Here is a 115,018-nt window from a genome sequence, read left to right on the forward strand (position 1 = left end):
TGGTCGAGTGGTCATCTCAGGCCGACGACAGTGGCGTATCGCCAGTGGTCACCGATGTCGATGGCGATGGAAAAGCCGAGGTTTTGTTCGGTACACCCGCTGGCGACAGTCCCTTCGCCAGCTTGAGTTGGCGAATCTACAAGGCGATATCCAGTCCGCAGGAGGGAACGGGCATCGATGGGGCCAATCTCGGGATCACGAGCAGCTTCGTCACTTCCGGTGACTTCAACGGCGACGGCCAATCCGACCTGCTCATCGCGCCGCCCACTCCAAGCACTTCTTATAATCCTCAAAAAACCGATTATGAGAACGCTGCCGCTCTCAATCAGATGTTCGACAACTTTGAGGCCAATAAATACCGCATCCGATACGGGTCTGCGACCGGCGGCATCGCCCACCTCATCAACACGGTAACGACGCCGCAGGGCGGGCAGGTCAAGGCGGCCTATGCGCCGTCGACGGCCTACAAGAACACCTATCTGCCCTATAGCATTGCGACCGTCAGCTCCCTGTCGGTGCTGGACGGCCGGGGCCAGACGGCAACGACGCGCTATGATTACGCCAACGGCAAGTATGATATCGAAAAGCGCCGCTTCCTGGGCTTCGGCAATGTTGCGAAAACCCTGCCGAAGATCACCGGCGAGGCCGATGCGCCGATCGTCAAGACAGCCTATGTCCAGAACATCGCGGCCATCGGCCTGCCATCGACAAAAATATTCCTCGACCCGGACGGCGAGGTCCAGCGGGTGGTTGCGGAAACCTATGAGATCGACGACACGCATATCCCCTATAAGGCTCAAAACACCGTCACGACAACGGAACTGCGGGTTGGCACGGTAGAGCGCTCGACGCGCCAAACCCGGATCTTCGACGATTTCGGCAATATTACCCAGGAAACGGACGAAGGCCGCCGCGACGTGTCCGGCGACGAGACCATTACCAAACGGGCTTTCTACTACAACAAGGGCGCCTATATTGTCTCGCTGCCGGCCTGGCTCAGGCTGTCGGAACCCGGCAGCACCCAGAATCTGAGAGCCCAGAACTTTCTCTACGACGACCAGCAGGGGGAAGTCGCACCCATCAAAGGCGAGTTGACCGGCAGGCGCGATTATACCAGCTCCGGCGTGTATCAGGAATCCACATTCCACTATGACGACTACGGCAACCTGGACTGGTCGTCCAATGGCGTGGGAAACAAGACGTCCTATGTCTATGACGGGACGCAGCGTCTGTTCGTCACGAAAACGACTTTTCCCAATGGACTGGTGGAAACTGGTACCCCGAACGCGGCCTGCAGCGCGCCGGCGACGAAGACGGATGTCAACGGCGTCGTCACCAGCTACAGCTACGATGTCTTCTGCCGGCCGACCGAGGTTTTGAACGGCATATCGGGCGCCTATACGAAAACCGCCTATGAACAGTTCGGCAATCCCGCGTCGCAGTTCATCAAGACCTCGACAAGCCGGCAGAGTTCCACCGCCGATGCCGAGCAGTATCAGTCTTTCGACGGCCTGGGACGGGTCTGGCGCGTTATCGATGCGGCCCAGCCGAATTCGATTGTCGAAACCCGGTACGATCTCCGCGGAAATGTGGAAAAGGTCACCCATCCCTATTTCGCAGGCGAACCGCAATACTGGACGGTGACCAGTTTCGACTGGGCCAACCGTCCGATTGCCATCACCAATCCGGATGGCAGCAGCAAATTCCTGCATTACGGCCTGCAGGATACCCTGTCCATAACCGATAGTGTCCCGTTCCAATATACCCGCGTCGGCGATGAGGAAGGCGGGGCGATCTATACCTATACCTCCGCTGCCGGCGACGTGATCGCCAAGGCGCAGAGAAGCAGGCCCGCCGCAGACGGGAGCACGACCTCCCGCTGGCTCTTTGGCGCGACCTTCGATGGCGCGCACCGCATGCTTGGCGTCAAGGATGCGGCCGGTTCCGTCTGGACCTACACCTATGACTTGATGGGCAACCGCACATCGGCCAAAGATCCCGATCTGGGCCAGTGGTCCTACAGCTACGACAAGGCCAACCGCCTGGTCCGGCAGACGGACGCGCGCGACAAGGTGACGACCATCACCTATGACAGCAACGGCCGGCCCCTGACCACCATGGTCTATAACAGCGTTGCGGATGCCAATGCGAACAGCGGCGGCGGTCTGCTGTCGCAGAATGTCTATGACGAGGACGTCAGCGGCTATTACAACAAGGGTCAGCTGACGAAATCGTCCAATTCCATGCAGAAGCAGGAATTCCGCTACAATGCCGACGGCCTGCAGCAGATGAAGCGGGTGACGATCAACGACAGCGTCCTGGACGCCCCCCTGGTTCACACCGAGACGACCGGTCTCGACAAGGGCGGCCTGCCCCTGTGGAAGGAATACGGGCCGGATCCCTTGGGGCTCGATGTCGGTTCCTCGTCCAGCCGCTGGGCGTACGACCGCAAGAACCAGCTGATCTCGATCCCCGGCTACATCAATTCCGTGACCTACGAGGCCGATGGGCAGACCGCGTCGATCGCCTATAGCAATGGTTTCGAGACGTTCTTCACCTATGATCCGCAGCGCCGCTGGCTGACCAAGATCGCCACGCAGAAGGATCCCGGAAACGGCGATCCGATATCGGTGCTGCTGCGCTCGGCCTATGTCCGCGACCAGACCGGCCGCATCCTGTCGATCAACGGCCTTGGGACGCTGAACGACTGGGTCTATACCTATGACGGCTTCGGCCGGATCGCCGGCGCGGTGAATGCCGGCGATCCCGCCTATTCCGAAACCTTCACCTATGCCGCCAATGACAATCTCCTGTCACGCTCGCGGCTGACGGGGAGTTTCGTCTATCCCGCGGCCAGTGCCGCCCACCCGCATGCGCCCGTCTCGCTCGGCACCACCGCCTTTACCTATGACGACAACGGCAACCTGCTGACTGACGGGACGCGAACCTTCACCTACGATCTCGCCAACCGCGTCGCCTCCGTGGCGGCCGTCGGCAGCAACACGGTGACGCTGCGCTACGGTCCTGATGGTGCAAGGGTCAAGCGGGGATCGGCGGGCGGCAGCACCTATTATATCGACGCCAATGTCGAATATGACGGCACCCGCTTCACGCGCTATCCGCATATGGACATCAAGGTCACCGGCACGTCGCGCACTTTCCTCCACCGCGACCACCTCTCCTCCATCAGCGCCGTCACCAGCATGACCAGCGGCCTCGGCGCCACCGAGACCAACCGCTACGCCACCTTTGGCGAGCCCCACAACAAGGATATGGATACCCAGAAGGGCTATATCGGCGAACGCTACGACGCCGAAACCGGCCTGTCCTATCTCAACGCCCGCTACATGGACCCGAGGTTCGGACGGTTCATCTCGCCGGACACATGGGACCCGACGATGGAGGGTGTCGGCACCAACCGTTATGCCTATGCCGGCAATGATCCGGTGAACAGGAGCGATCCGAATGGGCATGTATCGGGTGCAACCGGACAACCGGAAGCGACAAAAGCCTACGAAAGTCAACAAGCAGCAGACCGGCAAGATCACGAGGCGTCAACTCTAGCCGACAAAATGCAAAGTCTTGGAAATGGAAATGAGGGGGGACTATTTGATGGCGTCGATCCAGAGGTCGAGGCCCTTGCACGTGAAAAACGTAAATTTGCAGTGTCAGGTGTAGCTGTGCCGGATGACACAATTTTCGCATTGATTCCGGGCGGCGCAATTGTTCGAGGATTGTCAGTTGCCAAAGGTGTGATTTCAGGCGGGGTGCCTCGCGCGGTAACGGGAACTGTTTGGGATTCTATCAAGGCAACCCAGTCTCTTATCGAAGGCACGTCGATACCTCGCTCATTTGAGATGGCAACGGGAAAAGGTAGCGTTTGGGTTTCCGGAAACGGAACAAAGCATCTTGGCGAACAGGCAACGTCAATCTTTAACAGGGCCTTGAAAGCACCGGGTGGGAACGCCGCCTCGGCTCGGGAAATTGCTGATATAGGGTCCCAGACACAACTTCGCAGTTTGAATGCCGCTGTGAGTGATGCATTCGCGGCAGGGATCAAGTATGACAGGCTTGTGCGAACTGGGGGTTGGGAATTAAAGTTCGGTGCACCACGTCAGCCAGGGCAACTGCCCGCTCTCTATCACGCTTTGGAGCGTCCATAATTATGTTGAAAATTCTAGAGGTTGCAAATAAGACTTTCGAAACGTCGGTCGAAACGAACGATTACGTTCCATTATCAGTCGTTACTTACAATAGACCTTTAGGAGCAAAATTCTATCGAGCGGGAAACTTCGATACTTCCTTGATTGAGATCGCTGTTGATCCTGAAAGCGGCGCACTGAGAGGGTTTTCTGTTATAAGCTTTAGTGAAAGATTTGAAGGTCAGATGAATGCAGGCCGTGTTGTGCCGGGCATCCCTGTAACTGACTTAAGTAGGTTTTCTCAGAGCGACGTCATTGACGACCTGGCACCATTTTCTCTCGGACTACTGGGGAATACTGCTGTGGTCGCAATGACTGATTTTGAAATCTCTGATACAATCGCGGTATGCGGTGATCTCAAATTCCACCTCAGTATGAACACACTCGCAGGTTTAACAATTGAAAATCTTGGGGAGCGGGACGTTGTTAGAATCTCCGAACATTTGGCTCGTATGAAGCGCTGAAAAAGTGTGGTACTCACTAAACTATTCTTCAGCCAGAAGTCTCGCGCGCGGCGAAGGGGTTTTGGCCGAACGGGGTGCTCGTCACAGAATCCTGGGGTAATCCCCCCGGCCATTAACGGGCTTCAAAAGTAGAATTTTCTCGGGCTTTATGATCGAGGAGGATTCGATGAAGATGAGCAGATTTAGCGAACCACAAATCCTTGCAATCCTTCGCCAGGCAGAAGGCGGTGTTCCGGTGCCCGAGCTTTGCCGGGAACACGGGATGAGCACAGCGTCCTTTTACAAATGGCGATCCAAATACAGCGCCATGGACGCGTCGATGATCAGCCAGATGAAGGCTCTGGAGGATGAGAACCGTCGGCTGAAGAAGATGTATGCCGAGATGAACATGCGTGCGCGAATTGTAGATCTTCAAAATGTAGAGAGTGCGGCGGGATGTTCGACCTTGATGAAGTGATCGGTCAAATAAATTAACCAGCAGCGAAGGGAATCGTGTGAGGAGTGGAGGGCGCATTCCTTTAAGTGCATGGATAAGCCACGGCAGAGTAGACGCTTCGCATCATTCCGCGCGTTTGGTACTACTTCGTTAGTCTAGCGATGCTATAAAAATCGCATTACAGAATGCACTACAGAATGTATGAAGATGTTGCCTAAGTCTCTGATATTTATGAATCAAAATTTTGGTTCGAGACCCCCCAACCGTACCATTTTTCCACAATTAAATCAAAGACTTGAAGATATGATTGCTGTGCTTGGCTGCGCCATGCGGCATAGCGGACGCCAAGACTGGGCCGACGATTCTTCAAACACCTGACCGCGTCGGCGCCCCTCAAGAAATTCTAAGGCATCTTGAAACCTGTCCGTTCTGCTTCGCGACGCATTGACTAGGAATTCCGAGCAGCCCGCGCTGACAGGTTGCAAGACAAAGGCGCTCCAACATCACCGGTCACAAAAAAATACGGTGTTCCGTCGCCACCACTTCGTTCAGGAAATCGTGGACGGTGCGGACGCGCAGGAGGTCGCGAACGCTTTCGTGATAGGTGGTCCAATAGGCGCGGCGGATCGTCGTTGTGGGCAGGATGCGGACGAGTTCCGGATATTGGCCGGCGATATAGTTGTGCAGGATGCCGATGCCGGCGCTGGAGCGCACTGCTTCCGTCTGCCCGGTTGCGCTGGAGATCTCGAAACCGGCGTCCCAGTTGCGCATCACCTCGCCGGTGAAATTGAGCGACGCCGTGAAGATCAGGTCTTCGACATAACCGATGCGCCGGTGCCTCTTCAAATCGTCGATTGTCTCCGGCGTTCCCTGGGCGACGAGATAGGCCTGTGACGCATAAAGCCCCAGCGTATAATCCGTCAGCTTCGATGATACGAGCCGCCCCTGTTCCGGGCGTTCCAGCGTGATGGCAATATCCGCCTCCCGCTGCGAAAGGGAAAAGGAGCGTGGAACCGGCACCAGTTGAATGCGCAGTTCCGGAAACCGCGCCGTTAATTGCCCCAGGCGCGGCGCCAGGAAAGAGACGCCGAAGCCATCGGGTGCGCCGATGCGTACCGTTCCGGCAATGGCCGTATCGACACGACCGACCTGCGCCTGCGCCGCCAGCATTTCGGTTTCCATCCGCTCGGCGGCATGCAGGAAAATCTCGCCCTCGGCGGTCAGGTCGCAGCCATTCGTCCGGCGAACCAGAAGCTGCGTCTTCAGGGACTGCTCCAGCGCCGTCACCCGCCGGCTCAGCGTTGCATGATTGACCCCGAGCCGCTTGGAGGCCGACAGGATCTGGCCGCTGCGAGCGACGGCCAGGAAAACGCGGACATCATCCCAGTTCATTGAATGGCCTCATCGAAAGGGAGTTTTTCCGCGTCACGTCGATCTTCACCTTAATGATACCGTGAGAAGACAATCAGGCGCTCGCCAGAATCGCTGATCCATTCCGAGGTAGAAAGAACGAATCCTTCGGGGTAATCTTCGAGATACGGAAGATGTCCTTCGGCGAGGTGGGGCTGTGCCCATTTCCAGTATTCGAAGCACTCCGATGGCGGAACCCAGACGAGAAACCCACTCGTATTGTATTCCACGAGCTGATGAACGCCTTCGCGGAAGAGTTCTTTCACATCCTCGATCTCGAGCTCACGCACGTGTTTTCCGATCGACTCCGGTCGGCCGTCTGTCATCCTGATTTCGGCGTCTTTCCTTTTCGGGATGAAGTCATAGTACATCATAACCGATACCTCATTTGCTCCGCATCATCACCGGATCGACATCCACCAGCCTGAGCGCCTTGACCATGTCGGCAGCGCCTTCCTTGTATTTCAGGAAATGCGGCGTTTTGAGATGCTCCTCATAGGCTTGCCGGTCGGCATAGACTTCGAGGATGCGGATCTTCTCCGGTCGCTCCCGCTCGGCTACGGCATGCAGCATGAGGACTCCGGGCTCGATCGCGATGGATGCCTCAATCTCCTCCGCCAACAGGATGCGATATTCCGGAAGCCGGATGGCCTCGATCTCCAGCTCCGCAATTCGAATGATCTTTTCACCCTGCATGCCCATGAACTGCTTCTCCCTAACTCATGATGACATCAATTTTCGCACAACGGTTGCTGAATATCGCGCGTTGATTTGTGCATATTGTAGTGCGACACTCCTGCCATAATCAAGAGATCAGGAGGATCACCCATGTACGAGATCGGTCATTTCATCGGTGGCAAGCGCGTTGCCGGCACCAGCGGCCGCACGAGCAATGTTTTCAACCCGGCAACCGGCGAAGTCCAGGCCACCGTGTCGCTTGCCAGCGACGCGGAAATGGATGCAGCGGTCCAGAACGCCAAGGCCGCGCAGCCGAAATGGGCCGCCACCAACCCGCAGCGCCGCGCGCGCGTCTTCATGAAGTTTGTCCAGCTCCTGAACGACAACATGGACGAACTGGCTGAAATGCTGTCGCGCGAGCATGGCAAGACCATCGATGACGCAAAAGGCGATGTTATTCGCGGCCTCGAGGTCTGCGAATTCGTTATCGGCATTCCGCATCTGTCCAAGAGCGAATTCACCGAGGGTGCCGGCCCGAACATCGACATGTATTCGATCCGCCAGGCCGTCGGCATCGGCGCCGGCATCACGCCGTTCAACTTCCCGGCCATGATCCCGATGTGGATGTTCGCGCCGGCGATCGCCTGCGGCAACGCCTTCATCCTGAAGCCTTCCGAGCGGGATCCTTCCGTGCCGATCCGCCTTGCGGAACTGATGATCGAAGCCGGTCTTCCGGCCGGCATCCTCAATGTCGTCAACGGCGACAAGGGCGCGGTCGATGCCATCCTGGCGCATCCCGACATTTCCGCCGTGTCCTTCGTCGGCTCCACGCCGATTGCCCGCTATGTTTATGGGACGGCAGCGATGAACGGCAAACGCGCCCAATGCTTCGGCGGTGCGAAGAATCACATGATCATCATGCCGGATGCGGATCTCGACCAAGCCGCTAACGCGCTAATGGGCGCCGGCTACGGCTCCGCCGGCGAGCGTTGCATGGCGATCTCGGTGGCTGTGCCGGTCGGCAAGGAAACCGCCGATCGCCTGATCGCAAAGCTGACGCCGATGGTCGAAAGCCTGCGCATCGGTCCTTACACCGATGACAAGGCCGACATGGGCCCGGTCGTCACCAAGGAAGCCAAGGAGCGCATTCTCGGCCTGATCAACAAGGGTGTCGAAGACGGCGCCAACCTTGTCGTCGACGGTCGCGATTTCAAGCTGCAGGGCTATGAAAATGGCCATTTCGTCGGCGGCTGCCTGTTCGACAATGTCACGCCGGACATGGATATCTACAAGCAGGAAATCTTCGGACCGGTTCTCTCCGTCGTTCGCGCCAAAACCTATGAGGAAGCGCTCGACCTGCCGATGAAGCATGAATATGGCAATGGCGTCGCGATCTATACCCGCGACGGTGACGCGGCCCGCGACTTCGCCAGCCGCATCAACATCGGCATGGTCGGCGTCAACGTGCCAATCCCGGTGCCGTTGGCTTACCATTCCTTCGGTGGCTGGAAATCCTCGTCCTTCGGTGACCTGAACCAGCACGGCACGGATTCTATCCGCTTCTGGACTCGCACCAAGACAGTCACCAGCCGCTGGCCGTCGGGGATCAAGGACGGTGCCGAATTCGTCATGCCGACCATGAAGTAAAACCTGTAATCGCCAGAAGACACGCTATCGGGCCTCCTCAGGGAGGTCCGATTTTTTTTGCGCCAAGGTAAAAATGGACATCGAAGGCGGTGTAGGCTGAGACCGCTGCCGCGTCAGACTGATGGTCGCTTATCGTGAGAAAACGGATGTCGTGAATGCAGATGCGATTCATGTATTTTGGAATTGTTCCAAACTAACATCCGTCCTATATGAAGGAAGCGATCAATATCCGCTGGCGCAGTTGCCGGATCGGCTGGCGATCATGATATGCCGGTGGGGCTCGACGGTTCTCTGGAACGACGGGCGAAAAAACTGAAGCCTGGAGTAGATGATGCGCCTGACGAAGCAGACAAATTACGCAGTCCGTATGTTGATGTATTGCGCTGCCAATGACGGTCGCCTGAGCCGGATTCCGGAGATTGCCAAAGCTTACGGCGTCTCGGAACTGTTTCTCTTCAAGATTCTACAGCCTCTGAACAAAGCGGGACTGGTCGAGACGGTGCGTGGCCGGAACGGCGGCGTGCGCCTGCCCAAGCCGGCGGCCGATATCAGCCTGTTCGACATCGTCAAGGTAACGGAAGACAGTTTCGCCATGGCGGAATGCTTCGAGGCAGGCGAGATCGATTGCCCGCTGGTCGACAGTTGCGGGCTGAACTCGGCGCTGCGCAAGGCGCTCAACGCCTTTTTCGAGGTGTTGCAGCAATATTCCATCGACGATCTCGTCAAGGCGCGCCCGCAGATCAACTTTCTTCTTGGTTTGGATGAAATCGTGCGGCCGAAGACAGTTGCCGCGTAGGCAGGGGATGGGTCGCGCAGCATCTGTTTACTGAATGATCTGCTCCCGAATGGCTTTCGCCACCATCTGGGTTCTGTTGACGACATCGAGTTTTCTCAGGATAGTCGCCGTGTGCGAATTGACCGTATGCTCCGAAACAGAAACGATGAGCGCAATTTCGCTTGCCGTCTTGCCATGCGAAATCCAGCGCAGAATTTCTGTCTCCCTCGGCGTCAATCCCATGCCTGTTCTGTTCGAAAGAACCAGCCTGTAGAAATAATCGAAAGCGCAGATTGCGTCGTAACAGATTTCGAAATGTGCGTGCCGTTCGATGTCGTCGCCGTCACCCAGGAATATAACCGAATAGCGTGCGCCGTTCAGGCCGCTAACGGGAATGCAGATCATTATCTCGAAGCCCAACTGCTCGATCAGGTTGCGGCCATCGCCCAACTGCGGATCATCGGATGTCCACACGGAAGGGATATTCGACCGGTGCATGCTCTCGAACACATCGCAATCGCCAAACCGGTGACGCTTGTCGTATTCCTCCGCCAGTCCCGACGGCAGATCGTGGAGCATCAACTTGTTCGACAACGTGCACGCTTCGCTTTCATTGCCGAGATTCAGGATCCCGAAATGGTCCAATTCGAAACGCAGGGCGATCATGTGAAATATGCGAAAGAAATCGACCCGATTGAGAGCTTTCTCCAAATCGCTGTGGAAGTGATACCGACGGTGGTTTTTCAGAAGCTTTGCCACGGTGCGGCGCCCCTCCAGTCTCCGCATGTGCGAGTTTAGCGCGCTATTCATCACAAGCAACGGCTATTTCAAATAAAACTGGAATAGATGGGCGTCAGCCAAGGTGTTGCGGCAAAGGAGCGAGATGTTCACCCTCAGGGCGACACGACCGGCAGATTAAAAGCTGGGCAGCCCGTGCTCATGATTGTCGCTGCCGCCGAAGCGTCACGCTTCGCTCTATTCGGGATCCGGACAGCATGTGATCCGGTTTTCTAAAAAAATCGCTGCATAACGCCATGTCATTTTTCAAAGGATAATTTTCCAATTGGACAATTTTCCGGAGATGCTTATTGCAATGGCGAGGCAAATGTCGTTCCATCCGGGCTTGACCGGAGCGGCGGCGTTCTGCGTCAGAAAAATATGAGAACAAGAACAAAACTGGGAAACGAACTCATGAAAAAGCTCTCTACCCTCCTTGCGGCAACCACAATCGCCACGCTGCTGGCCGGTTCCGCTTGGTCCAAGACCCTCGTTTATTGCTCCGAAGCGTCGCCTGAAGGCTTCGATCCGGGTCTATACACCGGCGGCCAGACCTTCGACGCTTCGTCACGCACCGTCTATAACCGTCTGGTTGAGTTCAAGCATGGGTCGACCGAAATCGAACCCGGGCTTGCGGAAAGCTACGATGTAAACGCGGACGGCACGGAATATACCTTCAAGCTGCGTCCCGGCGTCAAGTTCCAGACCACGGACTATTTCACCCCGACCCGTGAACTGAACGCTGACGATGTCATCTTTTCGTTCGAGCGTCAGTACAAGACCGACAATCCGTGGAACAAATATGTTGCCGGCGCTTCCTGGGAATATTTCTCCGGCATGGGCTTTCCGGATCTGATCCAGTCGATCACCAAGGTTGACGATCTCACGGTCAAGTTCAAGCTGAAGCAGGCCGAAGCGCCGTTCCTTGCCAATCTCGGCATGGATTTCGCCTCGATTCTCTCCAAGGAGTATGCTGACAAGCTGGCCGCCGATGGCAAGATGGAGTTGTTGAACCAGCAGCCGCTGGGCACGGGGCCCTACACATTCGTGGCCTACCAGACAGATGCCGCGATCCGCTACAAGGCCAATCCCGATTATTGGGGCGGCGTCCAGAAGATCGATGATCTCGTCTTCGCGATCACCACCGATGCAGCTATCCGGGCGCAAAAGCTGAAGGCAGGCGAATGCCATATCATGCCTTACCCGAACGCAGCCGACGTTGCCGAGTTGAAGAAGGACGAGAACCTGACGGTTCTGGAGCAGGAAGGCCTCAACGTTTCCTATCTCGCCTATAATACGCTCGTCGCACCCTTCGACAAGGCGGAAGTGCGCAAGGCGCTGAATATGGCCGTCAACAAGCAGGCGATCGTGGACGCTGTCTTCCAGGGCGCCGCCACAGTTGCCAAGAACCCGATTCCGCCGACGATGTGGTCCTATAACGATGCCGTTGTCGACGACAAGTTCGATCCGGAAGCAGCAAAGAAGATGCTGGAAGACGCCGGCGTCAAGGATCTCAAGATGAAGATCTGGGCCATGCCGGTGGCACGTCCCTATATGCTGAACGCGCGCCGTGCAGCCGAACTGATGCAGTCTGACCTCGCGGCAATCGGCGTCACCGTCGAAATTGTCTCCTATGAATGGGCCGAGTATCTGAAGCTGTCTTCCGCAAAGGACCGCGATGGTGCGGCCATCCTTGGCTGGACCGGCGACAACGGCGATCCGGACAACTTCCTCGACACGCTGCTTGGTTGCGATGCCGTCGGTGGCAACAATCGCGCTCAGTGGTGCAACAAGGAGTTCGACGACCTGATGACCAAGGCGAAGGCGACCGCCGACGTTGCAGAGCGCACCAAGCTTTATGAAGAAGCGCAGGTGATCTTCAAGAAGGAAGCGCCCTGGAACACGCTGGACCATTCGCTCGTCTTCGTTCCGATGAGCAAGAAAGTCACCGGCTTTGTCATGGATCCGCTCGGTATTCACCGTTTTGACGGCGTCGATATCGCGGAGTAACCTTCCATCATTGATGCCGCTCCGTTACGGCTAAGGTGCCGGCGGTCCGAATTTTTCGGGCCGCCGGTTTTCACAATTGGACTGACCGCCCATGTTGCGCTTCTTTTTCGGACGTCTGGCCGTCCTCATCCCGACCTTTATCGGGGTTTCCATCATTGCTTTCTCATTCATCCGTCTGCTGCCGGGCGATCCGGTTATGCTGATGTCGGGAGAACGGGTTATGTCTCCTGAGCGCCATGCCCTGTTGATGACCGAACTCGGTCTCGACCGGCCGGTCTATGCGCAGTATTTTGATTATCTCGTCAATCTGCTGCAGGGCGATTTTGGTAGCTCGATCGTTACCAAGCGGGCCGTGCTTGACGATTTCCTGCAGTTGTTTCCGGCAACGCTCGAATTGTCCATCTGCGCCATTCTTCTCGCCGTATTTCTCGGCGTTCCTGCCGGCGTTCTCGCAGCGGTCAAGCGCGGAACCTGGCTCGACCAGACACTGATGGGAACCGCGCTGATCGGCTATTCCATGCCGATTTTCTGGTGGGGCCTGCTGCTCGTGATCTTCTTTTCGGGCTATCTCGGCTGGACACCCGTCTCCGGCCGTATCTCGCTGATGTATTTCTTCCCGCAGGTGAGCGGTTTCATGCTGATCGACAGTCTGATTTCAGGGCAGGCGGGCGCCTTCAAGTCCGCCGTCACCTATCTGATCCTGCCGACCATCGTGCTGGCGACGATCCCGCTGGCGGTCATCGCCCGCCAGACCCGGTCTGCCATGCTGGAGGTGTTGGGCGAGGACTATGTTCGCACCGCCCGGTCCAAGGGTCTGTCTCCCTTCCGGGTCATCGGCGTGCATGCCCTGCGCAATGCGCTGATCCCTGTCGTCACCACCATCGGTCTCCAGGTCGGCGTACTCCTGGCAGGCGCGATCCTGACGGAAACCATTTTCTCATGGCCGGGTATCGGCAAGTGGATGGTCGATTCCGTGTTCAAACGCGATTATCAGGTCGTGCAAGGCGGACTGATGCTGATCGCCGCCGTCATCATGATCGTCAATCTCATCGTCGATGTGCTTTACGGGCTCATCAACCCCCGCATCCGGCACTAGGAGGTTCCGATGGCTGCTATCGAAGCCCAAACCACCCCGCCGACCGGACTTTCAGAGTTCTGGTTCTATTTTTCGCGCAACAAGGGCGCTGTCATCGGTCTGGTGATCTTCACGATCATCCTGGTGCTGGCAGTCTTTGCGCCGATCGTCTCGCCGCATAATCCGAGCATACAGTCCCGCGATGGTCTCCTCCTGCCCCCAGGGTGGATGGAGGGCGGCAAGTTCGCCTATTTTTTAGGTACTGACGCTGTCGGGCGCGATATCCTGTCCCGCCTGATTTATGGCGCGCGCTTTTCGCTGTTCATCGGCGTCGTCGTCGTCAGCATCTCGGTCCTGTCCGGTGTCATCATAGGCTTGGTGGCCGGTTATTTCCGCGGCCGCACCGACACCATCATCATGCGTGTCATGGATATCATCCTGGCCTTTCCATCGCTGCTTCTCGCTCTCGTGCTGGTGGCGGTTCTCGGGCCGGGCTTGCTCAATGCGATGATTGCGATTTCGCTCGTCAACCTGCCGCATTTCGTGCGCCTGACCCGCGCTGCGGTCATGACCGAGCGAAGCAAGGATTACGTTATTGCCTCCAGGGTCGCAGGCGCCGGTACCCTGCGCCTGATGTTTCTGACCATTCTGCCCAACTGCCTGGCGCCGCTGATCGTCCAGGCGACGCTAGCCTTCTCGGCCGCAATCCTCGATGCCGCAGCGCTCGGCTTTCTCGGCATGGGCGCCCAGCCGCCGACGCCGGAATGGGGCACGATGCTGGCTGAAGCGCGCGAATTCATCCAGCGCGCCTGGTGGGTCGTGACCTTCCCCGGCCTTGCCATTCTGATCACCGTTCTTGCCATCAACCTGATGGGCGACGGCCTGCGTGACGCGCTCGATCCCAAGCTGAAGAGGTCCTGATGACTTTGATCGAAATGGAGAAGTTTTTGGTCGACGCAGCGCGCAGGTCGATCAAGGCGCTCGACCTATCACTCGGATCGGAAACGCCTCTTAATACCCCGGACGAGGGCCAGTCTGCCCCGTGATCGGACGAGGATCTGCGATGGGTTACGGTTTACCCTTTATCATGGCGTTTGTCTCCGCAGCATCGAAGTCACATCTATATATTCATTCGTGGTAGAAAACTCATGTCACTCTTTGAAATAGAAAATCTCGTTGTCGAATTTCAGACGGCGTCCGGTCCCTTTCGCGCCGTCAATGGCGTCTCGCTAAAGGTGGATGCGGGCGAGGTCTTGGCGATCGTCGGCGAGTCCGGCTCCGGCAAGTCCGTATCCATGCTGGCTGCCATGGGACTTCTGCCCTGGACCGCAAAGGTGACGGCCGACAGGCTGCAGTTCAACGGCATCGACCTGCTTGGCATGTCGTCATCCGACCGTCGCAAGATCGTCGGAAAGGACATTGCGATGATCTTCCAGGAGCCTATAGCCAGCCTCAATCCCTGTTTCACCGTCGGTTTCCAGATCGAAGAGGTGCTGCGCATCCATCTCGGGCTCGACAAGGCAGCGCGGCGGAAACGCGCGATCGAACTTTTTGATCTTGTTGGTATTCCAAACGCTGCCGAACGGCTTGGCCATTTTCCGCACCAGATGTCGGGCGGCCAGTGCCAGCGTGTGATGATCGCGATTGCCCTGTCCTGCAACCCCAAGCTCCTGATTGCCGACGAACCAACCACCGCGCTTGACGTGACGATCCAGAAGCAGATCCTCGATCTCCTGATGCGGCTGCAGGCGGAACAGGGCATGGGCATGATCATCATCACGCATAATATGGGCGTCGTCGCAGAAACGGCCGATCGCGTTATCGTCCAGTACAAAGGCCGCAAGATCGAGGAGGCTGATGTCCTGTCGCTGTTCGAGGCCCCGAAAAGCACCTATACGCGCGCTTTGCTCTCGGCCCTGCCGGACAATGCCACTGGCGACCGGCTTCCGACCATCGCCGAGTTCCTGACCGACGACCAGATTTTTGAAGGAGCAGCGCGATGACCCCTGTTCTCGAAGCCCGCAACCTGACCCGCGATTACCACATTCCGGGAGGCTTGATTAAAAAGGCGAGAACCGTTCACGCCGTCAAGAACGTCAGCTTCTCGGTGGAGCAGGGCAAGACGCTGGCCATCGTCGGCGAAAGCGGCTGCGGAAAATCGACGCTCGCCCGTATCGTCACCATGATCGATCCGGCAACCTCGGGCGACATGTTCATCGACGGTCAAAAGGTCGATATCGCCAAGGAGCGTCTGACGCCGGACATGCGCCGGAAGGTGCAGATCGTGTTCCAGAATCCCTATGGCACGCTCAATCCGCGCAAGAAAATTGGCGAGATCCTGACCGAACCGTTGATCATCAACACGAAGATGAAAGCCGACGAGCGCCGGGAAAAAGCGCTCGCCATGCTGAAGAAGGTTGGCCTTGAGGAGAAGCACTACGGCCGGTATCCCCATATGTTCTCAGGCGGCCAGCGCCAGCGCGTGGCCATTGCCCGCGCCCTCATGCTCAATCCGCGGCTTCTGGTGCTGGACGAGCCGGTATCCGCGCTCGATCTCTCGGTGCAGGCGCAGGTTCTTAATCTGCTCGCCGATCTCCAGGACGAGTTTCAGTTGACCTATGTCTTCATCAGTCATGATCTTTCGGTCGTGCGTTACATCGCCGATGACGTTATGGTGATGTATTACGGCGAGGCGGTGGAATATGGCAGCCGCGAGCGGGTCTTTAGCGATCCCCAGCACAATTATACGCGCACACTTTTTGCAGCGACCCCGCGTGCCGATGTCGACAGCATCAAGGCAAGGCTCGCCAGAAAAAACGCTGCCTGATACAGGCCGGCACTTCCTCGGCTCGGTGGTTTCGCTCGCAGGAAATCTGCGCTAGACACCGTGCCGTCACCTATCACGACGCGGCCTGCCGCAAACCATGAGGATTTCAAAATGGACATCACACGCTTCGAAACTGGCCCGCGCATGAGCCAAGCGACCGTACACAACGGTACGGTCTATCTGGCCGGCCAAGTCGGCAAAGCCGGCGACGATGTGGCGACCCAGACCGGTCAGGCGCTCGCCGAGGTCGATCGTCTTCTGGCTTTGGCAGGTACGGACAAAAGCCGGATCCTTTCGACAACGATCTGGCTTGCCGACATGGTCGACTTCCCGAAGATGAACGCTGTTTGGGACAAATGGGTGCCACAGGGGAACACGCCCGCGCGCGCGACCGGCGAAGCCAAGCTTGCAACACCCGATTATCTCGTGGAAGTTATCGTCGTCGCAGCGCTCTGAGCAGCTGCCTCTTATCTGGCATTTCCTACAAATCATGCCGCCGTCTTCAGGAGACGGCGGTCCGTTTCACATCAGTCGCCTATGCGCGCTGTGCCGGTTTCGCCGTTGTCGCGCACCCATTTGACCTTGGACGGCCCCGTCGCCGTGAGGTCGAAGCACATTTTCGCGCCATCATACCAGGTCTGGAACTGCTGGCAGAGCTTGTCGGATTGGATCCACCAGCGGCCCTTGTCAGCCGGTTTAATGAATTTCCCCAGCCCCAGCGCCTTGCCATTTCCATCGACCTCGCCCGACGACCGATAATTCAGCGGAAACTCGCCTCCCATCGGCGCAGCAAGATAGATGGTTTTCCCAACGATGCGTTCCCGAATATCCGCTTCTTTCAACGGACCGGCGTCGGCAGCCATAGCACCTGTCGAAACTGCGGCCCCCAGGCAAACAAGTAGCAGTGTTTTCATGACGGTCTCCGTGCCCTGTTGTGATGTTATCTATATTTCCGTTGCCGTTTATTCAGCGGCATAAAGGAACAAGTCATGTACTTCCGCGTTCACAGACGATTACTTTCAAATCCTGTAAAAACGAAGGAGCGCACCATGCTGTACTGGTTGCCTAGGGTAAGCCTTTTCCTGCTCGCCATCCTCGCTCTTGGCCTTGGGTTTTTCCCGGCAACATCCGAGGACGTTGCCAACACGCTGATTGTCGTCATTCTGGGTCTCGGTCTGTTTTCGTTGACGTTGCATGTCTTTCCTCCAGAACGGTACTAAGCGTCATAAAGTTTCTTCAAACGAAGGATTTTAGACGCTTCAAAACATGAAGAACCACTCGGCAGACTGTAACCGGCTACTGTTGGCCTGCCCTTTGTGACCAAGGGCTGGCGAAGAATTTAGAAACACGATATCGCCGGTCTTCGGGGACAGTGGAGTGGACAATATGAGTGCTGCCTTGCCGGGACGAGAGCTTTTCAAGCGACAACAACGGCTGCGACAAGCTGAACTTGAAGCAAAAGCAGCGGAGGCGGCAATACCGGAGACGGCACAGAAAACCGGGCTCGACCTCGTCGTTGCATGGAGCGTTGTCGGAACCTTCATAATTTTTGCGGCGACAGTCATCTATATGATGGAGTCGATCTTGATGCCGATCACTCTGGCCATCGTTGTCGGCATGGTCCTGGGCCTTGCTGCCGACCGTCTGGCCGGCTTCGGTGTGCCACCCGTATTGGGCGGACTCCTGCTGGCGTTGATTTTCGTCGTCGGGCTATTTTTCCTGATCAATTTTTTGATTGAACCGCTGACCACCCTTGCCGGGCAAGCTCCAGCCCTGGTTGAAGGTGCCATCGAACGGGTCCTCCCCTATCTCCAAAGGTTCGAATGGGCGCGAACGGCGATTGCGGGTGCCGACGAGAAGGCGATTGCGGACGTGGCCATCCAGAATGCGGGTGCCATGCTCGGTCTTCTCGCGGCAGGGGTCACGCCGGCCTTCGTTCAGTCTCTGATCTTTCTCGCGGCGCTTAGTCTCTTCCTGATCGGACGCTCTCATTTGCGCAAGACCATCATCCTTGCGTTTGCGACACGCGACCGCCGGCTTGCAGCCATCCGGATCATGAATGCCACAGAAAATGCGATCGGTTTCTACTTCTCGACAGCAAGCGTGATTTACGTCGTGCTCGGCGCGATAACCGCAACGATCGCTTTCGCCGGCGGTTTGACCATGGCGCCGCTCTGGGGCGTTTTTGCCTTTGTATCCAGCTTCATTCCTTATCTCGGCGTGACGGCAATGACGCTTGCATTGGCCATTGCAGGCCTGATGACGCACGATAGCGTCCTTTTGGCTCTTGCGCCTGCAATAGGCTTCTTTTTGCTGCATCTGGTCATGGAAAACCTGGTGACGCCGGCCATCCTCGGACGCCGGCTGGAAATCAATCCGTTCCTGATTTTCGTCGCGATCATCTTCTGGACATGGATGTGGGGCGCAGTCGGCGCCATGCTGGCGCTGCCCCTATCCTTGATCGCCATGACCATTTTCAACGAGGTGCGGACTCAACCGGTCGAACGCCAGTTGCCGGGGTGATGTCTGCACCCCCTTGCTCTAAAAACAGTTGTGTGGCCTGCTCAGTTCGAGCGGCCCTTCTCGTCGAAGAATAGCGCCTGGCTGATGAGCGCCTTCACCATGTCCGGATTGAACGGCTTCGTCACCAGAAATGCCGGCTCGGGCTTGGTGCCGGTCAGCAATCGCTCAGGGAAGGCTGTAATGAAGATGACCGGGAGGGTGTTATTGCGAAGGATATCGTTAACGGCGTCGATGCCGGAGCTACCGTCAGCCAGCTGAATATCGGCCAGAATCATTTTTGGCGATGTTTTTTCGAAAAGCGCCATGGCTTCGCTATGCGTACGCGCAATACCGGATACTTTGTGACCGAGGCTCGTCACCATGTCCTCGATATCCATGGCAATCAGCGGTTCGTCCTCGATGATCAGCACTTCGGTCGCCACCTGCCGCGAAATATCATCTGAGGCCTCGCGAAGGAGCGCCACCGCCCTTTCGGCCGGGACATCCAGTATCTCTGCCGCTTCATCCGGTGAAAAACCCTCGACGGACACAAGCAGGAAAGCCTTGCGAGCAGCTGCCGGCAGGTTGGAAAGATTCGCCGAGGCGCGCTGTTCCCAACTGAACGGCGAAGCACTTTCCGGTAAGTTTATGCTTACGGTGTCGAACAGCGAGCAGAACAGTTTGAACAGGTTGACCCTGTCATTCGTGCCTTTTGGAAAAAGTGTGATGTCAGCGATGAGCGCTTCCAGGACTGCCGCCACATAAGCGTCTCCGGATGCCTGCGATCCGGTAACGGCACGTGAGAACCGGCGCAGATACGGAAGATGGGCTGCAATCCGCATGGAAAGTGACATTCGCGACTTCCTTCAGTATGATAGTTTCAGAATTGAACTCGACGCTACTAGCGAGTCTGACAAGGCGTTGGTTTGAACATGTTTTATGGTTTATGGGAAGTTTTGAAGCGGAATGATCTCGCCAGAGTCTGAAAAAATGTCTGCAATTTGGAAAATGACAATGAGTCGGGCGTATCAAATTGGAATACGCAATGCGACAATTCCCGCACAGGGCAGGAGTGCAACTCGGCGATGAGCGATACCCCCAGAGACCGGCGATCTGCCCGGACGGCAGTCGGAACTGAAGGCGGCATGATGGACGCGAATAACCAGATTGCTTTGAAGTTGAGAGCGCTTTACAGGGAGGTTGAGCAAGAGCCTATCCCGGATATATTTCTTGATCTTCTCGCCAAGCTGGACAAAGCCGAACAGAAATTCGACTGAAGCTCACTCACCTGAGAATCCAAAGACGGGAAACAAAAAAACGGGCCGCAGCCCGTTTTTTATTGTCGTATCGGTGGCTTGATCAGCACGCTGCCGTGTAGCGACGACCATACCGGTCGCGGTAGATGCAGCGGCCCGGCTCGTTGGCATTACCGATCAGCGCGCCGGCGACACCACCGACTGCAGCGCCGACTGCAGCGCCACGCACATTGCCTGTTGCCACACCGCCGATAATCGCGCCGGACGCAGCGCCTATGCCGGCGCCTTTTTCAGTCTGCGTGCAAGCTGCAAGCGGAAGAATGAGTGCAGTTACGAGAAGAATCTTTTTCATGGTGGCTTCCTACCTATGGAGCGATGAACATCTGTTTCGACCGGTTAAATACGGCCCATCAGCACGAGAATGAGAAGTATGACGACGACCAAGCCGAGACCGCCTGACGGTCCGTAACCCCAACCACGGCTGTAGCCCCAATTCGGAAGCGCGCCGATCAGCAAAAGAATAAGGACAATCACGAGAATCGTGCCGAGCATGGTATTTCCTCTTTGAGTTCAGGCCTTTCACAGCCACCGGGTTCCGCGATCTAAACGCCGCTCACGAAGTTTTGTTCCAGCGCCTGCTTTGTTTCTGAGGCGATGCCGCGATCCCCAGACGAGCGCGGGGGACATTGGGTTTCGGTGACGGTCGTTCCAGCGTGAAATGTGGAACTTATCTTGCTGTCGCGCGCTTCCCCTGCGGCAGTTATTGCAGGCAGCGCGGACACCCGCGGAACCCGGAGCCCAATGGCGCCAATCCGGCCCGGAAGGAATGGACCGGATTCAATCCAGTTTTAAAGAGTGTCGTCATGAACCGCATTTTCATCGCTTTCAGTGCGCTTGCCGTGCTGTCCTCTACAACCGCATTGGCGCAGGCAACGGGGTCCAAAGCCGACCCGGCAAAGCAGACGACGGATTACCTTTCCGCCGCCTCCGACCAGGTTCTGGTCAGCAGCATTATGGGCAAGACAGTCTATTCCGGAGCCGACGAGGAGGGTGAGGCGATCGGTAACGTCAACGACGTAGTCATCGCCCCAAGCGGCGGCGCCCAGGCTCTGGTCATCGGCGTTGGTGGTTTCCTCGGGATTGGGGAAAAGGACGTGGCGATCAGCTTCGACCGGGTCACGTGGTCGAACCGAGACGGCCAACGCATCATGGTCGTTTCGGCGACGAAGGAGGAATTGCAGGTCGCCCCCGAGTTCGAGCGCATTGCGCCAACGGATGGTGTTGCCGCGGCTGTTCCGGAAAGCGAAAACAAGGGAGTAACTGCGGAGCCGTTATCGTCCGAGAACGAGCAAACGGCCCGACCTTCCGGTGGAACGACGCCTCAGATGACCGACCCGGAAAAGCCCCCCATCGATCCGGGGACAACGGTCTCCAATCCTCCACCGGAGTTCGTACCTGTCGATCCCGCCGCGATCGTGGCGGAAAAAATGATGGGTGTTGAAGTCAAGGTTGCGGATGATACAGATCTCGGAAATATCGGGGACGTCATTCTGGCAAAGGACGGCAAGATTGAGACTTATGTCATCGATGTCGGCGGCTTTCTCGGCATCGGCGAAAAGCCTGTCGCCATGAGCGCCGCAAGCGTTCAGGTATTGGCAGATTCAAACGGCAAGATGGTCATCTACTCGCCGTTCACGCGGGCGCAGCTGGAAAACCAGCCTGCCTACGACGCCGAGCTTTACAAGCAAAATCCTGCTCGTATTACCCTGAGCACGCCGCGCAGTTGATATACGAAAAACGGAGCCTCTTAAGACGGCTCCGTTCTCACACTTCAATTTTCAACGCCGGCTCCCAGTTGTTTTCACGACATTTTCTCGACCGCTTCAAGTTGACTCAAAAGGGCGGCCAAGTGGTCCTGTTCCGCTGAGACGTCCTGAATGGGATAGAGGTCCTGCAAGGTTCTGCCTATATGCAGATTGCCTTCTCTCGCTCGGACTGGCTGTCGCACAGCGGCTGTTGCCGATTTCCAGATGTTTGCGGTCGATACGGTCATTCTGCTGTCTCGCATGTCGATGTCATTGCAGAACGTTGCGTGAGAGCGGAAGGTTCCGTCAAGCTCGGGAACGATCCGTGTCAATTCGAGACATTTCTCTTATGTATAGTTAATGACCGGTTTAAAATCCAAAAGAAGTCTTCTGTTCTGATGGAACGAAAATTATGGCGATAGCGTTTCCTCTTCAGGAAATTAGCCAAGGAGACGTTCGATGCTCTATTACGCTCTCATCTTTCTCGTTGTCGCCATCATCGCAGGCGTGTTGGGGTTTGGCGGTATTGCAGGCGCATCTGCGGGTATTGCGCAGATTCTATTCTTCCTGTTTCTTGCCTTCCTCGTAATCTCGCTGATCGCTGGCCTGATGCGTCGAACTTAAACGCGCTTTATCCTTATGAAGGGGGCGTCGCGGAAGCGGCGCTCTTTTTCGTTTGCGTGTTGCTGACGATTGCCTTGCCCGGGAAAGGCGCCTTGGATATTCATGGCGCCTTGCTTTGCCATAAAACCGGAGTCTCAGCCGCATGAAGTCGCTCGAACTTGTTATCGAAAGGATCATTTTGTCGAGCCGCTGGCTCCTCGTCGTTTTCTATCTGGGCCTGGTTGCGGCGCTCGGCATTTACGCTGTTTCTTTCGCGTACAAATTTCTGAAGGTTGCAGCGCAAGTGTTTGTTTACGACGATGCGCAGATGATCCTTGCCATGCTGGGCCTGATCGATGCGGCGCTGGTCGCCAGCCTCATCGTTATGGTGATGATCTCGGGATATGAGAATTTCGTCAGCCGGTTCGACGAAGCCGACGCGGAAGTTTCGTTTCTCGGAAAGCTCGATTCAGGCAGTCTCAAGATCAAGGTCGCCTCATCCATCGTTGCCATTTCTTCAATTCATCTGCTGCAGATTTTCCTGAACACCCAGCAATATTCCAGCCAACAACTGATGTGGGCGACAATCATGCACATTGCCTTCGTCGTCTCCGCGCTTATGCTGGGCTTTCTCGAGCAGATCATGAACGGGCTGAAGAAGTGAACAGGGGCAGCAAATGAAAACGGACGTCGTTGTACTGGGCGCGGGTATTGTCGGGCTCTCGACTGCCATTCATCTGGCACGGCGTGGCAAATCGGTCGTGCTGCTGGACCGGCGTGGCGTCGGCGAAGAAACCTCGTTTGGCAATGCGGGTCTGATCCAGAGGGAAGGTGTTTTCCCGTATGGTTTCCCGCATGATTTCGGCGCGCTGTTCCGCTATGCCCTGAACAACACGATAGACGCGCATTATCATGTCCGCGCCCTTCCGGGCCTTGTGCCTTTCCTGTTGCGGTACTGGTGGAATTCCGGCTTTACTCAGCATGAGAACATAGCCTCGATGTATGCGCCACTGATCGAGAATTCGATCACCGAGCATGAGGATCTCATCAACGCATCAGGAGCCGGTGATCTCATCCGCAAGGACGGCTGGATGAAGGTCTTCCGCACGGAGGCCGCCCGCGACATCGCTTACAGGGATGCCGAAAAACTGTCTTCCGCCTTTGGTGTCAATCACCAGAAGCTGTCCAGCAGCGACCTGAAGACCGCTGAGCCATCGATCAAGGTTGATCTTGCAGGCGGTCTGCGCTGGACCGATCCCTGGTCGATCCGCGATCCGCACAGTTTGAACAAAGCCTATCTTGCCTATTTTCTCTCGCTGGGTGGCCGCCTTGTGTCAGGGGATGCAGCGACCCTCGAGCATGTTCTGGAAGGCGCCGGGTGGCGCGTCGCAACCCCGGAGGGGCCGCTGGAAGCCAAGGAAGTCGTCGTTGCGCTCGGCCCTTGGGCAGATACCGTCACGCGCAAACTCGGCTATCGGTTCCCGCTCGCCGTCAAACGCGGCTATCACATGCATTATGGTATGCAGGAGGGCGCAACGCTCAACAATTGGGTGCTGGACGCCGAGAAGGGGTATTTTCTGGCCCCCATGCTGCGAGGTGTCCGCCTCACCACCGGGGCCGAGTTCGCCCGCCGCGATGCGCCCAAAACGCCGGTGCAGCTGACGCGTGCCGAACGGGTTGCGCGGGAGTTCTTTCCACTTTCGGAACGGCGCGACGAGGAGCCCTGGATGGGGGCTCGCCCGTGCACGCCGGACATGATGCCGATCATTGGCCGGGCTCCGCGCCATGAGGGCTTGTGGTTTGCCTTTGGTCACGCGCATCACGGCATGACGCTTGGACCGGTTACCGGGCGGGCTCTGGCCGAGGCAATGACGGGCGAAAAAACGATTATCGACATCAAACCCTACAGACCCCATCGCTTCGTTGCCTGATCAAAGGCCGCCGGAAGGGACCGGGGGGGGGCGGCACTGCTCGAAGGCTGGGTACCAACGGGTCATCCGCCAATCAGCGCGAATTGACTCCCGGCTCTTTCACCTGAGACACCAGGGAAAGAGCCCTCCGAGACCCGATCAGTCGTCCCAGTCGCCCGGGATGCCGGTGTCAACGCCCAGAGTCGACAACTGGCTCCGAACTCGAACCACCCCGAGAACCGCCGAGACCAGCCGCTCCACTTTTCGACGATCTTCGGTCGAATCAACCGTACCGGTCAATTCGACGACTCCCCGGCTCGCCTTGATCTCTAGGCCGTTCATATCGATGTTCCGGTCTGAAAGGGTTTCGGCGATTGCCTCTTCCAGCGCGTCGTCATCAACGTCAGCTGAGGGGTCATCGCCCACAAGATCGGGTATATTGCTTGTCTTGATTACCGTATCGTCACTGCGCTGGAAGCCAGGATTGCCGGCTTCATCAAAATTCTCATCAGCCTCGCCATACGCGCCATTGCCGATTTTCGCTTCGGATCCCGGAGTAGCGTCCGCATAAGGCCAGCCGTCATTGATGTCGCGCTCTTCGTAGTCACGATAATCTTCTTCGCGCCGTATGCTGTCGGGGTTTTTTTCGATCATGGCTCAATCCTCACTAGTCCCAATTACCCAAGGAAACGACCAGAGAGGCAATTGGTTCAATAAAAATGCATTCCGGGACGTGTGATAAGCAAACGAAGAACGGCGCCGCAAGCGGCACCGTCCTTCGCTATTTGTATAGTCTTTTCAGTTACGGAGCCGTGCCGGTGGCCGGCGTCTGTGTACCCGTACCCGTTGCCGGGGTCTGCGTATCGGGGGTCGCCGGGGTTGCATTTGGTGTGGTTGTCGTAGGGTCAGGCGTTACAGCCGTGTTTCCAGCTGGGGTATCGGTCGTCTGCTCGGTCGCAGCAGGCGTCGCAGTGTCATCCGTCCCCATTTCCGAGGGCAGCCAGACCAGCAGGGCCAGAACGACGCCAGCCAGCAAAATTATCAAAAGAGGCCATTTCGACCTCGAAGAGCGCGGCGCGATATCGTCCGGTACCCGCTGATTGTTCAGCGGATCAACCGTCGGATTAATCTGCGGGCTTGCCAGTCCGCCCGGAAGCACTCCGGGATTTGCATTGCGGTTGTCGCTGGGATCAAAACGTTGATTCATGGCAGTCGTCCTTTCGAGAAACGGAGCCTGTTCCTGAATACGGTTTAGGCAACTGCCTAACAAACGTCGTTCTGAAGGATAGGTTCCCGCGAAAGGGGGGTGCTTATGCCGAAACAGGCGCCGTACATCGGTACGGCGCCATAAGAGCTTACAGAGGTTCGAAGGTTGCAGCAGGGATTTGAAGCGCTGCTGCGACGCGCTTCAGCCTGCCGGAATCCGTGTCTTCGCCCTTTTCTATTTTCAGGATTTCGACGTCCGTCAGGCCGCAGGTAACTGCGAGATCTTCAAGACTATATCCTGATGCCTCCCGGAAGCGTTTGACAACGTTTCCAGCGTCGAGACGCTGCAGCGGCATGGAGTCGGACGATGGAAGTGGAATGGTCATAAACAACTCCTTCGGTTGTTCGCACCGGCAAGGCGGTCGGCACGTGAAGGTGACTTGCGGTGATATGCATTTCTCGGATGCAACTGGCGCTGCTCGAGTGCGGTGCAATATAAGTCTAAACCGTGGCGATGCAAGCCATTTCAAAACTGCGGGATCTTGTAAGCTCTATGGGAAAAAATTTCTTTTAAAAACAATAGATTAATCAAGTTTCGCGGCAGTGCAAGCGAGGGGGTGGCATCATAAGTTGTTGCGATGCACAAGGCCCTGTTCTATGCTTGCTGGGTAAAAGCGCGTGAGACGTTGTGTTCTCTTGCTTCCGGTCGTCGACCGATCGGGGCGACGTCCTGCAAATTCCGGATACGGTTTGCGGCGGAGTGAAGCGGTCGCCGCAGCGTGCGCGGCAGGCCTTATTTCGAGGACCGGATGTGAAAATTGCGAAAGCCAGCCTTATCACTGCCGGCGACAACGGTGCCTATGCGATCGTGGCGCTTGCCCTGTCGCTGTTCGTCTTTGCCTATTCGGCCCGTTTCGGCCAGGCGTCCATTCTGCTTTACTATGCCCTCTGGCTGCCTCTGCTGCTGGTGGATTACCGCGGCGTCCTGGGCAATCCCGCCCGCTATGCCTGGCTTTTCGCCTTTGCGATTTTCGCCTGTCTGTCTTTTTCCTGGTCGGCCGCGCCCGGGGTGACGGTCAGGGCCGGGCTTCAATATTTTTCGCATGTCGTCTGCGCCGTCATTGCGATGCGGGTCATCGATACGCGCAGCATGACACGGGGATTGATCGCCGGGACCGGGATTGTCCTGGCCTATTCGCTGCTGTTCGGCGTTTACCACCTCGATCCGCTCGATGGCGGCTATAGTTTCGTCGGCGCCTTTGCGTCCAAGAACCAGCTCGGTTTTTATGCCTCGCTCGGCGTCTACTTTGCTTTTGCCTGCGTTTTCCTGTTGCGCGACCGGGGCATCTGGATTTTTCCCACGGCAGCCGTTGGCTTGATGTCGGCCTATTGTCTCTACGCGTCCCAATCGGCGACTTCGGCGCTCACCACGGTTGCGGTCATCGGTATCAGCCTTGGTCTGCATGTCCTTGCTCCTTTGTCACCGCAAACCCGCAAGACGGTGTTCGTGGCGGTCGCGATTGTCGGCGTGGTTGGCGTCGTGGGTGCAATTTACGGGGGCGCCGTCGATAGCGTCCTTGGCATATTCGGTAAGGACTCGACATTGACGGGCCGTACCTACCTCTGGCAGCAGGGCATAGAGGCGGCCGGAGCCACCCCCCTGATCGGCGTTGGCTACCAGGCTTACTGGGTACAGGGTTTTGCCGAGGCCGAACGGCTCTGGGAAGAGTTCTATATCGGTTCGCGCAGCGGCTTCCACTTCCACAATACCTTCATCGAGACGATGGTGGAAACCGGGTTTATCGGCCTGCTGCTGCTGTGTTCGGTTCTGCTGGTCACCGTCATCGGCCATCTCGGCCGGATGCTCTCGCAAAAGGTAGCGACAGAGTCCTCGATACTCTTCGGCGTTGCGATCCTGCTGCTGATGCGTGCCTTCGTGGAGGTCGATACCCTCAATCCCTACCATGTCGGCTCGTTTCTCCTCTATTTTGCGGCGGGGCGACTGACCTTGCCAGCACATCGCGCATCTCAGGCGCAACCCCGCGCCTTCGCGCCGATGCCAGAGGATACGCATCTGCGCAGCGTCGGGCTTTCCAGCCTCTTCGAAAGACCGGCGCGATGAAGACCATCTACGGCATCCAGTATCTAAGGGCCTTCGCCGCGCTGGCCGTGGTGGTGTTTCACGCCGCCGAAAAGACCGGGCATCACTTCGCCATCGGCGCTGCCGGCGTGGATGTCTTCTTTGTCATCAGCGGCTTCATCATGTGGGTCATCAGCGACCGGCGGCCACTGACGCCATTGGCATTTCTCGTCGAGCGTATCCGGCGCATCGGGCCTGTCTACTGGCTTGCGACGCTGGTCATGGTGGCCGGAGGCCTTGCCGGTCTTTTTCCCAATCTGGTGGTAACTGTCCAGCATCTTGCGGCCTCCCTGCTGTTCATCCCGGCTCGCTCGCCCAGCAACGGCGAAATCTGGCCTGTTCTCGTACAGGGCTGGACGCTGAATTTCGAGATTTTCTTCTATCTCGTCTTCGCGCTGTCTCTCACTCTCCCGCGCCGCTTCCGGCTTGCCACGGTCGCCGCCTTCTTCGTCCTTCTGGTGCTCGCCGGGGGACTGTTCGAAACCGGGAATGCGCTTTTCCTGACTTATACCCGTCCCATCATGCTCGAATTCGTCGCCGGCATGCTGATTGGACAGCTCTGGTTGACGGGCAGGGTGCCAGGCCCTCGTACAGGCATGCTGCTGGTCGCCGCCGCTCTTGCCGGATTTGCAGGGCTCGAAATATTCAAGCTTCCCTTCGATGCGTTCAAATGCGGCCCGCTCGCCATCGCTCTGGTTTCGGGAATCCTGGCGCTGGAAGCAGCCGGCAAGGTCGGCCGGTGGCGGCCATTGGCGTTCCTCGGCGACGCATCTTACTCGGTTTACATCTGGCACACCTTTGCCATCTCCGTGCTTGTCAAATTCGGCATGGCGGCCGGAATCGGCTCTGGTATCCTGTTTCCCGCCGCTGTCGTTGCGGGGGTGATTGCCGGCTCGATTGCCTATGTCGGATTGGAGCGGCCGCTGACGCAATTGCTGCGCTCCAACAGGCCGAATACATCGCCCAAAGCCGTTCAGGCAAAAAACGCTTGAACAAGGCAGGCGCATGCGTGCCAAAACCATGCATCCCGTTGATCCAGACCGGATCAGATGATCCAGGTTGGGACAAATTATTCCGCCGTTAACGTCCCCCATCAGTTGTCATGGGTAATGTGGCGTTGCGGTAGTCTCGCATCGCATCACGATGATACCCTTCGATTGCACTGCCAACGCCACGGAAGTCACCGGCAGGTTTGATTGGAGACAGACGATGCGAAAATCCGTTCTCAACGCCCTTGGGCAGCCGCTGTTCTTCAGCGACACATCCACCGCCTTCTTTTCCGCGACCGGTTCCGGCGCGACGCTGAGCGGGACCCAAGGTCACGATTCCATGTGGGGTGACAGCGCTGTCAATGTTACCATGATCGGCGGCGCCGGCGACGACATCTACTACCTCTATTCCGCAATCAACCGTGCGCAGGAAAGTGCCGGCCAGGGCATCGATACGATCAGCACCTGGATGAGCTATACGCTGCCCGCAAATTTCGAAAATCTGACGGTAACCGGCAATCTGCGCTACGCGTTCGGCAATACGGCGGGCAATATCATCAAGGGCGCCTCGGGGAGCCAGACGCTTGACGGTCGTGGCGGAAACGACGTCCTGAGCGGCGGCACGGGCGCGGATACCTTCATCTTCACCAAGGGAAACGGCAGCGACCTGATCACCGATCTCGGCGCCGACGACACGGTGCGGCTGAACGGCTATTCGCTCACCTCCTTTGAGCAACTCCTGGACAATGTAACCCAGGAGGGGGCTAATCTTCGCCTTGATCTGGGCGGCGGCGAGAGCCTGGTCTTTGCTGACGAAGCGCTCGGCGACCTCCATGCCGGGCAGTTCGAGTTGAGCCTCGACCGCTCCATGCTGACGCGCACCTTCAACGACGATTTCAATACGCTTCAGCTGGTCAAAGGAACCTCGGGCGTGTGGGAGGCAAAATACTGGTGGGCGCCGGACAAGGGGGCGACATTGCCGGCAAACGGCGAACTGCAGTGGTATGTCAACCCGCTCCATGCGCCCACCTCAGCCGCGAACCCGTTCTCGGTGGCGGGCGGCGTGCTGACCATCACGGCCAAGGAAACGCCGGCAGCACTCAGCGGCGAGGTGGAAGGCTATGACTATACCTCGGGAATGCTGACCACCCATGCGACCTTCGCGCAGACCTACGGCTATTTCGAGATCCGGGCGGACATGCCGGGCGATCAGGGCGCCTGGCCGGCCTTCTGGTTGCTGCCGGAGGACGGCTCATGGCCGCCGGAGCTCGATGTCGTGGAAATGCGCGGACAGGACCCGAATACCGTGCATGTCACGGTTCATTCCAACGAAACCGGCGAGCAGACATCCGTTCACAGCGCGGTAAGCGTTTCGGGCACCGAAGGTTTTCACACCTACGGCGTTCTCTGGCAGGAAGACGAGATCGTCTGGTACGTCGATGATGTGGCCGTCGCCCGCGCCGATACGCCGTCGGACATGCACGATCCGATGTATATGATCGTCAATCTTGCTGTCGGCGGCTCGGCCGGTGCGCCAGGTGCCGATTTCTCCGACGGGTCGCAGATGAGGATCGACTACATCCGCGCCTATAGTCTGAACGACCTCGCGTGACAGAGGTTGCGTGATCTTTCCGGCGCGCGTTCTTCGAGGCGCGACGGAAAGGACCTATTCCGCAGCCTTCAGAGGCTGTTCGATATAATATTTCTCGTAGCTCTTGCGGTATTTTTCCGCAGCGCCAAAATCGCTGTATTTGCCGAGCTGCCCCATATCCGTCTTGTTGAGCATGACGCCGAGGATCTTCGCGTTGAATTGCGGATCGGATTGCAGCACATCCCGTACGAGACGGGCGGGGGTCTTGCCCCATTCCACGACCATCAGGAAACCATCGGCAAACGGCGAGAACGCCTTCGCGTCGATGACGGGTGCCAGCGGCGCAAGATCGACGATGACATAATCGAAGGCGCTGCGGGCATTGCTGATGAGCGCCTCCATGCCGGGCGAAGCCAGAAGCTCGTTCGTGTGGTAGAGATGGTCCCGCGGCGCGATCGGCAGAATGGCAAGCCGGGTCTGCGGATCCACCCTGATGCCCGCACGCCAATCGCTTTCCCCCAGCACCGCTTCCAGCAGGCCGGTTTTGGGTGGCGGTGAGATCATCCGGCTGATGGCCGGATTTCGAAGGTCGGCGTCGATGAGCAGCGTCTTCTTGCCGGCTGCGGCCAGCAGTCCGGCGAAATTCGCGGCAATGGTCGATTTTCCTTCGCCCGGCAGTGCCGAGACGATGCCGATGACGCGGTTAGGCCTGCCCTGCAACATGACGTCGGCCGCAAGTTTGGCGTTGCGCAACGTCTCGGCAAAGGCAGATCGTGGCGCTTCCACTGCAATGCGCGTCATCCGCGTCAGGGGAATATCTGTGTCTGGCGCGGTTTTTTCCGGACCGTTCTTTGCGTTTTGACGATGCCCCTTGCCCCAGAGCCTCTTCGTCTTTTTGCCGACGAATGGCACATATCCAAGCGACTTATGACCGAGAACGGAGCGGATTTCCTCTTCGAGGCGAAAGAACCGTTCGCGGAACTCCTGAACTGCCGCAATCGCGCTGCCAAGTATCAAGCCGAGAATGATGGAAAGCGCCATCACCATGGTTCTCTTGGGGCTTGAGGGCGAAACCGGAGTGCCGGCTTCCGAGATGACCCGGGCCTTGGCGATCGGGAAAGACCGTTGCTGCGCGGCTTCCTCATAGCGTCCGAGATAGGATTCGTAGAGTGTCTTCAGCGCTGTTGCCTTTTGCTCCAGTTCGCGCAATTCCACCAGCGACCTGTTGTCCTGCGAATTGCTTCCGACCAGTCCCTCGATGCTCTGGCGCAGCGAGGCTTCGCGGGATTTTGCCACCTCCATTTCGTTGCGGTAGCTGGCGGTAATCTGCTGCAGCTCGCGGAAAATCTGGCGGGCGAGGTCGCTCTTTTCATATCTCAGGCTGACGGCCTGCTGGTGATCAGGCCCGAAGTTCTCGGTCACCGCGTATTCGCGCTTGCTGATCGCGAGATAGCGGCTGCGCAGATCCTGGATGACCGTGTTGTCGGTTTCCTTGGAGGAGACCGTCGCATTGTTGACGGCGTTCTCGGCGCCTTGATCAATAATCGACTGATACTGGTTATACCGGGCGGAGGCCGTTGCCGTGTCGGCCTGGGCAACGATCAGCTGCTTGTTGAGGTCCGAAAGTTGCTGCTCTGACATCAGTTCGCCGCCGGTCGACGTGAGGCCGTGCTCGGACCTGAACTTCTCCGCATCGAGCGCGGCGGCCTGCGCGCGCTGGCGGAGATCGGTCAGCCGTTCCTGAAGCCAGACGGATGCACGTTCGGTGGCGTCGAAATTGGCGTTCAACTGGTCGGTGAGGTAGGCGGTCGCATATGCCTTCGTGATGTGTGCGGCGAGCCGCGGATCTGTCGACTTGTAGGAGAGGGCAACCACCGAGCTGCGGCCGACTCGTTCCACCGTGATTGCCTGCTGAATATAGGCTGCGGCTTTTTCCCGCCTGCCGTTGCGCAGAGCTTCCGCGGATATTTCGCGTTCGCTGCCGAACATCCCGGTGACGGATCGGAGCGCGGATTTGACGCCGGACATCAGTGATTGCGGCGGATTGAGAACGGTCTCGTTTTCTCCGAGCTTTTCGGCATCGACGACATGCAGCGCCAGTTCGCCCGATTTCAGGATTTCGACGGCGCTCGATATTTTCGTGTCGGCCTGCTGGGCGCTCTGCGGCGAAGGCACGTCCTCCGCATATTTCGACAACTCGTCATCCAGCAAGATATGGGTCTGCGACGTGTAGAACGGTGTGGCGCTCAGGAGATAGAGACCGCCCAGAAGGAAGAAGAGGATGACGCAGATGGCAACGACCTTCGAGCGCCGCGCCGCGATCGCGGTCAGACGGTTCAAGTCGATGAATTTGTCGGAATCATCGCTCTGAACCGGCGGAACGGCGTTCAACGGGAGGGGTCTGTGATTCATGGGCCGCTGGCTCTCCAGATGCATATTCAGTTTCTCAATCTCCCCCTCAAACATGTCAGGGGTGAGATTCAATGGTGTTGCAAAGCCGACTAGCCTCTGCCCGTGGTCTCCGCCACCGGTTCGCCCGCCGGTCGATTGCGCGACAGCGGCGCCAGAAACCGTTTGAGGCGCACGGCGATCGGCATTCTGAGATGGTATATCGCAGCCGGGTTCTTCATTGCGGTTCTGACGACGCCGGACAGCGAGCGGGCCTTGATATGGTCGACGAGCAGAACGAAGGCCCGCGCGTCTTCCAGGCTGCGCTGCCGGCGTTCCTGGGCCGCTTGCGACGCTGCGTCGAGGCTGTTGTCGCGGACAAATGTCTCATCCGCCGCAAGCATTGCTTCCACATGGTGAAGCTTCAGGACCCGCGATATCGAACCGCTTCGTATATAATAGGTGTAGCCCGCGCTCGGTTCCACCGCACAGATGCCGCCCTTGGCGAGAGCGGAGGCCAGCAGCAGATAATCTTCGCCGATCGGCAGGGTTTCATCGAAACGGAGGCCGTGCTTGGTCAGAAAGCGGCGCTCGAAGACCGGTTTCATGTAGCCGTAGTTATGCTCCGAGCGAAACAGCACGTTCGAATCGATGAAGGCAGGCAGCGTCAGCGTCTTCAGTTGCGCCAGACGGGTTTCGTCAAACATGCGCCGGACTGTGCCCTCAAGCATAACGACATCGATATTGTCGACGACGATCTGGGCATTCGCCTGTTTTGCGCGCGCGATCATCCGCGCGGCACGATCCGGCGCCACCATATCGTCCGAGTCAAGAATAATGATCCAATCGCCCTGTGCCGCTTCCAGCCCCGCATTGCGGGCGCCGCCCGGGCCACGGTTCCTGTCGAGGCGGATAAGCCGGACACGCGGATCGGTATAGGCAGCGACGGCCGCAGCCGTTCCATCGGGAGAGCAATCATCAACGACGATCACTTCGATGTCCACGCCTACTTGCGCCAGCGCGCTGTCGATGGCACGCCCGATCGTGTCCTGCGCCTTGAATGCAGCCAGAATGAAGCTTGCCTGCGGAGCAGCGTTCACCATCACGATCTCGCCTCCGCTGTTCCATATTGCTCGATTTCCCGTACGCCGAGAAGACCGACGAAGACGCCGGCATGCAACGATGCCCGGAGCACGAAGCGATTTCGGCGAACCGGGAACAGACAGAACGCGAGTGCCGCGAGCCCGCAGTAGCCGCTCTTCGCTCCGGCAAGGGTCAACTGGCGCATTTTTCCGGCCGCACCACTGCCGGCGTCAATCAGCCGCCCATGCGTCTGCCCGAAGCGGAATTTCCGCTTCGCAAGCCAGGAAAAGACGGCGCGCTTGGCCGGCACGGGTTCCTGCACCCAGGCTGCCGGTGCATAGGCGATCTCGCCGCCCATCCGGTACATATGGGTGAAGAACTCGGTGTCTTCGCCGCCGCTGCGCCCAAGCTCCAGCTTGAAGCGTCGTCCGGCGAGGCAAGGGGAGGCGAGCCGCAGCAGGACATTGCAAGTGTAGCCGGTGATGATCTGTTCTCCGACGAAGACCGGAAAGGTCGAATGAAAATCGCCGCGCTGCATCCAGTCGGGAGCATCCGGGCCGTAGACGGCCCGAACCGGTCCCAGCACCGCATCGGCGCCGGTCACGTCAGCCGTCTCCATCAGCCGCACCAGCCAGTCGCGGCATGCGATCTCGTCATCATCGATAAAGGCCATAAAATCCCCGGTCGCGGCATCGAGGCAGGCATTGCGGGCAATGGAAATGTTCGAGGCCGGGCAGTGCACATAAACGATCTCGTGGGGTACGAGGCTGCGCACGGCATCCACCCGCGCCGCCGCGCTCGGCGCAACATCATTATCGGCGACGATGATCCTGAGCCGTGCGCCTTCAGGGACGCTCAGATCGCCGAGCGAGCGCAGCGTTTCCGTCAACTCGGTACGCCTGTAGGTGCAAAGCCCGATATCGATGCGAATGGTTTGTCCGCGATTATCCATGGGCCGCCTCATGCGAAACCACGCGGCGCCTGCGGATATCGAGAAGCTCGCGCCAGAAGCCCGCCGACCAGGCGAAATGCATGACCATGGCGGAAACGGCGGCAAGCGGCCCATAGGGGTTGCGTTGGCCGAGCGCCATCCAGGCACCATAACCGAGGCAGGCCAGCGCCCAGAGGCCGAAGGGGATGACGGCCACCCAATTGACGATGGCGAGCAGCGCGCCGATTGCGATGGGCACCACCGCCAGCGGCAGCATCTGCCGGAGGCTGGGCATGGCACGATGCTTGAGGAAATTCTTCGCGCGACCGCGGCCATAGCCGAAATACTGACGGAAAAGCGCTGCGGCACTGCTGCGTGGATAATAGATCATACTGGTCTTGTCGGTCATCCAGATGCGATAACCTGCCTTGCTCAGCCGGTAGTCAAACTCGGCATCCTCATTGTGGCTGAACATCTCGTCATAGCCGCCTACGGCGCGGAATGCGGAAATCCGCATCACGGCGTGATGCCCATGATTTGTCCAATGGCCGACGGCGCCCGTCCGGTGCTTCGAGCCGCCGTTGCCGAGCTTGGAGTTCTGCGCATAGGCGGTTGCCTTCTGGAATGTGCCGAAGCCGACCGTCTGCATCGCCACGACCACGGAATCCGCGCCTGTCGCCAGCGCTTCCTGCATCAGCCGCTGGCAGTAATCGGCCGGGTATTCGCCATGCGCATCGATGCGGATCATGTAATCGTAACCGTCGCCGAGCGTGGCAACCGCCAAATTGATTGCGGCACTCTGGATCTTCTTGGGATTGTGCATGAGCCGAACCTTCGGATTGACGACCGCAATCTGCTGGACGATCTCGCAGGTGCCGTCCGTGCTGCCGCCATCCACCACCACGAGGTCGGCATCGAGATCGCCGATCGCGCCGCCGAGCTTGAGGATCAGCGCTTCGATATGTTTCGCCTCGTTCAGGCAGGGAATGATGATCAGGCTGCGGCCAGAGGTCATGTCACCGGTGCTCATAGCAGTCCACCCTCGTTGCTCTGTGTTTCGTGAATATCGCTGAAGGCGGCGGAGCGATCGCCGCCGGCGCGAAGCGATGCCAGCCGGCTGACCAGTCTTCGGCAATCGGCCTTGTCGAACACCCAGCTGCGGGCACCGACATCTGCCACCTTGCGGAATTCCGCCTCGTATCGCTCCGGCGTCATGGCACCCAGAAGGCCGACCAATGCACCGCTGTCCGCCCGGTCGAGAACGAGCCCGATCGACCGGCTTTCAAGAAACCGAGCGGTTTCGGTACCGCGCATGGCAACCGGCACGGCGCCATGGCGGCAGCCTTCGTAGAGACGGTTCGGCAGGAGCCAGCTGGAATTCAAGCCTTCCTCGAAGAAGTCGATGGCCCATGAAAACTGGACTTCGTCATAGATGCGGCCGAGATCCTCGGGATTTCTGTACGCTCCTTGAAAGCTTAGATAGGGCTCGCTTTCGACAAAATCGTTGAAATCCTCGAACTCCGAATAGGCCGGCCGGCCGCGCAGGACGATTTCGAATCGCCCGTCCATCGCGCGTGAAAACGCGGCGAGAAGCTGCAGCGATTTGCGGCAGCGGAGCGCGCCGAACCAGCCGATTTTCCAGGGAGTCCCGGCCGCAGGCGGTCTCGGTTGCGGGTGCGCCATTGCGTCCGTGTCAAATTCGATGACCTGGTTTTCCAACAAAAGCACCGGCGCCTTCAGTCGCGACACAGGCCCGAAATAATGCTCGACGAATGCAGGGGAACTGGTAATGAGCAGGCTGACATTGCGTCCCAGATATCCCTCCGCCATGCGCAGGGCACGTCCGGCGGCATCCTTGCGCAACAGCAGACGGTGGATGTCGAGGCATTCATAGACGATCGGCACGGCACCGCCGAAAACCGCATTCGCCCTGTTGGCGAGCGCGAGCATCTCCAGATTGCGGGCGATGATCACGTCCGGCTTTGCACGTCGGCTGAGCTTGCTGCCGATTGAAAAGGCGGCCCTGCCGACCGCGGCGATCCGCTGACCGAATTTCCCATCGAGGGTTACGCCAAGATCGATGAAATCATTGTTGTCCGTAGGTACATCCGAGCCGCGACGAAAACCGGCCACTGTTACCTGGGCGCCGCCCGCCTCCAGCATCAGGATCCGGCGTCTGATCGCCGGGTCCGTCACATCATGCACGAGGTACAAGAGGTTCAGCATGAAAACGTCCTGTTTTCCGCCCGGCTGAATGCCAAGCCTAGGTCAATTTCTTGTGCGCCGCAACATTCCTGCTGCGAAAGCTGTCGGCTCAATTGAGCACACAGGTGACGGACTCGGGAAAAACGCATTTCTCATCTGGTGCGGTAAAGGCGACACGGTCGATCTGCATGCGGGCCGGATCCTGGTATTCGAACTTGCCCATCCAATCCGTGAATGTGTCGCTGCCCCAAAGGCTGAAGAAGATCTTCTGGTCGTTGACCGGTATTTTCGAGGGATCGGTGACCTCCTGCACGAGGGTGCCGTTCACAAAATAGCGCAAACGCGTCTTCTCCCAGATGAAGGCGTAATCGTTGAAGGCGGCATCCGCGCCACCGGCGATATCGATCAGCTTCTCGTTGCCACCCTTGGCCGAAATATACTGGTTGACCTGAACCTTGCCGGAATCCTTGCCAAGCACTTCGAAATCGATTTCGTCATGCGGCTTCTTGTCGGTCGGTCCGATATAGGTGAAGAAAGCCGAGTTGAGGCCGGAGCCCGTGGCCGTCTTGATTCTGGCTTCGTAAGTGCCGTATCCGAAGCGTTTGCGGGTTTGGATTTCGCCGCAAATATAGTCGCGTGTCTTGCCGGCGCCTTTTTCGAACGTCAGGTCCAGAACCCCGTTCGCAACCTTGACCTGCGTCTTCGACCAGGTGCAGTTCTGGTGTGCGCCATTGTCCCAACCGTCCGAAATATACCAGACCTTGCGGTCGATTCGGTCAAAATTGTCAACGAAGGATTGTCCTGTCTTCGCGTCCTGCGCCTGTGCCGAAATGGCGAGACCAGCCGTGGCAAGGGCCGCAGCAGCGGCGATTGTCCGGGCATTCAAGCATATCGTCATCATGTCATTTTCTTTCGGTTTGCGTAGCTCTCGGTCCAGTCTTTCGCGCCCGCCGGTTCTTCGCCCGGTCGAACAGCGGAGGGTAAGGTGCGGCTCGCCCGGCAGCCTGTGAGCACGGCGTGCAATCCCGGGGTTACGCGCTTGGCCAGAGTGTGGGTGATCACCAGAACGACGAGCGTCAGAAGCGGCGCCAAAACGTAAAACAGCGGGTAATGCTGCGCTTCTGCCATCCGGTTCCAGAGCATCCAGAAAGCGATGAGCAGCGGATAATGCGCGCAGAAAATCCAGAAGCTCAGGCCCTCTGTCCGCGCCAGCCGGGTGCCCAGCGGAATGCGGATCAAAATTGCCGAGATCGCCCACGAGGCGACAATGCCGCTGATTGCAATCAGGTTGCGCGCCACATCGACAAGCGGGGGATGGTCAGGACCTGTCCGGTACAGTGCCGTTGCCAGCAGAGTGGCCACAGTCAGAAACACAAGGGCGATCTTTTTCGCATGGCGGTCCAGTATGCGGATATCGATCCTGTACAAGCTTGCATAGATTCCAAAGGCGAAGCCGAACAGAATGCCTTTTTTCAGGAAGATCAGTCCTGGCACCGGAAGGATTGCATAGAGAAACAAGATCGCCAGCGTGATTCGCGGATATTTCTGCACGGCGAGCCCGAGTAGGGGCGCCAGGATGATGCACAGCAGCAGATCCCTGAGGAAATAGAGCGGCATATTGATCGGCAGTCCGTCGATGGCAAAGGCGAGTGTCGTCAATTCGTGCGGCCCCGCATGGACGATGTCGGGAAGATAGCCGAAGCCAATGCCGCGGCTCTGCGCGAGCATCACCAAGCCAAGAAAGGCGAAGTTCCAGATGAGAAAGGGGACAAGGACCGTCCGGGATTTCGACCGCAACACCTTGCCGTAGTCCAGGCCGGCAAGACCGCGCCGAAACAGAAGATACCCGGAGATGGCGCTGAGGCATGGCACGCCAACGCGAAACAGGCTGTCCCCGACGAAGACCCGCAACCAGTCGATGAAGCCGTTTTCGCCCAGAAAAGGGCTTGTCTGCGGATCGTAGGGAACGTGCACGAAGACGATTCCGGAAATCAGCAGAATGCGCATCAGATTGATCCGCGATGAGATATTCGCGTCGATAGCCAAGGCCTATCCCCTGTTTGAGCCGCTCCTCCCAAGGCGACCATTTCAACCAGAGCAGATCCGAACCTGCAGCAGCTAGAATAGAACAATCCGTGTGGATTAATATGGCACTGCAGCAAAAAAATCCGCTTCCATGCTGCGTTGCACGCGAATGGATCTTCTCAGGTGTGGGTCAAAAGGAGTGCAGTTTTGTCCTTCGAAGGCGTAAAAGCGTCTGTTTCACAGCGCTTTGAAGTATCTGCACATATGCCGATCAACACGCCGGACGATTGGTGAGGAGAGCGCGAAAAATAGCAGTGCATGGGCGGTTTTGCAGCTCAAGGTTTATGAAGATATCGTCCGCGTGGCGATACTGTGCCGAATTAAGGCGTTTAAAGGCACCTTGTCGTGACGGGATAATCCCTAAACGATACGGCCGCGGTTTTTGATCAGCTGGAAAATTTTACCAAGAAGCGACCGTTCCGAAAAAAGGATGAGCCCTGCATATAGAACGCCGCCGGTAATGGCTCCCGCCACAACTTGAAGAACTGGATTGGGGAGGCTCGCTCCGAAATGATCCAGCAGGAAACGCACTGCCAGCGCCATGAGCAGCGCCATCATCATCGGCCGGCAGCTGATGGAGAAGCCCTTGAGAAACGGTGTCCCGTCAGCGCGAAAGACCGCCCAGGAATAGCCGACGAGGGTTACTGCATTAACGATGCAGAGCCAGATCATCGCATCGACCAGGGTGCCGGTCGCAGCACCGTAGGCGACTGCTAATGTCGTGGCGATGGCGCGCACGACCGCCGACCAGAACAGAGCCCGGCCATGCCCGACGCCCTTAAGATAAGGAATGAACGTGCTGCAGGGGGTCAGGATGCCCTTCGACAGCGCCAGAAGCCCCAGCACCGGCCAGGCATAGGCCCATTGCGGACCGAACAGGATGCGCATTGCCGGTTCCGCCAGCGCCCAGATACCGAACATCATCGGCGCAAGCAGCACAGTGGTTACCTGGGTCGAGAACAGCAGCGCCTGGGAGCGGCGCTGCTTGTCCTCCACCATGCCGCTGAATGCCGGGAAGAGAACGCCCATAACAGCCGACAGCACCACCTGGTTGGGAATGCTGGCAAAGCGATTGGCGGCTGAATAGGCACCTGCGTCCGCAAGGCTCAGCGAACGGGAAATAATCACCATCGGCGACTGGAAGGTGATGAAATTGGCGATCTCGGAGCCCATCATGCCCAGGCTGAAACGGCTCAGTTTGAGCACCCGCCCTGGATGGAAAACAAAGCGCGGCATATAATGCGAGACAGCGTAGAGACCGCAAAGCCGCACCAGTGCGGACACGAAAAGCTGCGCGATCAATGCCCAGACGCCAAAGCCGAAAAGCGCCATGACGACGGCGACGATCGCACCCGTCGATTCGGCAATCATCGACCAGAAAGCCTCCTTGCTGAAATTCATTCGCCGCGCCAGCAGCGAATAGGCCACGTCGCCGCCGAGCTGGAGCGGAATGAGAAGGCTCATGATTTCCAGGAGGTAGCTTGCCTCTGGTGCGCCCAGAAGGGCGGCGAAGGGCACAGCGTAGGCGTAGAGTCCGATTGCCATCAGGATGGCGATGGCGAGATTTGCCCAGAAAACCGAATGGACCGTCTCCATCTCCTCCTCCCGCTGGATAACCAGCGCCGAAGTCAAACCTGCGCCGCCTATCATGGCCAGAAACTGCACCACCGTCAGCGCAACCGCGACGCCGCCGAACTCCTCGGGCGACAGGATGCGCGCCAGGATCGGCACGGTGACAAACTTGAGGCCGAACGTACTCGCCTTGGATAAGACGCTCCAGCCGACATTGCTCGTAACGGATTTGACGTTAACTGTGGGAGGCATGATAGGATGGTCCTGTTCGGTGATGAAGGATCATGGCCGGGCAAGAAAGCGCGGGGAGGCGCAGGGGAGAAGTGCCAGCAACAACGTGTATAGAAACCGCAAGGACGAAAAGATGGCGAGATTCACGGTTGTCATTCCCTACTATCAAAAGCAGGCCGGGATTTTGCAGCGGGCGCTTGCGTCCGTCTTTGCCCAGAGCCATCAGGATTTCGACATTCTGATCGTCGATGACGAGTCGCCTTTTCCAATCGAAACCGAACTGGGAACATTGTCGCTTGAGCAGCGGGCCCGCATCCGGGTGATCAGCCAGGCCAATGCCGGACCGGGTGGGGCCCGCAATACCGGGCTCGACAATGTGGCAACCGGGACGGATTTCGTCGCCTTTCTTGATTCGGACGACAGCTGGACGCCGGATCATCTGGACAATGCGAAGATTGCAATGACGCAGTTTGGGGCCGATTGCTATTGGGCTTCGATTACCGGCGGCGACGCCTTCTACTATCATTTCGACATGGTGCGGCTGGAGAGGACGGAAAAGGCCGTACGGCTTTCCGACAAGCCCCTGATCCTCGAAGTCCCTTCCTTTCCGAAGGTCATGCTGCGTGACTGGGGTTTTCTGCATCTCTCCTGCATGGTGATCGGCCGCCGCCTGTTCGAAACCGTCCGTTTTGCCGCAGCCCTTCGTCTGGCTGCGGAAGATGTGTTGTTCTTCTGCGATTGCGCTATCGCGGCAAAGCGCGTCGTGCTGTGCAACGAACCGGGCGCCGTGCGCGGAGAAGGCGTCAATATTTTCCATGGTATCGATAGCGATTCTCCGCAATTTCTGTCGCAGCAGTTCAACACCTGGGTTGCGCTCGACACTCTGGAAAGCCGGTTTCCCCAGAAAACCGAGGAGGTCGTTTCCATCCATTCCTACAAACAAACCGCCCGGAAACAGGCGCTGTGGAGCCAGGCGCGCCGGATCAGGCGGCGGGAGATGCCGCAGTTCAGTCTGCTTGCGCGCTGGGTGATCCGGGATCCCCTGCTGATCCGAAACGCGCTTCAGCTTGCGGTCGGCAGGCTAACACGGTAACCTTCGCAGGTGCAGCATTTTTCTTGCCACATCTTCCATCGCGTTACGGCGCGTGCTTGCCACGGCTTTTATGCCTTTGCCAATGCATTCAGGAGACGGTCATGGACCCCTATTATTGGGAATCGCAACACGGGAATTTCGGCGACGACCTTAATCTCTGGCTGTGGGACTTTCTCCTCCCGGGGTTCCGCGACGTTCAGCCCGAAACGCTTCTGGTCGGGGTCGGGACGGTCCTGAACCGGGTGCTTTTGCCCGAAGGCCGGCACAAGCTCGTGCTCGGCAGCGGGTTCGGTTACGGCGCGCTGCCGGACATGTCCGACCGCCGCGAATGGGACATACGATGCGTTCGCGGCCCCTTGACCGCCCAGAAAGTCGGCGTCGATGCGAAGCTCGGGATCATTGATCCGGCTGTCATGGTCACCGAGATGCCGGAGTTCAGAAACCTGCAGAAAAAGCACAGGAAGAGTTTCGTTCCCCATTGGGAATCAGCGGCGGCAGGGCTGTGGCCGGTCGTCTGCAGCACCGTCGGCGTGCACTATATCGATCCGCGTGGCGAGGCAAAGAGTGTTATCCGCGAGATCGCCCAGTCGGAGTTGATCATCGCCGAATCCATGCATGGCGCCATCCTCGCCGATGCCTTTCGCGTGCCATGGGTGGCGGTTACCACCTCGGATAGCATCAACAGCTTCAAATGGAACGATTGGGCGCAGACAGTCGGCGTTACCTACAAACCGCGTCATATTCCTGTTTCCACACGGGCGGAGGCGATCGCCAAGGGCGCAAAATTCTGGGGGGTCGGCTTCGAGCCGCAACAGCCCCGGCCCGAGGATCCCAACAAGCTGGAGATCGATGCCGAGGTGCTGGTTGCCCCGGGCGAGCCGCGACAAACCTCGCTCAGGGCCGCCGCAAAGCAACTGCTTGCCACCCCTTCGACCTTGTCACTTTGGCAGGCGGCGCGCGCAACGCCGCAGCTCAGCGCTGATTCTGTTCTGTCGGAACGCAAGGAGCGGTTTCTGACCGTGCTGGATAGCGTGCGCCGCGCCTATTTCTGACGGCGCGCACCGTCGCGCGCTGGCTGCTGCAGCAGGTAGCGAAGCGCACCCGAGCCACCGAGTGCCACGGGCGCCGCTTGCGCGCGGGATCGAAAGCGGTCGGTCTTGTCCGCGAGAATGCCGCCTGCGATCGCGGGCAGGGCCGAGGGACGGAGAAGCGCATGCAGAAGCGCTGCCGCGGCACCCGATCGTTTTTTGACGTCGAGAAATTCCCGGAGTTCATAGCGTCGACGGATGTGGCGCTCGTGACGGCTGACGAGGGTGCGGGCTTCCCCCGAGAGGGTGTTTTCCGCAAGTATTGCCCGGTCAGCCTCGTAAAGCCGCTGGAGGTCGATGGTCCGGTGACTGCCGCTCAGTGAATTGCCGCGCACCACGGCGCCGTAACCGCAACTGTGAATGATGGTATAGCGAGCCCCCTTTGTCAGGGCGCGGACATACAGATCGTAATCTTCCCCCAGTCTCAGGCTTTCCTGGTAGCGCAACCTGTGTTCATCCAGAAAAGCGCGCCGCATCAGCGGTTTCAGGAAACCGATCTCGCCCCGCCGGACGCCGCGTTTCGAAATATTGCCTTCGATGAATTCCAAAAGGCTGATCGCCCTCGGTGCGGCATCGAAATCGTCAAGTGCCAGATGCGCGGTCGCTGCATTTTCCTCGTCGACAAAGGCAATATTGTCAGCGATGAAATCCCAATCCCGGTGCGAGACGAGGTTCTTCAAGCGGCCGGGAAAGAAAAAATCGTCGGCATCGAGAATAGCGATCACAGGTGCGGTCGAGATCGAGATTGCACGGTTGCGGGCTGCCGCTGGGCCTTGATTGACCTCGAACCGGGCAATTTTCAAGCGCGCTGTTCCATCATCCGCTTGACGAGCGATCGCGGCGGTTTCGTCGCTCGACCCATCATCGATGACAACGACTTCGGCCGTTTCCGGCTCGGCCAAGGCCGAGCGGACGGCGCGCCCGATCGTGGCTGCCGCATTTTTCGCTGCAATGATGACGCAGACGTTGGCATTTGCTCTCATGATCCCGTCCTCTATCAATGTGGCGCCGAAACTAATCCGGGCCGGACGAAGGGACAAGGCAAGATGTTGCGGTTGCGAAGAGTTTCGTGCCGCATTCGGCACAGGTGCGTTACGCACAGCTTGAGAGTCAGGACTTCAGCTGACCGCGATTGTTGCCGACACGAAGCGGCTTTGGCTCCTTGTCTTCCGCCGATGCGGTAGACATGGCCTGTTGACCCTGCGCAAGCCTGCGGCGTTCGCGGCTTTCTTTGGAAACAACAAAAAGAATAGCGACAAAATATCCCAGTTGCAAAAGAATCGCGCAGGCGATCGTCTGCCAAGCCGTCGTCCAGACGGAACCAGTCAGCAGGAAGGTAACCACTGCAAAGGCCACCAGGGCACCCAACATGCTGATGAACACGCGAGGTGCGAACATCAGGACGACCCCAAGGCCATGTCTTGATCTGCAAACATCATCGGAAGATACCTTCTCCTCGTAGGCGTTTATTAACATATCGAAGCCGGCCCTCAGATACAACCGATATCCGAAGACTATTTACTCCTGTTTCTGTGTGATTTACGGCCGGAAAGCTTAGTTTCCATTTAAATTCGTCTGTCAATTGCAGAGCAAGCAAGGCATTTCTTGCGAAGTTTTTGACATGCAGGTTAACGAGTTCACTTCGCGGGATGGAGGAGAATCGCGGCGACGCGCTGTGGACCTATTGCTGACATATTTCTCAGGAGCCTGACGTCCACGACATCCCCAGGTAGATTGAGATTTATAAAATCAATTAAAGACTGCAGAAAAACGACATCCTGGTCAACTTTTGTTACAAAATTAGCCCGCCGTAATAAAAACATGTGCAGTGCAAAAGAATGGTGCGATGCAAAAAAATCTCTGCGGCAGAAGAAATTTCATAGTAATTTTTCTTATAATTCAGTTCATTCCTGTATTTCAACAAAACCTAAATCGCTTTAAAAGTCTCATCCGGCGGAAATCCATGGCAATATCGGGATCCATGTTCCACTCCGTGGCAATACATATCCGGAATTATACTTTCTCAAGCGAGAAATAGTCAGCGTTCCTGTCCCAAATTTTTGATTTTACATTGACATCTAGCCGTCGTGATACGAAATGAGGCAGAAAACTGCCTTTTAAAATCGGATTCTCCGTTTACACTCCCTGCTGCAATAACCGCTCATGCCCTCACGGGATCCGACCAATCGCCAACCCAAATGGAGCTATCTCCCATGAAGTCTGCGACTCGATCGGCAAGTTCGCCGTATTTTACCACCATCGCATCCGGAGAGGACCGGCCGATCGGTGGAATATCGAAGAGGGGGTTCGATATTGTCACAGCACTGCTGGCGCTCATCGTCTTCAGCCCGATTTTTCTGCTTTTGATGGCGCTTGTTAAATTTTCCGATGGCGGCAGCATCTTTTATGGCCATCGCCGTGTCGGCCATAATGGACGCTTCTTCCACTGCCTGAAGTTTCGCACGATGGCGCCGAATGCCGACAGGATTCTCCAGGACCATCTCCGCAACAATCCGAAGGCCTATGAGGAATGGCAGGCGACACGCAAGCTGCAGCACGACCCTCGGGTCACGGTGATCGGCAGTGTTCTGCGCAAGCTCAGCCTGGACGAACTGCCCCAGCTCCTGAACATCATCCGCGGCGATATGAGTGTCGTCGGTCCCCGTCCGGTCGTGGAAGACGAGCTCGAACTGTATGAGAATTCCGCAGTCTATTACCTGAAATCGCGCCCTGGCCTGACGGGCCTCTGGCAGGTCAGCGGCCGCAACGACGTCTCCTATGCGACGCGGATTGCCTTCGACACGCATTACGTCACCAACTGGTCGATGATCAAAGATGTCGTCATCGTCGCAAAAACCATTCCTGCCGTCTGCCTGTCGCGCGGCAGCTATTGATCTTACCGCTGTCGAAGCCGGTGCAGCCTGAGGACAGGCCGCACCGCTGGCTTGAGACGGGCCGGCTTAAGTTGCAAAAAGGGTTCTGGATGATGCGATACCCTTCGAGACTATGGCCGTCGCCAGGCGGTCGCACGGTGCGTTCAGCCCGCGTCTGCATAGTGGTGGTTGCCGCTCTGAGCGTCTTCCGTGCGGCTTTTGCGGGAGACTATACGCTGGCTGCGATGGACAAGCTGAGGATCCGTGTTGCCGAGTGGCAGACGGCGGAAGGGTCCGTCCGGGACTGGTCGGCGGTCAGCGGCGAGTACACGGTCGGCGCTTCCGGCAGCATCTCCCTGCCGTTTCTCGGCACACTTGTGGCGTCCGGGAAGACCACTGATGAGATCGCCGGGCAGGTCGGCATGGAATTGCAGAAACTGTTTGGATTGCCCGACCGTCCCTCGGCCTCGGTGGAGCTTGCCCAGTACAGGCCGATCTATCTTGCCGGCGAGGTGCAGACCCCGGGCGAATATCCGTTCGCGCCGGATTTGACCGTGCTGAAGGCCGTAAGCCTCGGCGGCGGCCTGCGCCGGCCGGAGAGCGGACAGCGCTTTGCCCGCGATTTCATCACCGCGCAGGGCGAATCCTCCATAAATCTCGCCGAAAAAAACAGGCTTCTCATCCGCCGGGCGCGTCTGCAGGCGGAAATCGCCCGGAAAAACGACATCGTCGTCCCTCCGGAGCTTTCGCAAGTCGCCGATGCTGCCAGCCTGATTGACAGCGAGAAGGCCCTGATGGCGTCACGCGACAAGCGGCAGAGGCTGCAATTGACGGCCCTGAGCGAGCTCAAGGCGCTGCTGCAAAGCGAAATCGAGGCGCTTGCCAAGAAATCCGAAACACAGACCCGGCAGCTGGCGCTGGTTGTCGAAGACAAGGGGCGCGTCGATGTCCTTGCGGAAAAGGGACTGGCGCTCAGTGCCCGAAAGCTCGCGATCGAGCAACGCCTTGCCGATCTGCAGGCGGCACTTCTCGATATTGACACGGCCTCGCTGAAAGCCAAGCAGGATGTCAGCAAGGCGAGCCAGGACGAGACCAACCTGCGCAACGACTGGGATGCGCAACTGGCCCAGGAACTTCAGAACACGGAAGCGGAACTGGACACGCTGGCCCTGAAGCTGGCGACCAGCCGCGATCTCATGACCGAGGCTCTGCTGCAATCGGCGGATGCCGCCGAGATGCCGCGTCCCGGCCAGATTGCCAGCATTTCCTATGCCATCGTCCGGCAAAAAAATGGGACATCGGAAAGAATAGCCGCCGACGAAGGCACGCCGGTCGAGCCCGGTGATGTGGTCAAGGTCGAGCCGGTCGCAACCACGCAATAGGTGAGCTTGGGGCGGTCGCAAGGAAAGAGAGGCAGATGATGAAAAGTGCCGAACGCAGACAGGATGTCCCGGCACAGGCCGATCCGGCAGAGGTCCTGATCAACCAGAAATTGACGGCCCATCTGATGGCAAATGCGATCAAGACCGATATCCAGCCTGAGCGGACGGCGCCGGCCGTGCGGAAAAACACCACCAGAGGTTTCGGGTCTATCCCCGTTGCTCTGGCCCAGCTCGCCGGACTGCCGGTTCTTGTCCTTCTGATGTGCTTTGCCGCCGTCCATGCCTATCTGTATGAGACGAAGGAAAGTTAGGACTTCAGCACCCAGGATAAGCTTTTCTCGCCGAAGAAAGTCTCGCCGACCGTCATGTTAAGGAACGGCCGGCGCATCAATTAACGTCTTTCCTTTTTCTTGCGCCAGGGCGCATTCTTTTGCCAATCGCCAGCCATGATGCTCCCGTAGGGGATCACCTCGTCGACGACTTCTGCAAGGCCGTAATGTTCGATCTGGGACCGGACATTGGCAGCGTTCTTGTATGCGCTCGGCAGTTCCGAAATATCGGGGATGCCAAAGAAGAAGCGGGCGTCGAGACCCGATGTCTCCCTCTCCATCACGGCCGCGATGTTGTTCGGGCTCAGACCCCGGCTATCGGCCCCGAATTCCTCGCCGAGCCGACGCATATGCGCCGTCCGCGAGAAATTGCGCCCCGCGCCATGCGGCGAGAAGCCGAGGCCGTGGGCGGCGTCCGAGCCGCGCACGATCAGGATCGGCTCCGCCATGTTGAGCGGGATGATCGTCAGATCGGTCGAATCTTCAGCCCATTTGTCGAAGGCCGGTGTTGCACCCTTGCCATGGTAGAACAGGCCATCGGACTTGCGGAAGACGAAGTTGTGCTCGTTCCAGAACCGGTCGCTCACCTTCGCCGCCAGCTTTTCCGCCGTCATGTCATGGATGGCGTAGTGGTTTTCCTTCGTCCACCGGCGGATTGTCTGCAGCGCCGACCAGTACATGTCTCCTTCTTCGCTGTCGGCCGGAATCCAGGCATTCTCCCGGTGCGTTTCGGGCGAAAGCTGTTCGCGGAATTTGTTGGCGATCTTCATGCCTCGATCATAGAGCCGCGCACCGGGGGCACGCGATCCGTGATGGGTGACGAGCGCCGTCTCTCCGGTCGATTTCATCTGCCCGACATAGGCAAAATGATTGCCGTCGCCCTGCGTGGCGAAATGCTCGATACCGACATGCAGGATCTCCTTCAGCAAAGGGTTTGCCTGGAACGCCGAGAGTGTCTCCTCCGAAGGCTTGATCTGCGCGCCGCGCGGGCGTCCGCCGGGACCGAAATGCGTGACGGCATGCACGGCATCGAGCAAGGCCTTGGGCTCCACGCCCGGAAAGATCGAGATCGCCATCGAGCAGCAGATATCGGCCGAATGCATGCCGGGATGGATCGCTTCCGACGCCACCACGCCACCGACCGGGATCGTGCCGACCGGTCCGGACGGGCAGGCATCGGGCATGATGGCGGCTGCGCGGACGACAGGCGTGCGGGCAAGCTCGCGCATCGTCGCGCTCACCTTTTCGATGTTGTCCTGTTCGAAGGCATCTTCGGCACGGATATTAATGTGGATGAGCACGTCATTCGGCGCCTTGAGCGGCAGGGTCGGCCCCGGCTGATAGCCGCGGGCGACCGCCAGCGCGGCAGCCATGGAACCGCCATTTCCCAGCACTTGGTTCGCTGCTACCAACGCATCGCGAAACCACTTGCCCTGGCCCATGCCGGCATCGATCAAATCCTGTCCGCTCATTACCTCTGTCATTGTCTTTTCTGCGTTTGCAGTCCTTCTGGTTCCGTTTCGTTTCGTCACACCACCCGGGCGACGAGCGTTGGCCGGGGAATAATTCACCGCTCGCATTCCATCACCGATGGCGCTAAGTGGCCCCTGTAGTCACCGGCGGCATTCGCCCAGGGTCTTCTTCGTCATCCCGGCGACGAGTTTGGCAGGACCGTTGTGATGAGCTACGCATTGCCTTGTGCAACCGGGATGATTCGAACATCCGACCTTCCCGCCGCAAAGCGACGGGCTGCTCTTTCCGTGTAGTCCTGCCTGGCATTCGCCGGGTATTCCATTCATTCAAGCCCCCGCAACAAGGGTGGCAGGACAGTATTATCTGAGCTACGCGCTCCCTTCGGGAACGCGGGATGATTTGAACATCCGACACACCGGCTGGAAACCCGGCCGGCTGCTCTACCTGTAGTCCTGCCGGCATTTGCCGGGGATAGTCCTTTGCAGCGGCGACGAGGGTGGACGAAACCGGATGGTCCCGCTCGTGCCAGAGAGCGTGTGCCAAGGAGGAGTCGAACCTGCCAGACCATCCAACGGTGGATGCTGTAGTTCCGCCCGGCATTCGCCGCTGCAATTCTTTCGACAACCAATTAACCGGAAACTTTCCACCGTTCCTCCAAGACGAGGTGACGACGGAGCAGGCTTCGAACCCACAACTCCATTTGCGGAGCACCAGTATCGTTTCCGGCCTTTTGCCTCTGTCATGGCGACCAGTGTTCAAGGAAACTCCGCTACCAGAATGGGAGCGTGACTTCCCTTGCAGGGTTTGAACCCGCCGCGGCCGATGTAGTTTCCTTTGCATTCGCCATGTCATGCGTCCGTGACAACGAGGTGTGGAGAAACGTCCTGCTCTATCCGCTGAGCTACGGGGCCACAAAATGGAGGCCCCGGCGGGATTTGAACCCGCGACCTGGAGGGTAACAGCCTGTAGTTTCATCCGGCATTCGTCACGGTCCCGCGCCGTTCACGGCGGCGTGGGTTTATTGCTTTTACGTCACAGCTCGATCGACTCGATGGTTTTCACCCAGCCGTCCGCTCTGTTCGAGTTGGCCGCAAACGCCGTGATCACCCCATAGACGGCATCCGAGAAACCGCCGATGTTAAGCACGTCGTCCCGCGTCGGCGCCTGTGTGGTGGCATGGGGCTGGATATCAAGGCAGACCAGCTTTGCAGCCGGATTGACCCGCTTGATCCTTGCCCATTCCATCATCACAGCCGTCGGCTGACCACTCTTGCCCGCATCCATCCAGGACTGGTTGTCCGAGATGAACACGACGAGATCGACCTTCGCCTTCTCGTTTGCGAGTTTCCTCAGCGGAGCGGAGCAGTTCGTTCCGCCGCCGCCGACTGCCGCCAGCTTGGCAGCATTGGTCATCACCGAATCCCGCCGGTTGAGCTTGACGTTCACCACGTCGTTCTCGAACGGCAGCACCCGCGCCTTCGGGTTGCGCTGCAGGAACGCCGCGGTCATCAGACCAGCGACATCGATGCAGCGGACCGCGGATGTCGCCCCCTTGCGGTAACCAGTTACCGGCGAACCCATGGAGCCGGAAACGTCCGGGCAGAGCACCACATTGCCGGCAAGCGACGGCACATTGGCGATCGCGACATCCATGGCGTCCTGCAGTGCATCGCGCACGACATCCGGAACCTGGCCATCGACCATCTTCCACGCCATCATCAGTTGATAGGGAAAGACCTTGGCCTTGCGGACCTCGTCCGGATCGGCCAGTCGCGCAGCCAGCGCCTCGGCGAACCCTTCAACCTCGAACACGCCATTGCGTGCAAAGGTGTTGAGGTTCTGCCGCACCATCTGCCAGCCGCCCTTTTCGGCGATTTCGACCCAATGCTCCCGCGTCAGCGGCAGCGAGGTCAGCATCTGGAACGGCACGTCCGGCATAGTAGCCGTCTGGTCGCGCCGAAAGGCTTCCAGCGCCTTGATGAGGTCCGGCAGGGCCGCGTAGTCGTGCGGCTTGCCGATCGCCCAGGCATAGAGCGCCCTGCGTTCTTCCGACGCCGGCTTCGGGTGCACCATGCGGATCACATCGGCAAGCGACGGGTCGTTGCCGACCATCGCGCGCAGGATCTGTTCCGTGCTTGCCCGCTCGAGCCACGCCTGCACCAGCTTCTTCGGTCGCGTGCCGAGCGACTTGCGTCCTGTGGCACCCGACCGCATCACTTGGACGAAGCCGCGCAGCATCTTGCCGCTCTTGACCACGCGGGGAAACGCGCCGGCAAAGGCGTGGCTCTGAAGACCGGACAGCATGGCCAGCAGGGTGACCGGCATGTCCTTCATGTGGCCCTTCTCTGCAGCATAGACCGCCACCTTGGCCAGGAACTCCGGTTCGACCTGAAGCGCAAGCACCTTGACCGCCTCCAGTTGACCGGCACCATCCGCATAGAAGGTTCCGTTGAACATGCCGGTCACGGCATACTGCGCCAACGCTTCACGCGGCGTCAGCGTGTAAGCCGGCGCAGCTTCGTGGTTTTTCGTGTCCGTGCCCGAAAGCAGTTTTCCGAGGTAGGTTTTGAAGATCGCCTTGTTGACCATGACAGCACCTCTTGGTTGGTTCATGCCAGATACATTTCAAGACGCGTGCCAGTTAGAGAAAATCATCCGCAAAAAGAAAAAATTTCTTCTATCTTGCTGTTATTTATAAAGGAATATTTTGCGTTCCCAAACGCATCCGGAAATTGCGAATGGTCGGCACGTTCATTATAATATCCAATATTATCATCCTTTATAAAATTGGATAAGTTATGAAGCGGCGTGTTGCCATCAGCATATTGGGAACCACCCTCGACATGGGAAAATGGGACAATCGCTGGAGCCGCTGGCGGCCGAATGTCGGGCTGTGCCAGCAGGCCGGCTTGTTCATCGACCGATTGGAACTCATCCATGACAATCATGCGAGCGCACTCGCCAACCGGATCATTGCAGACATAGCGACCGTGTCGCCGGCAACGCAGGTGCGCAGCAATGTCATCAATTTCCGCGACCCGTGGGATTTTTCCGAGGTTTATACGAACCTTCGCGATTTTGCCCGCATCTACCCGTTCGACCCCGATACGGAGGATTATCTTGTCAACATCACCACCGGCACGCATGTGGCGCAGATCTGCTGGTTCCTGTTAACGGAAGCCCGCATCATTCCCGGCCAGTTGCTGCAGCTTTCGCCGCCGCGCGACCGGGAGCCGGACCAGGATTTTGCCGGCACGCACCGGATCATCGACCTTGATCTCTCTCGCTACGACGAGATTGCAAAACGCTTTGCCTCCGAGCGTGCGGACGCCGCTTCATTCCTGAAATCCGGCATTTCGACCCGCAATGCCGAATTCAACCGAATGATCGACGAGATCGAACGGGTGGTCATTCGCTCGAAAGCGCCCGTGCTCCTGACCGGTCCAACGGGTGCCGGCAAGTCGCAGCTCGCGCGCAAAATCTATGAACTCAAGAAAAGCCAGCGCAAGGTCAGCGGCCCCTTCATCGAGGTCAACTGCGCGACGCTGCGCGGCGACCAGGCCATGTCCACTTTGTTCGGCCACGTGAAGGGCGCGTTCACAGGCGCAGCAGGCGAGCGTTCCGGACTGCTCAAATCCGCCGACAAGGGCGTGCTGTTCCTTGACGAGATCGGCGAACTCGGCCTCGACGAACAGGCCATGTGCCTGCGCGCGATCGAGGAGAAACGCTTCCTTCCCGTCGGCGCCGACCGGGAAGTATCCGCCGACTTCCAGCTGTTGGCCGGCACCAATCGCGATCTCGGCGAAGATGTGCGCAAGGGCAAATTCCGCGAAGATCTTTATGCCCGCCTGAATCTCTGGACCTTCCAACTGCCGGGCCTGCGCGAGCGCAAGGAGGATATCGAGCCCAATCTCGACTTCGAGCTGAAACGCTTTCTGGAGCGGGAAGGTGAGAATGTTACCTTCAACAAGGAAGCGCGCCAACGCTACCTTGCATTCGCAACCGGACCACAAGCTGTCTGGAGCGCCAATTTCCGGGATCTCTCGGCTTCTGTGACCCGCATGGCCACGCTCGCCCCTTCTGGACGGATCACGACGGACGTTGTCGATGACGAAGTTCGGCGGCTCAATAGCTTTTGGCACGCCTCGTCTGGCAGTCACCCATCGGACGTTCTGGTTGAGGAAATATTGGGCGTTGAAGCCACCACGCGACTGGACCGCTTCGATGTCGCGCAACTGCACGACGTCATCCGAACCTGCCGGGAGCACACAACCGCAAGCGCTGCCGGCCGGGCCCTCTTTGCTGTCTCGCGACTGGACAAGAAAAGCAGCAATGATGCCGACCGTCTGACGAAATACCTCGCGCGTTTCGATCTGAAGTTCGATGATGTCAGGAAGCGAACCAGCCCTTGAAGGACCGGCAGGCGATGCGGCGCCATTGCCACCGAGAGATCGCCTGTTTTTTACTCGGGCAGTTCAGGTTTCCCGGTTTTGACAACCCTGGCGCCGTTCCGGCTCTTGGCTCGGCGATCACCCCGGGACTGCGTGTTCAGAGCGTCTTCCGCGGCAAGTTTTTTCCACCGCTCGAAGCGGGTCGCGTCAAGCTCGCCACGATCGACGGCAGCCCGCACCGCGCAGCCTGGCTCTGTCCCGTGCAGACAGTTACGGAAGCGACAGGACAGCGCCAACTCCGAGATATCGGCAAACACATCCTCAATTCCCTGCTGGACGTCCTGCAACTGCAACTCACGCATACCGGGCGTGTCCAGCAGCCAGCCGCCGCTGTCGAGCCGGTGCAGTTGACGGGCCGAGGTGGTGTGCCTGCCCTTGGCATCATCCTCTCGAACAGCCTGGGTCGAAATTCGTCCAGCTCCCGTCATGGTGTTGATGAGAGTGGACTTTCCGACCCCCGAGGAGCCGACGAAGGCCACTGTCTGACCCCGGCCGCACCAGGGCGCGAGTTGCGCGACCTCCTCAGGCAAACGCGCATTGAGGGCGACCACATCGAGCCCCGACAAAAGGGCGTCAGCCGCCCGGCGGAAGGCATCCGGCTCGTCCGCCAGATCCGACTTGGTGACGACGATCACGGGCGTGACATTCGCTTCACGCGCCAGCGTCAGATAGCGTTCGAGGCGGGCGATATTGAAATCCTGATTGCAGGACGTCACGATGAACAGGGTATCGACATTGGCCGCGATCATCTGCAACCCGCCCCTTTTTCCAGGAGCGCGACGCTTTATCAGGCTGAACCTGCGGAGAAGCCGCTTCGGTTGCAGGGTTTGCGGATCGAGCAGAAGCCAGTCTCCCGCAGTCGCGAATCCACCGTCAACGCCGCGGTCGGCAGCAAAATGAGGAACCGTTCCTTCATTATCGACACCAAGAACATGTAACACCGATCGATGCACAGCCGTCACCCGGCAGATCTTGAAAAGCCCGAATTCATCCGCATCGATCTGCTGTGAAAAAAACGGCCGCCAACCGAGATCGAAAAGATCCCGCGATGGCGTGGAGACAGGCTCGGGTCGGTTTTCTGGCAAGCGTGCCCCTCGATTTCGTGGATCCGGTCGCGTTGCAGGGCCAGCCGGTTAGTCTGTCTTCATAAACCTATGCTGCGCAACACCGCCAGTGATTTCCCTGTTGGAAGGGCGACGTTTCCCTCACGTTCGCGCTTAGGGCACGGTGGCCTCTTCATGCCGTCCATCTCGCAATGACATATTCCACCATGTTTTCGCCATATTTCCACAACCGCGTATTGCGGATATCATGAAACTCAATTAGCCCTGTTGCAACTTATGGTGTGAGGGGTGATTCATGAAGTTGCGCGGCATTGGTTTCGGACTTGTTGCAGGTCTTTTGGTGTCGGTTGCGACCGGTGCCTCTGCGGACGATCCTCAACTGGACGAAACAGTTCCCGCGATAGAAAGCCCGTTAGAGGTCCCGGCAGAGGTCGGGGAGCCTGTGCCGACGCAGCCGGAGTTGGAGCCGGCACAGCCTGAAAAGACTGAACTGAAGCGGGCACAACCCGTCGAGGAGCCGACGGCGGTCACCGATGCCGCAGGCGGCGTGGTTGTCGAAAACAGCTCCGTCGAGGAGCAACATGGCGGAGCCTGGGGAGCACATCCGACGCTCGGCGACGTCACGAACAACGGCGCCTTTTCCTACACCTATCCTATCGACGTTCCCGCATTCCGCGGTCTCGAACCCAAGCTTGAACTTACCTATAATTCGAGCCGGAAGACCAAAACGGGTGGAAGCTACCAGGGCTGGCTCGGCTTTGGCTGGGGCCTTTCCGGCATTCCCGTCATCGAACGTGTCGGGGCCGACCTTGGCATCCCGCAATATCCGGTTCTCCCGGCGCCGGATACAGATGTTTACACGCTGAACGGTGAGCCGCTGGCTCGCTGCAAGGGCTACGGAGCCTCATGCGTCGCTCAGGATACCGGCGGTGGAACCAACAACACGCCGAACACGTGGGTGTCCGAAGTCGAGAATTATCTGAAAATCAAATATATTCCTGCCAGCAATCTTTGGGAAGTGACCGCCCGCGACGGAACCAAAACCACGTTCACGTCGGTTGGCACAATCGCGAGTGCGGCTGCCAACGACGATACGAGCGAGCATGAAACCCGCTTCGAGTATCGATGGCTGGCTACGGAAACGGCCGACACATACGGCAACAAGATCAAATATTTTTACAGCTGCCCCGAATTACCGGTCTGCTATCCCACCGCCATTGATTATCACAATCGAGCAATCGGGACGCCCGTCAGGACGATCCGGTTCCATTACGACGCCCGGCCGGACTATATCGTGGCAGCCAACGGACACTCGCTGTCCTACACGAAAATGCGCATAAAGGCGGTTGTGGTTCAGACATCAGGCACAAACACGTCGGGTTACAAGCTGTCCTATGATCAGGCGCCTTTCAGCAATGCGTCGCGCCTGACATCGATCCAGCAGTTTGGAAGCGACCTTGTCCTGGATGCTAATTATGCCATCGCCTCCGGCAGTGCGCTGCCGCCGACGACGTTCGCCTATAATGACCCGACCTCAAGCGGTTTTGCGCCAAGCCAGGAAATTGTTGGACTCAACGGCATTCCGATTCAAAAAGTAACGGAGCGTTACGAGGTCGACAACCAGACGAAGACCAAAAACTTTCTGCGAAACTCCTACGCTGCCGTCGATGTGAATTCCGATGGCATAACGGAGATATTGAAGGCCAAATGGAGCGGCTACGGGGCGGAGAACTGCACCTATTTTTTATATCACAGCCCGCTTCGAAATACTGACTTTGACAAGAAGGACATTCTCCTTCCTTGCCCTTCATTTCTCTACGATAGCCCAATCTCATCAACGGCAAACGTCGCCCAGGTTCTTTCCGTTGGCCATTTCGGCACGGACAAGACCAAAACGCAGCTGATGACATTTTACCAGCCAGATGAAGACGTATGGTCGCACGAGAAGCTGAAGGTGCAGTGGCAATCGACCTTTTCCAAGAACGGAGCCGAATTCACGGAGATTCGCAAAAATTGCCTCGCGGCAAATGGCAGTGCGGATGCTGTAACCGATCCCATCTTAAAGGCGCTTTGCGACGATAAATATCCAAACCTGTTTCCCATCGATTGGCACGGGGACGGGCGTGACGAAGTGATACGCGGCGATAGCCACGTCGGGAACCTGTTCGGTGACGGGCGCCAGCAACGCATCTTCGTTGACGATGATCAGACCAATTTCCAGTATCTCGTCAATGGCACCTTCGAAACCGACAAGCTTGGCGATTTCATCTGCAAGGAAAGCTGCGCCATTGCCGATGTGAACGGGGACGGACTGAGCGACGTTGTCAACTTTGCCGATCTATCAAAAATATTTTTTTATCTGTTCACTGGCGACAAGCTGGTCAAGTGGTCTTCGCAGACCGACGACTGGGGCGAATCACCTGTGGTAACCGATGTCGATGGAGACGGAAAAGCCGAAGTTTTGTTCGCCACACCCACAGGCGACAGCCCCTTCGCCAATATGAGCTGGCGGATTTACAAGGCGATATCCAGTCCACAGGAACAAACGGGCATTGATGGGTCCAATCTCGGTATCGGGAGCAGCTTCGTCACATCAGGCGACTTCAACGGCGACGGCCAATCCGACCTGCTCATCGCGCCGCCCACTCCAAGCACTTCTTATAATCCTCAAAAAACCGATTATGAGAACGCTGCCGCTCTCAATCAGATGTTCGACAACTTTGAGGCCAATAAATACCGCATCCGATACGGGTCTGCGACCGGCGGCATCGCCCACCTCATCAACACGGTAACGACGCCGCAGGGCGGGCAGGTCAAGGCGGCCTATGCGCCGTCGACGGCCTACAAGAACACCTATCTGCCCTATAGCATTGCGACCGTCAGCTCCCTGTCGGTGCTGGACGGCCGGGGCCAGACGGCAACGACGCGCTATGATTACGCCAACGGCAAGTATGATATCGAAAAGCGCCGCTTCCTGGGCTTCGGCAATGTTGCGAAAACCCTGCCGAAGATCACCGGCGAGGCCGATGCGCCGATCGTCAAGACAGCCTATGTCCAGAACATCGCGGCCATCGGCCTGCCATCGACAAAAATATTCCTCGACCCGGACGGCGAGGTCCAGCGGGTGGTTGCGGAAACCTATGAGATCGACGACACGCATATCCCCTATAAGGCTCAAAACACCGTCACGACAACGGAACTGCGGGTTGGCACGGTAGAGCGCTCGACGCGCCAAACCCGGATCTTCGACGATTTCGGCAATATTACCCAGGAAACGGACGAAGGCCGCCGCGACGTGTCCGGCGACGAGACCATTACCAAACGGGCTTTCTACTACAACAAGGGCGCCTATATTGTCTCGCTGCCGGCCTGGCTCAGGCTGTCGGAACCCGGCAGCACCCAGAATCTGAGAGCCCAGAACTTTCTCTACGACGACCAGCAGGGGGAAGTCGCACCCATCAAAGGCGAGTTGACCGGCAGGCGCGATTATACCAGCTCCGGCGTGTATCAGGAATCCACATTCCACTATGACGACTACGGCAACCTGGACTGGTCGTCCAATGGCGTGGGAAACAAGACGTCCTATGTCTATGACGGGACGCAGCGTCTGTTCGTCACGAAAACGACTTTTCCCAATGGACTGGTGGAAACTGGTACCCCGAACGCGGCCTGCAGCGCGCCGGCGACGAAGACGGATGTCAACGGCGTCGTCACCAGCTACAGCTACGATGTCTTCTGCCGGCCGACCGAGGTTTTGAACGGCATATCGGGCGCCTATACGAAAACCGCCTATGAACAGTTCGGCAATCCCGCGTCGCAGTTCATCAAGACCTCGACAAGCCGGCAGAGTTCCACCGCCGATGCCGAGCAGTATCAGTCTTTCGACGGCCTGGGACGGGTCTGGCGCGTTATCGATGCGGCCCAGCCGAATTCGATTGTCGAAACCCGGTACGATCTCCGCGGAAATGTGGAAAAGGTCACCCATCCCTATTTCGCAGGCGAACCGCAATACTGGACGGTGACCAGTTTCGACTGGGCCAACCGTCCGATTGCCATCACCAATCCGGATGGCAGCAGCAAATTCCTGCATTACGGCCTGCAGGATACCCTGTCCATAACCGATAGTGTCCCGTTCCAATATACCCGCGTCGGCGATGAGGAAGGCGGGGCGATCTATACCTATACCTCCGCTGCCGGCGACGTGATCGCCAAGGCGCAGAGAAGCAGGCCCGCCGCAGACGGGAGCACGACCTCCCGCTGGCTCTTTGGCGCGACCTTCGATGGCGCGCACCGCATGCTTGGCGTCAAGGATGCGGCCGGTTCCGTCTGGACCTACACCTATGACTTGATGGGCAACCGCACATCGGCCAAAGATCCCGATCTGGGCCAGTGGTCCTACAGCTACGACAAGGCCAACCGCCTGGTCCGGCAGACGGACGCGCGCGACAAGGTGACGACCATCACCTATGACAGCAACGGCCGGCCCCTGACCACCATGGTCTATAACAGCGTTGCGGATGCCAATGCGAACAGCGGCGGCGGTCTGCTGTCGCAGAATGTCTATGACGAGGACGTCAGCGGCTATTACAACAAGGGTCAGCTGACGAAATCGTCCAATTCCATGCAGAAGCAGGAATTCCGCTACAATGCCGACGGCCTGCAGCAGATGAAGCGGGTGACGATCAACGACAGCGTCCTGGACGCCCCCCTGGTTCACACCGAGACGACCGGTCTCGACAAGGGCGGCCTGCCCCTGTGGAAGGAATACGGGCCGGATCCCTTGGGGCTCGATGTCGGTTCCTCGTCCAGCCGCTGGGCGTACGACCGCAAGAACCAGCTGATCTCGATCCCCGGCTACATCAATTCCGTGACCTACGAGGCCGATGGGCAGACCGCGTCGATCGCCTATAGCAATGGTTTCGAGACGTTCTTCACCTATGATCCGCAGCGCCGCTGGCTGACCAAGATCGCCACGCAGAAGGATCCCGGAAACGGCGATCCGATATCGGTGCTGCTGCGCTCGGCCTATGTCCGCGACCAGACCGGCCGCATCCTGTCGATCAACGGCCTTGGGACGCTGAACGACTGGGTCTATACCTATGACGGCTTCGGCCGGATCGCCGGCGCGGTGAATGCCGGCGATCCCGCCTATTCCGAAACCTTCACCTATGCCGCCAATGACAATCTCCTGTCACGCTCGCGGCTGACGGGGAGTTTCGTCTATCCCGCGGCCAGTGCCGCCCACCCGCATGCGCCCGTCTCGCTCGGCACCACCGCCTTTACCTATGACGACAACGGCAACCTGCTGACTGACGGGACGCGAACCTTCACCTACGATCTCGCCAACCGCGTCGCCTCCGTGGCGGCCGTCGGCAGCAACACGGTGACGCTGCGCTACGGTCCTGATGGTGCAAGGGTCAAGCGGGGATCGGCGGGCGGCAGCACCTATTATATCGACGCCAATGTCGAATATGACGGCACCCGCTTCACGCGCTATCCGCATATGGACATCAAGGTCACCGGCACGTCGCGCACTTTCCTCCACCGCGACCACCTCTCCTCCATCAGCGCCGTCACCAGCATGACCAGCGGCCTCGGCGCCACCGAGACCAACCGCTACGCCACCTTTGGCGAGCCCCACAACAAGGATATGGATACCCAGAAGGGCTATATCGGCGAACGCTACGACGCCGAAACCGGCCTGTCCTATCTCAACGCCCGCTACATGGACCCGAGGTTCGGACGGTTCATCTCGCCGGACACATGGGACCCGACGATGGAGGGTGTCGGCACCAACCGCTATGCTTATGCCGGGAACGATCCGGTGAACAAAAGCGATCCGAACGGGCATGCGTGGCTGAACGAGGGCTGGGACAACGTCTTTGGAAAAGGCAGTTTCGACCGGACGTTTGGCTCCGGCTCGTCGGAACGGGTTGATCAAGGCTGGAATCGAGGTGTTGAGAATAGCCAGTATTATGTTGAGAATAGTGTCGAAGGGCTTTCACGCATACCGGGAGACCTACGCAAAATCACGGATGATTTTGCAGAAGAACCACTTGAAACAACAGATGAATTATTAAATTCAATGCCGCCAAATCCAACGACCACAACGGGACGTGCGATAGTAGGTGTAATCGCCACAATAGTACCAAAAGTCGGTAACCTTCCAAAATTGATGTCCATTTGGTCGAGAACTAAAAATAAGACGCCAGTGGAAAACGCTCTATCGCACTGGAACAAGCACCGGTCCGAATTTCCCGAACTTTCCAATGCGAAGGAGTATGTTCAAAAAGCGCAGGATATGTTCAAGAACCCTCCAAGCAGCGCTCTCTCCAAAGTTAGACCTAATGGTGAAAGGCTTATGTACGATCCAATAACAAACACCTTCGGGGCATTGGACAAGGCCGCTCCCCAAAAACCTTATTTAAGCCTACTGGTGGCCTTGGATACTGGAACAGGCAGTAATTGTAAGGAGCAAGAAATTGATAAAGTTAAATCCCTGTCCATGTTGTGGCATGTTCACAATTGATCATTTGGGCGATTATGAAATCTGCGATGTCTGTAACTGGGAGGATGATCCTGTTCAGTCTGCGGATGTTTCTTATGCCGGCGGCGCCAATGAAATTAGCCTGATTGAGGCGAGAAAAATATGGAAAGAGAGCCTGAAATCCTTATGAAGGAACAGCGATGGCGCCTCAAATGAATACGGACCGGATCCGCTGGGGCTCGATGTCGGTTCCTCGTCCAGCCGCTGGGCGTACGACCGCAAGAACCAGCTGATCTCGATCCCCGGCTACATCAATTCCGTGACCTACGAGGCCGATGGGCAGACCGCGTCGATCGCCTATAGCAATGGTTATGAAACCCTCTTCACCTATGATCCGCAGCGCCGCTGGCTGACCAAGATCGTCACGCAGAAGGATCCCGGAAACGGCGATCCGATATCGGAGCTGCTGCGCTCGGCCTATGTCCGTGACCGGACCGGCCGCATCCTGTCGATCAACGGCCTTGGGACGCCGAACGACTGGGTCTACACCTATGACGGCTTCGGCCGGATCGCCAGCGCGGTGAATGCCGGCGATCCCGCAGGCGTCTATTCCGAAACCTTCACCTATGCCGCCAATGACAATCTCCTGTCACGCTCGCGGCTGACGGGGAGTTTCGTCTATCCCGCGGCCAGTGCCGCCCACCCGCATGCGCCCGTCTCGCTCGGCACCACCGCCTTTACCTATGACGACAACGGCAACCTGCTGACTGACGGGACGCGAACCTTCACCTACGATCTCGCCAACCGCGTCGCCTCCGTGGCGGCCGTCGGCAGCAACACGGTGACGCTGCGCTACGGTCCTGATGGTGCAAGGGTCAAGCGGGGATCGGCGGGCGGCAGCACCTATTATATCGACGCCAATGTCGAATATGACGGCACCCGCTTCACGCGCTATCCGCATATGGACATCAAGGTCACCGGCACGTCGCGCACTTTCCTCCACCGCGACCACCTCTCCTCCATCAGCGCCGTCACCAGCATGACCAGCGGCCTCGGCGCCACCGAGACCAACCGCTACGCCACCTTTGGCGAGCCCCACAACAAGGATATGGATACCCAGAAGGGCTATATCGGCGAACGCTACGACGCCGAAACCGGCCTGTCCTATCTCAACGCCCGCTACATGGACCCGAGGTTCGGACGGTTCATCTCGCCGGACACATGGGACCCGACGATGGAGGGTGTCGGCACCAACCGTTATGCCTATGCCGGCAATGATCCGGTGAACAGGAGCGATCCGAATGGGCATGTATCGGGTGCAACCGGACAACCGGAAGCGACAAAAGCCTACGAAAGTCAACAAGCAGCAGACCGGCAAGATCACGAGGCGTCAACTCTAGCCGACAAAATGCAAAGTCTTGGAAATGGAAATGAGGGGGGACTATTTGATGGCGTCGATCCAGAGGTCGAGGCCCTTGCACGTGAAAAACGTAAATTTGGAGTGTCGGGTATAGCTGACCCGAATGTTGTCAGCCCTTCAGATTTAGTGTCACCGGGTAGTTTAATAAATGTGGTGCGAGGGGTCGTCGGAAAGCTGGCAAGTAGTGGGGGGTTTATAACACGAATTGCCGCGGATAGTGTGCCCGCTTCAACGCCAATTGGACGGTTGGGTAATCCGATTAACGTGAAGCCTGGCACTAACGCGGAGACGGTCATTGGGGGGCGTGAGTTCGGTGGGCATGCTCTTGACCAAATGCAGGGTCGTGGAGTTATGCCTTCGGCTGTCGAGAACACAGTCAGGGTAGGCAGAGCCTCGCCCGATCCAATTCCTGGCCGCACACGCCATTATGAACAGACGAATAATCTGACCGTGATAACTGAATCCAATGGCAGGGTCGTAACGGTAATAACAGGGAAACGGTGATGGAACAAAGCGACATCGCAACACTGCAACAGATGCTGGATGAAATTAACGCTCATTCAAGTGAGAGCCTTGACCAGTTCGCTGAACGATTGCTTCAGCTACGTGATGAGCTTAAGTTTGATGATGCGGATTGGTACCACGATTTTACGCAGCATTTAGCAACATTAGACTCAGCATCAACGTTTCACCCAGCAAATAATCTGGAGAGGCACCAACTTAGTGCTGCAACTCAACAAGCAATTTTTCAGATAAACTACTTGATCCGTGCTAAACTTAGTTGATTGGCGTAGTAGACGGCTTCGGCCGGATCGCCGGCGCGGTGAATGCGGGCGATCCCGCTGGCGCCTATTCCGAAACCTTCACCTATGCGGCCAACGACAATCTCCTGTCACGCTCGCGGCTGACGGGGAGTTTCGTCTATCCCGCGGCCACTGCCGCCCACCCGCATGCGCCTCTTTCGCTCGGCAGCACCGCCTTTACCTATGACGACAACGGCCACATGGTGTCCGACGGGAAGCGTAACTTCACCTATGATCTCGCCAACCGCGTCGCCTCCGTGGCGGCCGTCGGCAGCAACACGGTGACGCTGCGCTATGGTCCTGATGGTGCAAGGGTCAAGCGGGGATCGGCGGGCGGCAGCACCTATTATATCGACGCCAATGTCGAATATGACGGCACCCGCTTCACGCGCTATCCGCATATGGACATCAAGGTCACCGGCACGTCGCGCACTTTTCTTCACCGCGACCACCTCTCCTCCATCAGCGCCGTCACCAGCATGACCAGCGGCCTCGGCGCCACCGAGACCAACCGCTACGCCACCTTCGGCGAGCCCCACAACAAGGATATGGATACCCAGAAGGGCTATATCGGCGAACGCTACGACGCCGAAACCGGCCTGTCCTATCTCAACGCCCGCTACATGGACCCGAGGTTCGGCCGGTTCATCTCGCCCGACACATGGGACCCGACCATGGAGGGCGTCGGCACCAACCGTTATGCCTATGCCGGCAATGATCCGGTGAACAGGAGCGATCCGAATAGGCATTCGTTTGGCTTGGACGATGGAAACGCAGCAGGTTCTGCGGGGCGCATCATGAAAGGCCTATCCATCGCGGTTCTGGCTCTCTACCTGTCAGCCTCGACGCTTTTGGCGGGAACTGTCCGGCTGGTGGACGATCTGGAAGCGCTGTTTGCAGCGAATAGCGATTTGCTCGATGTAAAACTTTCCATCGATGCAATGGTGGATCCGTCCAGCAATGCTGAAGCGGCTAATACCAACCGTCACTGATTAGAACCCTTGCGCCCATTTGCGTCGGCCGATTGACATGATCTTCCATGGTCGTTGCTGGAGGGTTCTCCAAGCGTAGCAGCAGTGGTCGACGATATCCTCGTAGGATTTGAAGACTCGGTTTGAGAGCCAGTTGTCCCTCATGAACTGCCAGATGTTTTCGACCGGGTTCAACTCGGGCGATTTGGGCGGCAGTGGCAGGATGGTGATGTTTTCTGGAACGACGAGATTGTTGGACATGTGCCATCCGGCCTGATCCATGATGAGGACGGCGTGTGCATGAACGGCGACGTTGCGGGATATCTCGATCAGGTGCTGGTTCATGGCATGGGTGTCGCACCACGGCATGACGAGAGCGGCGGCCTTGCCGTGCTTGGGACAGATGGCACCGAAGATATAGGCCGATCGGGTTCGCTGGTCGTGCGGCGCGGACGGCCTTGAGCCCCGCTTGGCCCAACGACGCGTGATCTTGTTCTTCTGGCCTATCCGGGCTTCGTCCTGGAACCAGATTTCGATTACTTTGCCCTTGGCGGGACCTGCGGCGATTTCTGCCACAGCGGCGGGGAAGTTTTTTTAAATGCCTCGGCCGCCTCGGCATCCTGCGCATGATGTCTTGGGCGAGCCGAGAGCTTGCGATAGCCCATGGCACGCACTTCGCGGCCCAGGGTCTCCTCGCTCACCGAGATGCGGAACTCTTCCCAAATCCATTGCGCCAGATCACACAGACGCCAGCGAACGACTCCATCCAGATACGGGGTCGGTCCGCGCTCTATGGCTTGCGCCAAAGCCGTTCGCTGTTCATCGTTCAGGAGAGAAGGTTTGCCCGGGGCCTTGCCGTTGATAAGGCCGGCGGGACCGCGTTCATTGAAGCGCACCACCCAGTCGCGCACGATCTGAACCGTCACACTGCCAAGCCGGGCGGCATCGGCGCGTGAGCCGCCATCATAGATCGATGCAAGTGCCAGAAGCCGCCGTGCCTGATCGGCATCGCGTGTCTGCCGAGCCAGAAGCCGCAACCTGGCTCCGTCGAAGTCCGATCGCAAAGAAATCGCTGAACCCATCACAAACCTCCAGTTTGCATCACAGATTCAGATTCGTTGGCTGCTGGGAATCCCCTTCAGAGTCATGCTCACTGACGGTTGGTATAAGGCGGCGATCGAGCGCATGGCTATGGACGTGAAGGCCATGGCAGGCGAGGGAGCAAAGAGTACCGAAAAGCTCGTAGCCCTGAAACGCTATCTCTATGAGGGTGGCGCTTGGAACGAAAACCGGCCCTTTCAATATGACTTTGCAGATCCGCTCGGAGAGAAGCCAGCGAACCGCCTGCTGCGCCGCTACCTGACAACTCGGCGCGGCAACTGCATTACCATGCCAATGTTGATGGTGTTCGTCGGCCAGCGGTCGGGCCTGAAGATGACGCTCGCTGAAGCGCCGTTGCACGTCTTCATCAAATACACCGATGATGATGGCGTGGTCTGGAACCTCGAACCCACCAACGGCGGCGGGTTCACCCGCGATGTCTGGTACCGTCAGAAGCTGCCAATGTCGGACAAGGCGGTTGCGAACGGGGTTTACCTGCGGGCACTATCCCATGAGGAAGCCGCCGTGTTGATTGCCTCGTTTCTAGTCGAACATCAGATCGACGCCGGCGATTTTGAGGGGGCGATTGCGGTCTCCGACGTGCTGCTGCGGCATTATCCCACCTTTGCCTATGGGCTGGTGAAGAAGGGCAGCGCCTATGCCGGCCTGTTGCGGCGGGAACTGGCCGGGAAATATACACGGATGGAAGACATTCCCGCCGACCTGAAGGCGAAAGCCGATCAGTGGTACGGGCAGAATATGCAGGCTTTTGCCAAGGCGGAAGCGATGGGGTGGCGGCCGCAGGACGGCCAGACAGAATAACGGTCTGATTCAATTGGGGACTTGTTCATGAAATGCTTTTCCAATGGGTTTCTGACCCGTATTCTCAGCCTGCTTTTAATCTGCAGCATACTGTCCGTATCCTTCGGCTCAGCGGCGAATGCACGGTTCATCCAGCCAGATACGATGGATCCAACACTGCCGGGTGTCGGTACCAACCGTTACGCGTATGCCGGCAATGATCCGGTCAACAACAGCGATCCGAATGGGCACCAGGCGGCTACAGCCACTGGTGGATTTTGGGGAACTATAGGGAGTGCTCTATCTAGATTAGGTGCAGCAATTGGGTTTGGTGGAGCAGCCACTGTAGGAATAATCGCAGGCGGCGTTGTCCTGGTTACCGCAACTCCTATGGCTAATGGAGAGATGAAGCCTGATACTCAAGTAAACAATGGCGGCGGCCAAACTGCCGCTGTCGGTGGTGCTCCAGCGGGTGGCCCAGAAGATGAAGAGAACGAAAAACAAAAAGAGCCAGAAGTCTCCAGCAAAGAAATATCGCGCGCCTTAAAAGCAGAAGATCTTGGTATTAAGGGAGAAATTGATTCTCTAAAAGGATCGGTGAGAATAAAAGACGGAGTTATGACTGTGCGAGTTGACTTTGTTCAAGGGCGAATTGCGAGTTCACCGAAAGAAATATTCTCGAATCTCAAATCAGTTGCTCGAGCAAATGGAGCTAATTCTCTTAATGTCGAGGCAAGCATCGCAAACCCTGTAGTAGACAGAGTCATGAGAGGATTTGCAGTTAGAACAATATCCGATACAATGCCCGGCAGACTAGGAACCACTATACAGTCGTATAGCATCCCGCTAGATTAGGAGCAACTGTGAACGTCCGATCGCGTACTCATCGAATTCTATCTAAACTCGATGGCTATTTCTCAGATCCTACTTCAGTTGGGTTTGATTTTGACGCCAATGATTTCATTGGAGCTTACAGATCCGACTCCGGCTCTACAATATGCGTATTTAATGAATTTTGTATATTAGTTACGCAAGACGGATTAAATCGCATAGAATATAAAACAATAGAAAACGTGACGGCTCCGCAACAAAAGAACAGCAAATATATTGAGATAAAAGACAAATTTGGACACGTATTTTTATTTTATGACGATAATATAACAAATTTAATGAGTGTTATAAGATTTATTCTGAGAGTTCGTGATGACTGCAAGGATCTTCATTTGCGCTGAGAGCTAATACTAATCGGCATAGATCATAGCAGAGGGGCCTAATCTCGCAATCCGATTGGACATCTCTAAAAACCTCCCCCCTTTTCGGCAAATCGTGATTCAATCCGGCTTGTGTGATTTGGCGGAGCGGATGATGCGTGGACAGCTTGGATTTTGGAGTTTGGAAGAGCGTTACGAGCGGCTGAGCGCCGTCGGGGACCCTTTGGAGAAGCTCAACGCCATTGTCCCGTGGGCTGTGTTCGAGAAGCCGTTGGCCAAAGCGCTGAAGCGGTCGGACGGATCGAAAGGGGGACGACCGCCGTTCCCGGAGGTCATGATGTTCAAGGTTCTGGTGCTGCAGGCGCTGTGTAATCTCTCAGACGATCAGGCAGAGTTCGTGATCCAGGACCGCCTTTCGTTCATATCTTACCCGACAGGCGAAGCGCGCATCGCCGAAAGTGCGGTTTCTTGGTTTGTCCCTGTCGCAGAAGGTGCCGGATGCCAAGACGATCTTGCCGTTCCGCAAAAGCCTGGTTCGGGCCGGTGCCATCGACAACCTCTTTGCCCGTTTCGATAAGAATTTGTCGCGGTCCGGCTACTTGGCCAAGGGCGGACAGATCATTGACGCGACGATCATTCAGGCTCCCAAACAGCACAATAATCAGGACGAGAAGGCGGCGATCAAGGCTGGAGAAATCCCGCCGGAGTGGAAGGACAAGCCCGCCAAGCTCGCGCAGAAGGATCGCGACGCGCGTTGGACGGTGAAGTATTCCAAGGCGAAGCAACCGACAGAAACGCCGACATCAACAGCGACCCGGCAGCACGACATCGCCATTCCGACGTTCGGCTACAAGAACCATGCGGGCATCGACCGGGCGCACGGCTTCATCCGCGGATGGACGGTGACGAGTGCGAGCGCCCATGACGGTGCTCAGCTCAGGAATGTCGTCTCCAAGGACAATACGGCATCGACGGTCTGGGCCGACAGCGCCTATCGCTCGAAGACCAATGAGGGATGGCTGCAGGACAACGGCCTGAAGTCTGACATCCACCAGAGGAAGCCAAAGGGCAAACCCATGCCGGAAGCGATGTCGCGGGCCAATGGCCGCCGCTCGAAAGTCCGCTCCGCCGTCAAGCATGTCTTCGCCCGGCAGAAGGACAAGATGAAGCTCTTCATCCGAACCATTGGCATCAGCAGGGCCAAGGTGAAGATCGGCATGGCCAATATCGCCTACAACATGCTTCGCTATGTCTGGCTGACCGGAAAAACGCAGGCCGCGTGACGCACGGTGGCCCAACGGCCGGAATGCACGCCGCCACGGCGGCAATCACAATCAAAAACAACAGCATTCCTCGCCAGGTTCACCCGGAAGGCGGCTCTACACACCCATCAAATCAACGGAAGCCGGTAAATAGAGGTGTCCGTTTTGCTGCGCGGCCTTCGAACATCTTCGACGTCGCTCGTTCGCGGTTGGTCGCCTTGTCATCGATTTCGAAATGAAAGATCGGTCTTTGAATGCCGTCTTCGAATCCGGCGCTGCGTGCCGTGGTCAACTCTACCCGATAGTTTGCCCGGATAGCATCGACATGCGAGATCGGTAAGCCGCTTTTCATGAGGTAGGCGAGGCCAGCGCATCCGTCCTCCAGGGAAAGCCACGTGGGTCCCGAACTTCGTCAGAAGCTGACAGGCCCAGCCAACCTCGAGATCGAGTTCCATCTCGACGACATCGCCACCGCATCCATTGCGTTTGGCCATCGTGCTGATGTCGTCGAGCCTTTCGAGTTCCTTGTCCCGCTCGTGTTCGAACAAAGATTGTAGCTGCTGCCTGGTCGCCATCATGTCCTTCGAATGCATCTTCAATTCGGCCAGCCGCGTGTTGAGTTTGCGGCCAATGATCTGAGCCCTTCTATGGTCTGAACAATGAAGGCTCAGTGAAAGTCGGCTGCCTGGCCGACAGTGGACAAAGGCGGCGGGGACGCGTGCCCGCCAATAGAAGATATTTCCGCGGCGGATCAGATTCTCGACCTCGTGGCGCACGGCCATGACGAATACCCTGTCTTCGCCTGAGGTATCTGCCGCGACGCGCTAAGCGCATGGGCATCACCCTTGGGCATCAGGTCGCCAATGATGCCAAAACGATATCCGGCACGACTGGAAAATCAAGGAATTAAGGGCTTTTAGGGAGAATTGGCTGGGGAACCTGGATTCGAACCAGGACTAACGGAGTCAGAGTCCCTAGAGACCTGATGTTATTGCTGCATGTTTTGTCAAAATAGGGCTAAACATGGCTAAACCATATCAAATAGTTAGAGGGGTTTTGCAAAATGAAACCCCGCATTATTTTGATAATCTGTCGTTTGAACATAGAGAGATTTGGCGACGGATTTCCGATCCACGACCTTACTGTGTGAAGGTTAAAGAGCGGGATCGCAGACTATGCATTGCAGGCATGTGGTGGCGGGCATCAAGGGCGGCCAACAATGAGGCTGGTAAAATGGGTCCAAGCCTGCTCGCCCTCCGAGACAAGTATTCACTGACGTGTCATGAGGTGCTGTTCGTAACCGGAAGGGGTTCGAACCCCGGGCCTTTCGTATGAGCAAGGCCACTGGGGAAATACCTACTGAAGTCTTCGATATGATGGCTAAAGCTGAAGCGTCACGTCTGGCGCTGGACGATTTGGCTTTCGAATACGCATGTCAATTGCGGGGCCTCACCGTAAATGGCTCACGCCGATTTGAACCCGGTGCTAGTTGGAGTGCCGATGGCGATGAGTTCGATGTCAATACGATGAACGAGGAATTTGCAGTCGTTCTTAGTGGAGGATCTGCAATGATCGTTCGAGAGCGCTTTGATGCGCCAGTGGAAGATCGTTTAAGATTTGTCCGCGTAGATGCGTTCAAAACTCTTTTCCAGAACCGCTACAAGACCGTTCGAGGCCCAGATGGAAAGGAGAAAGAAATTACGTGGGCAACGGCATGGTTGGGGCATCCTGCCAGGCGACAATATGACGGCCTGGAGTTTCACCCTGATCCGGCCGGATCTGGCGGCACTGGAGGTTATCTCAACCTGTGGCAGGGATTTGCTTTCGACCGGAAGAAAGGAGGGACTTACACCCTCTTTAAAGACCACCTTCTGTCCAATGTCTGCAATGGCGACAATGGGCTGTTCCGATGGATATTCGGATGGTTTGCGCAGATCTTTCAAGAGCCGAGGGAAAAACCAGGCACTTCACTGGTATTTCGAGGTTCTATGGGCGTGGGTAAATCAAAAATCGGTGAAATTATAGGTGAGTTACTTGGAGGACACTACTTTCAAGTAGATGATCCACGCTACATCACCGGACAGTTTAACCACCATATGGCTGCGTGCCTGCTGTTGCAGGCCGAAGAGGCCGTGTGGGCCGGCGATAAAACGGCTGAAGGCCGCCTGAAAGGATTGATTACTAGCAAGACGCAGATGATTGAATCTAAAGGCATTGATCCAATCAGGCTCCCTAATTACGTGCGCGTTATCCAAACGTCGAATGAAGACTGGGTTATTCCTGCCGGAAAAGACGAACGCCGTTTTGCAGTGTTCGACGTGCTGCCGACTTGCGCAAATAATCACGCCTACTTTCGCCAGATGGATGATGAGCTACGTAACGGCGGATATGAAACTCTCCTTCATGACCTTCTCAGTTTCGACCTATCCGGTCTCAACCTGCGCGACATTCCAAAAAACGGTGCGTTGCTAGATCAAAAAATACGATCACTTGATCCAATAGAGGCGTGGGTGCTTGAGCGCTTACGGTCGGGTGCGCCAACAAAAAAACATAGCGGATGGCCGGAATATGTCACGACTGAGGCATTGAGGGATGATTACATTCGTTCCAGCGAAGAAGTTGGCATTAAGCGCAAAGCGCAAGAGGTCACGTTCGGTTCTAAGATAATGAAGCTGCTGCCGGGTATAGCGAGGAAGAAACGGGTTGTGGAAACCGATGAAGGTGGTGCGACGACAAGAGTGTGGGTCTACGAGTTCCCATCGTTGGAGGACTGTAGGTCACGCTTTGAAGGTGTCCTTGGTCAGGTTTATAACTGGAACGAATAAGAATGCCCCATCTAAGATGGGGCGCATTCGCCAGATGGGGCGCAAAAACCATAAACGAAATCAACGTTGTGCCCCATCTGCCCCATCTGCCCCATCTATCAGGCGTGACCACGTACGCGCGTAATCGACCTGAGACAATGAAAGATAAATCTTACTGACTTTGAAAATAGATGGGGCAGATGGGGCAGATGGGGCATTTGATTGAAAAGATTTAATAAAATCGCGCCCCATCTCGCTTAATTCATTAATTTGAGATGGGGCAGATGGGGCGCGACCAGGCCGGCAGGGGGTGGTCTTGGACTTTCCACCTCTACCGGGGACCGGCGGGGGGTCCAACGCTCTATAATTTTTTCAATTAGTTAATTTTTTTCTTCTAATTACAATGGCATAACTCGAAACTTACGCTTTGTCGTAAGTTGCCAAATTCCCGCCGATCATTTTTTCCGGCATAAAATCGGGATGAATATTTGGCCTTTTTCCCGCTCCGCTCCGATCGAACAACGCGACGCCTCGCTGTCGGCGCCTGATGCTGTGATGGAGGCTTTGTGGACCGGGAGCGCGGCCGGAGCGCCTGCGATCTCCGGTGGATCGGCACTCCGGGTGCCAGCGGTCGCCGCTGCGGTGCGCGTGATTTCGGAGGCCGCCGCGACCCTCGACATTCGGATCATGGAACGGGCCGAGGATGGCACGGAAACCGAGGATAAAAATCATCCTGTCGGCATCCTCCTGCGCGGCGATGCGAACAGCTGGACCAGCGGTTTCGAACTGATCCGCGATCTTGCGGCCGACGCCCTGACACGTGACTGGGGCGGTCTCGCCTGGGTCAATCGCATCGGCGGGGACATCCGCGAAGTCATCCGCTACATGCCCTCTGCCATGTCGGTCACCTACGATCCGCAGACCGGTGAGCCGACCTACCGCCTCGACGGTCGCGTCATCGACAACCGCAATGTGATCCATGTTCGCGGGCCGTTCGACAAGTCGCCGCTCACCCTCGCGGCCGAGGCAATTGGCCTCGCGAAGGAAATGGAACGGCACGCCGGCAATCTCTTTCGGAACGGAGCTCGCCCTGGGGGTGTACTTGAAGCACCGAACAAACTTAGCCCTGAAGCTGCGAAGCATATCATGAGCTCTTGGAAGGCAGCTCATCAAGGCTCCGCCAACGCCGGCAAAACGCCGCTCCTGTACGAAGGCATCACGTTCAAGCAGATGTCGCTCAACAGCGTGGATAGCCAGTTCCTCGAATTGCGTACTTTCCAGATCCTCGAAATTGCCCGCGCCTTCCGCGTCCCGCCGTCGATGCTGTTCGAGCTGGACCGCGCGACTTGGTCGAACTCCGAACAGATGGGTTTCGAGTTCCTGACCTACACGCTTGAGCCGTGGCTACGGGCGCTCGAAAGCGCTCTCACCCGAGCGCTTCTGTCGCGTGAGGACCGTTTGCGCTACCGCATCATGTTCGATCGCGACGACCTGACGCGCGCCGATCTGACGGCCCGCGCCACGGCAATTTCCAGCCTGATCAGCGCCAAGGTCATCAATCCGAACGAGGGCCGCGCCTGGCTGGACCTTGCGCCCTATGCCGGCGGCGAGGCCTTCAGCAATCCACATATCAACACCGACGCGCCGGGCGTGGGCCATAACGGCGGCCCGCCGATCGACGACAAGACCGAGGAGCCGGACAATGGACCTGAATGACGTGCTGGCGAATGTGACCGATCAGGATCGCGGCCGGGAACTGACGATCGTCAACCCATGGACCGGCGAACAGACCGACATGAAATTCTGGATCGTCGGTCCCGACAGCGACACCCAGCGCCGCGCCCGCGTCGAAATGATGGACGAACTGGCCGACGCGGCCGACGAGAGCGGTCGGGTTTCGGGCGAACAGCGTGAGGCGGCGCGGCTCAACAGCCTTGCGAAATGCGTGTTGCGCTGGGACGTCAAGCAGGGCGGCGAGCAGCTGCCCTTCGGGCAGAAGAACATTCTGCGCGTTTTCCGGGCCGGCACCTGGATACAGGCGCAGGTCGATGCCTTCGCCGGCGACCGTGCCAACTTCCGGCCGGAGGCGTGACGATGGATCACCTCGACCTTGCCCTGCGTTTCGAATCGCCGAACGAAGCCGGCGAGTTTTCCGGCTATGCCGTGGTCTGGGGCGAACGCAACGGCCACAACGAAATCGTCCAGCGCGGCGCATTCCAGAAGTCTCTTTCGGATCACCGTGCCGCCGGCACCCGTCCCGTCATGCTGTGGTCGCATGACACGAACGCCATTATCGGCGTGTGGACCGAAATCCGTGAGGACGATAAAGGCCTGTTTGTCCGGGGGCAGCTTGTCGTTTCGACGCCGCGCGGACGGGAGGCCTACGATCTCCTGAAGGCCGGCGCTCTCAATGGTCTGTCGATCGGGTTTCGCGCGCCGGTTGGCCGCCGCAGCGCTGATGGCATTCGCATCCTTACCGCCATGGATGTCCGCGAAATTTCGCTTGTGGGCATGCCATCGGCGGGAAGCGCCCGGATCACCTCGGTTCGCAGTTACGGCCGCTCTGCCGAGAGCGCAGCGGCCTTCATCGAAGCATGCCGGAAGGCAAAATGCGCTCTCATCGCGAAAGGGAAATGACATGACCAAGATTGCACTTGCATGCGCGGCGTCGAGCCTGATGGCAGGATGGCCGCTCGAAACACGGGCCGACCCGGACGATACCGATCCGCTGGCCGCAGCCACGGCAGCGGTCGAAGAACTGCGCAGCGGCTTCACCGAACATCAGACCCGCGCCGACGCAACCATTGCCGAGTTGCGCAGCCAGGTCACTGACCTTGAAACCCGGATGAACCGTCCCGGCGGCAACGGCGTGACCCCGCCGGGCGAAATCACGCTGGAGCGTCGTGCCTTTTCCAGCTTCCTGCGCCTTGGCAATGATCGGATGCCGGCCGATGAAGTCCGCGCCCTGATCGTCGGTGACGACACGAAAGGCGGCTATCTCGCACCGGCTGAATTTCAGACGGAAGTCATCAAGGGCATTGTCGAGATTTCCCCGATCCGGCAGGCGGTTCGCGTCGGCTCCACAAGCGCCGGTTCCGTGATCCTGCCGAAGCTCACCGGCCGCCCAACGGCGCAGTGGGTGGGCGAGGATGAGGATCGTCCCGAAACCACCATGACTTACGGTCAGCTCGAAATCCCGATGCACGAACTGGCCTGCTACATCGATGTCAGCCTTCGTCTTCTCGAAGACTCGGCCATCAACATCGACAGCGAAGTGGCAACCGAGCTTTCCCAGGAGTTCGCTCTCAAGGAAGGTTCGGCCTTTTCGAATGGCGACGGTGCGAAGAAGCCGCTCGGTATCCAGCGCACGGCCGGCGTGACGGAAGTCGTCAACGGCCATGCGACAAACCTCAGCGCCGACAAGCTCGTTGCCTTGATGTATTCGCTTCCGGCTCAGTATCGGAGCAATGCCTCCTGGCTCATGAACAATACCACGCTCGGCGTCATCATGACCCTGAAGGATGGACAGGGGAACTTCCTCTGGCAGCCGTCTTACCAGCAGGGCCAGCCTTCGACGCTGCTTGGCCGTCCGATTATCGAAGACCCGAGCATGCCGGATATCACAAACGGTGCCTATCCGATCTGGTTTGGCGAATTCGCCAAGGTCTACCGGATCTATGATCGCATCGGCATGTCGATCCTGCGCGACCCCTACACCCAGGCAACGAAGGGCATGGTTCGCTTCCACGCCCGTCGCCGCGTCGGTGGTGGCCCGACGCTGGCAGAAGCCGCTCGCAAACTCAAAATGGCAACCTCGTAAGGAGACCTCACATGCGTGACATCGTTCACAATATCGGCGTTGTGCAGTGCATCGCCCCTGCCGACATCGCCGCATCGACAACGGGCGCACTCGTTGACCTTCTCGGCTTCGACAGCGTCGCGTTCATCATCGCAACCGGCGCCATCACCGGCGCCGGCGCCTTCACCTTCAAACTGCAGGAGTCGGACACCACGCTTGGCGGTGACTTCGATGACGTGGCCGCAGTTCACTACCAAGCGCCGATCGCCGGCAACCTGACGGCAGGCGACACGGCCAAGGTCGGCTATCGCGGCTTCAAGCGCTACCTGCGGCCGATCCTGACCAAGGGCGGCGGCACATCGATCTTCGCCAGCGTCATCGCCATCAAGGGCAATGCTGCCGACAAGCCGGTGGCCTGACATGGGGATGTTGCGGCACGAAACCTGGTCGAAACGGGCGGTGAAGCGTCCACCTAATCGAGGTGAGCATGAGGGCGTGTCTTATGAAGAGGCATCCCGTCGCGCGCTAGCTATCTGCGCAGCTGCGGCTGAAACTGGTCAGACGGTGAATGCGACTGCACATCTCGTCGAACTGACCGCTGTGATGGCCTACCTTAAGCCAAAGGTGGCCTGACAATGCCGGTTCGCGCTCCCTCGGTCTGCGGTTACTGCGGCAAGGCTCACCCGCCGGGCGAGCGTTGCGCGACGGTCAAACGCATGGCGAGGGAGCGCAAGGCCCGCTTCGACGAGAAGCGTCCCGCCGCCGCCAAGCGCGGTTACGACAAGGAATGGGCGCGGGAGGCGAGTGCCTTTCTTGCCCTGCCGGAAAACGAACTGTGCCGATGCGGAGCGAGGGCTTGCGTCGTCATGCACGTCAAGAGCATCCGCGCCCGGCCGGATCTTCGCATGGTGAAATCCAACTGGCGACCAGGGTGCCAGCGTTGCAACGCAATCGACGCCGCACAGGAGCGGCAGGAAAGGAAACTCTAATGCCTATCCACACAACAGCCGGCAGCAAGCTCTACATCGGGCCTGTCCTCGCGGCAAAAAATACAGATTTCGTAGCCGCCGATTTCTCGGCAATCTTGGACGATTTCGAGGAAATCACCTCCATGGAAAGCATGGGTCAGCTGGGCGATACGTCGCGAGCGGTACCGATCGAACTGATTGACCAGGCCCGCGACAAAACACTGAAAGGAACGCGGTCTGCCGGAAACATGGAAATCGTTTGCGCCCAGGATGCTGCCGATCCCGGTCAAATCAACATGATTGCCGCTGAGCGCACGCCGTTCGATTACGCCTTCAAGGTCGAACTCAACGACAAGCCGGCAGCAGGAAGCGCACCGAAGAACAGTGTTCGCTTTTTCATCGGCAAGGTAATGAGCCAACAGGAAGTCTACGAGGGCGCCAACAGCGTTCGCAAAACAAACTTCATCATCGCAGTCAACAGCAACATCGTTCGCGTCGCAGCGTCGGCAAGCTGAGGCCACCAGGATGCATTTCACCACGGCAGGTTCACGGTTCTCGATAGGCACGGAGCGCTTCCCCTCGGTCTTCATGACCGACGACTGGATGCTCGATGAGGATGCCTTTACCGACGAACCGTGGACCGTCGTCGGGGGGATGGTTAGCCTTGGTCGTATTGGAGGGAATTGGCGGACGGATGAGTTCGATCATCCGATGGGCGGGCGTCCGAACGAACCTGCCGTTTCCATCGTCGAGAAGATGGTGCGGCCTGCGAAAACCCTACAGATCGCCATAGCCTTGAACGAGACCGATCCCGGTCAGCTGGCGATGATCGCGGCTGAGGGATCAGTCAATCCCTTCCCCTTCCGCATTGATTTGTCGAGCGGCGGCACCCGGTTGTTCCTGGCTCTGGTCGTGGGAATGGAAGACGGAATGGATGAGGCGAACGCATCGCTTGGCCTGACCTTCTCCCTCATCCTGCGATCCAACCTTGTCCGCGTCATAGAGGAAATTCCGTGACCATCATCGATATTCCCCGCGCCAAAGCCCAGCTGAACATCCTCGACGATCAGGACGATGTATTGATCGGGCGCAAGATCGCGGCGGCCGAGAGCTTTATCAACCGCCGCCTAGGCTTCGACATGGCCGTCAAGTATGGCGACAGCGATGTCCCGGCCGATCTTCAGGAAGCGATCCTGCAGTTGGTGGCGCACTGGTACGAAAACCGGGAGGCGGTGCTGATCGGCATATCCTCTCAAGCCCTGCCGAGCGGTCTTGACGATATCATCCGGGATTACCGGAACTGGAGTTTCGATGTCGAATGATGGCGGCCTTTCCCGTTTTCAAAAGCGCATGCGGGCAATTCCGCTTGCGGTTCGCGAAGCTGTCCAGCCGGCGCTGATAAAGTCGGCCGAGGAGACGGCCACCGTCATGCGCTCGCTTGCACCGGAGGACACCGGAGCCCTGAAAGACAGCATAGAAGTCACGGCACCCGGTCAATCAACACCTGATTATTCGCAACCGGGAGGGAGCCGCGTTGCGGGGGAACTCGAAGCCTTGGTCACCGTGGGGAACCACACGGTGCGATATCCGCACCTGGTCGAATACGGATCAAAGAAGGCGCCGGCCCAACCTTTCTTCTGGCCTGGGTTTCGTCTCAACCGGAAGCGCGCCGCGAACCGGATCAAGCGCGCGATCGGCAAGGCCGTGCGCGATCAATGGGGAAAACGATGAGCGTTGAAGTCGCCGTACAGATCGCGTTGCGAACCCGCTTCACCTCGACCCCTTCGGTTCTGGCGCTTGTGCCGGCCGATCACATTCTCGACCGCAACGCACGGCCTGCGCCCGATCCATCCATTATCCTGGGAGAGGACCAGACGCTCGATGATGGTGCCTCTACGGCCCGCGACCGGCACCACGTCTATTCGACACTCCACATCTGGAAACGTGAGACCTCGACGACTGGCGCAAAGGCCATTGCATGGGCGCTGCGCACTGCAATCCGGACCGGTCGGCTCAATCTCGGCGCGTCGTTCCACTGCGCGGACTGCCGGATTTCCTCGCAGCGGTTTTTGCGCGATCCAGATGGCGAAACCAGCCATGGCGTGGTGACCATCGAAACGATCGTTCAGGAGGTCGCATGAGAGCCGGACGCATGGATCGCACAATAACCGTACAACGATCTGCCGAGAGCGTCGATGCGGCCGGTACGCCGTCATTCGTCTGGAGCGATTTGGCGACCGTGCGCGCGGAGATTATCGAAGCCAGCGCGCAGGAGTACATCCGCGCCAGTGGCGAAGGTGACGAAACCGTCGCGATCTTCCGGACCCGGTATATCGATGGCGTCACCAACGCCGACCGCGTCCAGTTCGATGGTCTTTTGCACAATATCCGGCAGGTCACCGAAATCAGGCGCCGCAAGGGACTTGAGCTGCGCACAACCGCATGGGTGACGGAATGAGCACCCAAGGGCGAAAAGCAGAACTGAAGGTCATAGAGGGCGGGAAGACCGAGGTATCCCCGGTCCCGGCTCATATCCCGGCCGACATGCATCAGGAGTGGCTGACGGTTTGCGAGGACCTACGCGGCCGGCAGATGTTGACCGACGCGATGGGCGGCACGATCGACGCCTATGTCATGGCGCTCTGGAACTCGCGCAAGGCACAGGAGGCGCTCGACAAGCATGGCCCTCTGATCGACGGCGGCAAGGGCATTCTCAAGGTCAATCCGGCGTCCAGCATGCTGGGAAAGGCGCAATCGGCGGTGCTTCGCCTGTCTGCGGAACTCGGCCTCACGCCGGCGTCGCGATCGCGGCCGAAGATGAGATCGAACGATCACGCGCCTGATCAAAGGACATTGTTTGATGACCTCATGGATATTTGACGATAGTCCTATCGACGACCCCTTTGGCTACGGCCAGAGGGCGGTAAACTTTTTGCGGATGTTGAAGCATCCAAAATCGACCCGTCCCAAACTCGCATTCGATCTTTCGCCGTGGCAGGAACGCATTGTACGTGCCATCTATGGCCCGCGCCATCCGGACGGCCGGCGTATCATCCGCACCGTCGCGATGCTGCTCCCACGCGGCAATCGAAAAACCTCACTCGGCGCTGCCCTGGCGCTGTTGCACACTATCGGCCCGGAAAGCATTCCGTATGGCGAGTGCATGGTTGCGGCGGCCGACCGGTCGCAGGCCCGTATTGCCTATGCTGAGGCCTATTCGATCATTGAAGCGGAGGCTCGCTTCGATAAAAAACTTCGGCTCACAGATTCTAAGAACCGTATCGAAAATCCGAAGAAGGGTTCCTTCTTCGAGGCGATCTCAGCGGATGCGCGAACCGCTCACGGTCACACGCCGGTCTTCGCTTTGGTCGATGAATTGCACGCCTGGCCCAAGCGCGACCTTTGGGAAGCCATCAAAAGCGGGCTCGCCAAAGTCCCGAACTCTTTGATGATGGTGATCAGTACGGCTGGACGGGGGCAGGAAAACCTAGCATTCGAATTCTACGACTATGCCCGCAAAGTCGCGCGTGGCGAAGTCATCGATCCAACCTGGCTACCAGTGCTGTTCGAAACGCCGCGTGATGCCGACTGGCAGGATGAGGCCGTCTGGTATGCCGCCAATCCCGGTCTTGCTTACGGTTATCCCGATATCGACGGCTTGCGCCAGCTGGCGCGGGAAGCGGCCGAGATCCCGGCCGATCGCTCGGCATTCCAACAACTCAATCTCAACATGTGGCTGGACGGCTCGGCCGATCCCTTTGTCGATATGATGGTCTACGACGAAGGAAACTTTCCCGTCGATCTTGAGAGGCTGGAGGGCGAACCATGCTGGCTTGGCGTCGATCTGTCCTCGACAACCGACCTGACATGTGTGGTTGCCGCCTGGCGCAACGGTGCAGACGGCTTCATCGTTTATCCTTGGTTTTTCTGCCCGGAAGAAAAACTGCGCGAACGCGGCGAGCGCGACAAAGTCTCTTATCCGTTGTGGGCCGAACAGGAATTCATCATTCCGACGCCCGGAAATGTCGTCGATTTTCGCTATGTCGAGGATTATATCCGCGAAATCTGCGCGCGCTTCAATGTGCGGGAAATCGCCTTCGATCCGCACCTTGCCCGCAATACGCTCAATATGCTTCTCGAGGAGGGATTGCCCGCCGTCGAGATGCGCCAAGGCTGGGTCACCATGGCGCCGGCCGTCAAGGAATTAGAGCGGGCCATTGTCGGCCGACGCTTCATTCACGGTGGCCACCCCATCCTGCGCTGGAACTTCGAAAACATCGTCGTGGACACCGACAAGGCCGGCAACAAGAGTTTTCACAAAGGCAAGAGCCGGGAAAAAATCGACGGCGCGGTAGCGGCCGCCATGGCGGTAGCGCGTTGCGCAGCCGGCGACAGCGGCGTTTCCTGGTACGAGACATGCAGCGACAACTATGAGGAGTGGGCCTATGCCTGACGATACCGAACGCCTGGTCGTGGCCCTCGAAGCGAGGATCCGCGACTTCGAAAAAAACTTCCAGAAGGCCGAGCGGACGGGCACGCGGACCTATCAGCAGCTCAATGCCGGTTCTTCCCGCGCGACGCGGCAGATGGAAGCCGACATGGTGCGATCGACCAACCGCATCAACCAGGCGCTGGCGACGACATCGACCAGAATCGGTTCCTTTGGAAAGGCGTTTGCGGGAGGCTTTGTCGGATCGCTGACCGGGCTCGGCCTTGCCGGTATCGTCAGCGGTCTCGGCAGGGTAGCGCAGAGCGTGGCCGAGATCGGAGACCAGGCGAAGATTGCAGGCGTCAACATCAAGGCGTTTCAAGAACTGAAATATGTGGCCGAGCAAAACCGGATCGGCGTGGACGCGCTCACCGATGGTCTGAAGGAATTAAACCTGCGCGCCGACGAATTCATTTCGACCGGTCAGGGCTCCGCTGCGGAGGCGTTTCGTCGGCTGGGCTATAACGCCGAGACCCTAAAGGAAAAGCTGAAGGAACCCGACAAACTCTTTCTCGAAATCATCGGCAAGCTGGAAAAGTTCGACAAGGCCGCGCAGATCAGGATTTCCGACGAACTGTTCGGTGGGACCGGTGGCGAACAGTTCGTCAAGCTGCTCGATCTCGGCCTTGAGCGTATCCGCGCGCAAATCAAGGCGGCCAACGAGTTCGGCAACGTCATGGACGAGCAGCTGATCAAACAGGCCGAGGAAGTCGATCGGAAGTTTCACACCCTGGCCACCACGGTCGGCACCAACCTGAAGGGCGCGATCGTGCAGGCGGCCGAGCAGTTGGGCCTCTTTCTCGACTTGTTGAACGATGTTGATCAGCGGTCACGATCGACGATCGAAACGCAGCTGCAGGACAAAAAGAACCTCCTGGCGAAAACCGAGCGTTCGGACATGGCGAGGTTTGTCGTCGATGGCGCGCATGGCGAAGGTATCGCCAATCTGAAAAAGGAAATTGCCGATCTCGAAGCCGAGTTGATGCGGCGAACGAAGGAAAGCTTGCGCGGCAGACTTCTGCAGCAGGCGGAGGACATGAAGGGCCAGATCGTTCCCAAAGGCGGGCGCCTGCCGCCTACAGCAACGCCCGGCGCATCGTCCTCGACCAGGACCGGTGAGACCAACCTGCGCAACTATCTGGCTCCCGGCCGAGCTTCCAGTCACGTAGACGGCTTGGCCTCATCGTTCGAAAGCAAGCTGGAGAAGATGATTGAAAGCCTGCCGGAAAACCTCAAAGGACAGATCACCATCAATAGCGGCTTCCGATCCGTTGAACGGCAGCAGCAGCTCTGGCAGCAGGCGCTTGAAAAATACGGCTCGGTGGCAGAGGCGCGCAAGTGGGTGGCGCCTCCCGGCAACAGCCAACACAACAAGGGCAATGCCGCCGATCTCGGCTGGGGCTCGACCGATGCCCGGGAGTGGGCTCACAAGAATGCCGGACAGTTCGGCCTATCGTTCCCGATGGGACATGAGCCTTGGCATGTCGAGGACGCCGACGCGCGCAGCGGTGTCATGGCTGACAAGACACAGGATCTTGAGGATCGCGGACAAGCCTATGACGATATCATCGCCAAGGCGCGGGAGTTCATTGCGGAACAGGGCCTGGAAGGGCAAGTGCTCGGCATGACCGAAAAGGCGGCGGCCCGCCTGCGATACGAACAGCAGATGCTCAATGACGCCCGTCAAGCCGGCATCGACCTGTCGCCGACGCAAGTTGAAGCCATGAAAGCGCTTGCCGCCGAAATGGCGAATGCCGAGGACGCAACGAAGCGGTTGAAGATCAGCCAGGAGGAGTTGAAGGCCAGCGCGGAGGAATTCGGCGCGCAGGCGAAGGATGTGATCGGCGGCTTTATCTCCGACCTCCGGCGCGGGGAAGATGCGTCCGACGCCCTGAAAAACGCGCTCTCACGCATCGGCGATATGGCGATCGACGGGCTTCTCAATCAAATCTTCGGCGGCGGCAACGTTCAGGGCGGCGGGATATTCGGCAGCATCTTTTCCAGCTTCATGGGCGGTATCGGCACGAATGCCAAGGGAACCGACAACTGGCGCGGCGGACCGACATGGGTGGGCGAGGAAGGGCCGGAGATCATCAACGCGCCTCGAGGCGCGCAGATCATTCCGGCGCATCGCACGCAGGCCGCCCTTGCCGGAAATTCCTATGTCGATCGGCGCAATATTCGCGGCGGCGACGTGATCGTGCAGGGCGACGCCTCGGAACGCACGGTCCATCTGATCAGCCAGGCCATCACCGAAAACAACCGAAAACTTTCCTATGCACAAGAGAACTCCTGGAGACGGTAGGGACAACAGATGACACGATTGATCAAGCAACTCTCGGCCGAGCTGGCCCGCAACCTTGCCGAGGGCGGCAAGCCGAGGATACCGGCAGGCGGCGACCTGATCTGGAAATGGTTTCTCGACCTCAATGGCGGGCGAGACATGCACGCGGCCGGTGCGAACCCGATCCGGTATTCCGAGATCGAGGCCTATGCGCGCCTCCACCGTCTGCCGCTCCGAAGCGACCACATCGCCGCACTGCGGGCCATGGACGCCGTATATTTTCAGCACCTACGGAGCTTGCGGCCGACGGATGGCATCAAAAGACTGCCGGCACGTTCCAGCGCGCCGATGACGGGCGAGCTGTTCGACGCAATGTTCGGGTGAAACGATGGGATACTGGTCAGGTTACGACGATTACCGCCACGGGCCGACGAAGAAAATCAGTCTGGCGCAGGTGTTCAAGGGCGCGCCGCGAAAGCGCCTGGTGGCGGATATCGTCAATATGGTGCGTGACTATCGGCGAACGCCTTACGAGCACGAGGGCTCCATACAGGCCGGCATCCGCTCAGCGTTATGCCTGGCTGGAGAACGCTGGCCTGTGGCCGACGATGAGGCGCGCGGTCTTTTGGCAGCGGCATTCAAGAAAACTGGCGTCAAGCGACCCGGCTGGTGGGAAGGTCAGGCTGAATACACGGCTCCCCGCGAGGTTTGTCACTGGTGTTTCATTGAGCTTCCGGAAGACCTTAGACGCAGCGGGAAAAGGTCAGCCTATTGTTCAATGGAGTGTGTCAACCGGGCAATCGCAAAGCGGGTGGAAGGACCCAAAGGCCAGGGCGATCCGGTTTACAAGGCCTGTCATGCGGCGATCAGCCGGCTTCGCGCAAAGCCCAGAGACTGCGAGCATTGCAAAAAACCTTTCCGTTCCGACCGTAGCTACCAGCGGCTTTGTTCCAAAGCCTGCCGGGACGCCGCAAGGACCACTGTCGAAGAGCGTTGTTGTGAGCATTGTAGCACGGTGTTTCGCCCACATGTGTCGAAGAAAAGCGAAGATGCCGGCGCGGGAAAATTCTGCAGCTCGGCTTGCAGATGGGCGTACGAGCGCAAAAACCCGCCAACCTATGAATGCGCCTGCGTTTTATGTTCCACGCCATTCACCGGTGAACGGAAAAACGCAATATACTGCTCCAATCGATGCTTGCAGATGTTCACACGGATGCGCCAGGGTGAGTGGCCGAAGAGGATGAACACGCCGCTGTTCGATTACTATTTCATCACCTTGGCAAAACGGCAGGAACCGACGCCGCTAACTACCGAGATTTTTGATAGCTGGTTTCAGGATGCGGCGTGAACGTAAGATTGCTTACTTCCAACGGCCTTTAGGTTTAATTGGTGTTGCCATGTCTTCATCTTCAGGCCCTATATTTTCTTGCAATTTGTTCCGCTGATCCTCATCGAAGGCATCTTGCTCGATTTCGTCAGGGGTTGGCGGCCTATCATGTCTTGTTAAATGATTGCCAGCTTTTGCAATCGCATTAACATAGGCAGTTGTGTTTAACCGGGCGAAATCATCTCTCAAAGCTTTGATCTCATTCAGAATATCAAAATCCGTCGCTGCATCAAAAGACAGCCTCAATCGCGCGATCATTTCGGCAGATATCGTTCTGTCGTTATTGTGCGCCGCTTCCTCTAACTGCTTTTTCAAGTCAGCCGGAAGGCGCATTTTAAATTGAGGATCAGTTTGTTTCGCGGGCATGTGTACACGTATGGACCAAATATGTCCTTGACGAAAGGGACATTTTAGGTCCACATGGACACATTAGGTCCATTTTATCTAGGAGGGTTAATTTTCAATGGAAGCTGAGCTGAAGACAGATCGTGTCGCCGTCAAATTTGAGACCAGTCTAATAAACCGCATTGACGATTTTGGGTTTGGCAACAGAATTCGAAGCCGAGCGAAGACGATAAGAGAATTGATTTTGATAGGCCTAGAACACGCGGAAAAAGAAAAAGGCAACGATGTCACGGCCTGATAAACCGACATCGTTGCCTTTCGGATCAATCTATCACAAGGGACAAACTGAAATGCACGTGCACTTTAAACCGAAAGAACCGGATTTTGCAACAGCGCCGAACAGGGAATTTGAACTCGCAAGCCAGGTCAATGACCTGGTGGTATTGCTCGGCACAGTCGAGTTGGCACTGACTGCGCCGACGCTGGTTGACGCGTCTCGGCTCTTCGATGCCGGAATAGAGTTTGTTGGTTACGCAGTGCGCGAAATTCGCAAGCGCATGCAAGATCTAGGAGAGTCTTTAGACGGTCCGTTCAACGAAAAGTCCCGTCTCGAAGTGAGGGGCGTCGGGCTTCGTTATCAGATTTACCGCGATGCGCGGGATGAATGGCTGGCCTGCGGCGTGAACGGCAACTGGCCGGAAAACCATCCATCCAGCGATAGGTTCAACGACGAAACCGACCGGTTTACGGCCTATCCCTGCGAGACACTGGCAGGCGCGCAACTGAAAATTCGGTTGTTGCGTGACGATAAGGATCTGTTTGATAATGTTATGCTCGGAGGTGACGAGCATACCTTCCGCAAACTCCTGTCCTCCATTGCTGGCCCAAGCGCCGAACCGCACGAAGTAGGGGAGCAGGGATGAATATTCACAGTCCATCGGCTGCGAGATCGACTATAGATGAGTTGCGAGACACTGCTTCGCTCATTCAGGCGGCGACAGAGAGATGTGACCGGTTGCGATCTCATCTGAGCGGCACGCATGCGACGGCGTGTACACGCCTTGCGGCAAGCTTACGGGAGGCGCTCTCCCACTCTTCCGCTCTATCTAACATCCTCAACTCTCCCTGCGGGTCGCTGTCGGATAGAAAATCACGCAGGCGCATTTTGCAGACAAGGGACATTGCTGAAGCGCTCGGGTGCAGTCAAGAAACCGTAAGAAGGCGTTACCGTGAGGGGAAGTTGCGCGGCGCGTACAAGCTTGGTGGGGAGACATCTCCGATCCGCATGCACTTCCGAGATCTGATTTCACTGGTAACTTCCATGCGTGGCGGAGTGAAGTGATGGCAAGGCTCGTACCGTTCAAACAAGCTGACGTCTCACGTGCAGTAAAAGGAGCTATCAGCGGTGGCATGATGATTGGTCGTGTTGAAATCGATCCGGCTACCGGCCGGATTGTCCTCTCAGCGCAGACGGACAAAGCACAGGCTGAAAACCCGCTCGATAGCTGGCTGAAATCTCATGCGAGTTAGACTGAAAGGTATCAACAAGGTCAACGCGCGGCTGGCAGACGGCAGCCGAGCTGTCTATTTTTATGCTTGGAAGGGTGGGCCTCGTTTGCCCGGAAAACCGGGTGATCCTGAATTCATTGCGGCTTACAATGCAGCGGTCGCGACTAAGGTGCGGCCGCCCTCCGGCTCGCTGATATCGATCCTGATGGCATTTCAAGACAGCAGCGATTGGCATGATCTCGCACGCCGCACGCGGAGTGACTATGTCAAGCTGATTAAAATTATCGAAAAAAAATTTGGCGACTTTCCGCTATCGGCACTTTCCGACAGGCGGACACGCGGAATCTTTATGGCTTGGCGTGATGAGCGCGCGAAAGCATCGCGCCGGCAGGCGGATTATGGTTGGCAGGTCCTGGCTCGCATACTTTCATGGGCTCATGGCAGAGGTCTAGTTGTCGCAAACCCATGCGAAAAGGGAGGGAGATTGTATCGCGGTTCGCGTGCGGCGAACGTTTGGACGGACGATGACGAGGCTAATTTTTTAGCCTCTGCGCCTTATCACCTACACCTGCCATTAATTTTGGCATTGTGGACCGGTCAGCGTCAAGGTGATCTGTTGGCCCTTGCATGGACGCAGTATGATGGTGAAGTCATCCGGCTTCAACAGAGCAAGACTGGCATTCGCGTGGTCATCCCGGTTGGGGCACCGTTAAAAGCAATGATGGAGCCTCTACGGAAGCGGGAGGGAACTGTATTACTGAACAGTGAAGGCCAGACATGGACAGCTGATGGTTTTAGATCGTCATGGCGGAAAGCATGTATCTCGGCTGGGGTTGTCGGCGTGACATTCAACGATCTTCGAGGAACTGCGGTGACGCGGCTTGCGCTTTGCGAGTGTACCGAGGCTGAAATCGCTACCATAACCGGTCATAGCCTGCGTGATGTGCGATCAATCCTTGATGCGCACTACCTTCACCGTGATCCACAGCTAGGCAAAAACGCGATCCGAAAGCTCGAAACGAGAACAAAATTTCCCAAATGACCGCCCAAATGTCACTCAATGTTCTGAAACACATGTGCAATTTATGCAGCAAAAACAACTGGCTGGGGAACCTGGATTCGAACCAGGACTAACGGAGTCAGAGTCCGTGGGTCTACCGTTAACCTATTCCCCAAGCGGCAGACGATTTTGTCATCCGGCTGGTGAGGCGGGCTTATAAACAAAAGATTGGCGGATGCAAATAGGCTTTGTCAGAAAAAGTATGGTTTGGGAGGGAAAATCGCTGGCAGCATCTGCCCCCTGGAGAAGGGTGCCACCGGTGGGCGCAAAAAGAATTTGGCGAAAGGCGAGCACGCTGGTAAAGTCGCGCCAACGAAAATCAAGAGAGCGCCTCGAGCGGCTATCGTTCCGCGCGGCGCAATGGACAGACACGTGAGAGACCCCGACAGCGGCGAACAGCCGATCGTTTCCGGGGCGTCGGCAGCAGGCCGCAACGATGGGCAGACGCAGTCCCGTTCCGGCAAAGGCAAGCGCAAGCGGGGAAAACCGTCGCGCATGGCACCTGCGAATGCCAGTTCCTCCGCGCAAGCTGGAGAAACAGGGCGTCCCGAAGGATTAAACGCGACCGTGGAACCGGTGCGCAAACGCAAGCGCAGGCGCCGGTCCAAATCTGGCCAGTCTGGTCAGTCGGTCGTCAGTGCGGTTGTATCTGTCATTTCATCAGGGCCGCCGGCGGCTGGCGCCAAGGCAGATCATCCTAGCCAGAAGCGTGCCAAGAAGCACCGGCAGCGGCGTAGCCTTCAGGGACGGCCGCTGGTGGTTGCCGATGCGCCTCGTCCAGCCGCTGTTGCAAGCGTGTCGTCACAGGGCGCCGGATTTGCGTCCAAGGCTGACGACCGCGTCTTGCAGAAGAGGCCGGAACCTCAAAGACATTCGCATGATCGGCCCAGGCAAGAGCATTTCGCTTCGCATGGAAATGATTCGGCCGTTCCCCTCTACGCGGCGCTCGATCTCGGCACGAACAACTGCCGCCTTCTGATTGCGCAGCCGACGCGTCCGGGCCAGTTCCGCGTGGTCGACGCCTTCTCGAGGATCGTCAGGCTCGGCGAGGGGCTTGGCGCGTCCGGGCGGCTGTCACAGGACGCGATGGACAGGTCGATCGAGGCCCTGAAGGTCTGTGCCGCCAAGCTGAAGACGCGCGACATTCGGCGAAGCCGGTTGATCGCGACGGAAGCGGCCCGTGCGGCCGAAAATGGCCCGGTCTTTCTCGAACGGGTTGTTGCCGAGACCGGGCTCGATCTGGAAATCATCAGCCGCGAGACCGAGGCGCAGCTTGCCGTGTCGGGATGTTCGTCGCTCGTCGGGCGAGAGACCAGGTCGGTGGTGCTCTTCGATATCGGCGGCGGCTCCTCGGAGATCGCCGTTATCAAGATCGGCGAAAACCGCTCCAGCCGGCTTGCCAATCACATAACCCATTGGACCTCCCTGCCTGTCGGCGTCGTCACCCTGTCGGAGCGGCACGGCGGCCGCGACGTATCGCCTGAAAGCTTCGAGGCGATGGTCGTCGAGGTGCAGGGCATGCTGTCCAAATTCGACAGCCCGGACATCCACGCGCTCGACAATCCCGGCGACGAAAACGGCTTTCACCTGATCGGAACATCAGGCACGGTGACGACGCTGGCCGGCGTGCATCTGGATCTTCCGCGTTACGATCGCCGCAAGGTCGATGGCCTATGGCTTTCGGACGATGAAGTTTCCGCCATGCAGGCCCGTCTCCTGTCCTGGGATTTCACAGCCCGCGCGGCCAATCCCTGCATCGGGCCCGATCGCGCCGACCTGGTGCTGGCGGGCTGCGCCATTTTGGAGGCGATCCGCCGCCGCTGGCCGTCGGCGCGCATGCGGGTTGCCGATCGCGGGCTGCGCGAGGGGTTGTTGACGGATATGATGGCCGATGACGGCGTCTGGCGCCGCGGCAGGCCGCGCCGGCCGGGGCGTGGACCCCATGGCTCCCATGAAGGAAATGCGCAATGACCAAACCCCCGATCGGCGGCAATCGCACCGGACGAAAACTGGGACAGAAGGTCAAGAAGGGCAAGCTGAAGGCGTCGTCCCGACGCTGGATCGAACGCCATATCAACGACCCCTATGTCCAGCGCGCCCAACTCGAAGGCTATCGCGCCCGCGCCGCATTCAAGCTTCTGGAAATCGACGAGAAACACAAGATTCTCACCGGCGCCCGTCGCATCATCGATCTGGGAGCGGCCCCGGGGAGTTGGTCGCAGATTGCCGCGAAAGTCACCGATTCGACGGATGCCGAGCCGAAAGTCGTCGCCATCGATTTTCTCGAACTCGATCCGCTGCCCGGCGTGCATATCCTGCAACTGGACTTTCTCGATCCGACAGCACCCGAAAAGCTGATGACGGCTCTGGGAGGTGCGCCGGATCTGGTGCTTTCAGACATGGCCGCGCCCACCACGGGGCATCGTCAGACCGATCATATCCGCACCATGCATCTTTGCGAAGTCGCGGCCTATTTCGCAATCGACGTTCTTGCCGAGGGCGGCCATTTCCTGGCCAAGACCTTCCAGGGCGGTGCCGAACGCGAGTTGCTGACCCTGCTGAAGCAGAATTTCAAGCAGGTCGTTCATGTCAAGCCGGCAGCATCAAGGGCCGAATCGGTCGAGATGTTTTTGCTCGCCAAGGGCTTCAAGGGGCGCAAACCGGGTGCGCCTTCGCTCTATGACCGCGAGACTGAGATCGATGATCGGGAAGTCATCGACGATCGCGACATTGCGGGCGCGGAGTAGAGCACGGTCTCCCGTTAACACCGTCGTCCTATTTTACGGACATCGTTTCCGTCTCGGTGTCGCTTGGCAGCCGATGACCGGACACCGATGCGCCCGCTGTCTTCGACATGCGGATCAGCGGGATGATTGCTGTCAAAGTGATCGCCGAGATCAGCATGAAGGCGAGTTGAAAATCCTGCAACTCCAGCGTCGACCCCGTCCATGCCGTCTCGATTTCGAGAATGCCGCCGGCGACCGCAACGCCGAGCGCAAGGCTCATCTGCTGCAGCACGGCGGTCATCGCGGTCGCCCGGCTTGCCTGGCTGTCGGGGATATCGGCAAAGGCCAGCGCGTTGACGCTGGTGAAGAAGAACGACCGGGCAAAGCCGGCCAGCAGAAGAGCGATCATGATGACGGCATAGGGCGTTGCCGGCGAAAACAGCCCGTTGACGAAGGTCAGGATCGTGCCGGTGACGCAGGCGAAGATCAGTGTCGTCCGGAAACCGGCAAACACGAGAACCCGCTTGGCGAAGAACTTGGTGGTCAAGGCACCGACGGCACCGACGAAGGTGACCATCCCGGACTGGAACGGTGTCAGGCCGAAACCGACCTGCAGCATCAGCGGCATTAGGAACGGCACGGCGCCGATCGAAATGCGAAATAGCGTTCCGCCGATTGCCGCCGCCCGAAAGGCGCTGTCCTTGAACAGGGTAAGATCGAGCAGCGGCGAGGGATGCCGTCGCGCATGACGCACATAGAGGATGCCGCTGGCAATGCCGGTGACGACGGCCACTGCCCCGATCTGCGGCGGCAGCGCAGGCAGGCTCATCACCGACAGTCCGAATATCGTACCTGAGGCCGCGATAGCACTGAGGAAAAATCCGTTGATGTCGAGCGGCGGCGGCGCGGTACTCTCTATATCAGGCAGGTAGAGGCCGGAAAGCACGTAGCCGGCAATTCCGACGGGGACGTTGATGAGAAAAATCCAGTGCCAGGAAAAATAGGTAGTGATGAAGCCGCCAAGCGGCGGGCCGGCAAGCGGCCCGACAAGCGCCGGGATCGTCAGCAGCGCCATGGCGCCGACGAGTTCGCTTCGCTTCGTGCTGCGCACCAGGACCAGACGTGCGACCGGCGTCATCATGGCGCCGCCCATGCCCTGCAGGAACCGGGCGACAACGAAGAAAATCAGGCTATCGGCGAAGGCACAGAGGATAGAACCGAGAATGAAGACGAGAATGGCGATGCGGAAGATGCGCTTTGCCCCGAACCGGTCCGCCATCCAGCCACTTAAGGGAATAAAGATCGCCAGCGAGACCATATAGGAGGTCAACGCCAGCTTGAGTGTAATCGGTCCGACGCCGAGATCATGGGCGATCGCCGGAAGCGATGTTGCAATGACGGTGGAATCCATCTGCTCCATAAAGAGAGCGACGGCGAGGATCATCGGAACGATGCGGTTCATGCTGGCAGCCTTGCGGGTATGCATAAAGGGGCAGACATAGCCGCTTTGCGGCGAAAGTCCCGTGTGCATGGCCGATTTCCGATCACTTCCCTGTGAAACGTACTGTCCTTTGGTGCCGGGACACTAAGTTGACCGTCGGGTGGCCGCGATCGCGATCCGATGTTCAGCCGAGGGAGACATGAATGACCGCAACATTTTCTTTAAACAGACGCAGTTTGTTTGCAACAGCCGCTGCCGGCGCTCTTGCCGCACCCGCGGTGATGAACCGGGCAGCCTTCGCCCAGACGGAATCGAAAGCCGGCGTCATGGCGCAGTCCGCGGTCAGAACCAACAGCTTCAAGATCGGCAGCTTCGGCGTGACCGTTGTCAGCGACGGTATCCGCGTTTCCGAAAAGCCGCAGGAGACTTTTGGAACCGACCGGACGCCGGATGAGGTGGCGGCTCTTCTGCAGGCCAATTTTCTTCCCACGGACAGGTTCGTAAACGGATTTTCGCCGACGCTCGTCGATACGGGATCGGAGGTCGTTCTTTTCGATACCGGCATGGGAGAGGGTGGAAGGCAGGCGGGCGCCGGGCAGCTTCTGAACGGTCTCGCGGCAGCCGGCTATTCTCCGGACCAGGTCAGCATCGTCGTTCTCACCCATATGCACGGGGACCATATTGGTGGTTTGATGGAGGGCGGCGCTCCGGCCTTCAAGAACGCGCGCTACGTCGCCGGACAGGCCGAATATGACTTCTGGAAGGACACGGCGCGGGTCGGCACGCCTGCAGAAAACGGTCACAAGGGCGTGCTGAAGAATGTCGTGCCGCTTGCCGAGAAGATGACCTTCATCGGCGATGGTGCTGACGTGACGCCTGGCATAACGTCGATGGCTGCTTTCGGTCATTCCCCAGGACATATGGTCTACAGGCTGGAATCGGGCGGCAAGGGTCTGATCCTGACCGCGGACACCGCCAATCATTTCGTTCTCTCGCTGCAGCGGCCGGACTGGGAAGTCAGGTTCGACATGGACAAGGGGAAGGCGGCCGCAGCCCGAAAGACAGTGTTCGACATGGTCGCGACCGACCGGCTGCCGTTTGTCGGATATCACATGCCATTCCCCTCCGTTGGATTCATCGAGAAGATCGATCAGGGATATCGCTTCATCCCGGAGACCTATCAGTTCGACATCTAGGGTGCAGTGCACAGGAAACTTGGCAGGCCCGGCATATTCGCCGGGCCTTTGTACTTTCCATCCCCGCCTATCCGTGTTACCAGCCCTCGCCAACTTCCAAGAAACTCTTGCCCAGAAACACTTGCAAGTCTCCCCGGATCGATCCTCTGGATCGTCCGCGGCTCGATTTATCTATTGAAGGGATTTGGCCATGGCGCGCATCATTGAAACAGCAACCGGTCTGGAGGCTCTGACCTTCGACGACGTCCTCCTTCAGCCGGGTCACTCCGAAGTGATGCCGGGGCAGACCAATATCGCCACCCGCATCGCCCAGGACATCGATCTCAACCTGCCGATCCTGTCCTCGGCCATGGATACGGTTACCGAAGGACGTCTCGCCATCGCCATGGCGCAGGCCGGCGGCATCGGCGTGATCCACCGCAACCTGACGCCGATCGAGCAGGCCGAGCAGGTTCGCCAGGTGAAGAAGTTCGAAAGCGGCATGGTCGTCAATCCTGTGACGATTAATCCCGACGCAACACTCGCCGATGCGCTCTCGCTGATGAAGATGTACTCGATCTCAGGCATTCCAGTGGTGGAGAATGCCAGCGGCGCGATCCCTGGCCGTCTCGTCGGCATTCTCACCAATCGCGACGTGCGCTTTGCCTCCGATCCCAACCAGAAGATCTATGAACTGATGACGCGTGAAAACCTCATCACGGTCACTGAAAACGTCGATCAGCAGGAGGCCAAACGGCTTCTCCACTCGCATCGCATCGAGAAGCTGCTGGTCATCGACGGCGATGGCCGTTGTGTCGGCCTGATCACCGTCAAGGACATCGAAAAATCGCAGCTCAACCCCAATGCCTCCAAGGATGCGCAGGGCCGGCTTCGCGCCGCTGCCGCCATCAGTGTCGGTGACGATGGCATCGAGCGAGCCGAGCGGCTGATCGATGCCGGCGTCGATCTGATCGTCGTCGATACGGCACACGGCCATTCGCAGCGGGTTCTTGATGCGGTCACCAAAGTCAAGACCATGTCGAATTCGGTTCGCGTCATGGCCGGCAATGTCGCGACGTCGGACGGCACCAAGGCGTTGATCGATGCCGGGGCCGATGCCGTCAAGGTCGGCATCGGCCCCGGTTCCATCTGCACCACCCGCATCGTCGCCGGCGTCGGCGTTCCGCAGTTGGCGGCTATCATGGCTGCAGTAGAGGCAGCGCATGCTGCCAACATCCCGGTAATCGCCGATGGCGGCATCAAGTTCTCCGGCGATCTTGCCAAGGCCATCGCCGCTGGTGCCTCCGCCTGCATGATCGGCTCGCTGCTTGCCGGCACGGACGAAAGCCCGGGCGAGGTATTCCTGCATCAGGGACGCTCGTTCAAGGCTTATCGCGGCATGGGCTCGGTCGGCGCCATGGCGCGCGGCTCGGCGGACCGCTATTTCCAGGCGGAAGTGCGCGATACCCTGAAGCTGGTGCCGGAAGGCATAGAGGGTCAGGTTCCCTACAAAGGGCCGGTTTCCGGTGTGCTGCATCAGCTCGCAGGCGGTCTCAAGGCGTCGATGGGTTATGTCGGCGGCGCGACCATCAAGGATTTTCAGGAACGCGCCACCTTCGTGCGCATCTCCGGCGCTGGCTTGCGTGAAAGTCACGCCCATGACGTGACGATCACCCGGGAGAGCCCGAACTATCCCGGCGCGATGTAGGACGCTTGTCAGGAAGCTGTTGAGTGTTTATATTGGAGTGGTGGCCGAAGCGCTAACTCCGGCCACCGACTCTTATTTTACGAATTGGACCCGCACGGTCACTGACCAGCTCGTGCGGGTTTTTCGTATCGTAAGAGTGATGTTAAGCGGTTTGATCCACATGACATCATCTCCAATTCGAGGACAAGGCTGTGTCCTGCTACAGTCCGGGACACCTATTCGCCCGGATGCGCCGGCTGGTATGGCGCTGCTGCTTTTGCCCTCGAATGAGCCAAGCATCCTTCATCGACAAAATAGCTGTCAATCGGGATGTCAATGATCGCCCTCCATGCTGGAAGTACAGCCCGTTCGCCATACATCGGTCATGGGTTCAACAGACGGAGTCGCCCATGCCTTCAACGACCGCTATCCTCTGGCCGATGATCGCCCAGACAGGGCTGATTTTTGCGATCTACTTCCTGATGATGCGAAGACGGTTCGGGGCGGTGCGTGCCGGAACGGCGAAAGCCAGGGACTATGTTATCCCGACCATCGAACCTGAGCCAAGCGCAACGGTCGCGCGCAGCCTGATCAACCAGTTCGAGCTGCCCGTCCTTTTCTATGTCGTCTGCATCCTGTTGCACGTCACATCCGGCGCAACCTATCTGGCCCAGGCCATCGCCTGGCTCTTCGTTGTCAGCCGTGTTGCCCACGCCTTGGTGCACGTCACCTCCAACCGGCTGATGCTGCGCCAGCGCCTTTTCTCGGCAGGCTTTATTCTGGTTTTCATCCTCTGGGTGCTTCTCGCAATTCATATCGCCTGACATCGACAAATGCATTCCACCGCCTCTGGTCTGCTGCCAGCAAATGGGATTAGGGTGCGTAAATCAGCCGCAAAATTTCCGGAGATCAATGCGATGAAACTCAAGAACAAGGTCTGCATCGTCACAGGTTCAGCCAGCGGCATAGGTCTGGCGATCGCCAGGAAATATGTCTCCGAGGGTGCAAAGGTCGTTATCGCCGACCTGAAACTGGAGGCTGCGGTCGCGGCGGCACAGGAGCTTACCGCGACGGGCCCAGGGGAGGCCATCGGCATCGCCATGGACGTAACGAGCGAGGAGGCTGTCAATTCGGGCGTTGCCGCCGTCATTGAAAAATGGGGCAGGGTGGATGTGCTGGTCTCCAATGCCGGCATCCAGATTGTCAACCGGATCGAGGACTACGCCTTTTCCGACTGGAAGAAGATGCTTGCCATCCATCTCGACGGTGCGTTCCTGACCACAAAGGCCTGCATTCCCTACATGAAGGCGCAAAAGGGTGGCGCGATCATCTATATGGGCTCCGTCCATTCGCATGAAGCATCGCCGCTCAAATCGGCCTATGTCACCGCCAAGCACGGCCTGCTCGGGCTTGCCCGCGTGGTTGCCAAGGAAGGCGGGCCGGACGGCGTGCGCGCCAATGTCATCTGCCCCGGCTTCGTCAAGACGCCTCTGGTCGAAAAGCAGATCCCCGAACAGGCACAGCGGCTCGGGATCTCCGAAGACGAGGTCGTCAGCAAAATGATGCTTGGCGGCACAGTCGACACGCAGTTCACCACGATCGAGGATGTGGCCGAAGTCGCGCTGCTCTTCGCCGGCTTCGAAACCAATGCGCTTACCGGACAATCGCTCGTGGTCAGTCACGGCTGGTACATGCAGTAAAGCCCCCGACGCAACGCACCCACCCTGCCTGCCGCGCTTTGAAACAGTCCGGCGACGCTATCTCTACGCTTTGCCGGAAGTTTGACTTCGATCATTGTTGAGCCGCTCGTTGTGGTCCACCGTGCCGCTTCCTGTTGAGGCATTTGGGCGCTTTCAGCGTCTTTGCGGCAGGATGGGAGAATAGGCGATGACAGCAATGATGAAAGCGGCCTTGGTCCGGCAATTCGGCCAGCCGCTGACGATCGAAGAGGTGCCGATCCCCGATCCCGGCCCGGACCAGATCCTTGTACGATACCATGCGACCGGCGTCTGCCACACGGACTTGCATGCTGCGCAGGGCGACTGGCCGGTAAAACCCAGCCCGCCCTTCATTCCTGGTCACGAGGGCACGGGCGTCGTGGCCAAGATCGGAAGCAATGTCAAACGTGTGAAGGAAGGCGACCGTGTCGGGGTTGCGTGGCTGCACACGGCTTGCGGCTGCTGCAATCCATGCCGGACCGGCTGGGAGACCCTGTGCGGCCAGCAACAGAACACGGGTTATTCCGTTAACGGCACCTTTGCCGAATACGGGCTTGCCGATCCAAACTTCGTCGGACACCTGCCGGACAACCTGGAATTCGGGCCTGCAGCTCCCGTGCTGTGCGCCGGCGTCACAGTGTACAAGGGTCTGAAGGAAACCGAGGTTCGACCCGGCGAGTGGGTTGTTATTTCCGGCATTGGCGGCCTCGGTCACATGGCCGTGCAATATGCCAAGGCCATGGGCATGCATGTGGCAGCCGTCGATGTCTTCGACGAGAAACTGGCGCTTGCAACGCGGATGGGCGCGGATCTTGTCGTGGATGCCCGCCGTAAGGAAGCGGTTGAGTTCCTCCAGAAGGAAACCGGCGGCGCCCATGGCGCGCTGGTGACAGCGGTCTCGCCCAAGGCGATGGAACAGGCTTTCGGTTTCCTGCGGTCCAAGGGCACCATGGCGCTGGTGGGCCTGCCGCCCGGCTATATCTCGCTGCCCGTCTTCGAAACGGTGCTAAAGCGTATCACCGTGCGCGGCTCGATCGTCGGCACGCGGCAGGATCTGGAGGAAGCGCTGCAATTTGCCGGCGAAGGAAAGGTCGCAGCGCATTTCAGCTGGGACAGAATCGAGAACATAAATGCTATTTTCGAGCGGATGAAAGAGGGTGCGATCGACGGACGCATCGTTCTCGACCTGACCTGAGCAGCACCTGTTTTTGAACGGCGAAACCGTATCAAAGGATTGACCGTGACTGTCACGGTCAATCACTTTCACGTCAATCCACGGCTGCGACCTTGACCTTGCGACCGCCGCTCCAGTTCTCTTGCCATCGTTCCAGTGTCAGGAGGACCCCATGGAAAAGCCCGTCATCACCCAGGCGATGATCAACGCCTACGACGAATACACGCATCTCAGCCTCGACCGGCGCTCCTTCATGCAGAAGCTGACGGTTTTGACCGGCTCGGCGGCCAGTGCCGCGGCGATCGCTCCCCTGCTGGCCGCCAACAGCGCCAAGGCTGAAATCGTCGCGGAAACCGATGCGCGATTGAAGGTGGGGGATGTCACCTATCCTGGCGCTGGCGGCGAGATGAAGGGCTATCTGGCCGTACCCGCCGATGCGGCCGGAAAATTGCCTGCCGTTATCGTCATCCACGAGAACCGCGGCCTCAACCCGCACATCAAGGATGTCGCCCGGCGTATGGCGCTCGAAGGGTTCGTCGCCTTGGCGCCAGATTTTCTATCGCCCGCGGGCGGCACACCAGCCGACGAAGACAAGGCGCGTGAAATGATCGGCGCGCTCGACGGCACGCAGACGGTCGGCAATGCCGTCGCCACCGTCGCTTTCCTTGAAGCGCATGACGCGACGACCGGCAACGCCGGCGCAATCGGCTTCTGCTGGGGCGGCGGCATGATCAACAAGCTGGCCGTCGCTTCGCCGGATCTGAAGGCTGGCGTCGCCTATTACGGCTCCCAGGCCCCGGCCGAGGATGTGCCCAAGATCAAGGCCGCTCTTCTCCTGCAATATGCGGGCCTCGATGACCGCATCAACGCCGGCATCGAGGCCTACAAAAAGGCTTTGACCGACAACGGCAAGGACTTCACCATCCATATCTATGACGGCGTTAACCACGCCTTCAACAATGACACCTCCGCGGCCCGCTATGACAAGACTGCCGCGGATCTCGCCTGGAGCCGGACAATCGCATTCTTAAAGGCGAAAGTGGTGTAACGGGAATCAGGAGATCGACAACAGAGGGGCCGCAGCTTCAGTGATCAGCACGGCCAGCGCCTTCTGGTCGCCGTCCCGGCCGCTTCTGCTGCGCCAGATCAGCCCGATCCGGCGGGATGGCTGCGGCTCCGCAAAGGGCACGATACGCATGCGGTTGCGGCTTCGCTCGTCTTTCACCGCAATCTCGGGGATGAGCGTAATTCCCATGCCGTGGCTGACCATCTGCAGGAGGGTCGCCATGGATGTTGCCCCGTAATTCGCCACCCGGCGCCCTGCCGTCGCGCCGCAGACGGCGAGCGCCTGATCCCGCAGGCAGTGGCCTTCCTCGAGCAGCAGCAGCAGCCTGTCCATGTCCACCTGCGCCTCTGTCATCGGTGACACCAGAACCGTGTTCTCGTCGTCGGCGCTGGCGATCAGAAAACGGTCTTCGAAAAGCGGCCAGGATTGCAGGCCGTCGTCTCCATGGGGCAGAGCGATAATGGCGCAGTCAAGCCGTCCGTGTTTCACGTCGTCGATACAAGCCGTGGTTAGGATTTCCCGCAATTCGATATCCAGTTTCGGATAGCGCGCGCGCAGCATCGGAATAAGGCTTGGAACCAGATAGGGCGCGACCGTCGGGATGATGCCGAGCCGCAAACGCCCCTCCAGGATGCCGGCCGCCTGTCTGGCCTTGTCCTGAAGGGCATCCACAGACAACAGGATCGCGCGGATATCAGATAAAAGGATTTCCCCTCGGGAGGTCAGAAACGCCCCGCTCCTGTTCCTTTCGATCAGCCGAACGTTCAGATGCCGCTCCATTTCGGCGATCTGGGCCGAAAGAGCCGGCTGGCTGACATTGACCATCTGCGCCGCCCGCCCGAAATGAAGCGTGGTCGCGAGTGCATCGAAATAGCGCATTTGCCGGATCGTCAACATGATAGGAAATTCTTATCAACACCTGCAAGAAATACAATTGGAAATTATCGACGTGGAATGGGACAACGGCTCAGTTAGAACCCTTCGGAGTTTCTTAGAAAATCCGGGACGTCACGGCCGGTTCATCAACCGTGGCTGAGCCAGGATGTGTCGCTAAGACGTGTCTTCGGCTCCAGAACCATCACAGGAGGATTTCATGTCAGATCGCCCGACATTGACAACAACGGCCGGCTCGCCGGTTCCCGATAATCAGAATTCGCTGACCGCCGGTCCCCGGGGCGGAATCATGCTGCAGGATTATCAGCTGCTCGAGAAGCTTGCCCACCAGAACCGTGAGCGCATTCCGGAACGCGTCGTTCATGCCAAGGGCTGGGGCGCGTTCGGCACGCTGACCATCACTGGCGATATCTCGAAATACACCAAGGCCAAGTGTCTTCAGCCTAGCGCGTCGACGCCGATGCTCGCTCGCTTCTCCACCGTTGCCGGCGAGCAGGGTGCCGCGGACCACGAGCGCGACGTGCGCGGGTTTGCGCTGAAATTCTACACGGAAGAGGGTAATTGGGATCTCGTCGGCAACAATACGCCTGTTTTCTTCATCCGCGACCCCTACAAGTTCCCCGATTTCATCCATACCCAGAAGCGGCACCCGAAAACCAACCTGCGCTCGGCGACCGCCATGTGGGACTACTGGTCGCTGTCGCCCGAAAGCCTGCATCAGGTGACCATCCTGATGTCGGATCGCGGCCTGCCCGTCACCCCGATGAACATGAACGGCTACGGCTCGCACACCTATTCCTTCTGGAACGATGCCGGAGAGCGCTATTGGGTAAAGTTCCACTTCAAGACCCAGCAAGGCCACAAGCATTACACCAATGCCGAGGGCGAAGCCGTGATCGGCAAGACCCGCGAAGGCTATCAGGAAGCTCTGTACGGCACGATCGAGGAGGGTCAATTCCCGCGTTGGACCGTCCAGGTGCAGATCATGCCGGAACTGGATGCGGAAAAGACCTCCTATAACCCGTTCGATCTCACCAAGGTGTGGCCGCATGGGGAATATCCGCCGATCGAGATCGGGGTGATGGAGCTGAACCGCAATCCCGAAAACTATTTTGCCGAAATCGAGAATGCCGCCTTCTCGCCGTCGAATATCGTGCCCGGCATCGCCTTTTCCCCCGACAAGGTTCTGCAGGCGCGCATCTTCTCCTATGCGGATGCCCATCGCCACCGTCTCGGCACCCATTACGAGCAACTTCCGGTGAACCAGCCGAAGTGCCCGGTGCACCATTACAACCGCGACGGAACCATGAATGCCTTTGGCCTGCGTAGCGGCAACCCAGACGCCTATTACGAGCCCAATTCCGTTGCCGGCTCACCTTACGAGCAAAAGGCGGCGCAGGAACCGCCGCTTCGTATCGATGGCGATATGACGCGCTTCAACCATCGCGACGGCAATGACGACTATGGTCAGGTCCGCGCTCTGTTCAACCTCTTTGATGAAGGACAGAAGGCCCGATTGTTCTCGAATATCGCGGCCGCGATGGGAGGCGTGCCAGGCGTGATCGTAGAGCGTCAGCTGACGCATTTCCGGCTTGTCCATCCGGACTACGAAAGCGGCGTTCGCAAGGCCCTTGACGAAACTCATGGCTACAAGGTCGATACGATCAGCGCCACACCGGCTGCCGCTGAATAACAGTCGCGTCACCAGCAGCGGAGCGCCGGGCATTATAGCCCGGCTGCTCTCGCAGAGGTGCGCTGCGGGTCAACAGGGCATTCAACCAAAAATGGCGATTTGCGCCATCTTTAATTGCTGACGATTTTTGGTATGCTGCGCCGCTGTCTCCGGAAGGGGCCGGTTTTACTGAAGACCTGTATTGCGTTGTTTTTTCTGCGGCCGTTTCGGCCGATATGTATATTGGGGAATACAAAAGGCCGTGCTCGGGGTGATGCACGGCCTTTTGCCGTTCATGGCACAGACCGTCCCAGCCGCCGCCTTCCGGCAAGCGGTCACCAACCCGGCAGCATGTGGCTTTGGCGCAGGCGCGGATAACGCGGAAAGTTCTTCATGTCGCCATCCAGATCATCGGTGGCAGCGGTCGGCGTGATATTGTCGAGGCAAGCGGTGATATGATTGGTGATCGCGTTGGAAAGCGACGGCGAAAGGCCAGGCCGCTTCATGATGCCGATCTGCACGGGCGCAAGCGCCGGAAAACCATCCGCCTGCGTCAGGACTTTCATGCCCGTCCGAAGCGCCGATTCCGGCAGCACGGAGACCGCCATGCCGGCAAGAACCGCGGCAGCGACGACCGTCGAAGACCAACTGGTGAACAGGATATTGTATTCCTTGCCCGTCGCGTCGAGCGCTGCACAGGCCGCCTGCCGCCATTGACAGTCGCGTTTGCCGACGGCAAGCGGCACCGGCGCGTTTTCAGGCAAGGGATGGTTGATCGAGCTTACCCAGCAAAGCGGCTCCGTGCGCACGACATCGGAAGCGCGGGCGCGCGGATTGTGTGTCACGAGCGCAATATCGAGGTCGCCCTTTGCCATCTTTTCGGCAAGATCCACAGATGGTTCGCAGATGATGTAGAGCTCGACATTGGGGTGGGTCTTGGCGAAACGGACGATGATCTCCGGCATGTAGCGGTCGGCATAGTCGTCGGGCGTGCCGATGCGCAGCGTCCCTTCCAGCCGATTGTCATCGAAAGACGCGATCGCCTCGTTGTTCAGCCGGATCATCCGCCGGGCGAAGTTCAAAAGCCGGTCGCCTTCGGATGTTAGGCGGTTGCCCCTGCCGTCCTTGGCGAAAAGCTGCTTGCCGATGCGCTCTTCGAGCCTGCGCATCTGCATCGAAACGGCCGACTGCGTCTTGAAGACGCGATCCGCCGCCTTGGTAAAGCTGCCGGTATCGGCAATGGCGACGAAGGTCTGAAGCTGGTCGATATCGAGCGGTGCGGACATGGCGGGAGCCCCAAAGACTACTCATAAAATTGTTTGATGAATATCATTAGAAACATTCGTTGGACTGATCAATAAGGATTTGCGATTTTGATCGTGCAAATCGCATCGGTCGCCGTTTGGTCGAAAACCATCCAGTGTCCGGTTTTTCAACAGTTTCGGTTCTTCACCCGCGCAGATCGTTCTGCGGGGAAGAGCCGCTTCGTGCCCGCAAAAAGGAGCAATGACATGCGCACGGCCGATACCACCCTCGATCTCACTCTGGCAGGGACGCTTGCCGCGGCACCCCGACAGACGGCGTTGATCGGCGTGCTGACATCGGTGTGGCACGCCTTGCGAAACCGCCGCGCCATCGGCAGGCTGGAGGATCTCGACGACCGCCAACTGCTCGACTTGGGATTGTGCCGCGATGAGCTTCGCGAGGCTCTGGACCTGTCCCTGTTCGGCGAACCCGGCCGGCAACTCATGCAGGCCTCGCGCAACCGCGCCAACAGCTATTACAGGAGCGCCCGCCGCGACTGATCCCGTTCCGTCAGCCTGCCTTCACGGCGATGGCTGGCCATCACAATCTGTTGCGCGCCCCGTACGTCGAAAGACGTTTCGCGCAACAGGACGCGCAGCCGCCTCTGCGCGTCACTTTTCCCCGCAGGGTTACAGCCAATATGCCCTGCTGCTTGCCCGGTGCATGGTCCACAAGGACCGGCGCCGGGCTTTTTTAATTAGCGCTTCCAACCGGAAAGGTGCGGGTTTTGTTGCCATGTGTCGGCCTGTCGGCCGCCTTCTTCCGATCTGCGATGATAGGTGTTGTTGAAACGCGCGGGCATTCCGCTACGATTCGACCCGTGTGTCGGTTGCGGAATGGTAACGTCACGTCACAACGTGGGGGGTAACCCTTGCGGGTTCAAATCCCGCCCGACGCACACTCTTTCGATTCGGAAAGAGGGTTCGGACGTATTCCTCCAAATACACTCGCGACGCACAGCTTCGGCAAAACTCTTCGTAACCTATAAAGAGCGCTCTTCGGGGCAGCCACTGGTCTACCCAGACCCAACACTTCCGAGCCGCGTCAGCGGCGCAGATCTGCCCTTTGCATCATCCACCCGTATTCTTCCGATAGGTCTCGAACAGCCCGTCAATACTCTTCTGATATTCCTTCTGCGCCTCGATGCCACTGTCAAACATCCTGCTGAACATGTCGGCAAAGGGGGCCATGGGATTGCTATCCGCCGGTTTCTTTTCGGGCTCCGCGGGTTTTGGCGCGCCTTTCATCATGTCCTGAAAGGCCTTGATGAAGGGATTGGCCGCGAACATGTCCGGCGCGGGCGCCTGCTTCTCCATCGGTTTTCCAGCGTTGAAAAAGCCCTGCATGGCCTGGGTGAAGGGATTGTCGAACGGATTGGCGGCGGGTTCCGGCTTTTTGGCGAAGCCGGAGGCTTCCAGCCACGGTTTCATCATCGCTTCCATCGGCGTGCCGGCAAAGGGATTGGGGGTCCCGCCAAGCTGCCCGGACGCCTGCTTGAACAGGCCGCCCATGATGGCCGTGGCGATCACCGGCAGCATCTGCTTGTAGATTTCCTGACCGACGCCCGTCATCTGCGCCGCCTGACCGGAAATCGCCTGCAGCATGTCCTTGGAGCCGAACAGTTGACTGAGAATGGCGTTGCCGTCGGCCAGTCCCTTTGGTGTGAAAGCCTTGCCAAGGTCCTCGAAATATTGCGCATAATTGCCGCTCGACATGGCCGAGAGCATGGCGCTGAAATCATAGGGATTGGTGGTGTTTCGCTTGAGCGCGGTGGAAAAGGCCGGCATCAGGGCGGCCGTGGCCTGCGTCATCTGTTCCTGCGCAAGGCCGAACTGCTTGGCCATGACCTCCATGGCGTCGCCGTTCTGCGCCTTCATCATCATGTCAAAAAGCGGGATCATATCCAGTCCTCTCCTGCAGGCAAAACGACGCATGTCGTTGCACTATAACGGGAAAAAATCGGCTGGAAACCGCTATTTACAAGCTCAATACTGGTAGTCGGCAAACACCGGATCGACGGTGCCGTTCCAGCGACCATTGTAGAGCGACAGCAGGTCGTCTGCCAGGGTCGCCTTCTTGGCGAGGACCTCATCCAGCGGCGCGAGGAAAATGCTCTCATCGACCTCGTCGCCGTTCAGGCGATTGCGGTTTTTCAGTCCGAGGCGGGAGATCGACAGGACCTCCCTGGCAATATCGAACAGCGGCAGGCCGCGATGCGTGGCGCGTAGGCCGGCAGCGGGAACAGCGTCGCGCATGGCGAGCGTTTCCGCGTAGGTCCAGTCCCGGGTGAGGTCTTCTGCAGCAGCGAGCGCCGCATCGTCATAGAGCAAGCCGACCCAGAAGGCGGGCAGGGCGCAGATGCGCCGCCAAGGACCACCATCGGCGCCGCGCATTTCGAGAAAGCGTTTCAGCCTGACATCGGGAAACAGCGTCGACAGATGGTTCGTCCAGTCGCCCATATTGGGTTCCCAGTCGGCGATCTCGCCCTTCAGTGCGCCGTCCATGAACTGGCGGAAGGTGACATGGGTACAGTCGTGGTATTTGCCGTCGCGCACGACGAAGTACATCGGCACGTCAAGCGCCCAGGTGACATAGTCCTCGAAGCCGAAATCGGCATTGAAGACGGCAGGTAACACGCCGGCGCGCCGGTTGTCGGTATCGCGCCAGATATCGCCGCGCCAGGAGAGCAGGCCGTTCGGCTTGCCGTCAGTAAAGGGCGAGCTTGCAAACAGCGCCGTCGACAGCGGCTGAAGCTTGAGCGACACCTGCATCTTGCGGCGCATGTCTTCTTCGGAGGAAAAATCGAGATTCACCTGGATCGTGCAGGTGCGGTACATCATGTCGAGGCCCTGGGTGCCCACCTTTGGCATGTAACGGCTCATGATGTCGTAGCGCGATTTTGGCATACGTGGCGTCTCGGCCAGCGTCCATTTGGGGCTGCCGCCGATGCCGAGGAAGCGGATGCCGAGCGGTTCGGCGATCTCGCGCAGATCGGCCAGATGCCGGTTGGATTCCTTACAGGTCTGGTGCAGATTTTCGAGCGGCGCGCCGGAGAGTTCGAACTGTCCGCCCGGCTCCAGCGAGATCGCACCCTGTCCGGAATGTTCCGCAAGACCGATGATGTTGCCGGCGTCGATGATCGGCTCCCAACCGCTTTTCTGCGCCATGCCGTTCAGAAGGGCCGAGATGCTGGCCTCGCCGGAATAGGGAACGGGGCTATTGTCGGCCCTGAAGAAGGCGAACTTCTCGTGCTCCGTCCCGATGCGGAACTTCTCCTTCGGCTTGTTCCCTTCTGCCAGATAGTCGCTCAGATCTGAAAGCGAGGTAACCGGCGTCTGGTCGGTGGTGTCTCTGGCCATGATCGACTTCTTTTGAACGGGCGCAACCTGCCGGACGGCAGATATCAGGGAGGGTGATTGAACCGGTTTCACGCGTGGTGCAAGTGAAATTCTTTCAAGGCCGGTTCAATTTTTCAAGACCTGTCCAGCGTCCGGAAAAACGCCGGCATAGCCCCAATCGCCGATTGTTGCCTGGATTATTGCCATGGCTGCGACGGCGGCCGTGTCGGCCCTTAAAATCCGAGGGCCGAGCGGAATGGCCGTAACGAAATCAAGGCCGCGCAGCAGGCTGCGCTCGGCATCGGAAAAGCCGCCTTCCGGGCCAACCAGAAGCGCCAGTCTGCGCTCCTTTATCGTTGCGAGAACCGGCAGCGGATTCTGCCCCGCATCGCCCTCGTCGCAGAATATAAGCCGCCTGTCCTTTGGCCATTCCTCAAGCACCTCGGCGAGCTTCTTCGGTTCCCCGACCGTCGGTATTCCCAGCACGCCGCATTGCTCCGCCGCCTCGATGACATTGGCGCGAACCCGTTCCAAACTGGTAATCCTGCCCTGCACATGCTGGGTCATGACCGGCTGCAGAAGTCCCGCGCCCATTTCGACGGCCTTTTGCAGGAGGTAGTCGAGGCGCCCGACCTTCAGCGGCGCAAAGAGATAATGCAGGTCGCAGGGGGCCGGCTGCGGCCGCGTCTGCTCGGTTGCCGTCAGCAGCAGCCGTTTCTTGGACGGAAAGGAAAGCTCCGCCCGCCATTCGCCGTCCCGGCCGTTGAAGACGAGAACCGCATCGCCGGCTTCGAAGCGCAGGACATTGACCAGATAATTGAATTGCTCCCTGTCCGCCTCATAAGCCGTGCCGGCGGCGATCGGCGTGTCTATAAAGAGCCGCTGCATGCGGAAATTTGCGCGCATGTCTGTTTCCTCAGATAAAGATGGCAGCAAGGATCGTGTAGATCACGGCCGAAAGTGCTGCCGAAATCGGAACGGTCACCACCCAGGCGCCGATAATGGTCATGAAGTGAGAGCGCCGCACAAGCTGTCGCCGTTGCGCCTCTTCAGGGCTATGTTCGGCTCGCCGCTCGAAATCCGTCTGTCCCGTGCGGCGGCGCACATAGTCGAGACGGCGCTTGGAGTTTCGGGTGTACCATTCCCGAAAAAAGCCGATGCCGAACACTGCACCAACGGCTGTATGGGTTGTCGAAACGGGCAAGCCGAGCGTCGTCGCAAGGATCACGGTAACGGCCGTCGCCAGCGCCACGCAAAAGGCGCGCACCGGATTGAGCTTCGTAATCTCCTCGCCGACCACATGAATAAGCTTCGGGCCGAACAGCAAAAGCCCGCAGGAAATGCCGAAGGCGCCGATCAGCATGACCCAGAGCGGTATTTCTGCGGTTGCAGCAGGTGAAGAAAAGCCGCCGATATTGGCAACGATGGCTGAAAGCGGACCGACGGCGTTCGAGACGTCGTTGGCGCCATGGGCAAAGGAAAGCAGGGCCGCCGACAGGATAAGCGGGACCTGGAAAAAGATGCGCAACGACTGGCTGCGATTGTCGAGGCCCTGCGCCTGCCGCCGGATCCAGGGCCGGGCGATCATCACTGTCAGGGCTCCGACCACAAGACCGATCGAAAGGCCTGTGCCGAGACCGATGGTCACGACCTTTTCAAGCCCGACCAGGGCGAAATAGCAGCCGAAGGAGCCGAGCATCACAGCGATGAGAAGGGGGGTCCAGAACACGGCCGCGTCGATCCTGTCGTCGCGGTAGATAATGAACGTCTTGATGAAGGCCAGAAGCAGTGCCGCTATGCCTCCACCGAGAAGCGGCGAGATCATCCAGCTTGCGGTAATGCCTGCGAGCGACAGCCAGTGCACCGCCGACAAGCCTGCCGCCGTCACCCCCGCGCCGAGAATTCCGCCAATGACCGAATGCGTGGTCGATATCGGCGCCCCGGACCACGTGGCGATGTTGATCCACGCTGCGGCAGACACCAGGGCGGCCATCATCACCCAGACGAAATGCTCGCGCGACGGGATCTGCGCGATATCGATGATGCCGCCCTCGATCGTCGCCACGACCCGCCCGCCGGCAAAGACCGCTCCGACGATTTCGAAGATCGCCGCGATCACCAGCGCCGTCGTCATGGTGATTGCTTTTGATCCGACCGCCGCGCCGACATTGTTGGTAACATCGTTCGCGCCGATGTTCATCGCCATATATCCGGCGATGACAGCAGCAGCGATGATGATGAGATAGCCCGGCTGATCCGCGACATAGGCCGCGGCGAAGCTCATCGTGATGACCAGAAAGACAAAGCCAAGACCGATGCCCACCCATGGCTTCAAAACCTGGTGCGTCGCTTTTTCCGTCAGCGTGATCTTTTCGAGATATTTATCGAGCGTCGGTTTTTCGAGATGAGGACGCGGTTTGCGATCCGGCCCTTTTTCCAGTTCCCGCGTCATGCCACCCCACGATGCACGCTAGCTTGCTGCGCTGCGCGAAGGCTGGTTCATGGTGCCAAGCAGCCGTTGCTCATATGACAGGATCAGTGTCTTCAGCGCCGGCTCGGCAACGCGCTTGGCGGCCTCGCCAAAACTCACCCATTCCAGCTTGCGGCTGCCCTTCTCTGGAAAGTTCTTGAGCATGTCAAGAACCACGACAGGATAGACCTGAACCATGCACTCCACCTTAAGGCCGTTGTTCAGGCCCTTGTCGTACATGTAAAAGCCAATTTTTTCATCACTTGCATGGCCCTTGACGCCGGCCTCCTCATAAGCCTCCCGGGCGGCGGCCTCGTGGCAAAGCTTGCCCTCCATCGGCCAGCCCTTGGGAATGACCCATCGGCCCGTATCGCGGCTGGTAATCAGCAGCATTTCCGGCATCGCGCTCTTTTTCTTGAACCGATAGCACAGCGCGCCACACTGCATTCGCACCGGCCGGCGGAACATAAGGCGGACATCTGCGGCAATACGATTCAATATATTCAACGTCCGGGCATCCTTTAAGAAAGTGAGAGAATCGATAATCTGCAATAGTGTTATCTTCGCCTGCTTGCGGCAGGCTGTAAACACACAGTTCGATACAGCCTATATAGGTCTTGCCACGTCATCCTGTAGGGGAGGCAAGGCGGAATATGTTCAATTTAAAGAGATTGCCTGCTTGAAAGGGGCCTTTTGCGTCTTTTTCGATTGTGTTTACGCCATGCGCGCGGCTGCCGCAGATTTTCACCGCTCTTTGCGCTGCTTCTGGCCGACGACGGTCGCCGCGGGCGCGGGAATGGAAGACTGCCGGGCTCGCTGCTGCAGCCGCAATTGCGAGATCCGGGCCCATTCTCCGGTCCTTTCCGCTGCCTGCGTGGCGCTGATGATGAAATCGATATGCGTCTGCGCGGACGCTCTCGCTGCCTGCGCATCGCCGCTCATGATCGCATCGTAAATTGCCTCGTGCTGGGCAAGCAGCCTGTGCCCGGCCTCGGCCTGCGCGAAAAGCACTTCGCGGCTGAAGAAGATGCCCTCGCTGAGCAGCCGGTAACATGCCCGCATCGTGTGCAGCAGGATCATGTTGTGGGCCGCTTCGCCAATGGCGCTGTGGAACTCGACATCAGCCTTCAGTCCGCCCTCGGCGGAAGCGGAGGCATGGGCAGCGCGCATTTCCTCCATGATCCGCGTCAGCATGTCCCTGTCGAAACGGGTGGCGCGTTCCGCCGCGAATTGCGCGGTCATTCCTTCCAGTTCACGCCGGTATTCCAGGTAATCCTGCGTCGCCTTCTGGTGCCGGCCGATCAGTTCGATCACCGGTTTCGAGAAGATCTGACCGATGACATCGGCAACGAAGGTGCCGCCGCCGTGGTGGCTGACAAGCAGGCCGCGGCTTTCCAGTTCTTTCAGCGCTTCCCGAAGAATGGGACGCGAGACGTCGAAGCGGCTGGAGAGATCGCGTTCGCTTGGCAGACGTTCGTGGTCGCGCAACACGCCTTCCAGGATAAGCAGTTCGATCTGCTGGATGATTTCGGCCGATGTCCGGCTTTGCGGGATGCGGGCGAAGGCATCGATGATTGCGTCGGTCATGGCAGGTCTCCGTGGTGCCAATCTACCATGCCCCGGAAAGTGGTCAATTTCTTTAGCCACTTTTCGTCCGTCCGCGACGTCAGGCTGCGTCAAAGCGTCCTTTCCATCCCGCTGCATCTGTTGCTAAAAGGCTATCAAGGGCGGGTGAGGGAACACATTGTGGTGAAAAGAAGTTTTGGCTTTCCGGCAGCGCCGGCCCGGGCTCAGGCGCTGGGCGAAATCCACGCGCGTCCCTATGCGCTCGTCACGTCTCCCCGGGTGATTTTTCAGCTGGCTTTCATGACCGACGGCGGTTCCGTTGTCGATCATGCCGTCCTGTCCGATCTGTCCCGCGCCAGCGGCGTTTCGCCGCCGGGCCGCGAGGTCAACCATCATGCCATTTCCTGGGGGCAGGGCACGCTTCGCTGGGAGCGCCACACCGAATTTTCCACCTATTTTTGGGATGGGATCGCTCCCGACCGGTTCGGCGCAGAGGTCATCAATCATCCGTTCGGGGATGGCTTCTCGCCACCCGGCAGCTTGATCTCGGGCATCCGTCTGGAAATCCGGCCCGACAATGACGAGACCCGGGCCGCCATGACGGCATTCGATCCGACCAGCCTCTGTTACAGCGACGTCAAGAACGGCCAGGCCGTCGTCGTCACGGATTTTCGGCAGAACGGCGACGGCCTGACGCAGATTCTCGTCATCGACCGTGGCATGACGGCGACCGGGACGGGGGCTCTGGTGCAGCGGCTGCTCGATATCGAGACCTACCGGACGCTCGCCATGCTCGGCCTGCCGCTCGCCCAATCCCTGTCGCCCGATATTCGCCGTATCGAGGACGGCCTGACCGGCGTGACCCAGAAAATGCGCGGCAGCGTTCGCGAAAAGGCCGACGAGATGCTGGCCGAGATCACGCTTCTCGCCGCCGAACTGGAGGCAGGCGCTGCGTTGAGCCTCTACCGTTTCGGCGCCAGCCGCGCCTATAACGGCATCGTCCAGGAGCGCATCCGCTCTTTGGGCGAAACCGGTGTGCCCGGATACGAAACGCTCGGCACCTTTCTCGAGCGGCGCCTGGCGCCGGCCATGCGCACATGCCAGTCGGTCGAGGAGCGTCAGGCCAACCTCTCCCGCAAGCTGACGCGGGCCACGGCACTCCTCAGAAGCTGGGTCGATGTCGAACTGGAGCGACAAAACAGCGCCCTGCTCAATTCGATGGATCGCCGTGCCAGGCTGCAACTGCGGTTGCAGCAGACCGTGGAAGGTCTCTCGGTGGCCGCGATCTCCTACTATGTCGTCGGCCTGTTCGGCTATCTCGCCAAGGCGCTGGAAAGCGAGGGGCTGCCGGTCAAGTCCAGCGTGCTCACCGGCTTTTTCGTGCCCGTCGCCATACTCGTCATCTGGCTGACTGTCCGGCGCATCCGCAAACATCATGAGGACGAGGATCGGGAACGCCTTTAAAGGTAAGGAACCGGCAAACGATTCGGCTTGAACACGCATGGCGAAAACAGCGAAAAAGGCGAAGCTCGACCGGAACGGCCTGACCGTTCTCGGCCTCGAAAAACTGATCGGGATCGTGCTCGACGAAGCCGGTCTCAATCCGTCCTTCAAGAAGCGTCTGAACGCGGCCCTGGCCGGCGTCGGCGGTGGTGCGGCCGTGGGGAAACTGATCGACACCCGCTTGGCCGCGCTCGAAAAATCCCGCACGCGCATCCGCTGGCAGAAGGAAAAGGCGTTCGGCAACGATCTCGAGAGCATCTCTGCCAGCATCGTCAAGGAATTTGGCGCGGTCGATCCGGCGATGGCGCTTGAGAGGCTGATCCGCTTTGTCCTCGGTTATGAGGGTATCGCCGAGCGCGTCAATGACTCGAGCGGACGCATTGCCGGAATTTACGCGCAGGCTTGTGACGCCGCGGCGCTGCTGGCTGCTGCGGCACCCGCGGAACAACGGGTGCGGATCCCCTCTCTCCTGAACTCCGGGCTGGAGGGTACGGATTATTATGGTTTCAAGACACTGCTGGCCGTGAAGATTGCGCCGGTGCTTCCGCCGGATATCCTGAAAGCATGGGACCAGACTCTCGCGAAAGTCATGACTATTCCCGCCGGCACGACCATTTTGCCCGCGGTAGTGCATGTGCGCCGGGCCATCGCCGAGGCATGCGGCGACATCGGAGCCCATGTGGCAATCGAGGAGGCCTTGCCAGCCACCCTGCAGGAGCCGATTATACTTGCGGAAAAACTGTTGGCCGCAGGCCGTCACGCCGATGCGCTAACCTGGGTTCGCAAGCCCCGCAAGGCCCGTGTCGGCTTTGTCCGCCGCGTCGATCTTTTGAGTGGCGCTCTCACAGCCCCGCCGGATCGGGACAAGCTGGAAGCAGCGATCCTTGATGGCCTGAAGGATCGACCTGCCGCCCAGGCCTTGCGCTGGAAGGCTTTCGAGCAGCGGCTCGATGTTGCGATGCTGCGGGAATATATCGACAAGGCAGGCGATTTCGAGGAATTCGAGGCGCTGGACAAGGCTTTTGCTTTTGTGGATCGCCACAAGGACCTGCTTGCGGCCCTGTATTTCTATCTGTCCTGGCCAAGGCTCGATCTGGCTGCCCGCTACGTGCTGGATCATGGCGGCCGCTGGAAGAACGAGTTCGGCGATATGCTCCCGCAGGCTGCCGAAGCGCTTCAAGATCAATACCCTGCCGCCGCAACCGTCCTCTATCGCACGCTTGTCGATCAGATCGTTGGCGGAGGGCTGCTGAGCGCCTACGGCGATGCCGCAGCTTATTTTACGACGTTGTCGACACTGGCGGCCCGCCCAGGCGGCAACGAGGGGTTGATGCCGCATGCGGCCTATGTTGCCGCATTGCGGGAAAAGCACGGCCGCAGATACGGTTTCTGGGAAAAGGTCCCTGCGGAGCTTTACCGCTCCCAGTAAGGTTGCTGCCCGTAGAGTTCCGCCAGGAAGTCGATGAACAGGCGGGTCTTGGCGGGCAAAAACTGGCGGCTTGGATAAAGCGCCGAGACGATGAGGTTCCGTGAGCCCTCAAACGCTGGCAATATCTGCACCAGTCGCCCCGATTTCAATTCGCCGCCGATATCCCAGGTCGAGCGCAACGCGATGCCCGCCCCCGAGAGAACGGCCTCGCGCACTACCTCCGAGGAGTTGGTGATCAGCCGGCCCTGCGGTTTGTAGATCAGCAGCCCGTCCGGGCTTTCAAGCTTCCATGTATCGTTGTTGTGCGGCCGCAGGCAGATATGGTTGTTGAGATCATCAATGCTCGACGGTTCGCCATGGCGCTCAATGTAACCGGGTGACGCGCAGAGAATGCGGCGCACTGGCGCCAGCTTTCGCGCTACAAGGCTCGAATCGCTGAGTTCGCCGATACGGATCGCCAGATCGAAGCCTTCGGCAACAATGTCGCTGAATTCATCCGAGAGGACAATGTTCACGGAAAGGTCGTGGTGGACATCCATGAATCGCGAGAGGTGCGGCGCGATATGCATGCGGCCGAAGGACGTTGGGGCCGTCAGCCGTAGCATGCCTTGTGCTTGCGCCGACCGGCCCGCAACGAATGCCTCGGCATCCTCGATACCGGCGAGGATGCCGAGCACCCGGTCGTGGAAACCCTGGCCCGCTTCTGTCAGGGAGATCTGGCGCGTCGTGCGTTGAAACAGGCGCGTGCCGAGCCGGTCTTCCAACCGTTTGATCCGCTTGGAAATGACGGCCGGCGAAAAACCGAGTGCCCGTCCGGCCGCCGACATGCTGCCAGTGGACACCACTCGACTGAAGATCTCGAGATCCCCCAGATTCGTCATCAATCCCCTCCATTGTTGCATAAAAAGAACAAGTGTTTAGCATTTGCTCCAGCAGGATGTAAGTGGTAAAGAAAAGATACCACTTGATCGGGATAGGGAGTCCAAGATGCCGGAGACGATTGCCTTTCTGGCGCCGAAGCAGAATGTCCTTGCCCGCCGCGACGCGGTCGTCGAAGATCTTGCCGAGTTGCTGCCACCCGGCTGCCTGATCAGCGACGAACGCGGCCTCGTTCCATTCGAGACGGATGCCTTCATCGCCTATCGGCAGGTGCCGCTGGCCGTCGCTCTGCCGCAGACCACGGCGCAGGTGGCGGCGGTCCTCAAATATTGCAGTCGCTACGGCATTCCTGTCGTGCCGCGCGGGGCAGGGACATCGCTCTGTGGCGGCGCCATCCCGCAATCCGACGCGGTGGTGATCGGTCTGTCGAAAATGTCGCGCATTCTCGACCTCGACTACGCCAACCGGACGGCGACGGTGCAGGCGGGTGTGACCAATCTCAATATTTCCGAAGCGGTAACCGCCGAGGGCTTCTTCTACGCGCCGGACCCGAGTTCGCAGCTCGCCTGCACGATCGGCGGCAATATCGGCATGAATTCCGGCGGCGCGCACTGTCTGAAATATGGCGTAACGACCAACAATCTGCTTGGCGTGACGATGGTGCTGTTCGACGGCACGGTCATCGAGCTGGGCGGCAAGGCGCTCGATGCAGCGGGTTACGATCTGCTTGGCCTCGTCTGCGGCTCCGAGGGACAATTGGGCATCGTCACAGAGGCGACGGTTCGGCTGCTTGCCAAGCCGGAGGGCGCGCGCCCGGTTCTGTTCGGCTTTCCCTCCTCCGAGGAGGCCGGGGCCTGCGTAGCCGAGATCATCGGCTCCGGCATCATCCCGGTGGCCATCGAGTTCATGGACAAGCCCGCCATCGACATCTGCGAGGCCTTCGCCAAGGCCGGCTATCCCATGGATGTCGAGGCGCTTTTGATCGTCGAGGTCGAGGGATCGGAGGCGGAGATGGATGCGATGCTGGCTGGTATCATCGAGATCGCTCGCCGCCACGGGGTGTCGGCCATCAGGGAATGCCAATCGGCAACCGAAGCGGCTGCCATCTGGAAGGGCCGGAAATCGGCCTTCGGGGCCACGGGCCGGATCGCCGACTATATCTGCATGGACGGCACGGTGCCGCTCAGCCAGCTGTCCCACGTGCTGAAGAAAACCGCCGAGATCATCGACAGCTACGGCTTGCGCGTCGCCAATGTATTCCATGCCGGCGACGGCAACATGCATCCGTTGATCCTCTACAACATCAACGACCCCGAGGATGCCGCGCGGGCGGAAGCGGCCGGCAATGACATTTTGAGGCTCTGCGTCGATGTCGGCGGCTGCCTCACCGGCGAGCATGGTGTCGGCATCGAAAAACGCGACCTGATGCGCCACCAGTTCAGCCAGGCCGATCTCGACCAACAGATGGCGGCGCGGGCCGCTTTCGATCCGCAATGGATCATGAACCCGTCCAAGGTCTTTCCGCTCGAGGGGCGCCCCGCGGCATGATCCCGATCTTCGAACCCGAAACCGAAGCGGAAGCCGCCAGCATCATTGCGACGGTTGCCAGAAACGGCCTGACGTTGACGCTTCAGGGTGGGGGTACCCGCTCGGGCCTCGGGAACCCGGTTCAGGCCGACCGTGTCCTGTCGGCCCGCAAACTCTCGGGCATCGTCTCCTACGT

At 58.5% G+C, this 115,018-nt stretch carries 107 protein-coding genes, 2 tRNA genes and 2 pseudogenes (2 of these 111 only partly in view); 73 read left to right on the top strand and 38 right to left on the bottom strand.

Going from position 1 to position 115,018, the window contains the following annotated elements; all coding sequences use genetic code 11:
- From PY308_RS05275 to PY308_RS05285, 3 genes and pseudogenes are all read left to right on the top strand, one after another.
- A protein-coding gene (locus tag PY308_RS05275) for an RHS repeat-associated core domain-containing protein (protein ID WP_275789005.1) crosses the window boundary here: on the top strand, positions 1-4,163 show its 3' portion. 2,125 nt of this gene lie to the left of the window's left edge; the window shows 4,163 of its 6,288 coding nt (coding positions 2,126-6,288); its start codon lies beyond the left edge, outside the window; it ends in the stop codon at positions 4,161-4,163.
- A gap of 2 nt (positions 4,164-4,165) precedes the next feature.
- Positions 4,166-4,666 (top strand): hypothetical protein, encoded by a 501-nt coding sequence (locus PY308_RS05280; RefSeq protein ID WP_275789006.1) that lies wholly within the window; start codon positions 4,166-4,168, stop codon positions 4,664-4,666.
- Positions 4,667-4,832: 166 nt separating this feature from the next.
- Positions 4,833-5,072: pseudogene (locus PY308_RS05285) on the top strand (transposase); the annotation flags it as partial.
- 540 nt (positions 5,073-5,612) lie between these two features.
- Here PY308_RS05285 and PY308_RS05290 read toward each other — a convergent pair.
- From PY308_RS05290 to PY308_RS05300, 3 genes are all read right to left on the bottom strand, one after another.
- A complete protein-coding gene (locus PY308_RS05290; RefSeq protein ID WP_275789008.1) occupies positions 5,613-6,494 on the bottom strand; it encodes a LysR family transcriptional regulator in 882 nt (293 codons plus the stop codon).
- A 50-nt stretch (positions 6,495-6,544) separates the two neighbouring features.
- Positions 6,545-6,802 (bottom strand): hypothetical protein, encoded by a 258-nt coding sequence (locus tag PY308_RS05295; protein ID WP_275789010.1) that lies wholly within the window; start codon positions 6,800-6,802, stop codon positions 6,545-6,547.
- Between the two features lie 94 nt (positions 6,803-6,896).
- Entirely contained in the window at positions 6,897-7,208 is a 312-nt protein-coding gene (locus PY308_RS05300; RefSeq protein ID WP_275791022.1) for a putative quinol monooxygenase, read from the bottom strand.
- A 132-nt stretch (positions 7,209-7,340) separates the two neighbouring features.
- On the opposite strand from PY308_RS05300, the gene PY308_RS05305 reads away from it, so the two are divergent.
- Together PY308_RS05305 and rirA are read left to right on the top strand one after the other, a co-directional pair.
- The gene (locus PY308_RS05305) at positions 7,341-8,837 is read left to right on the top strand and encodes a CoA-acylating methylmalonate-semialdehyde dehydrogenase (protein ID WP_275789012.1); all 1,497 of its coding nucleotides are present in this window, start codon (positions 7,341-7,343) and stop codon (positions 8,835-8,837) included.
- A 331-nt stretch (positions 8,838-9,168) separates the two neighbouring features.
- The gene (rirA, locus tag PY308_RS05310; RefSeq protein ID WP_275791023.1) at positions 9,169-9,633 is read left to right on the top strand and encodes an iron-responsive transcriptional regulator RirA; all 465 of its coding nucleotides are present in this window, start codon (positions 9,169-9,171) and stop codon (positions 9,631-9,633) included.
- 27 nt (positions 9,634-9,660) lie between these two features.
- Here the strand turns inward: rirA and PY308_RS05315 are convergent, their stop codons facing one another.
- Positions 9,661-10,371 (bottom strand): helix-turn-helix transcriptional regulator, encoded by a 711-nt coding sequence (locus tag PY308_RS05315; RefSeq protein ID WP_275789014.1) that lies wholly within the window; start codon positions 10,369-10,371, stop codon positions 9,661-9,663.
- Positions 10,372-10,803: 432 nt separating this feature from the next.
- Between PY308_RS05315 and PY308_RS05320 the strand changes: the two genes are divergently transcribed.
- The 7 genes from PY308_RS05320 (at position 10,804) to PY308_RS05350 (ending at position 16,757) form a co-directional block, all read left to right on the top strand.
- Positions 10,804-12,399, top strand: coding sequence for an ABC transporter substrate-binding protein (locus PY308_RS05320; RefSeq protein WP_275789016.1), 1,596 nt, complete (start codon positions 10,804-10,806; stop codon positions 12,397-12,399).
- 91 nt (positions 12,400-12,490) lie between these two features.
- Positions 12,491-13,495 carry an ABC transporter permease subunit gene (locus PY308_RS05325; protein ID WP_275789017.1) on the top strand — a complete coding sequence of 335 codons (1,005 nt, stop codon included), beginning with the start codon at positions 12,491-12,493 and terminating at the stop codon, positions 13,493-13,495.
- A 9-nt stretch (positions 13,496-13,504) separates the two neighbouring features.
- A complete protein-coding gene (locus PY308_RS05330) occupies positions 13,505-14,395 on the top strand; it encodes an ABC transporter permease subunit (protein ID WP_275789019.1) in 891 nt (296 codons plus the stop codon).
- A complete protein-coding gene (locus PY308_RS05335; protein ID WP_275789020.1) occupies positions 14,395-14,520 on the top strand; it encodes a hypothetical protein in 126 nt (41 codons plus the stop codon). Before PY308_RS05330 ends, PY308_RS05335 begins: the two co-directional genes overlap by 1 nt.
- 102 nt (positions 14,521-14,622) lie before the next feature.
- Positions 14,623-15,477: an ABC transporter ATP-binding protein gene (locus PY308_RS05340; RefSeq protein WP_275789022.1), complete on the top strand. Its 855-nt coding sequence runs from the start codon at positions 14,623-14,625 to the stop codon at positions 15,475-15,477.
- Complete coding sequence (locus tag PY308_RS05345; RefSeq protein ID WP_275789024.1) at positions 15,474-16,301, top strand: dipeptide ABC transporter ATP-binding protein; 828 nt, start codon at positions 15,474-15,476, stop codon at positions 16,299-16,301. Before PY308_RS05340 ends, PY308_RS05345 begins: the two co-directional genes overlap by 4 nt.
- Before the next feature lie 111 nt (positions 16,302-16,412).
- A complete protein-coding gene (locus PY308_RS05350) occupies positions 16,413-16,757 on the top strand; it encodes a RidA family protein (protein WP_275789026.1) in 345 nt (114 codons plus the stop codon).
- Positions 16,758-16,828: 71 nt separating this feature from the next.
- Here PY308_RS05350 and PY308_RS05355 read toward each other — a convergent pair whose 3' ends face one another.
- Positions 16,829-17,164 carry a hypothetical protein gene (locus PY308_RS05355; protein ID WP_275791024.1) on the bottom strand — a complete coding sequence of 112 codons (336 nt, stop codon included), beginning with the start codon at positions 17,162-17,164 and terminating at the stop codon, positions 16,829-16,831.
- A 186-nt stretch (positions 17,165-17,350) separates the two neighbouring features.
- Here PY308_RS05355 and PY308_RS05360 point away from each other — a divergent pair, with 186 nt between their 5' ends.
- Together PY308_RS05360 and PY308_RS05365 are read left to right on the top strand one after the other, a co-directional pair.
- Positions 17,351-17,521, top strand: a complete 171-nt coding sequence (locus PY308_RS05360) for a hypothetical protein (RefSeq protein ID WP_275789028.1) — start codon at positions 17,351-17,353, stop codon at positions 17,519-17,521.
- A 166-nt stretch (positions 17,522-17,687) separates the two neighbouring features.
- A complete protein-coding gene (locus PY308_RS05365) occupies positions 17,688-18,824 on the top strand; it encodes an AI-2E family transporter (RefSeq protein WP_275789029.1) in 1,137 nt (378 codons plus the stop codon).
- Positions 18,825-18,865: 41 nt separating this feature from the next.
- Here PY308_RS05365 and PY308_RS05370 read toward each other — a convergent pair whose 3' ends face one another.
- Positions 18,866-19,657 (bottom strand): response regulator, encoded by a 792-nt coding sequence (locus PY308_RS05370; protein ID WP_275789030.1) that lies wholly within the window; start codon positions 19,655-19,657, stop codon positions 18,866-18,868.
- Between the two features lie 231 nt (positions 19,658-19,888).
- Here PY308_RS05370 and PY308_RS05375 point away from each other — a divergent pair, with 231 nt between their 5' ends.
- Positions 19,889-20,080, top strand: a complete 192-nt coding sequence (locus PY308_RS05375) for a NepR family anti-sigma factor (protein WP_275789031.1) — start codon at positions 19,889-19,891, stop codon at positions 20,078-20,080.
- Between the two features lie 82 nt (positions 20,081-20,162).
- Here the strand turns inward: PY308_RS05375 and PY308_RS05380 are convergent, their stop codons facing one another.
- The gene (locus PY308_RS05380; RefSeq protein WP_275789033.1) at positions 20,163-20,411 is read right to left on the bottom strand and encodes a YMGG-like glycine zipper-containing protein; all 249 of its coding nucleotides are present in this window, start codon (positions 20,409-20,411) and stop codon (positions 20,163-20,165) included.
- A gap of 44 nt (positions 20,412-20,455) precedes the next feature.
- Positions 20,456-20,611, bottom strand: a complete 156-nt coding sequence (locus tag PY308_RS05385; protein ID WP_275789035.1) for a DUF3309 family protein — start codon at positions 20,609-20,611, stop codon at positions 20,456-20,458.
- Positions 20,612-20,922: 311 nt separating this feature from the next.
- Here PY308_RS05385 and PY308_RS05390 point away from each other — a divergent pair, with 311 nt between their 5' ends.
- The 4 genes from PY308_RS05390 (at position 20,923) to PY308_RS05405 (ending at position 24,398) form a co-directional block, all read left to right on the top strand.
- A complete protein-coding gene (locus PY308_RS05390; protein ID WP_275789037.1) occupies positions 20,923-21,846 on the top strand; it encodes a PRC-barrel domain-containing protein in 924 nt (307 codons plus the stop codon).
- Positions 21,847-22,323: 477 nt separating this feature from the next.
- Positions 22,324-22,488 (top strand): DUF1328 domain-containing protein, encoded by a 165-nt coding sequence (locus PY308_RS05395; protein WP_275789039.1) that lies wholly within the window; start codon positions 22,324-22,326, stop codon positions 22,486-22,488.
- 142 nt (positions 22,489-22,630) lie between these two features.
- Entirely contained in the window at positions 22,631-23,131 is a 501-nt protein-coding gene (locus PY308_RS05400; protein ID WP_275789040.1) for a TIGR00645 family protein, read from the top strand.
- Positions 23,132-23,144: 13 nt separating this feature from the next.
- Entirely contained in the window at positions 23,145-24,398 is a 1,254-nt protein-coding gene (locus PY308_RS05405) for an NAD(P)/FAD-dependent oxidoreductase (RefSeq protein ID WP_275789042.1), read from the top strand.
- A gap of 138 nt (positions 24,399-24,536) precedes the next feature.
- Here PY308_RS05405 and PY308_RS05410 read toward each other — a convergent pair whose 3' ends face one another.
- The 3 genes from PY308_RS05410 to PY308_RS05420 form a co-directional block, all read right to left on the bottom strand.
- Entirely contained in the window at positions 24,537-25,031 is a 495-nt protein-coding gene (locus PY308_RS05410; protein ID WP_275789043.1) for a BON domain-containing protein, read from the bottom strand.
- A gap of 148 nt (positions 25,032-25,179) precedes the next feature.
- Positions 25,180-25,584: a hypothetical protein gene (locus PY308_RS05415; protein WP_275789045.1), complete on the bottom strand. Its 405-nt coding sequence runs from the start codon at positions 25,582-25,584 to the stop codon at positions 25,180-25,182.
- 148 nt (positions 25,585-25,732) lie between these two features.
- Positions 25,733-25,969: a helix-turn-helix domain-containing protein gene (locus tag PY308_RS05420; RefSeq protein ID WP_275789047.1), complete on the bottom strand. Its 237-nt coding sequence runs from the start codon at positions 25,967-25,969 to the stop codon at positions 25,733-25,735.
- A 425-nt stretch (positions 25,970-26,394) separates the two neighbouring features.
- Between PY308_RS05420 and PY308_RS05425 the strand changes: the two genes are divergently transcribed.
- The 3 genes from PY308_RS05425 to eglC all read left to right on the top strand — a co-directional run bounded on the left by PY308_RS05425 (position 26,395) and on the right by eglC (position 30,324).
- Complete coding sequence (locus tag PY308_RS05425) at positions 26,395-27,705, top strand: O-antigen ligase family protein (protein ID WP_275789048.1); 1,311 nt, start codon at positions 26,395-26,397, stop codon at positions 27,703-27,705.
- The gene (locus PY308_RS05430; RefSeq protein WP_275789050.1) at positions 27,702-28,715 is read left to right on the top strand and encodes an acyltransferase family protein; all 1,014 of its coding nucleotides are present in this window, start codon (positions 27,702-27,704) and stop codon (positions 28,713-28,715) included. The genes PY308_RS05425 and PY308_RS05430 overlap by 4 nt, the downstream gene beginning before the upstream one ends.
- 217 nt (positions 28,716-28,932) lie before the next feature.
- Positions 28,933-30,324: an endo-1,3-1,4-beta-glycanase EglC gene (eglC, locus tag PY308_RS05435; RefSeq protein WP_275789051.1), complete on the top strand. Its 1,392-nt coding sequence runs from the start codon at positions 28,933-28,935 to the stop codon at positions 30,322-30,324.
- 54 nt (positions 30,325-30,378) lie between these two features.
- Here eglC and PY308_RS05440 read toward each other — a convergent pair whose 3' ends face one another.
- From PY308_RS05440 to PY308_RS05475, 8 genes are all read right to left on the bottom strand, one after another.
- Positions 30,379-32,715 (bottom strand): polysaccharide biosynthesis tyrosine autokinase, encoded by a 2,337-nt coding sequence (locus PY308_RS05440; RefSeq protein ID WP_275789054.1) that lies wholly within the window; start codon positions 32,713-32,715, stop codon positions 30,379-30,381.
- Positions 32,716-32,804: 89 nt separating this feature from the next.
- Entirely contained in the window at positions 32,805-33,794 is a 990-nt protein-coding gene (locus PY308_RS05445; RefSeq protein ID WP_275789056.1) for a glycosyltransferase family 2 protein, read from the bottom strand.
- On the bottom strand, positions 33,794-34,726 hold the full coding sequence (locus PY308_RS05450; RefSeq protein WP_275789058.1) for a glycosyltransferase family 2 protein: 933 nt from the start codon (positions 34,724-34,726) through the stop codon (positions 33,794-33,796). The genes PY308_RS05445 and PY308_RS05450 overlap by 1 nt, the downstream gene beginning before the upstream one ends.
- The gene (locus tag PY308_RS05455) at positions 34,719-35,735 is read right to left on the bottom strand and encodes a glycosyltransferase family 2 protein (RefSeq protein ID WP_275789060.1); all 1,017 of its coding nucleotides are present in this window, start codon (positions 35,733-35,735) and stop codon (positions 34,719-34,721) included. Before PY308_RS05455 ends, PY308_RS05450 begins: the two co-directional genes overlap by 8 nt.
- Positions 35,732-36,931 (bottom strand): glycosyltransferase family protein, encoded by a 1,200-nt coding sequence (locus PY308_RS05460; RefSeq protein WP_275789062.1) that lies wholly within the window; start codon positions 36,929-36,931, stop codon positions 35,732-35,734. Before PY308_RS05460 ends, PY308_RS05455 begins: the two co-directional genes overlap by 4 nt.
- An 88-nt stretch (positions 36,932-37,019) precedes the next feature.
- Complete coding sequence (exoK, locus tag PY308_RS05465; RefSeq protein ID WP_434064202.1) at positions 37,020-37,811, bottom strand: endo-1,3-1,4-beta-glycanase ExoK; 792 nt, start codon at positions 37,809-37,811, stop codon at positions 37,020-37,022.
- Positions 37,808-38,956, bottom strand: a complete 1,149-nt coding sequence (locus tag PY308_RS05470; RefSeq protein ID WP_275789063.1) for an acyltransferase family protein — start codon at positions 38,954-38,956, stop codon at positions 37,808-37,810. Before PY308_RS05470 ends, exoK begins: the two co-directional genes overlap by 4 nt.
- A 399-nt stretch (positions 38,957-39,355) precedes the next feature.
- Complete coding sequence (locus PY308_RS05475; RefSeq protein WP_275789065.1) at positions 39,356-40,819, bottom strand: lipopolysaccharide biosynthesis protein; 1,464 nt, start codon at positions 40,817-40,819, stop codon at positions 39,356-39,358.
- A 112-nt stretch (positions 40,820-40,931) separates the two neighbouring features.
- On the opposite strand from PY308_RS05475, the gene PY308_RS05480 reads away from it, so the two are divergent.
- Together PY308_RS05480 and PY308_RS05485 are read left to right on the top strand one after the other, a co-directional pair.
- The gene (locus PY308_RS05480) at positions 40,932-41,891 is read left to right on the top strand and encodes a glycosyltransferase family 2 protein (protein ID WP_275789067.1); all 960 of its coding nucleotides are present in this window, start codon (positions 40,932-40,934) and stop codon (positions 41,889-41,891) included.
- Positions 41,892-41,992: 101 nt separating this feature from the next.
- Positions 41,993-42,943 carry a polysaccharide pyruvyl transferase family protein gene (locus tag PY308_RS05485; protein ID WP_275789069.1) on the top strand — a complete coding sequence of 317 codons (951 nt, stop codon included), beginning with the start codon at positions 41,993-41,995 and terminating at the stop codon, positions 42,941-42,943.
- Here the strand turns inward: PY308_RS05485 and PY308_RS05490 are convergent.
- Both PY308_RS05490 and exoX read right to left on the bottom strand, forming a co-directional pair.
- Positions 42,934-43,962 (bottom strand): glycosyltransferase family 2 protein, encoded by a 1,029-nt coding sequence (locus tag PY308_RS05490; RefSeq protein ID WP_275789071.1) that lies wholly within the window; start codon positions 43,960-43,962, stop codon positions 42,934-42,936. The two genes, PY308_RS05485 and PY308_RS05490, sit on opposite strands and share 10 nt — an antisense overlap.
- A 127-nt stretch (positions 43,963-44,089) precedes the next feature.
- A complete protein-coding gene (exoX, locus tag PY308_RS05495; RefSeq protein ID WP_275789072.1) occupies positions 44,090-44,377 on the bottom strand; it encodes an exopolysaccharide production repressor ExoX in 288 nt (95 codons plus the stop codon).
- Between the two features lie 815 nt (positions 44,378-45,192).
- Here exoX and PY308_RS05500 point away from each other — a divergent pair.
- The 3 genes from PY308_RS05500 (at position 45,193) to PY308_RS05510 (ending at position 47,545) form a co-directional block, all read left to right on the top strand.
- Entirely contained in the window at positions 45,193-45,873 is a 681-nt protein-coding gene (locus tag PY308_RS05500) for a sugar transferase (protein WP_275789073.1), read from the top strand.
- 92 nt (positions 45,874-45,965) lie between these two features.
- Positions 45,966-47,234, top strand: a complete 1,269-nt coding sequence (locus PY308_RS05505; protein WP_275791026.1) for a polysaccharide biosynthesis/export family protein — start codon at positions 45,966-45,968, stop codon at positions 47,232-47,234.
- A gap of 35 nt (positions 47,235-47,269) precedes the next feature.
- Complete coding sequence (locus tag PY308_RS05510; RefSeq protein ID WP_275789075.1) at positions 47,270-47,545, top strand: hypothetical protein; 276 nt, start codon at positions 47,270-47,272, stop codon at positions 47,543-47,545.
- Between the two features lie 80 nt (positions 47,546-47,625).
- Here the strand turns inward: PY308_RS05510 and PY308_RS05515 are convergent, their stop codons facing one another.
- Positions 47,626-49,035, bottom strand: coding sequence for an RtcB family protein (locus PY308_RS05515; RefSeq protein WP_275791027.1), 1,410 nt, complete (start codon positions 49,033-49,035; stop codon positions 47,626-47,628).
- A gap of 1,033 nt (positions 49,036-50,068) precedes the next feature.
- The gene (locus PY308_RS05520) at positions 50,069-51,625 is read right to left on the bottom strand and encodes an RNA-binding protein (RefSeq protein WP_338051085.1); all 1,557 of its coding nucleotides are present in this window, start codon (positions 51,623-51,625) and stop codon (positions 50,069-50,071) included.
- 209 nt (positions 51,626-51,834) lie between these two features.
- On the opposite strand from PY308_RS05520, the gene rtcR reads away from it, so the two are divergent.
- Positions 51,835-53,448: an RNA repair transcriptional activator RtcR gene (rtcR, locus tag PY308_RS05525; protein WP_275789078.1), complete on the top strand. Its 1,614-nt coding sequence runs from the start codon at positions 51,835-51,837 to the stop codon at positions 53,446-53,448.
- A 50-nt stretch (positions 53,449-53,498) separates the two neighbouring features.
- Here the strand turns inward: rtcR and rsgA are convergent, their stop codons facing one another.
- On the bottom strand, positions 53,499-54,572 hold the full coding sequence (rsgA, locus tag PY308_RS05530) for a ribosome small subunit-dependent GTPase A (RefSeq protein WP_275789080.1): 1,074 nt from the start codon (positions 54,570-54,572) through the stop codon (positions 53,499-53,501).
- Between the two features lie 274 nt (positions 54,573-54,846).
- On the opposite strand from rsgA, the gene PY308_RS05535 reads away from it, so the two are divergent.
- The 5 genes from PY308_RS05535 to PY308_RS05550 all read left to right on the top strand — a co-directional run bounded on the left by PY308_RS05535 (position 54,847) and on the right by PY308_RS05550 (position 64,253).
- Positions 54,847-61,080 (top strand): RHS repeat-associated core domain-containing protein, encoded by a 6,234-nt coding sequence (locus PY308_RS05535; protein ID WP_275789082.1) that lies wholly within the window; start codon positions 54,847-54,849, stop codon positions 61,078-61,080.
- On the top strand, positions 61,067-61,228 hold the full coding sequence (locus PY308_RS22955) for a CPCC family cysteine-rich protein (RefSeq protein ID WP_350339842.1): 162 nt from the start codon (positions 61,067-61,069) through the stop codon (positions 61,226-61,228). The genes PY308_RS05535 and PY308_RS22955 overlap by 14 nt, the downstream gene beginning before the upstream one ends.
- A 129-nt stretch (positions 61,229-61,357) precedes the next feature.
- Positions 61,358-62,962, top strand: coding sequence for an RHS repeat-associated core domain-containing protein (locus tag PY308_RS05540; RefSeq protein ID WP_275789083.1), 1,605 nt, complete (start codon positions 61,358-61,360; stop codon positions 62,960-62,962).
- On the top strand, positions 62,962-63,243 hold the full coding sequence (locus PY308_RS05545; protein ID WP_275789085.1) for a hypothetical protein: 282 nt from the start codon (positions 62,962-62,964) through the stop codon (positions 63,241-63,243). Before PY308_RS05540 ends, PY308_RS05545 begins: the two co-directional genes overlap by 1 nt.
- Complete coding sequence (locus tag PY308_RS05550; protein ID WP_275789087.1) at positions 63,240-64,253, top strand: RHS repeat-associated core domain-containing protein; 1,014 nt, start codon at positions 63,240-63,242, stop codon at positions 64,251-64,253. Before PY308_RS05545 ends, PY308_RS05550 begins: the two co-directional genes overlap by 4 nt.
- On the opposite strand, the gene PY308_RS05555 is transcribed toward PY308_RS05550, so the two are convergent.
- Positions 64,254-65,314 (bottom strand): IS630 family transposase gene (locus tag PY308_RS05555; protein ID WP_275782665.1). Its coding sequence is split into 2 segments (ribosomal slippage): positions 64,254-64,822 and positions 64,822-65,314, totalling 1,062 coding nucleotides; the frame shifts between segments, so codons are not numbered across the junction.
- A gap of 64 nt (positions 65,315-65,378) precedes the next feature.
- On the opposite strand from PY308_RS05555, the gene PY308_RS05560 reads away from it, so the two are divergent.
- From PY308_RS05560 to PY308_RS05570, 3 genes and pseudogenes are all read left to right on the top strand, one after another.
- Entirely contained in the window at positions 65,379-66,155 is a 777-nt protein-coding gene (locus tag PY308_RS05560; protein WP_275789089.1) for a transglutaminase family protein, read from the top strand.
- 27 nt (positions 66,156-66,182) lie between these two features.
- Positions 66,183-66,989, top strand: coding sequence for an RHS repeat-associated core domain-containing protein (locus tag PY308_RS05565; protein WP_275789090.1), 807 nt, complete (start codon positions 66,183-66,185; stop codon positions 66,987-66,989).
- Positions 66,990-67,499: 510 nt separating this feature from the next.
- Positions 67,500-68,628: pseudogene (locus PY308_RS05570) on the top strand (IS5 family transposase).
- A gap of 200 nt (positions 68,629-68,828) precedes the next feature.
- Here the strand turns inward: PY308_RS05570 and PY308_RS05575 are convergent.
- Entirely contained in the window at positions 68,829-69,389 is a 561-nt protein-coding gene (locus PY308_RS05575) for a DUF6538 domain-containing protein (RefSeq protein ID WP_275789091.1), read from the bottom strand.
- A gap of 549 nt (positions 69,390-69,938) precedes the next feature.
- Between PY308_RS05575 and PY308_RS05580 the strand changes: the two genes are divergently transcribed.
- From PY308_RS05580 to PY308_RS05665, 18 genes are all read left to right on the top strand, one after another.
- Entirely contained in the window at positions 69,939-71,432 is a 1,494-nt protein-coding gene (locus PY308_RS05580) for a primase-helicase family protein (protein ID WP_275789093.1), read from the top strand.
- Positions 71,433-71,891: 459 nt separating this feature from the next.
- Complete coding sequence (locus PY308_RS05585; RefSeq protein WP_275789095.1) at positions 71,892-73,127, top strand: phage portal protein; 1,236 nt, start codon at positions 71,892-71,894, stop codon at positions 73,125-73,127.
- Complete coding sequence (locus PY308_RS05590) at positions 73,114-73,503, top strand: hypothetical protein (protein ID WP_275789097.1); 390 nt, start codon at positions 73,114-73,116, stop codon at positions 73,501-73,503. The genes PY308_RS05585 and PY308_RS05590 overlap by 14 nt, the downstream gene beginning before the upstream one ends.
- A 2-nt stretch (positions 73,504-73,505) precedes the next feature.
- Complete coding sequence (locus PY308_RS05595; RefSeq protein ID WP_275789098.1) at positions 73,506-74,048, top strand: HK97 family phage prohead protease; 543 nt, start codon at positions 73,506-73,508, stop codon at positions 74,046-74,048.
- Between the two features lies 1 nt (position 74,049).
- On the top strand, positions 74,050-75,231 hold the full coding sequence (locus PY308_RS05600) for a phage major capsid protein (RefSeq protein WP_275789100.1): 1,182 nt from the start codon (positions 74,050-74,052) through the stop codon (positions 75,229-75,231).
- An 11-nt stretch (positions 75,232-75,242) separates the two neighbouring features.
- Positions 75,243-75,629 carry a hypothetical protein gene (locus PY308_RS05605; protein WP_275789102.1) on the top strand — a complete coding sequence of 129 codons (387 nt, stop codon included), beginning with the start codon at positions 75,243-75,245 and terminating at the stop codon, positions 75,627-75,629.
- A gap of 216 nt (positions 75,630-75,845) precedes the next feature.
- Entirely contained in the window at positions 75,846-76,199 is a 354-nt protein-coding gene (locus PY308_RS05610) for an endonuclease (protein WP_275789103.1), read from the top strand.
- Positions 76,199-76,693, top strand: a complete 495-nt coding sequence (locus PY308_RS05615; protein ID WP_275789105.1) for a hypothetical protein — start codon at positions 76,199-76,201, stop codon at positions 76,691-76,693. The genes PY308_RS05610 and PY308_RS05615 overlap by 1 nt, the downstream gene beginning before the upstream one ends.
- 10 nt (positions 76,694-76,703) lie before the next feature.
- Entirely contained in the window at positions 76,704-77,195 is a 492-nt protein-coding gene (locus PY308_RS05620; RefSeq protein ID WP_275789106.1) for a hypothetical protein, read from the top strand.
- The gene (locus tag PY308_RS05625; RefSeq protein ID WP_275789107.1) at positions 77,192-77,500 is read left to right on the top strand and encodes a head-tail connector protein; all 309 of its coding nucleotides are present in this window, start codon (positions 77,192-77,194) and stop codon (positions 77,498-77,500) included. Before PY308_RS05620 ends, PY308_RS05625 begins: the two co-directional genes overlap by 4 nt.
- Complete coding sequence (locus tag PY308_RS05630) at positions 77,490-77,909, top strand: HK97-gp10 family putative phage morphogenesis protein (RefSeq protein ID WP_275789109.1); 420 nt, start codon at positions 77,490-77,492, stop codon at positions 77,907-77,909. Before PY308_RS05625 ends, PY308_RS05630 begins: the two co-directional genes overlap by 11 nt.
- On the top strand, positions 77,906-78,319 hold the full coding sequence (locus tag PY308_RS05635) for a DUF3168 domain-containing protein (protein WP_275789110.1): 414 nt from the start codon (positions 77,906-77,908) through the stop codon (positions 78,317-78,319). The genes PY308_RS05630 and PY308_RS05635 overlap by 4 nt, the downstream gene beginning before the upstream one ends.
- 11 nt (positions 78,320-78,330) lie before the next feature.
- Positions 78,331-78,636 carry a phage head closure protein gene (locus PY308_RS05640; RefSeq protein ID WP_275789112.1) on the top strand — a complete coding sequence of 102 codons (306 nt, stop codon included), beginning with the start codon at positions 78,331-78,333 and terminating at the stop codon, positions 78,634-78,636.
- Positions 78,633-79,058, top strand: coding sequence for a phage terminase small subunit P27 family (locus tag PY308_RS05645; protein ID WP_275789113.1), 426 nt, complete (start codon positions 78,633-78,635; stop codon positions 79,056-79,058). Before PY308_RS05640 ends, PY308_RS05645 begins: the two co-directional genes overlap by 4 nt.
- Positions 79,039-80,631, top strand: a complete 1,593-nt coding sequence (locus PY308_RS05650) for a terminase large subunit (protein WP_275789114.1) — start codon at positions 79,039-79,041, stop codon at positions 80,629-80,631. Before PY308_RS05645 ends, PY308_RS05650 begins: the two co-directional genes overlap by 20 nt.
- The gene (locus tag PY308_RS05655; protein ID WP_275789115.1) at positions 80,624-82,972 is read left to right on the top strand and encodes a D-alanyl-D-alanine carboxypeptidase family protein; all 2,349 of its coding nucleotides are present in this window, start codon (positions 80,624-80,626) and stop codon (positions 82,970-82,972) included. The genes PY308_RS05650 and PY308_RS05655 overlap by 8 nt, the downstream gene beginning before the upstream one ends.
- 9 nt (positions 82,973-82,981) lie before the next feature.
- The gene (locus tag PY308_RS05660; RefSeq protein WP_275789116.1) at positions 82,982-83,335 is read left to right on the top strand and encodes a phage tail assembly chaperone; all 354 of its coding nucleotides are present in this window, start codon (positions 82,982-82,984) and stop codon (positions 83,333-83,335) included.
- A gap of 4 nt (positions 83,336-83,339) precedes the next feature.
- Positions 83,340-84,299: a hypothetical protein gene (locus PY308_RS05665; RefSeq protein ID WP_275789117.1), complete on the top strand. Its 960-nt coding sequence runs from the start codon at positions 83,340-83,342 to the stop codon at positions 84,297-84,299.
- A 12-nt stretch (positions 84,300-84,311) separates the two neighbouring features.
- On the opposite strand, the gene PY308_RS05670 is transcribed toward PY308_RS05665, so the two are convergent.
- Positions 84,312-84,704: an Arc family DNA-binding protein gene (locus tag PY308_RS05670; protein WP_275789119.1), complete on the bottom strand. Its 393-nt coding sequence runs from the start codon at positions 84,702-84,704 to the stop codon at positions 84,312-84,314.
- A gap of 97 nt (positions 84,705-84,801) precedes the next feature.
- On the opposite strand from PY308_RS05670, the gene PY308_RS05675 reads away from it, so the two are divergent.
- The 4 genes from PY308_RS05675 to PY308_RS05690 all read left to right on the top strand — a co-directional run bounded on the left by PY308_RS05675 (position 84,802) and on the right by PY308_RS05690 (position 87,234).
- A complete protein-coding gene (locus tag PY308_RS05675; protein WP_275789120.1) occupies positions 84,802-84,981 on the top strand; it encodes a hypothetical protein in 180 nt (59 codons plus the stop codon).
- Entirely contained in the window at positions 84,968-85,606 is a 639-nt protein-coding gene (locus PY308_RS05680) for a hypothetical protein (protein ID WP_275789122.1), read from the top strand. Before PY308_RS05675 ends, PY308_RS05680 begins: the two co-directional genes overlap by 14 nt.
- Before the next feature lie 418 nt (positions 85,607-86,024).
- The gene (locus PY308_RS05685; RefSeq protein WP_275789124.1) at positions 86,025-86,213 is read left to right on the top strand and encodes a hypothetical protein; all 189 of its coding nucleotides are present in this window, start codon (positions 86,025-86,027) and stop codon (positions 86,211-86,213) included.
- On the top strand, positions 86,203-87,234 hold the full coding sequence (locus tag PY308_RS05690; protein WP_275789126.1) for a tyrosine-type recombinase/integrase: 1,032 nt from the start codon (positions 86,203-86,205) through the stop codon (positions 87,232-87,234). Before PY308_RS05685 ends, PY308_RS05690 begins: the two co-directional genes overlap by 11 nt.
- Before the next feature lie 59 nt (positions 87,235-87,293).
- Here PY308_RS05690 and PY308_RS05695 read toward each other — a convergent pair.
- Positions 87,294-87,367, bottom strand: a tRNA-Gln gene (locus tag PY308_RS05695).
- A gap of 257 nt (positions 87,368-87,624) precedes the next feature.
- Between PY308_RS05695 and PY308_RS05700 the strand changes: the two genes are divergently transcribed.
- Both PY308_RS05700 and PY308_RS05705 read left to right on the top strand, forming a co-directional pair.
- Positions 87,625-89,223: a Ppx/GppA phosphatase family protein gene (locus PY308_RS05700; protein ID WP_275789128.1), complete on the top strand. Its 1,599-nt coding sequence runs from the start codon at positions 87,625-87,627 to the stop codon at positions 89,221-89,223.
- The gene (locus PY308_RS05705) at positions 89,220-89,999 is read left to right on the top strand and encodes an RlmE family RNA methyltransferase (protein WP_275789130.1); all 780 of its coding nucleotides are present in this window, start codon (positions 89,220-89,222) and stop codon (positions 89,997-89,999) included. The genes PY308_RS05700 and PY308_RS05705 overlap by 4 nt, the downstream gene beginning before the upstream one ends.
- 28 nt (positions 90,000-90,027) lie before the next feature.
- Here the strand turns inward: PY308_RS05705 and PY308_RS05710 are convergent, their stop codons facing one another.
- On the bottom strand, positions 90,028-91,440 hold the full coding sequence (locus PY308_RS05710) for a DHA2 family efflux MFS transporter permease subunit (RefSeq protein ID WP_275791028.1): 1,413 nt from the start codon (positions 91,438-91,440) through the stop codon (positions 90,028-90,030).
- A 305-nt stretch (positions 91,441-91,745) separates the two neighbouring features.
- Between PY308_RS05710 and PY308_RS05715 the strand changes: the two genes are divergently transcribed.
- The 6 genes from PY308_RS05715 to PY308_RS05740 all read left to right on the top strand — a co-directional run bounded on the left by PY308_RS05715 (position 91,746) and on the right by PY308_RS05740 (position 98,221).
- Positions 91,746-92,615: an MBL fold metallo-hydrolase gene (locus PY308_RS05715; RefSeq protein WP_434064241.1), complete on the top strand. Its 870-nt coding sequence runs from the start codon at positions 91,746-91,748 to the stop codon at positions 92,613-92,615.
- A 190-nt stretch (positions 92,616-92,805) separates the two neighbouring features.
- The gene (guaB, locus tag PY308_RS05720; protein ID WP_275789134.1) at positions 92,806-94,302 is read left to right on the top strand and encodes an IMP dehydrogenase; all 1,497 of its coding nucleotides are present in this window, start codon (positions 92,806-92,808) and stop codon (positions 94,300-94,302) included.
- Between the two features lie 389 nt (positions 94,303-94,691).
- Positions 94,692-95,105 carry an MAPEG family protein gene (locus PY308_RS05725; RefSeq protein ID WP_275789135.1) on the top strand — a complete coding sequence of 138 codons (414 nt, stop codon included), beginning with the start codon at positions 94,692-94,694 and terminating at the stop codon, positions 95,103-95,105.
- A gap of 93 nt (positions 95,106-95,198) precedes the next feature.
- Entirely contained in the window at positions 95,199-95,981 is a 783-nt protein-coding gene (locus tag PY308_RS05730) for a 3-hydroxybutyrate dehydrogenase (RefSeq protein ID WP_275789137.1), read from the top strand.
- Positions 95,982-96,168: 187 nt separating this feature from the next.
- A complete protein-coding gene (gene adhP / locus PY308_RS05735; protein ID WP_275789139.1) occupies positions 96,169-97,194 on the top strand; it encodes an alcohol dehydrogenase AdhP in 1,026 nt (341 codons plus the stop codon).
- 151 nt (positions 97,195-97,345) lie between these two features.
- The gene (locus tag PY308_RS05740) at positions 97,346-98,221 is read left to right on the top strand and encodes a dienelactone hydrolase family protein (RefSeq protein ID WP_275789141.1); all 876 of its coding nucleotides are present in this window, start codon (positions 97,346-97,348) and stop codon (positions 98,219-98,221) included.
- A gap of 6 nt (positions 98,222-98,227) precedes the next feature.
- Here PY308_RS05740 and PY308_RS05745 read toward each other — a convergent pair whose 3' ends face one another.
- Positions 98,228-99,136, bottom strand: a complete 909-nt coding sequence (locus PY308_RS05745) for a hydrogen peroxide-inducible genes activator (protein WP_275789143.1) — start codon at positions 99,134-99,136, stop codon at positions 98,228-98,230.
- Positions 99,137-99,332: 196 nt separating this feature from the next.
- On the opposite strand from PY308_RS05745, the gene katA reads away from it, so the two are divergent.
- The gene (katA, locus tag PY308_RS05750; RefSeq protein ID WP_275789145.1) at positions 99,333-100,826 is read left to right on the top strand and encodes a catalase KatA; all 1,494 of its coding nucleotides are present in this window, start codon (positions 99,333-99,335) and stop codon (positions 100,824-100,826) included.
- Positions 100,827-101,140: 314 nt separating this feature from the next.
- On the opposite strand, the gene PY308_RS05755 is transcribed toward katA, so the two are convergent.
- Positions 101,141-102,091: a LysR substrate-binding domain-containing protein gene (locus PY308_RS05755; protein WP_275789147.1), complete on the bottom strand. Its 951-nt coding sequence runs from the start codon at positions 102,089-102,091 to the stop codon at positions 101,141-101,143.
- 225 nt (positions 102,092-102,316) lie between these two features.
- On the opposite strand from PY308_RS05755, the gene PY308_RS05760 reads away from it, so the two are divergent.
- A complete protein-coding gene (locus tag PY308_RS05760) occupies positions 102,317-102,610 on the top strand; it encodes a YjiS-like domain-containing protein (protein ID WP_275789149.1) in 294 nt (97 codons plus the stop codon).
- A 322-nt stretch (positions 102,611-102,932) separates the two neighbouring features.
- Positions 102,933-103,008, top strand: a tRNA-OTHER gene (locus PY308_RS05765).
- Positions 103,009-103,180: 172 nt separating this feature from the next.
- Here the strand turns inward: PY308_RS05765 and PY308_RS05770 are convergent.
- The 6 genes from PY308_RS05770 to PY308_RS05795 form a co-directional block, all read right to left on the bottom strand.
- Entirely contained in the window at positions 103,181-104,011 is an 831-nt protein-coding gene (locus tag PY308_RS05770) for a DUF937 domain-containing protein (RefSeq protein WP_275789151.1), read from the bottom strand.
- 84 nt (positions 104,012-104,095) lie between these two features.
- Positions 104,096-105,469: a glutamate--cysteine ligase gene (locus PY308_RS05775; protein WP_275789153.1), complete on the bottom strand. Its 1,374-nt coding sequence runs from the start codon at positions 105,467-105,469 to the stop codon at positions 104,096-104,098.
- A 105-nt stretch (positions 105,470-105,574) separates the two neighbouring features.
- A complete protein-coding gene (locus PY308_RS05780) occupies positions 105,575-106,354 on the bottom strand; it encodes a 16S rRNA (uracil(1498)-N(3))-methyltransferase (protein ID WP_275789155.1) in 780 nt (259 codons plus the stop codon).
- Positions 106,355-106,364: 10 nt separating this feature from the next.
- A complete protein-coding gene (locus PY308_RS05785; protein ID WP_275789157.1) occupies positions 106,365-107,900 on the bottom strand; it encodes an inorganic phosphate transporter in 1,536 nt (511 codons plus the stop codon).
- An 18-nt stretch (positions 107,901-107,918) separates the two neighbouring features.
- Positions 107,919-108,425, bottom strand: coding sequence for an NUDIX hydrolase (locus PY308_RS05790; RefSeq protein WP_275789159.1), 507 nt, complete (start codon positions 108,423-108,425; stop codon positions 107,919-107,921).
- A 237-nt stretch (positions 108,426-108,662) separates the two neighbouring features.
- The gene (locus PY308_RS05795; RefSeq protein WP_275789161.1) at positions 108,663-109,505 is read right to left on the bottom strand and encodes a FadR/GntR family transcriptional regulator; all 843 of its coding nucleotides are present in this window, start codon (positions 109,503-109,505) and stop codon (positions 108,663-108,665) included.
- Positions 109,506-109,664: 159 nt separating this feature from the next.
- On the opposite strand from PY308_RS05795, the gene PY308_RS05800 reads away from it, so the two are divergent.
- Together PY308_RS05800 and PY308_RS05805 are read left to right on the top strand one after the other, a co-directional pair.
- Positions 109,665-110,948, top strand: coding sequence for a DUF3422 family protein (locus PY308_RS05800; protein WP_275789163.1), 1,284 nt, complete (start codon positions 109,665-109,667; stop codon positions 110,946-110,948).
- A 37-nt stretch (positions 110,949-110,985) separates the two neighbouring features.
- Complete coding sequence (locus PY308_RS05805; protein ID WP_275789165.1) at positions 110,986-112,416, top strand: DUF6880 family protein; 1,431 nt, start codon at positions 110,986-110,988, stop codon at positions 112,414-112,416.
- Here the strand turns inward: PY308_RS05805 and PY308_RS05810 are convergent.
- Positions 112,401-113,297 (bottom strand): LysR family transcriptional regulator, encoded by an 897-nt coding sequence (locus tag PY308_RS05810; RefSeq protein ID WP_275789167.1) that lies wholly within the window; start codon positions 113,295-113,297, stop codon positions 112,401-112,403. The two genes, PY308_RS05805 and PY308_RS05810, sit on opposite strands and share 16 nt — an antisense overlap.
- Positions 113,298-113,403: 106 nt before the next feature.
- On the opposite strand from PY308_RS05810, the gene PY308_RS05815 reads away from it, so the two are divergent.
- Positions 113,404-114,843, top strand: coding sequence for an FAD-binding oxidoreductase (locus tag PY308_RS05815; protein WP_275789169.1), 1,440 nt, complete (start codon positions 113,404-113,406; stop codon positions 114,841-114,843).
- A protein-coding gene (locus PY308_RS05820; RefSeq protein WP_275789171.1) for an FAD-binding protein crosses the window boundary here: on the top strand, positions 114,840-115,018 show its 5' portion. Its footprint extends 1,024 nt past the window's final position; only the first 179 of its 1,203 coding nucleotides appear in the window; the start codon lies at positions 114,840-114,842; its stop codon lies off the right edge, out of view. Before PY308_RS05815 ends, PY308_RS05820 begins: the two co-directional genes overlap by 4 nt.

It is taken from the genome of Pararhizobium gei, from assembly GCF_029223885.1.
Classification (GTDB): domain Bacteria; phylum Pseudomonadota; class Alphaproteobacteria; order Rhizobiales; family Rhizobiaceae; genus Pararhizobium; species Pararhizobium gei.

Bases quoted from the DNA above. Each gene is read 5' to 3' on its own strand.
- PY308_RS05280 (WP_275789006.1), top strand. From the start codon at position 4,166: ATGTTGAAAATTCTAGAGGTTGCAAATAAGACTTTCGAAACGTCGGTC.
- PY308_RS05290 (WP_275789008.1), bottom strand. From the start codon at position 6,494: ATGAACTGGGATGATGTCCGCGTTTTCCTGGCCGTCGCTCGCAGCGGC.
- PY308_RS05300 (WP_275791022.1), bottom strand. From the start codon at position 7,208: ATGCAGGGTGAAAAGATCATTCGAATTGCGGAGCTGGAGATCGAGGCC.
- PY308_RS05305 (WP_275789012.1), top strand. From the start codon at position 7,341: ATGTACGAGATCGGTCATTTCATCGGTGGCAAGCGCGTTGCCGGCACC.
- rirA (WP_275791023.1), top strand. From the start codon at position 9,169: ATGCGCCTGACGAAGCAGACAAATTACGCAGTCCGTATGTTGATGTAT.
- PY308_RS05320 (WP_275789016.1), top strand. From the start codon at position 10,804: ATGAAAAAGCTCTCTACCCTCCTTGCGGCAACCACAATCGCCACGCTG.
- PY308_RS05325 (WP_275789017.1), top strand. From the start codon at position 12,491: ATGTTGCGCTTCTTTTTCGGACGTCTGGCCGTCCTCATCCCGACCTTT.
- PY308_RS05330 (WP_275789019.1), top strand. From the start codon at position 13,505: ATGGCTGCTATCGAAGCCCAAACCACCCCGCCGACCGGACTTTCAGAG.
- PY308_RS05335 (WP_275789020.1), top strand. From the start codon at position 14,395: ATGACTTTGATCGAAATGGAGAAGTTTTTGGTCGACGCAGCGCGCAGG.
- PY308_RS05340 (WP_275789022.1), top strand. From the start codon at position 14,623: ATGTCACTCTTTGAAATAGAAAATCTCGTTGTCGAATTTCAGACGGCG.
- PY308_RS05345 (WP_275789024.1), top strand. From the start codon at position 15,474: ATGACCCCTGTTCTCGAAGCCCGCAACCTGACCCGCGATTACCACATT.
- PY308_RS05350 (WP_275789026.1), top strand. From the start codon at position 16,413: ATGGACATCACACGCTTCGAAACTGGCCCGCGCATGAGCCAAGCGACC.
- PY308_RS05355 (WP_275791024.1), bottom strand. From the start codon at position 17,164: ATGGCTGCCGACGCCGGTCCGTTGAAAGAAGCGGATATTCGGGAACGC.
- PY308_RS05360 (WP_275789028.1), top strand. From the start codon at position 17,351: ATGCTGTACTGGTTGCCTAGGGTAAGCCTTTTCCTGCTCGCCATCCTC.
- PY308_RS05365 (WP_275789029.1), top strand. From the start codon at position 17,688: ATGAGTGCTGCCTTGCCGGGACGAGAGCTTTTCAAGCGACAACAACGG.
- PY308_RS05370 (WP_275789030.1), bottom strand. From the start codon at position 19,657: ATGTCACTTTCCATGCGGATTGCAGCCCATCTTCCGTATCTGCGCCGG.
- PY308_RS05375 (WP_275789031.1), top strand. From the start codon at position 19,889: ATGAGCGATACCCCCAGAGACCGGCGATCTGCCCGGACGGCAGTCGGA.
- PY308_RS05380 (WP_275789033.1), bottom strand. From the start codon at position 20,411: ATGAAAAAGATTCTTCTCGTAACTGCACTCATTCTTCCGCTTGCAGCT.
- PY308_RS05385 (WP_275789035.1), bottom strand. From the start codon at position 20,611: ATGCTCGGCACGATTCTCGTGATTGTCCTTATTCTTTTGCTGATCGGC.
- PY308_RS05390 (WP_275789037.1), top strand. From the start codon at position 20,923: ATGAACCGCATTTTCATCGCTTTCAGTGCGCTTGCCGTGCTGTCCTCT.
- PY308_RS05395 (WP_275789039.1), top strand. From the start codon at position 22,324: ATGCTCTATTACGCTCTCATCTTTCTCGTTGTCGCCATCATCGCAGGC.
- PY308_RS05400 (WP_275789040.1), top strand. From the start codon at position 22,631: ATGAAGTCGCTCGAACTTGTTATCGAAAGGATCATTTTGTCGAGCCGC.
- PY308_RS05405 (WP_275789042.1), top strand. From the start codon at position 23,145: ATGAAAACGGACGTCGTTGTACTGGGCGCGGGTATTGTCGGGCTCTCG.
- PY308_RS05410 (WP_275789043.1), bottom strand. From the start codon at position 25,031: ATGATCGAAAAAAACCCCGACAGCATACGGCGCGAAGAAGATTATCGT.
- PY308_RS05415 (WP_275789045.1), bottom strand. From the start codon at position 25,584: ATGAATCAACGTTTTGATCCCAGCGACAACCGCAATGCAAATCCCGGA.
- PY308_RS05420 (WP_275789047.1), bottom strand. From the start codon at position 25,969: ATGACCATTCCACTTCCATCGTCCGACTCCATGCCGCTGCAGCGTCTC.
- PY308_RS05430 (WP_275789050.1), top strand. From the start codon at position 27,702: ATGAAGACCATCTACGGCATCCAGTATCTAAGGGCCTTCGCCGCGCTG.
- eglC (WP_275789051.1), top strand. From the start codon at position 28,933: ATGCGAAAATCCGTTCTCAACGCCCTTGGGCAGCCGCTGTTCTTCAGC.
- PY308_RS05440 (WP_275789054.1), bottom strand. From the start codon at position 32,715: ATGAATCACAGACCCCTCCCGTTGAACGCCGTTCCGCCGGTTCAGAGC.
- PY308_RS05445 (WP_275789056.1), bottom strand. From the start codon at position 33,794: ATGGTGAACGCTGCTCCGCAGGCAAGCTTCATTCTGGCTGCATTCAAG.
- PY308_RS05450 (WP_275789058.1), bottom strand. From the start codon at position 34,726: ATGGATAATCGCGGACAAACCATTCGCATCGATATCGGGCTTTGCACC.
- PY308_RS05455 (WP_275789060.1), bottom strand. From the start codon at position 35,735: ATGAGCACCGGTGACATGACCTCTGGCCGCAGCCTGATCATCATTCCC.
- PY308_RS05460 (WP_275789062.1), bottom strand. From the start codon at position 36,931: ATGCTGAACCTCTTGTACCTCGTGCATGATGTGACGGACCCGGCGATC.
- exoK (WP_434064202.1), bottom strand. From the start codon at position 37,811: ATGATGACGATATGCTTGAATGCCCGGACAATCGCCGCTGCTGCGGCC.
- PY308_RS05475 (WP_275789065.1), bottom strand. From the start codon at position 40,819: ATGCCTCCCACAGTTAACGTCAAATCCGTTACGAGCAATGTCGGCTGG.
- PY308_RS05480 (WP_275789067.1), top strand. From the start codon at position 40,932: ATGGCGAGATTCACGGTTGTCATTCCCTACTATCAAAAGCAGGCCGGG.
- PY308_RS05485 (WP_275789069.1), top strand. From the start codon at position 41,993: ATGGACCCCTATTATTGGGAATCGCAACACGGGAATTTCGGCGACGAC.
- PY308_RS05490 (WP_275789071.1), bottom strand. From the start codon at position 43,962: ATGAGAGCAAATGCCAACGTCTGCGTCATCATTGCAGCGAAAAATGCG.
- exoX (WP_275789072.1), bottom strand. From the start codon at position 44,377: ATGTTCGCACCTCGCGTGTTCATCAGCATGTTGGGTGCCCTGGTGGCC.
- PY308_RS05500 (WP_275789073.1), top strand. From the start codon at position 45,193: ATGAAGTCTGCGACTCGATCGGCAAGTTCGCCGTATTTTACCACCATC.
- PY308_RS05505 (WP_275791026.1), top strand. From the start codon at position 45,966: ATGCGATACCCTTCGAGACTATGGCCGTCGCCAGGCGGTCGCACGGTG.
- PY308_RS05510 (WP_275789075.1), top strand. From the start codon at position 47,270: ATGATGAAAAGTGCCGAACGCAGACAGGATGTCCCGGCACAGGCCGAT.
- PY308_RS05515 (WP_275791027.1), bottom strand. From the start codon at position 49,035: ATGAGCGGACAGGATTTGATCGATGCCGGCATGGGCCAGGGCAAGTGG.
- PY308_RS05520 (WP_338051085.1), bottom strand. From the start codon at position 51,625: ATGGTCAACAAGGCGATCTTCAAAACCTACCTCGGAAAACTGCTTTCG.
- rtcR (WP_275789078.1), top strand. From the start codon at position 51,835: ATGAAGCGGCGTGTTGCCATCAGCATATTGGGAACCACCCTCGACATG.
- PY308_RS05535 (WP_275789082.1), top strand. From the start codon at position 54,847: ATGAAGTTGCGCGGCATTGGTTTCGGACTTGTTGCAGGTCTTTTGGTG.
- PY308_RS22955 (WP_350339842.1), top strand. From the start codon at position 61,067: ATGTTCACAATTGATCATTTGGGCGATTATGAAATCTGCGATGTCTGT.
- PY308_RS05545 (WP_275789085.1), top strand. From the start codon at position 62,962: ATGGAACAAAGCGACATCGCAACACTGCAACAGATGCTGGATGAAATT.
- PY308_RS05560 (WP_275789089.1), top strand. From the start codon at position 65,379: ATGCTCACTGACGGTTGGTATAAGGCGGCGATCGAGCGCATGGCTATG.
- PY308_RS05565 (WP_275789090.1), top strand. From the start codon at position 66,183: ATGAAATGCTTTTCCAATGGGTTTCTGACCCGTATTCTCAGCCTGCTT.
- PY308_RS05575 (WP_275789091.1), bottom strand. From the start codon at position 69,389: ATGGCCGTGCGCCACGAGGTCGAGAATCTGATCCGCCGCGGAAATATC.
- PY308_RS05580 (WP_275789093.1), top strand. From the start codon at position 69,939: ATGAGCAAGGCCACTGGGGAAATACCTACTGAAGTCTTCGATATGATG.
- PY308_RS05585 (WP_275789095.1), top strand. From the start codon at position 71,892: ATGAATATTTGGCCTTTTTCCCGCTCCGCTCCGATCGAACAACGCGAC.
- PY308_RS05590 (WP_275789097.1), top strand. From the start codon at position 73,114: ATGGACCTGAATGACGTGCTGGCGAATGTGACCGATCAGGATCGCGGC.
- PY308_RS05595 (WP_275789098.1), top strand. From the start codon at position 73,506: ATGGATCACCTCGACCTTGCCCTGCGTTTCGAATCGCCGAACGAAGCC.
- PY308_RS05600 (WP_275789100.1), top strand. From the start codon at position 74,050: ATGACCAAGATTGCACTTGCATGCGCGGCGTCGAGCCTGATGGCAGGA.
- PY308_RS05605 (WP_275789102.1), top strand. From the start codon at position 75,243: ATGCGTGACATCGTTCACAATATCGGCGTTGTGCAGTGCATCGCCCCT.
- PY308_RS05610 (WP_275789103.1), top strand. From the start codon at position 75,846: ATGCCGGTTCGCGCTCCCTCGGTCTGCGGTTACTGCGGCAAGGCTCAC.
- PY308_RS05615 (WP_275789105.1), top strand. From the start codon at position 76,199: ATGCCTATCCACACAACAGCCGGCAGCAAGCTCTACATCGGGCCTGTC.
- PY308_RS05620 (WP_275789106.1), top strand. From the start codon at position 76,704: ATGCATTTCACCACGGCAGGTTCACGGTTCTCGATAGGCACGGAGCGC.
- PY308_RS05630 (WP_275789109.1), top strand. From the start codon at position 77,490: ATGTCGAATGATGGCGGCCTTTCCCGTTTTCAAAAGCGCATGCGGGCA.
- PY308_RS05635 (WP_275789110.1), top strand. From the start codon at position 77,906: ATGAGCGTTGAAGTCGCCGTACAGATCGCGTTGCGAACCCGCTTCACC.
- PY308_RS05640 (WP_275789112.1), top strand. From the start codon at position 78,331: ATGGATCGCACAATAACCGTACAACGATCTGCCGAGAGCGTCGATGCG.
- PY308_RS05645 (WP_275789113.1), top strand. From the start codon at position 78,633: ATGAGCACCCAAGGGCGAAAAGCAGAACTGAAGGTCATAGAGGGCGGG.
- PY308_RS05650 (WP_275789114.1), top strand. From the start codon at position 79,039: ATGACCTCATGGATATTTGACGATAGTCCTATCGACGACCCCTTTGGC.
- PY308_RS05655 (WP_275789115.1), top strand. From the start codon at position 80,624: ATGCCTGACGATACCGAACGCCTGGTCGTGGCCCTCGAAGCGAGGATC.
- PY308_RS05660 (WP_275789116.1), top strand. From the start codon at position 82,982: ATGACACGATTGATCAAGCAACTCTCGGCCGAGCTGGCCCGCAACCTT.
- PY308_RS05665 (WP_275789117.1), top strand. From the start codon at position 83,340: ATGGGATACTGGTCAGGTTACGACGATTACCGCCACGGGCCGACGAAG.
- PY308_RS05670 (WP_275789119.1), bottom strand. From the start codon at position 84,704: ATGCCCGCGAAACAAACTGATCCTCAATTTAAAATGCGCCTTCCGGCT.
- PY308_RS05675 (WP_275789120.1), top strand. From the start codon at position 84,802: ATGGAAGCTGAGCTGAAGACAGATCGTGTCGCCGTCAAATTTGAGACC.
- PY308_RS05680 (WP_275789122.1), top strand. From the start codon at position 84,968: ATGTCACGGCCTGATAAACCGACATCGTTGCCTTTCGGATCAATCTAT.
- PY308_RS05685 (WP_275789124.1), top strand. From the start codon at position 86,025: ATGGCAAGGCTCGTACCGTTCAAACAAGCTGACGTCTCACGTGCAGTA.
- PY308_RS05690 (WP_275789126.1), top strand. From the start codon at position 86,203: ATGCGAGTTAGACTGAAAGGTATCAACAAGGTCAACGCGCGGCTGGCA.
- PY308_RS05705 (WP_275789130.1), top strand. From the start codon at position 89,220: ATGACCAAACCCCCGATCGGCGGCAATCGCACCGGACGAAAACTGGGA.
- PY308_RS05710 (WP_275791028.1), bottom strand. From the start codon at position 91,440: ATGAACCGCATCGTTCCGATGATCCTCGCCGTCGCTCTCTTTATGGAG.
- PY308_RS05715 (WP_434064241.1), top strand. From the start codon at position 91,746: ATGGCGCAGTCCGCGGTCAGAACCAACAGCTTCAAGATCGGCAGCTTC.
- guaB (WP_275789134.1), top strand. From the start codon at position 92,806: ATGGCGCGCATCATTGAAACAGCAACCGGTCTGGAGGCTCTGACCTTC.
- PY308_RS05725 (WP_275789135.1), top strand. From the start codon at position 94,692: ATGCCTTCAACGACCGCTATCCTCTGGCCGATGATCGCCCAGACAGGG.
- PY308_RS05730 (WP_275789137.1), top strand. From the start codon at position 95,199: ATGAAACTCAAGAACAAGGTCTGCATCGTCACAGGTTCAGCCAGCGGC.
- adhP (WP_275789139.1), top strand. From the start codon at position 96,169: ATGACAGCAATGATGAAAGCGGCCTTGGTCCGGCAATTCGGCCAGCCG.
- PY308_RS05740 (WP_275789141.1), top strand. From the start codon at position 97,346: ATGGAAAAGCCCGTCATCACCCAGGCGATGATCAACGCCTACGACGAA.
- PY308_RS05745 (WP_275789143.1), bottom strand. From the start codon at position 99,136: ATGTTGACGATCCGGCAAATGCGCTATTTCGATGCACTCGCGACCACG.
- katA (WP_275789145.1), top strand. From the start codon at position 99,333: ATGTCAGATCGCCCGACATTGACAACAACGGCCGGCTCGCCGGTTCCC.
- PY308_RS05755 (WP_275789147.1), bottom strand. From the start codon at position 102,091: ATGTCCGCACCGCTCGATATCGACCAGCTTCAGACCTTCGTCGCCATT.
- PY308_RS05760 (WP_275789149.1), top strand. From the start codon at position 102,317: ATGCGCACGGCCGATACCACCCTCGATCTCACTCTGGCAGGGACGCTT.
- PY308_RS05770 (WP_275789151.1), bottom strand. From the start codon at position 104,011: ATGATCCCGCTTTTTGACATGATGATGAAGGCGCAGAACGGCGACGCC.
- PY308_RS05775 (WP_275789153.1), bottom strand. From the start codon at position 105,469: ATGGCCAGAGACACCACCGACCAGACGCCGGTTACCTCGCTTTCAGAT.
- PY308_RS05780 (WP_275789155.1), bottom strand. From the start codon at position 106,354: ATGCGCGCAAATTTCCGCATGCAGCGGCTCTTTATAGACACGCCGATC.
- PY308_RS05785 (WP_275789157.1), bottom strand. From the start codon at position 107,900: ATGACGCGGGAACTGGAAAAAGGGCCGGATCGCAAACCGCGTCCTCAT.
- PY308_RS05795 (WP_275789161.1), bottom strand. From the start codon at position 109,505: ATGACCGACGCAATCATCGATGCCTTCGCCCGCATCCCGCAAAGCCGG.
- PY308_RS05805 (WP_275789165.1), top strand. From the start codon at position 110,986: ATGGCGAAAACAGCGAAAAAGGCGAAGCTCGACCGGAACGGCCTGACC.
- PY308_RS05810 (WP_275789167.1), bottom strand. From the start codon at position 113,297: ATGACGAATCTGGGGGATCTCGAGATCTTCAGTCGAGTGGTGTCCACT.
- PY308_RS05815 (WP_275789169.1), top strand. From the start codon at position 113,404: ATGCCGGAGACGATTGCCTTTCTGGCGCCGAAGCAGAATGTCCTTGCC.